Source organism: Virgibacillus tibetensis (assembly GCF_036026595.1).
In the GTDB taxonomy this organism is placed as follows: Bacteria; Bacillota; Bacilli; order Bacillales; family Amphibacillaceae; genus Virgibacillus_P; species Virgibacillus_P tibetensis.
On the sequence record NZ_JARZFX010000010.1, the window covers coordinates 1 to 115,343 of the forward strand.

The window sequence follows — 115,343 nt, forward strand, 5'->3', positions numbered from 1 at the left end:
TGTTGGCATTATTTACACCTCCTATACTACTTATTATATCAAACCGAACATCAGTTTGTCTTGATATTACTTTTTAATTTCAAACAAAAGCAATTCATCACACATCTGAAGAAGTGGGCTTTCTCGCTTTAAATTCTGTAATGAAAATACTGACTGGGGGAATTTTCGACATAACCACTGCACCTTGTCGAAAAATGTCGAAATTAACTTTACAATAAATGGAACCTTAAATGACCAGCTTTTCTTTTTAAAAACGAAAATTAAAAGAAAAAGTCATATATAGAAGGGTTTACAGAACTATTATTTTAATAAATATATAATTTTCTAAATAACTTTATTTTTTAATAAAAATTTATTGACTTAAAAAGATTTGGTTGTTATTCTATTTCATATACAGATGTCGAAATATGACGATTTTTTTAATAACTGTAAAATTAGTAGAAAAACAAATGATACCACCATAATTAAGATGGTATATCAAAATTGTTTTTCTTACCTTTTTAGGGGGAGAAATATGAAGTCTACTGGAATTGTACGTAAAGTTGATGAGCTTGGACGTGTAGTCATACCAATTGAACTGCGTCGTACACTGGATATCCATGAAAAAGATGCCATGGAAATTTATGTGGATAATGACAAAATAATACTGAAGAAATATAAACCAAATATGACTTGTCATTTAACTGGGGAAGTTTCAGATGATAACTTATCATTAGCAAATGGTAAACTGGTCCTCAGCCAAGAAGGTGCAAAAGAATTAATTGAAGAAATTCAATCACGATTTAACAAATAGATACCATCTTTTAACTAACTTTAAATGTCTAAAAAGGGTTGACGCCTGCTTCAAGCACGTCAGCCCTTTTTCTTTTATTCGATATGGTAATTCTGGTATACGTCTCGTTTAGGCATTTTCCTATCTGTTGCAACTTGTTTGATCGCCTCTTTGCTCGTTAGCCCTTTCTCTTGGATATAATAAGTAACATGTTCTATTACTGCTAAGTGACTCCACCACAGTGAAGTATCTTCTTCCGCTGCTGCAGCACTTCCTTCTACAACAAGACAGAATTCACCCTTTAGTTCTGTTACTTCCACCCATTCCAAAAGCTCGTCTACCGAACCTCTAATATACTCTTCAAACCGTTTCGTTAATTCCCGTGCAATAACCAGTTGTCGATTTCCCAGTTGTTCCTGCATTACTTTCAGTGTTTCCTTCAGACGGTACGGTGATTCATAAAAGAGAACCGTCGATTGCAGGCGCTTTAAACGGTCTAATTCCAGCTCCTTGTCTTTCTTCTTACGTGGCAGAAAACCATAGAACAAGAACTCATTTGATGGTAAGCCTGAACCAACCAGTGCACAAAGAGCAGCGTTGGCACCTGGTAGGACGACAACATGCAGGTCTCGACTGATTGCAGCTTGAACTAACTCATAGCCGGGATCTGAAATTGCAGGCATTCCTGCATCACTTACAAGTGCAATCGATTCCCCTTTTTCGACACGGTTTAATAACTGTTCTTCACGAGCCATCTTATTATGCTCATGATAACTAATCAGCCCTGTAGAGATCTCAAAATGATTAAGCAGTTTTTTCGTATTTCTTGTATCTTCTGCAGCGATTAACGCAACCGATTTTAAAATTTTCAATGCTCGGTACGTGATGTCTTCTAGGTTACCTATTGGTGTAGGAACAACATATACGATACCCCTTGTCTGGTCCTCAAAGCTTTTCTGTATTTTCAAACTGCATCACTTCTTTCAGCCTATCACGAATAAGCTGGAATTTTTCTTTTCGGTTCAGTTGTTTAATCCGGTATTCCTTCTGCATGGCTTCTTCCTTTGTTGGAAACTTTTCTATGAATACAACCTGGAATGGGCCACGCCCTCTGGTGTACTTAGCACCTGTTCCTTCCGTATGCATCTTAAGCCGGTTTTCCATATCATTTGTATACCCTGTATACAATGTGTTATCACTACATTTTAAAATATAAACGATATGCTCATTATTATCTGTCATAAATAATATCCCCTGCTTCTGTTGTGTATGTTCCGTCGGCATTATAAATATATAATGGCGGTAGGATTTTTAAATCTGCTTTTCCGTCGCGAATCCCTTCTATTAACAACATGTTCGCGTCCTTCCCTTTTTTCGGATAAACAAACTGGAGACGTTTTGGCTCGAGTTTGTATTTTCTAAACGTCTCGATGATATCCACAAGCCTGCCTGGTCGATGGACCATTGCTACCTTTCCGCCAGGTCGAACATGTAACTTACAAGCCTTAACCACATCTTCCAGCGTACATAGCACTTCATGCCTTGCTATTGTTAAGAATTCATTCTGGTTATGCTCCGTTTTTGAAGGTGTCGGAAAATAAGGTGGATTACATGTTACTACATCAAATGTGCTCTGTCCAAGTATTGGCTGCATTTCCTTTATATCACCGTGAATGACCGATATCTGTTCAATAAGTTCATTTTGAACTATACTTCTCTCAGCCATACCGAAAATCCGTTCCTGAATCTCTACACCTGTAATCGCAGCTTTTGTCCTTTTTGACAATAATAAAGGGATGACACCATTACCAGTACACAAATCTAATATTGTCCCTTTTTTTATCGGAACATACGTAAAGTTTGCAAGCAATACAGCGTCAAGAGAAAAAGAGAAAGCAGTCGGACTTTGAATAATCTTCATGCTCTGATCGGCTGTTAAATAATCAAATCGTTCATCATCAAATAATTGTACCATTATTAATTCCTTTCCTGTCTTAAAAGATCAAAGCTCTACTTTGCATTCAGTGGCCATAATGACATTTTGTATCATGGAACTATGAAAGAAGAGCTGTCCCGGAATTCGAGACAGCTCTATTACAGGTTATTTCGTTTTATTTAAAAAATCAAGACAAAAGATACAATCTTCATTTCGTCTCGGACTACCAAATTCCAGGTTGCAAATATGAAAACCTTCTTCATATAATCGTGCTAAATTATCATACCCTTCTCCTGGAATTCCCTTTGATTGCGCATTATTAGTCATTGTTTTTTCTCTGCTATCTGCTTCTGAATGTTCCAGATGATTACGCAAATTACGATTTTCCAAAGCAAGCCTATGATTTTCTTCCAACAAATCGCTTAGTCGGCCTTTTAAGTCACCGAGTTGTTCATATAATTCGCCGATTTGCTTCTCCATATCAGATACTTGATCAAAAATTTGTCTGTTATTCACGCCTACCTCACCCCGTTATTCTGTGGCTTGCGCTAAAATAATTCCTTGTTCAATTAGTTCATCTAAAGTATATTCGATTACCCGTTCCTTTTCAGGGATTTCGATTTGGACGAGACGCTCCAGGATGTTAATCCCAACTACTTTTCCATTACCAAATGGTGTCTTAATAGCTTGCCCTATATCAGGTAAATCACGCTTCGCTGTTTCATAATCATCATTCTCATATTTCAGGCAACACATTAATCGACCACATAATCCGGAAATTTTTGCTGGGTTAAGAGATAGGTTTTGATCTTTAGCCATTTTAATAGATACAGGTTCAAAGTCTCCCAAAAACGTAGAACAACAAAGCATTCTACCACACGGGCCTATTCCACCAAGCATTTTAGCTTCGTCACGGACACCAATCTGCCTTAACTCAATTCGCGTTTTAAACATAGCTGCCAAGTCTTTTACCAGATTACGGAAGTCTACTCGACCATCTGCAGTGAAATAAAAAATAATCTTGTTGCGGTCGAATGTATACTCTACCTCCACTAGATTCATATCCAGTTTATGTTCAGTAATCTTTTCTTTGCACGTATCGAAAGCTTTCTCAGCCTGCTCCTGATTTTCGACAACAGTTATCTTGTCCTTCTCATTCGCTATTCGAATTACTTTCTTTAGTGGAAGTACAACATCTTCCTCATCAACCTGTTTATTTGTAATTACAACTTTACCAAACTCGATCCCTCTTACTGTCTCTACAATAACATAGCTGTCTAATGAAATGTTGTGTTTTTCTGGATCAAAATAATATATTTTACCCGCTTTCTTAAAACGGACGCCAATTACTTCTATCACATCTATCACCTCTGTATTTGAAGTGTAAGTTGTTCAATCACTAATGTAGGATGAACATTTTGCTTCACTTTTCTTTTTGCTTGTAAAATAGCATTTAAAATAAATACTAATTTTTCCTGGGAGAAAGTCATTGCTGATTTTCCAAGCAATTCATCCTGTGGGTTAAAAAACACCATTGTATCTTTATTGCCTATATGGTAGTAAAGAATATCCTTGAATGCCAGAAGCAATAAATCCAATCCCTGCTCCTGCCCGCTTCGCTCTTTGAAATGGGTCACCCAATAATTATGAATATATAGAAAAATATCTTCTTTATTCGTAGAAAACATTTCTACTAATTGTACCACTATTTTTCTAGCAGTAGCAAACCAATCATCACCACTCCAAGTAAATGCATCGTCAAAATTATTTGTTAAAGCACTCATTAAAGCCGCATTATCCTGTGTCATGCCCTTTTCAACTAATTGTTTTTGAAAAGAAGCTGGATTTAGTGGCTGTAAGTCAACGACTTGGCAACGAGATCGTATCGTTGAGATAATTGACTGACTGTTCTCTGTCAGCATAATCGCTGTAGTTTGTTTACTAGGCTCTTCCAGGAATTTCAAAATACGATTTGCTGCATTTAATGTTAGTGTATCAGCACCTTGAATAACATATACCTTTTGGCTTGATTCGAGCCCAGAATATGTAAATTCCTTCTGAAGATTTTTAATTTGCTCTATTTTAATCGATTGTCCTTCTGGCTCAATCCAATGTACATCTGGATGGTTTCCCGAAGTAATTCGTTTACATGCGTTACATTCGTGACATGGTTCCACACTTGTTTTATTTATATCGCAAAATAGTCTTTTTGCGAGTAATAAAGCAATTGCCTCTTTCCCAGTACCACGTTCTCCCTGCAGTAGATACGCGTGAGAGATACGGTCTTTTCTAATACTGTTTGTAATTATTTTACTTGCCAATGGTTGAACCTCTGCAACCTCAGACCATGTTTTCATAAGTAACCGTCCTTAGTTATCACGTATATATATTAATCAGCAGACCTTTTATTTCGCCTATTAAGCCTAAAATATCCACTGTCTTTTTTTCCTGGTTCATAATTTCTTCTGTTAAATCTAGTAATCTCTCATCTACTTGTTTAACAATTGCTAATTTGCGATTCTGACCGTCCAAGCTAAAACTATGTGATTTCTGTAAATCAAGACCATTATTTACAGTTTCCTGAAGAAAACCCTTAACCATCCGTTTGAACTTTGCCAGCTCACGGAGTGATCGAAAACGGACAAGCTTGTCTCCCTGCAACGTAATACTTTTCATCAACTGCTGCAGTTCCTGTTGCTTTAAACTTTGAGTTTGAGACTGAAGCCGCTTATTAAATGCCTGTGTGTCAGCCACAGCAGGACGGGTATATTTAGTTTCAGTCTGTGTTTTCATTTCATGACTAATTTTCATCGACCTCAGCCCCTTCCAAAAGTATTAGTGGTGCTACTATAACCGAAACATCATATTAGCCCCGTCCAGCTCAGCGCCCGTCTTTATATTAACGACGTATAAATCAATTATTAGTTACAATTCAATACTTGAAAAGCAGCTATTTATGAAAAAAAGCCTCTTCTTTAGAATTGAAAAAATGATTCGATCGGCAGAACGAAACAAGTTGCTCCACCAACTTCAACTTTAACTGGCTTTGGAATATAAGAATCGGCATTGCCGCCCATTGGTGAAATTGGTGCAACCATTTGTTCACGGTGTGAGCAATTAACTTTTATTATTTCTAAAGCCTCGTCTAAATACGCATCCTCACAACCAATCATAAGTGTCGTATTACCTTCCTTTAAAAAGCCACCGGTAGTTGCAAGCTTCGTTGTTTTAAAGTTTTCTTCTCCCAGTGCATCAACAAGGCGATTAGAATCTTTATCCTGAACAACAGCTATAATTAACTTCACACTGCATACCTCCCTTATTATTTACTCAGATATGAAACAATACGATTTATTGCGTCTTTCTCAACAGATTCAATCGTTTGATCCGCATTGATGGTTTGAATGCGGTTTGGGAACCTTTCTACCAGAATATGATAGGCTTTGTATACTTGTTCGTGAAAATAAATTTCTTCCATATCCAAACGGTTTCTTTCTCTATCTTTATTCGCCGCAATGCGTTCTAATCCCTTTTTTGGTTCGATGTCAAAAAATAATGTTAGGTTGGGCATGCAATCCTGAATGGCAAATTGATTAATAGCAAAGACCTCATCTATTCCCAGACCACGCGCATACCCCTGATATGCAAGACTGCTATCGATAAAACGGTCACATAAGACAATTTTACCCTGATTTAATGCAGGCAATACTTTTTCTACCAAATGCTGTCTGCGTGCTGCCGCATACAGTAATGCTTCCGTGCGCTCTTCCATTTCAGTGTTCAGTGGGTCTAGTATAATTCTCCTGACCTGTTCCGCAATTTCAATTCCTCCTGGCTCACGGGTTGCAATTACATCATAGCCCAGGTTGCTAAGCCTCTTACTTAAAGAAAGAAGAATAGAGGTTTTACCCGCTCCCTCGCCACCTTCAAATGTTATAAAATGTCCGTTCACGTATTTTCTTCCCCTTCTTCAACTGCTGTAAATCCTGATGCTGTGATTGTTACGCTGCTGTATTCGTACACCTTGAATGCGCATGCGTTCAATGACATCTATATGCGTTGCTGTGATTGTTTCTCCCTTAAGAACCAGTGGGACTCCGGGTGGATAAGGAATTACCGCTTCTGCTGCTCTATATCCTATTGCCTCTGTGAAGGGCACATGTATGGTTTGTAATTTATTCATGGCTTGATATGACAAAGTCAATTCCTGGATCGTCTCCGGAAAAAGACCCGCTATGTCTATTATATCATGATTGACACTATTTTTTAATTGCTCATTGACTCTTTTTACCGCTTTTCTTAAATGACCCATCTTTTGAAAAGGGGCAAGTCCATGAATAAGTAAAATCTGATTATGTGTTACGAGTTCCGGAAAGATGTTTTGCTTTTCAAAAAGTTCTGCAACATCCTTCGCAGAAACGCCCTGTTTCATATGTAGAGTCAACTTTAAAGGATCATCCGCTATCAGTACATCCCAATACTTTGTACGCTCTAAAATGCCTCTTATTTTTATTACACTTTGCAGAATACTCCCGATTTCTTCTTTTTTTAAAGTAGCTAAAAAGGAACGCGCAATATCCAAGGAAGCCATTAGCGGATAGGACGGGCTGCTGGATTGAATCATCTGCAGGTAATGTGCAACTTTTTCCATTGAAACGAACCTGGATTTCATATGTAAAAAGGAAGCCATTGTCATTGCTGGTGCCATCTTATGGGCAGACTGAACAACCACATCTGCACCAAGTTCTAAAGCGGATGTGGGTAGAGGGTTTCCAAGTGAAAAATGTACCCCATGTGCTTCGTCGACTAACACAGGTACATGGTATTCATGGACTAGCTCTATCATATCTTTTATTTCATACGTCTTTCCGAAGTAATCAGGATAGGTTAGGACAACTGCTTTTACATCTGGGTGCCTTTGAAGTGCTTTCCGTACTGTATCCAAGCTTGGGTGCGTATAGCGATCGACACGTGGGTCGTATTCAGGTGCAATAAATACTGGCTTGGCCCCGCTTAGTTCTAATCCGTTCATAATTGATTTATGGCTATTACGCTGCACAATAATTTTATCGCCCGCAGAACAGGTTGCTAAAATCATCGCCAGATTCCCTGCAGTACTACCCCCGACAAGAAAAAAAGTGTGATCCGCATGGAAAAAATCTGCCGCCAGCATTTCTGCTTTAGCAATTGCTTCTGTTGGTGCATGCAGGTCATCAAGGCCCGTAAGCTCGGTCATATCAAATTTTAAAATGGAATCAAAATAACCCCGCGCCTGTTCCGGGAAAATAGTACCATTTTTATGTCCCGGGACATGGAAAGATATTGGATTGTTTTCTTTAAATTGTATAAGGCTTTGGTATAAAGGGATCCAATGTTGCTTCATATCATATCTCTCCGTCTGTATTATATAGCTTCATACTAGACCAAAAGAAAAAGCCTTTGCAAGCAAAGACTTCAGTATCTAGGAATATAATTTCGGTTGATTAATATTTTTTAATTTTTTTAGGTAGTAATTATACTTATCTTCTCTCGGCTCGGTGTGAATCATATTATGCTCACATTCACAGCAGATAAATAGGGTATATAAATGAATCCCCTTTTCCTTTTCTTCCTCACAAATACCACAACGCTCAAACGTCGTACTCTGTTTCATTTCCCCACCTCCGTTAGAAAGTAGTATCTCCTAATCTAACAAAATATATACAGGGAAACTGTGAAACTTTTATATAATAAATAAATGAATGGCTGCCAGTGAGGCTAGTCCAAATACACCTAGAAATCCGGATATGACAGCCGTAAATAGATTTATAGGTATGTGTAACCCGATCGCTCCTCCAAAGACATTAAAGAAGAATAAAAACAAGATGCCAATTCCCAATTTAACCGTGCTATGTCCAATAAAACGCATTGGCTTAATCGGAGCCCCAACAAATAAAAGCACAATAATTAATGCAACCATAATAGATATAACGAGTGTCGAACTCAATGCAACTCAACTCCTTTTTCTTGTCCCATAATAGTACATATGCTGGCGACGATGAAAGTAGAACAAAGTTCGAGGTGCGATATTTCACTGGGGCTCCATTCAAATTGGATTTTGATTCATTGTGTTGGCGATCCGGTGGATTATAATATGGCAGAACTTTAATCCACGCTCGTTTCGCATACGTGTTTTTAAAGTAATCCCAAATGTTACCCATTTTGAGTAAAACCCAGGCCACATCACACCAACGTGATTGCGAATAGTGTCAGCCTGGGCTCTTGAACAATTTTGCATGCAAGGTATTATCTTAAATGCAACACCACTAGCAATTTCCTTTGATTCTACTTTGCTGATGTCGCATCAGGCAAAGGTATTCCTTCTTCTTTCATAAACCGACTCAGCTTTTTTACACAAAAAAACAAGGAAGCATATTCTCTTCCTTGTCCTTTCAATAGATTTACTCTTAATTATCACCGGTACCTGATTGCACTTACTTTGCGGCGTCTTGCTTCGCGTAGCAGAAATAAATATTTTGCCTGTGCAAGAGTTTCTCTTTGCCTACCGCTCACACTCGGCTCAATGCTCTTTTCCATAATGGATTCAATTTGTTTCCATTCACGTTCTATAGCAAATATTGAATCTAGTAATTGACCATCCATGTCTTTTTTCTTTATTTTCTTCTTACTCATACGCTTCACCTAACTCCTACAAATCTCTTCTACCCTCTAAGGCCTTTGATAATGTCACTTCATCCGCATACTCCAAATCGCCACCCACAGGTAAACCGTGTGCGATTCTAGTTGTACGGATGCCTGATGGTTTAACAAGACGTGAAATATACATAGCTGTTGCTTCCCCTTCGATGTTCGGGTTTGTAGCTAAGATCAATTCGCTTACTTCTTCATCTTTTAAACGATTAATCAAGTCAGGTACATTGATATCTTCTGGGCCAATGCCATCCATTGGAGAAATTGCTCCATGAAGAACATGGTACTTCCCATGATATTCTTTCATCTTTTCCATTGCAATGACATCCTTTGGATCCTGCACCACACAAATAATAGATTGATCTCTAGAAGTATCCTGGCATATTGAACAGGGTTCCTGATCGGTAATATGCCCACAGATCTTGCAGTGTGTTAGCTCCCGTTTTGCATTGACTAATGAATTTGCAAAATCAAAGACATCATCATCATTCATATTTAGTACAAAAAAGGCCAGACGGACAGCCGTTTTGGGTCCAATACCCGGCAATTTTGTAAAACTGTCAATCAGTTTAGAAATCGGTTCTGGATAATACATCTAGCGTGCCTCCTAGAGCTAGAACATTCCAGGCATATTCAACCCTTTCGTGAATTGTCCCATCGTATCGTTAGTTTTATCTTCAATTTGCTTAATTACATCATTTGTCGCAGTAAGTATAAGATCCTGCAGCATTTCAACATCATCTGGGTCTACTACATCTTCTTTAATTTGAACATCTGTAATTTCCTTTTTCCCATTTGCAATAATAGTAACCATTCCACCACCTGCTGATGCTTCAAAGCTCATTTCATGCAGTTTGTCCTGTGCCTCCATCATTTGCTTTTGCATCTTTTGCATTTGTTTCATCATTCCGCCCATATTTCCCATGCCTTTCATGGAAAACGCCTCCTTTAAAATTAACTTTATTTTTTTTGTTGCTGATCAATAGGTCTGCCCTTTGATCAGGTATTTCTATTCTCGAATTTCCAATAAGTCATCCCCAACAAGCTTTCTTGCTTCTTCTATGAAAGGGTCCGCTTGAGCTTGTTCATCTTGTTGCGTTGTTGCTGTTTCTTGCTTATTTATATATTCCGTACGCAGCTCTGTCCAGTTATGCTCCGGTATAGGTATGATGGTTAATTGCTTATCCATCACACTTGCCAGTACGGATTCAATTGTTTCCCGATTATCTAGAAACAGGGAACAATGAATTTCATATTTAAAGGCCACTACAAGTGCTTGGTCGGATGCAGCTGCAGGCTTACTATCCTGAATTGTAGCATGGGCTGGTGCACTTGTCGTTTTTAGTTTACTTAAAAACTGCGCCCATTGTGAATGTACCTGCTTCAATGCTGGTTTTTCCGCCTGCTTTAATACCTCGCGAATTTTTTCAAAAGGTATTTTGTAGTTGTTTTTTGAACCTCTTGCCTGTGGCTTACGTGCTTCCCTCTGTGGCGAAGGTTGCGAGCTCACAACAGGATTCTGTTTTAATGCAGCTAACTCTTTTTCCAATTGAGCCATTTTCGATGTCAATTTAATAACTGACTCTGAATCGACCGAAGCAGACGTTGCTGATTTCTGTTCATAATAGCGGTTTGTAAGACTTAAGATAGTTATCTCTATAAATACTTTCGGGCTATTTGTCCATTTAATTTCCTGCTGACACTGGTTCAACTGCATAATTGCATCTTGAATCCAGGTTATTGACACAGCTTCAGCTAACGCATGGAAACTCTCATCTACTCTAGCACGTTCCAATAAACCTTCTAAGGATGGCGCACTTTTAAACAGCAGTAAATCCCTCATAAAGTAAATCATATCATAGACAAATCGACCAGGGTCTTTACCACTTTGGATTAAATCGTCCACTAATTTCAGTGCATGCTGTACATCTTTATCATGCATTGATTTTACAATATCAGTTAGGATTACCTGAGAGACACCACCAGTAACTGCTAATACATCTTCCAGCTCTACACGTTCTTCACTATAGGATATCGCTTGATCCAAAATACTTAAAGCATCACGCATTCCACCTTCTGCAGCCAATGCAATGGTCTCAAGTGCCTCTATTGAGACAGGAATGCCGTCCGCATCAATAATTGTCTGCATCCGATCTACAATTGCTTTACTGGAGATCGGCTTAAAGTCAAAGCGCTGGCACCGGGAAATAATCGTTAATGGTATCTTGTGTGGTTCGGTTGTTGCCAAAATAAACACCACATGTTTTGGTGGCTCTTCCAGCGTTTTTAGTAAAGCATTAAAAGCATTTACAGATATCATGTGCACTTCATCAATAATATACACTTTGTAAGGAACAGAGCTTGAAGCATACTTAACTTTATCCCTTATTTCACGTATATCATCAACACTGGTATTTGAGGCAGCATCAATTTCAATCACATCAGAAATAGAACCATCCTGAATTCCTAAGCAAGCGCTGCATTCATTACATGGTTCCTTAACTGGTGATCGTTCACAGTTAATTGTTTTTGCAAATATCTTGGCAGCACTTGTTTTCCCTGTACCACGTGGACCGGAAAATAAATAGGCATGCGAAAACTTCTCCTGCGCAATTGCATTTTGCAGTGTTCGTGTAATATGTAATTGTCCAACAACGTCCTGGAAATTCCTCGGACGCCAGACGCGATATAAAGCCTGATAGCTCATAGTACAAATTCCCCTCTGTAATCTCTTCTAATTATACTCTATTTTGGGGGTGGATGTGAACCGAAGTGTATAAAACAATACGAACTAGTGAACTAATTCCCCTCTTATAGTAGTTCCATAAATATGCAGTTTTTACATATAAACTTGCATCAATAATTTTTAACTGATGAACCCATACTACACAGAAGAGGTGAAAACTATGTATAAACTATTGTCACATAATGATTTGGATGGGGTCGGCTGTGGTATCCTTGCCAAACTTGCTTTCGATAAGGAAGTGAAAGTGCGCTACAACTCCATTTCAGGCCTTAATCGTGAAGTAGAATGGTTCTTGGATAATGATAATGCCAATACCTTTTTATTTATCACGGATTTATCTGTAAATGAACATAATGAGAAACGACTTGATGCATTTTATAAAAACGGTGGGAAATTACAGATGATTGACCATCACAAAACTGCTCTGCATTTTAATGAATATGACTGGGGACATGTAGCAGTAGAAGATAATGAAGGGCATTTAAATTCTGCAACCTCATTGTTTTACGAATACCTAATCAATCACCAGCTAATTGAACCCTCAGCTGCGACTGCAGAATTTGTAGAGCTTGTCAGACAGTATGATACGTGGGAATGGGAGAAAAACAATAACCTGAAAGCACAACGGCTTAACGCACTTTTCTTTCTCGTATCAATAGATGAATTTGAAGAAAAAATGATCGATCGGATTTTAACTAATGAACATTTCGATTTTGATGATTTTGAAAAAAAATTACTGGATATGGAAGATAATAAAATTGTACGATACATCCGCAGGAAACGAAGAGAACTGGTTCAAAACCAAATAAATGGTTATTTTGCCGGGATTGTTTATGCAGAATCGTATCACTCTGAACTTGGAAATCAGCTTGGCAAGGAATACCCGCATCTTGATTATATAGCTATTTTGAATATAGGTGGCAAGCGATTGGGTTTTAGAACAATCCATGATCACGTTGACGTTTCTGAAGTAGCCGGCCAATTTGGCGGTGGAGGACATGCAAAAGCATCAGGCTGTTCTTTAACTGAAGAAGCTTACAAACAGTTTGTTGCAAATACCTTTCCATTGGAACCATTACGTGAAGATGCCAGGAGAAACCGTTATAATTTAAAAAAATCCTCCTTTGGTTCCCTTTACAAAAACCGTATGGAGGAACTGTTTCTTCTATACCCACTAAATGATTCTGGATGGGCTGTGCAAAATGATACATTAAATATAGACAAGACCTTCACAACTTTTGAAGATGGGGAGAAATACCTTAAAAGGAATTATGCAGTATGGCTTGTAAGAGATGATACGTTTGTCAGTTACTTAATGGATACTAACGGGAAAAAGCTAAAATGATAAGGTTGAAGCAAGCAGAGGGGTCAGGAGTAAATTACTTCAGGTACGATGCTGCCTCCTCTTTGCGTTTGTAAATAAACCAGATTAGTTAAAGCAAAGCTTTCTTCTTTTTATATGCAAGTGCTTGTTTAAAAGGTCATCGAGCTGCTGACTGCATTTAATTGTTCTTTCATCTAACAATCCGTAAGTCATTCCTAATTCAACCATCTCTCTCTTTTTAATCAAGATGGCTGCCGCCAGTTCAGACTGGTTAACTTCCATTTCTATCGACATCTTGCTACTTCCTTTCAACTAGTGAACTAATTTTTATGTAGGACTTTTGTTTCAAAACCGCCAAAAACTAGTATGATTACTTTTTGGGAATATATCAATAGATTCTACAAAAGAAGTCAAATCTTTACAAAGTCAGACAAAGAATATAGAAAATCCCCTGCCAATCTATGTTGGCAGGGGATTTAAATATGTAAGCCGTGCACCCATCGTTGATGCGACGTCCCTATGCGTTACTTAAGTTCATGGCTCTGCTCAGGCTTCCCTACGGCACACAGAAAAGTCCACTTACTGCTGCTTCCTTCCGGACCTGACAGAATTCATGGGTTCCTGTTGCGCAGGACCTGGGCGTCAACACCAATTCCTTAAGGCAGACCATAAAATCGCCTCACCTAAGATGGGAATTCAGTCTCGCTATAGCGGATTGCGAGTACAGGGCACCGCTACCTCCCCACTTAGCACGACATTCATTATTATAACGATTTTCAGGCGAAAATGCAATGATGTTTACAATCAAATTTATGGTAATTCTACATTTAATCTAATAAGAGCATAGGCTTGTTCTGCCTATTTATTTTAAAGATTACCCTTTTTCCTTGAACGCAGCTCTTTGAAAAAATCCGTTAGCAGTTGCCCGCATGCTTCTCCCAACACGCCTCTCGTAAGCTCTACTTGATGGTTAAACCGCTGGTCTTCGAGTAAATTCATTAAAGAACCTGCACAGCCAGCTTTAGGATCTGCTGCACCAAATACTACACGCCGAATTCGAGATTGTACAATCGCTCCAGCACACATTGGGCAAGGTTCAAGCGTTACATAAAGTGTACATTCCTCCAAGCGCCAACTCTTAATTTTTTTATTGGCTTCAGCAATTGCAATAAGTTCAGCATGGGACAAAGTTGTCTGTGACGTTTCCCGAAGATTATAGCCACTGGCAATTACCTCGCCTTTATACACAATAACTGCCCCAATAGGAACTTCGTCCTGATTGCGTGCTTTATTTGCTTCCGCTATCGCTGCCTGCATAAACTTTTCATCCAACACATATATCACAACACTTCTTTAAAGTTTGAAAATAAGTAAATAGGTAAATAAGTAGTATAGGATTATAAAAACATCCTTTAACTATTAGGAGGCAAAAAATGAAAGAATCATTATCAAATACAGCTGTAGTATTTGTAGATATTATCAATGATTTTGATTTTATTGGTGGTGAGAATTTATTAAAAAATACAGAAAAAATATTACCAAACCTTATAAAACTAAGGAAGTTTGCCAAGGAAAGTAATCTGCCTATCATTTATGTTAATGATCATTATGGATTATGGCAAGCTTCTTTTCAAAAAATAATTGATTATTGTAAGAATGATAAAAGCGAAGAGATCATTGACGCATTAAAACCTGATGATAATGATTATTTTCTCATAAAACCCCAGCATTCTGCCTTTTTTCAAACACCACTTCAATCCTTACTTACGGAATTGGATAAAACTCATTTAATTATGGCTGGTATTGCTGGGGATATCTGTATTTTGTTTACTGCCAAAGACGCGTACATGTATCAACTAGACATGCATATCCCACAGAACTGTATGGCTTCAGAAGAAGTGGATAACAATAATTACGCATTATATTTAATGCGCTCCGTTATGGATGCAGATATTGAACCAATTTAGGTTATATAGTGGGCTCCCTCTTCATAGAGTGTAAGTAGCATATCATTAGAAGGAGGGAGTCACTTGCAGATTCATGTGGTACAGCAAGGAGAAACTTTATGGGAAATTGCCGCTATATACAACACGTCTGCTACCGCAATTACGGATGCAAATGAATTGGAAACGCCAGATAATCTTGTTGTCGGTCAAGCATTAGTTATCCCTATTATTGGTCAATTTTATTTTGTAGAGCCTGGAGATACCTTATACTCAATTGCACAGCGATTTGGGATGTCTGCTCAAGAACTGGCTCAAATTAATAATTTTCCGGTAGGTAATATACTTCCTGTTGGTTTCCGTTTATATATCCCGCCCCAAGCAAAAAGAGCTATTCAATCAAATGCCTATATTGAACCAATGGGGGACGCTGTTTCTCAAATCTTAGAAAACGCTGCACGTAAAACTACCCCATATTTAACCTATTTAGCCATCTTCAATTACAATGTAAACCGGGATGGGACGCTGACCCCGCCGCCACTAAATGGCCTGGCCGAAATTGCCAGGACAAATAATGCAGGCTTAATGCTCGTCGTAACCAACCTGGAGGAAGGTTCATTTAGCGCAGAGCTTGGTCATATTATCGTAACTGTTCAAGCCGTCCAAAACACATTACTGGATAATATTATTAATATTGCTCAGGAGATAGGTTACACTGATGTGCATTTTGATTTAGAATTCTTACCTCCAGAAGATAGAGAAGCTTATAATAGCTTTTTGCGAAAGGCCAAAGACAGACTGGCCCAGGCCGGATTATTGATGTCTACCGCTTTAGCACCGAAAATAAGTGCAGAACAAACAGGTCAATGGTATGAAGCTCATGATTATGCAGCACACGGAGAAATTGCAGACTTTGTTGTACTGATGACTTATGAATGGGGGTATAGTTACGGACCAGCAATGGCTGTTTCACCTATCAATGAAGTAAGACGTGTAGTCGAGTTTGCATTGACAGTAATGCCCGCAGAAAAAATATTACTTGGGCAAAACTTATACGGATATGATTGGACACTTCCTTTTGAGGAAGGTGGAGAAGCAGCACTAGCAATAAGTCCCCAGCAGGCAATCGCAATCGCCAGGGAAAATAATGCCGCTATTCAATATAATGAAACGGCACAGGCGCCATTTTTTACTTACTGGGACGAACAAGGAAATGAACATGAAGTCTGGTTTGAGGATGCAAGATCGATACAGGCTAAGTTTGACTTAATTAAAGAATTAAACTTACGAGGAATAGCTTATTGGAAGCTCGGTCTGGCCTTCCCCCAAAATTGGTTGCTATTGCAGGATCAATTTATAGTACAAAAAATAGAATAGGGAAAAACTGACCCCCTAAGTGGTCAGGAGTTCTCTTTAAGGATGCAAAATACCTAAGTATCACTAAATAGCATGTGAAAAAATATGCAGAATTCATGACAGGTCAGATCTAGAAAGGAATTCTATTGTAGTTATCAATTCTGTTCATTTATTTTATGTCCTTCATTGCCTTGATGAAGGACTCTTTTCCTTTTATCTAACTGCGTTTGGGCCTTCATTGCCTTGATGAAGACCTATTACCTGTGATCAAACCACGATTGAGTCTTCATTAACTCGACGAAGACCTTTCTACCTGTCATCAAACCGCAACCGAGTCTTCATTAACTCGATGAAGACCTTTCTACCTGTCATCAAACCGCAACCGAGTCTTCATTAACTCGATGAAGACCTTTCTACCTGTCATCAAACCGCAACCGAGTCTTCATTACCTTATTTCTCCTAACATAGTAAAATAGCAGGAAAGCTTGCAAATTACTCTTCTATCTTTATTCTGAATTTCAATGCCAATTCTTAAGTGATTTGCATTGTTCTTCCTTGTTAGCACCTCAAAAGGGAACCAGTTACCTATCTGGGGTTAGTTTCGCTTTTGAGTAGAAAGTACAAAATTTTTGGTTTATAAAGTTGTTTGTCAGAAAGAGCCACATCCGGCTCTAACGGACAGGACAAGGAAGGCTTCTTTGAAATACATCTCACCATTCAAAGTGTTCTCTTTTTCAAGGACGTGGCGTTTCCATCGGCCAGCGCTAAAGCTGTAGCTCAATTTCCCACCCCCTTTATTATAATCTAAATCAACATTGATTCCTGAAGTTTAAGGAAGCCCGCGCTTTTGTTCTATTTTAATACATTTAACGATTCTCGGTTAAAAGCAGGAATATCATTTGGGTTACGACTTGTTACCAATTGATTGTTACAAACCACTACTTCCTCATCTACTACCTTTGCACCCGCGTATTCCATGTCAACCAGGATGGAAGTATATCCAGTTGCTTTTCTGCCTTCTAATGCTCTCGCTGTAATTAACAGCTGTGGGCCGTGACAAATAGAGAGTACAGGCTTCTTCTCATCCATAAAATGCTTAGCAAACTTTACAAAACGTTCATCCGCCCGCAATTGGTCTGGAGAGAATCCTCCAGGGATAAATAAGGCATCAAAATCACTTGGATTTACTTCATCAATCCCTTTATCAATTGTAACTGCTGCTTCCTTATTTTTCCCTGTTACTTCTTTTCCTTTTTCCTTTTCAATAGTTACTACTTCATGGCCAGCATCCTTAAATGCTTTAGCAGGATCTGTATATTCTACATCCTCGAATAAATCAGTAATAACTGTTGCTATTCTTTTACCCATGAATAATCCGCTCCTTCTTAGAGAAATTACTACATAGATAGGTCTTCCCATTTTCGACAAATTGAAACATCATTTGCTGAGCCCCATTAACTCTCTAAGCTCATTTTCATTAACTATCAGATCTTTAATAGTATACTCATCCAGCACCTTTAAAAAAGCGTGTAAAGCCTTATTCAAAGCATGTTTCAATGTACATCCAGGTGAGATGACACAATGATTGATACCTTTATCAAAGCATTCCAGTAGAACAAAGTCATTTTCAAGTTGACGAACAACTAAACCAACATTAATTTCTTCTGGTGGTTTAGCCAGGCGAATACCTCCGCCTCTTCCTCTGATAGATTCAATTAATTCAAGCTTTGTCAGCTCGTGAACAATTTTCCCTAAATGATGCTGTGAAATATCGTATACACCAGAGATTTCCCTAATACTTGCGAGTTCACCATCCGATTTCATTCCAGTAAAGATTAAAACTCGTAAAGCATAATCTGTATATTTTTTTAAATTCATTCATATCTTCCTTTGTTAATGACTTCACATAATTGTAACACAAAGTAGGTTTCCCCTATTGTCATAGTGTTTATTTTCATTATACAATAAAGGTGTATTCAAAATACATCTTTAAAATTCCAAAGGGAGTGCTTTACAATGACAACACAAGCTACAATAGGGTTAGATCAGCAAACAAAAGATATTATAAAAGCAACTGTACCTATTTTACAAGAGCGTGGAGCTGAAATTACAAGCCGATTTTACGGGCTTATGTTAGAAAATCACCCAGAATTAAAAAATATATTTAACCAAACCAATCAACGTAAAGGAGATCAATCCAAAGCGTTAGCAAACACTGTATACGCTGCTGCACTGCATATTGATCAACTGGAAGAGATCCTGCCACATGTAAAACAAATTGCCCACAAACATAGAAGCTTAAATATTAAGCCTGAACAGTATCCTATCGTTGGGAAATATTTATTACTAGCAATGAAGGACGTGTTAGGTTCTTCAGCTACTGACGAGGTTATCGAAGCTTGGGGTAAAGCATATGGTGTGATTGCAGATGTATTTATTACGATTGAAGAGGAAATGTATGAGGAAACCAGGAATACTACTGGTGGATGGGTTGGCTTTCGTAATTTTAAAGTTACTAAAAAAATAGTAGAAAGTGATGTAATTACATCGTTTTATTTAGAGCCTGTCGATGGTAATCTCTTCCCATCCTACAAAGCGGGACAGTACATCACCGTGAAAGCCAAGATCGATGGTGAGCCTAATGAACATCTGCGACAATACAGCTTATCCTGTGCACCCACAGAAGGGGTATATCGTATTAGCGTAAAACGTGAAGATGCAATAGGTGCTAATCCAGCTGGGATCGTGTCCACATTTTTACATGAAAAAATACAGGAAGGCAGCGTGCTGCCAATTAGTGCCCCATCAGGGGATTTCAGTCTTGATCAGACAGATTCACGCCCATTGATATTAATAAGCGGTGGAGTTGGTTTAACACCAATGATGAGTATGCTGGAAACTGTTATTAAAGAACAACCTGAACGTGAAGTAATCTTTATTCATGCAGCAAAATCCGGAAACCTTCACGCGATGAAAGATAGAGTAGCAGAAATTACCAGTGATTATGAGAAGGTTACTTCCTATACGATATATGATAGTCCTCTTAAAGATGATAAATGTGATAAAGAAGGCTATATCGATTTTGAATGGCTATCGTCTATTTTGCCAACAAATGATGCGGCATTTTACTTCTGTGGACCTAAAGGATTCATGCGTGCAGCATATCAGAACCTGAAAAAATTTAATGTAGCAAACGATGATATTCATTTTGAAATATTTGGTCCAGCGGAAGATATATCAGCATAATCAAGAATCTCTGTATAATGCTGCGTTCATTCAGCAGTCGGCTTGCTTAATCCCGCGGTCAGAAAAATTTATCAGCGCTTGTTCAGCTTTATCCCGCGTTCTACCCGGTTCATTCAGCGGCCACCCCTTTGGGTGAAGTGTATTTCCGGAGCAGAGTTACGTCAATAAAAAATTACGTCGCACTTTATAGAAAAGCTGTAGCAAAATTATATGAAGTTAACCATTAAAAAGTTAGCCACTCGTCTCCTTTTAGACGAATGACTAACTTTTTTTGTTTTTATTATTCTTCCAACGTAGAAGTATCTCCTGTTGGTAATCCTAATTCCCATGACTTAAGCAGCCGACGCATGATCTTACCACTGCGTGTTTTAGGAATTGAGTCCCTTACTTCCATCTCCCGTGGTGCCGCATGAGCACTTAAACCAGTTTTTACAAACTGTCGAATATCCTCAAGTAGTTCATCAGACTTTTCATAGCCATCATTCAATGTAATAAACGCTTTGATTATCTCTCCACGTTCTGGGTGTGGCTTCCCAATCACACCAGCTTCAGCAACAGCAGCGTGCTCAAGCAATTTACTTTCCACTTCAAAAGGCCCAACGCGTTCACCTGCTGTATTAATTACATCATCCAATCTGCCCTGGAACCAAAAATAGCCATCTTCATCCTTGTATGCACTATCTCCTGATACATACCAGCCATTTACGAAATAGCTTTCGTATTTACTGGGGTTATTCCAAACAGCACGCATCATCGCTGGCCAACCTTCCTTAATGGCCAGGTTACCCATCTGATTTGGAGGAATCTCATTACCTTCATTATCGACAATTGTTGCTTTAATTCCAGGTATTGGTTTGCCCATCGAACCTGGACGTATTTCTTCTGAAGGCAGGTTTACTATAAGCTGTGCCCCTGTTTCAGTCATCCACCATGTATCATGAATGCGTAAATCAAAGGCCTTTAATCCCCATGTAACAACTTCCGGGTTTAATGGCTCCCCAACACTCATTATATGGCGCAGGGAGGACAAATCGAATTTATTTACAACTGCCTCACCTGCACTCACTAGCATACGTAAGGCCGTTGGAGCTGTGTACCATACCGTTACATTATGTGTATCCAACGTGCCATACCAATCTTCCGGAGAGAAACGTCCTCCACGCACGACATTCGTATTACCGTGCAGCCAAGGGGCAAAGATACCATAGCTTGTTCCTGTTACCCAACCTGGGTCAGCTGTACACCAGTAAACATCATCTTCCTTCAGATCAAGCACCCATTCACCTGTAGCATAATGCTGGATCATAGCATTATGTACATGATAAACACCTTTTGGTTTACCGGTTGAGCCAGATGTATAATGAAGTAGCATTCCATCCTCTAAGTCTACCCACTCGATAGCAAAGTTGGCAGATGCCGTTTGCATTTCAGAATGGTAGTTAATATATCTAGCAGATCCAGCATCAGACTCTCCAACCAGGATTATTTTCTCCAAAGCCGGCAAATCTTCCTGTGGAACTCTTTCCAGCAGTTCTGGTGTTGTAATTAGTATTTTTGCTTCACTATCCTGCAGGCGGTCACGAACTGCTTGTTCCATAAACGCTTCAAATAATGGACCTGCAATTGCTCCTGTTTTTAAAATACCAAAGAAAGCAACGTAAAATTCAGGACTCCTCGGCATAAATAGAAATACGCGATCCCCTTTAGTTACATCGTATTTTTTTAATACATTTGCAAACTTGTTGCTCTGTTCACTTAATTGTCCAAATGTCAGTTTTTCTTCTCGGTTAGGAGCTGAATATATTAAGGCAGTCTGGTTCTTTTTATTCGGATCCTGTGCATGGCGGTCGATTGCCTCATGGGCCATGTTTACCTTTCCGGTTTCATTCCAAGTAAAGTTACGCTTCATATCATCCCATGAAAATGTTTCACACATTTCCTCATAGTTTTGTAAATTATAGTCCCCTTTTTTTGCAGGTATTCGTTTTACATCCATCTGATCACCTCATTGTTAGATTTGAAATCGCTTGCAATAATTTAAACAATTAATTGTAAATTATTTAAATATTTGATAACTAATCTTATTTTAGAACATTTTATGACAATTTAAAAGTAAAAATGATTATACACCTTGCTTATTGTCGAAATTCAACGATTATGACAGGGTAACCTTGAGCCATTCACTGAACAAAAAAGACACACTTACTACTAATTAAGTGTGTCTTTAAAAGGTTATATAGTTGGTTGTGCCTTTTTACTATCATTTCGTTTTTCATTTTCTGAAATTATATAAGCACATGTTGCATCACCTGTTATGTTGAGCGAAGTCCGCAGCATATCCAACAGACGGTCAACTCCAATAATAAGTGCAATTCCTTCAACAGGTAGTCCAATTTGGTTTAACACCATTGCAAGCATGATCAGACCCACACCTGGAACACCTGCAGTTCCTATACTAGCTAGAGTGGCTGTTAAAATAATCATGACGATATCAGTGAAGCCCAGTGAAATGGCATATACCTGAGCAATAAAAATAGTTGCAACTGCCTGCATAATAGCTGTGCCATCCATATTTATAGTTGCACCCAATGGTTGAACAAAGCTGCTGATCGATTTTCTGACTCCAAGGTTTTCCTGAGCAACCCTCATGGAAATAGGTAACGTTGCACTGGAACTGGACGTACTGAACGCAACAGACATTGCCGGAAAGAATCCTTTATAGAATTTAAGAGGGCTGGCTTTTCCAAGTCCCCAAATAGCCAAACTGTACGTAAAAGCCCCGTGGATAATCAACGCTATTATTACTGCCACCATATACATTGCCATTGAGCCAAGCGCATCTAGCCCAGCATCACCTATGGCTGAAGCTATTAAAGCAAAGGCACCATATGGAGCAGTCTTCATAATCAGGTTAACTAGGAAAATTAAAATCTCATTAAACTGCTCAAACAATCGGGAAATTCCGCTCGTTTTCTCACCTAGTACCGCAAGTGCAATACCAATGAAAATAGCAAATGCGATAATTTGCAGCATGTTACCAGTAGTCATTGCCTCTATCGGATTCGTTGGAATAATATTAATCAATGTTTCCATAATAGGGGGCGCTGAAGCAGCTTCGTACTCAGCACTGCTAACATCAAAAACCCCTTCCTTACCGGGTTCGAGTATATAACCTACTCCAAGACCAATAATTAAAGCAACCGCAGTAGTTACAATATAAAAGGAAATTGTCTGCAAACCGATTTTTCCAAGCTTAGCAGGCTCTCCTAAACCAGCCGTCCCCAAAACAATTGATACAAAAACAATCGGTACTACAATCATCATAATTAAATTTAAAAATAACTGTCCAATCGGATTTAATATATACGTATCAATAGGAGCAAACAATTCCGGTGATGAAAAACTCAACCCAACACCAACGATGACCCCTAAGATAAGAGCAATAATAATTTTTTTAGTTAAACTCATAGTAGTAATTCCTTTCTACTTTATATTTTTGTCGAATCTTAGCTTCTTAGTAGAGAAATGTAAGTATGTTAGTAAAAGTATGAGGGTACAATGCAATGAATTTAAATTGAGTTGGTGCCCTCGGCAGGATTCGAACCTGCGACACACGGTTTAGGAAACCGATGCTCTATCCCCTGAGCTACGAGGGCAATGAATTTTAAAACAAGTAATACTCATTATACAAAATTATTACTACTTAGGGAAGAAGAATTTTTTCGACATGGTCGGGATATGTATTCTATGATAAAATAAAAAACATCCGTTGGGATTGATTTGATAGGAGGAATAGCTATGGCAGAAGTACCTTTTATTGCAATAGAAGGGCCGATTGGGATTGGAAAAACATCTCTTGCAAAAAAACTCTCTGTCCATTTTGATTTTCATTTATTAAAAGAAATTGTCGAAGAAAATCCTTTTTTGGGCAAATTTTATGATGATATAGATGAATGGAGCTTTCAAACAGAAATGTTTTTTTTATGTAATCGTTTTAAACAGTTGGAGGATATTGAAACCAAATATTTAAATGAAAATAAAGCAGTTATTGCTGATTATCATATATCAAAGAACATGATTTTTGCTAAACGAACGCTACAAGCTGATAAATTTGAAAAATATGAACAGATATACCATATTTTAACTAAAGACATGCCTGTACCGAATATGATGATTTATTTACATGCCGGATTGGATACAATACTAGAACGAATTCGTAACCGGGGCAGGGATATTGAACAAAATATTAAGCCTTCCTATCTTGCGCAGCTTGCACAGGATTATAAAGCTTACATGAATGAATTTGAGTTGCTGCATCCAAACATCCCTGTCATTCGCATCAATGGGGATGAAAAGGACTTTGTCCGCCATCAAGATGATTTAGAAGATATTATTGAACATGTCAACAAGCATTTAAAAAACGCTACTGTGCTAAAATGATAATACGTTTAAAGGGGAACTAAAAATGAATTTACGAGAAAAATACCTTATTCCAAATGATAGCATTATAACGATTGCAGGTACGGTTGGAGTAGGTAAATCAACAATGACAAATGCCCTGGCAAATGCGCTCCAGTTTAAAACTTCCTTTGAAAAAGTAGATACAAATCCGTATCTGGAGAAATTCTACGCTGACTTTGAACGTTGGAGCTTCCATTTACAAATTTACTTTCTAGCAGAGCGTTTTAAAGAACAAAAGAAGATCTTTGAATATGGTGGAGGATTTATTCAAGATCGTTCTATATACGAGGACACAGGAATATTCGCCAAAATGCATTACGATAACGGGACCATGTCTGCAACAGATTATGAAACCTATACGAACCTTTTTGATGCAATGGTAATGACTCCATACTTCCCACACCCAGACCTGCTCATCTATCTGGAGGGGTCGTTTGGTGAGGTGTTGGATCGTATTCAGGACCGAGGCCGAAAAATGGAAAAAAGTACACCAATTGCCTATTGGCAAGAAATGTATAACCGATATGAGGAATGGATCAATAACTTTACGGCATGTCCAATTTTACGGATTAATATATCTGATTATGATTTAATGAAAAAAGAAGACTCAGTTGAACCTATTTTAGAGAAGATTGGTCACTTTATTCAGCAATCCAGAGGATGGAAGTCGAGAGAATTGATGAAGTAATGGATGGCACCTTATTTCAGGTGCCGCCCCAGCTTTAGTCACTATTGATAACTGCGACGTAATAGCAATGTTCATTTCTTGCTTTGGGCCGCAAATTACATCAGTAAAAAATTACATTGCAGTTTATATTTAACAACGAGTTAAGATTAATCACTTAAAATAACCTACCATAATGCCTCTTCTTCTTTACTTAGCTCAATCCAGAAAGGTGTAACAGATAAAATAATAACTAATAATACAATTGCCAATACAGTTACCCAGGTTACTGATAAATCCAATAAAATACTTGAAAATAGGATGAAAGGTGACACTACAACAGGAATTATCGTACTTTTCATTCGCCCTCTGGCGGAGTAATAATTGCCTTCGTGGCAATAGGCACAGATCATTTTAATACGAAATGATTTCTTCAATGTCTCTCTATAACTCCACCGCTTTCCACAATGAGCACAAATCGGCACCGAAACACCTCCTCTATTTGCTCTTACCTAATTCAATCGAGCGGTCGCGTGCATTTTCCACACATTCCTTTACAATTCTCTGAAAATCATTCTTCTCCAATGATTCGAGACCTGCCTGTGTAGTTCCTGCAGGGCTGGTTATTTTTTTTCGTAAAACATCCGCTGGTTCTCCTGATTTTTTCAGCATTTCACCTGCGCCACGAATTGTTTGAGCGATTAAATCTTTCGCTGTTTCTCTATCTAATCCTGACTCTACTGCAGTTTTTTCCATTGCTTCTACTAGATAATAAATATATGCAGGACCACTTCCGGAAATCCCTGTTACGATATGCATTTTATCTTCCTCAACAATTGCAGTTGTTCCAATTGTTTCAAACAACTCCTTTGCCTCTTTAAGCTGTTCAGTTGTCGCATACTTCCCGGCTGAAATAGCTGTCGCAGAATAGCCAATAGATGCAGATGTATTAGGCATTGCGCGAATAACTGGTGCATTAACGCCGATTAAATCAGTAATAGTATCCGTCGATATCCCGGCAACTACTGAAATAAATAACTGATTTGGTTTAACAAACTCTTTTATTGACTGGATGGCAGCTTCGAGATCGTAGGGCTTGGTTGAAAGTATAATGATTTCTGCATGTTGTATAACTTTCTCTTTATCCACAATACTTTGTATATGGTACCTTTTTTGCAACCTATCAATTCGTTCTTTATTGTTTTTATTTGTAACAATAATTTGCTCATCATCCACTATTTCTGCTTTCACTATTCCGGCGATAATAGCCTCAGCCATTGATCCTGCACCGATAAATGCGATTTTTTTATTCATTTTAATAAACTCCCTTATTAAGATATAATCTAAGCCGCACCCAGTAAGTAATTTTATAAAAGTATGTACTTATAAAATCGTATTATACTATTGTCAACCATCCAAGATTAAAATTGTAAATAACTAAAAATAGCTAAAATAAACATAGGATCTACTATAAGTTAAGATAGAAGATACGAGTCAATTACAACAATTAGAGCAATGAAAACTTCCATATTTGCTTCACTGATTTATTAAAGATGAAGGGTAATTAACTGTAGTATATAGTAAAAAAACCGCTACATTAGTAACGGTTTTTAATATCTCCAAAATTATGCGCTGTTTTAAAATAAATGGAGGAGGTAGAGGGATTCGAACCCCCGCGCGGTTTGACCCGCCTGTCGGTTTTCAAGACCGATCCCTTCAGCCGAACTTGGGTATACCTCCGTGACGACAAGATATAATATATCATGCATCATTTTTAGTGTCAATTATTTTTGCTGCTTTTTCCGACATTTTTTTTGGTAAATTAACCCTAAAACCAGTATTGGAAAAGTACAGTGAGAGTATCCGCTTATCGTTAACTTTTTGTTCTTTATCATCGCCTATGATATAAAAGACGACGTAACTGCTATGTTGATTTCCAATTCGCACAGTCGCTTTCCACAGGCGTCGACTGTCCTACGTTCCAATCAACTGCCATAATAGTGAAAGTTCCTGTCTTGATCAATAAAGTAATTACTATCGTCCCATTATTGGACATCATATCAGCGGAGGAAATATACGTAGACTCCTGCGGGAGGAAAGGCATAGGTGAGACTCCACGTGCGATAGCACAAGGAGGCTCACCAGCCGCCCGCGGAAAGGGAAGTGTATTTCCGTAGCGGAGTTACGTCAATATCAAGTTAAGTCGCACTTTATAGATTTTGAGTAATAAACAACTATTTTGGTTGGAAAGTTGAGTTAATTAGTTAATAACTTCTTTGCCACCCATATATGAACGCAGCACTTCAGGTACAATCACCGTGCCATCCTCCTGCTGATAGTTCTCTAAAATAGCAGCTACCGTTCGGCCGATTGCCAAACCAGAACCATTTAACGTATGAACAAATTCCGGTTTTCCTTTTGCATCACGTCGAAAACGTATGCCAGCACGCCTTGCTTGGAAGTCTTCAAAATTTGAGCAAGAAGAGATTTCACGATACGTATTCTGGCTTGGAATCCACACCTCGATATCATATTTCTTAGCTGCTGTAAAGCCTAAATCACCTGTGCACATACTCATCACACGATAAGGGAGATTTAACAGCTGTAGTACCTTCTCAGCATTTCCTGTCAGTGTTTCTAATGTTTCATACGAATCCTCTGGCTTAGCAAAATGAACTAGCTCTACTTTATTAAATTGATGCTGACGGATTAATCCACGTGTGTCCCGACCGGCAGATCCTGCTTCAGAGCGGAAGCTGCCACTGAATGCTACATATTTTTTCGGTAAATCTTCTATGCTGAAAATTTCATCACGATGGTAATTTGTTACTGGAACTTCTGCAGTTGGAACCAGGAAATAATCCCACTCTTCCAGTTTAAATGCATCCTCCTCAAACTTAGGAAGCTGGCCAGTTCCTATCATGCTCGTACGGTTCACGATATATGGTGGAAGCATTTCTTCATAACCATGCTCATCCGCATGAAGATCCATCATAAAGTTTAAAAGCGCTCGTTCTAATCTGGCGCCGAGGCCCTTATAAAAGACAAAACGGCTTCCTGTAACCTTAGCAGCACGTTCAAAATCCAATATGTCCAAGCCTGTTGCTATATCCCAGTGGGGTTGAGTTTCAAAGCCAAATTCTTTTACCTCTCCCCATTTTCGCGCTTCAATATTATCTTCTTCATCTGCACCAACCGGCACACTTTCATGTGGAATATTTGGAATGGAGAGCATCATATGATCAAGTTTCTCTTCAATTCCTTTAAGGTCTTTATCAAGTGCGGAGATTTTATCTCCAACCTCACGCATTTCTTTAATAGCAGGATCTGCATCCTTTTTCTCCTTCTTTAAAACAGAGATCTGTTTAGATGCTTCATTACGCTTTGCTTTCAGTTTTTCCGTTTCAGCAATTAACTCACGGCGTTTTTCATCAAACTCTCCAAATTTTTCAAGTTCCGATAGATCTTCGCCACGTTTGGTTAACTTAGCCTTTACTTCATCAAAATTATTCCGTAAAAATTTCATGTCTAACATGTCAATTTCCTCCTAATTAATTTATTAGTTGAGCTGTCAGAAACAAGCTTGCTAAAATTTTTCAAACAAAAAACTCCCGTCCCTATCTAATAGGGACGAGAGTATTATTCCCGCGTTGCCACCCTTGTTGAAGAAATTACTCTTCCGGCTCACAGTTATTAACGGTACTTAACCGGGTTTATTTACTAATAGATGTTGTTCAACATTTTTATCCTATTTTTGAACACCAACTAATTGTTCCATAAACCAGTTCAAGGATGGATTCACAGCATTCAAACATCGATTCGCACCAACCATCGACTCTCTTAAGATAGAATTGCTATTACTAATTCCTATCAACACTATTAACGAAAAGCGAATTTTAAGGATTGCATTTAATTATATATCATCATAGCTAATTTCTGTTTAAGATGCAAGTGTTTGTAAAGATTCTTCCACCATTTGAACAAAATATGCAATAAACCGATTATCATCTGTCAGTTCCGGATGAAAAGCAGTACAAACATATTGGCCTTGCCTTACCGCAACAATGCGATCCTGGTAAGTAGCCAGAACTTCTACACTTTTGCCAACTTCCAACACATACGGTGCACGAATAAACACTGCATTAAAATCCTCTGAAACATGTGCAATTTTAAGGGATGCTTCAAAACTAGCTACTTGTCTGCCAAATGCGTTGCGAGCCACCTTCATATCCATCAATCCCAGATGTGCATCGTCCTGCCCATCAATAGCATTTGCCATTAAAATTAACCCAGCACAAGTACCAAAGACAGGTTTCCCCTGTTTACCGAAATCCTGAATTGCTGTGAAAAAGCCATAGCTATCAATCAGGCGGCGCATTGTTGTACTTTCGCCACCTGGAAGAATTAACCCATCTATTTCATCAAGCTGTTCCTTACGTTTAACTTCAACAGCACTAGCTCCACATGCCTCTATAGATCTAATATGTTCTCGTACAGCACCTTGTAGTGCCAGAACACCAATCGTTGTCATATGAATTCCTTCTTTCTACTCGCTGCGGTCCTGCATACGGTCATGTGCTGCAATTGTACTCATTTCAATACCCTTCATTGCAGTTCCAAGACCTTTTGAAAGCTCAGCAATTAACTTATAATCTTTATAGTGTGTAGTTGCTTCAACAATTGCCTTTGCGAATTTAGCTGGGTTATCTGATTTAAAGATACCAGAGCCGACAAAAACTCCATCAGCGCCTAATTCCATCATTAATGCCGCATCAGATGGTGTAGCGACCCCGCCTGCAGCAAAGTTAACAACTGGTAAGCGACCTTCTTCGCGAATTTGCAATAAGAGTTCGAAAGGTGCACCGATTTCTTTTGCAAATGTCATAACTTCATCTCTGGACATTGCTGAAAGTTTACGAATTTCCGAATTAACTTGGCGTAGATGACGAACTGCTTCTACAATATTACCAGTACCTGGCTCGCCTTTTGTACGCAGCATAGATGCACCTTCACCAATACGGCGTGCAGCTTCTCCCAAATTACGGCAACCACAGACAAATGGTACAGTATAATCAGATTTATTTAAATGAAAGATATCATCTGCAGGAGTCAAGACTTCACTCTCATCAATATAATCAACGCCCATCGCTTCTAATACGCGAGCTTCAACGATATGACCAATACGGCCCTTTGCCATAACCGGAATAGATACTGCATTCAACACATCTTCTGTTATTGTCGGGTCGGCCATACGAGCAACGCCACCCGCTGCTCTGATATCAGAAGGAACGCGTTCTAGCGCCATAACAGCAACTGCCCCTGCTTCTTCAGCGATTTTTGCCTGCTCAGCGTTTACTACATCCATAATGACGCCGCCTTTTTGCATTTCTGCCATACCTCGTTTTACGCGATCTGTACCTGTGTTTGTCATCTTGTTTCCCCCTAAGTTTTTTAGTTATAAATTAATTAAATAATCCTTTTATCCAATCTACCGCTGAAGAAAATATATCAACGAAGAAGTCTCCTATTGCCCCTAAAGTGAGCATAAACCAGTTTGACTTTTCTACTGATTCATCAGCAACCAAGTCAATGAAACTGCTGTTATCAGAGAAGATATATCCATAATCAATGTCACCTTCAAATACAAGTTCCGCTGTTCCAATCACTTCGCCTTTTTCAATCGGAGCTGATAACTTGCCATCAGCATTTAATTTATCTTGATCGATTGTATAGTTAAGACCGTAAAGATCTGCTTCATCAGGTTTAATCGGAATAGTAACTGCCTCATTGATAGACACACTTACTGAGTCCTCTTTTCCTTTAGCAACAGGAATTTCTGATTGATCTTCTACTTGATAACCAACCGGGAATACTTCCTGTGATTCGAATTTAGAAAACCCATAATCAAAAAGCTTTGCGGTTTGGCGGAATCGTTCTATTTCACTATCTGTTTTCATAACTACAGATATTAAACGTTGTCCATCTCGTTCTGCTGTTCCAGTAAAACTATATCCAGCTAAATCAGTATAGCCTGTTTTTAATCCATCAACCCCCTCATAGAAAAATTGTTTTAAGAAAGTTGTTTCATGTGGCAGCATATGGTTCCAATTACGGATCTCTTTTCCTTCAAATTCTGTTGAAGGGACGCTGGATATCTTTAATGACTCAGGATAATCCTGAATTAAATAATAAGCAAGCATTGCTGATGACCTGGCTGATAACAGGTTGGTAGCATTTGGATCTGTTCCTTCAGGGTAATTTTCACCCAGTGATTCATTATCGAGTCCAGTAGTATTAACAAATTCAAATTCAGGAAGACCCATTTCTTCTCCCTTTGCATTCATCATTTTAACAAATTCACCTTCTGAACCAGCAATGAGTTCAGCTAGTGCTATGGATGTCGCATTATCTGAGTTAATTGCCATAGCTTCATATAGTTCTTCTACATTATATTCTTTATTCTGTCTTAAACCAACACCAGAAAAATTATTATTTGCTGAAATACTGTATGGATAGTCACTGATCTCCGTTGTTGTTTCCCAGCTTATTTGTCCATTTTCGATTGCTTCCCATACAAGGTATTCTGTCATCATTTTAGTCATACTAGCTGGAGGCAATGCTTCATCTGTATTTTTAGCGTACAGTATTTTCCCTGTAGCAGCATCAATCAATATAGCTGATTCAGCCTCTACATCAAACGTTTCTGCATGAGCAGACATTGGCTGTGTAATCACTGCCGAAATTGTTAGTAACCCTATAAGTAAAAATGAAAAACTTTGTTTTATAGTTTGTTTCAACTTTCTTACCTCCAAGTTGTAGTTTACGCTTATCGTTGCTGCATTCACATGAAGTGAAACTTTATATGGGGGTACTGCCCATTTACCTTCATTAAAATTAAAATGGAGCACCTTAGCTATTTTACCACATAAAAATACAAAAAAATAGACAGGGAATAGTCCCTATCTATAAAATTTACACAGGTAATAAATACTAGTTGCTATACAGAGTAATTGGGCGCCTCTTTCGTAATCTGCACATCATGTGGGTGACTCTCACGCAAACCAGCATTTGTAATGCGGATAAACTGACCGTCACGGCGTAATTCTTCAATCGAGCCTGTCCCACAATAGCCCATTCCGGCTCGCAAACCACCAATTAACTGGTGAACGGTGTCTGCAAGTTGCCCTTTATAGGCAACCCTACCTTCAATGCCTTCAGGTACAAGCTTCTTGGCTTCAGATGATTCTTGGAAATAACGATCCTTCGATCCCGCTTTCATAGCACCAACTGATCCCATTCCCCGGTATACCTTATACTGTCTTCCCTGGAAAATTTCCGTTTCCCCCGGACTTTCACTAACACCTGCAAACATACTTCCTAACATCACAGCATGTGCACCTGCTGCCAGAGCTTTTACAATATCACCCGAATACTTGATGCCTCCATCTGCGATAATTGGAACACCATACGGTTGAGCAGCTACTGCACAATCATGAACTGCTGTTATCTGTGGAACTCCTATACCTGCTACCACGCGTGTGGTACATATTGATCCAGGACCGATTCCAACTTTCACAATCGATGCACCTGCTTCAATTAAATCTTTCGTTGCTTCAGCAGTTGCTACATTACCAGCAATAATATCTAAATTTGGATAGGATTGACGGACTTTCTTGACTTGATCAATTACACCCTGTGAATGTCCGTGTGCAGTATCAATTACAATTACGTCTACACCAGCATCAACGAGTTTTTCGATACGCTTTAAAGCGTCAGCCGTAACCCCTACAGCAGCACCTACAAGTAATCTGCCCTGTGTGTCTTTCGCTGCATTTGGAAATTCAATGACTTTTTCAATATCCTTAATGGTAATCAGACCTTTTAGGATTCCGCTCTCATCTACTAATGGCAGCTTTTCAATCTTAAATTGCTGCAAAAGTTTCTCAGCCTCTTCTAATGTCGTTCCTACTGGAGCTGTGACAAGGTTTTCACTCGTCATTACTTCCGAGATCAGAATGGAATAGTCCTGAATAAAACGTAAATCGCGGTTCGTCAATATACCTACCAATTTCTTTTCTTCAATTGAGTTAACTATCGGAACACCAGATATACGGAATTTACCCATAAGATGCTCAGCATCATAAACTTGATGTTCTGGCGTAAGGAAAAACGGATTTGTTATAACTCCACTTTCTGAACGCTTCACTCGGTCAACTTGTTCTGCTTGATCTTCAATTGACATATTTTTATGAACAACACCAAACCCACCTTGACGGGCCATTGCAATAGCCATGGAGGCTTCTGTTACTGTGTCCATTCCGGCACTGATAAAAGGTGCCTTCAGTTTTAGATTAGATGTTAAATCTGTACTTACCTGAACATCCTTCGGCAATACTTCTGATTTAGCAGGCATCAACAGCACATCATCAAACGTTAAACCTTCTTTAGAAAACTTATCTTCTCTCATCTTCATCCTCCTTTTATAGTTAACTATGTATGCATTTATTGTTCCTACGCAGACTAGGTAGATACTTCTATTTTTACTTACAATACGCCAACATATGAGCTTTTTCAACTACCTAAAAAAAATAAATAGATTCAAAATATTACAACAGTGACGAGGTTGATTTTTTATGAAGGAAATAAACGATTTTTATACATTTTTAAAATCACAGCAGACAGCACAATCTTACTTACAACAATGTTATGAAAATATAGAAGTTGTAGATGCAGAAGCAAAAAGTTATAAAAATTGCAGCGCATTTATATATTATCTAGACCATGGCAACAGGTTCTACGAAAACGGTAAAAGACTGGATATGTTTGCTCAGCCTGTTTTGTATTTTTATGGGATGGTCCATTTATTAAAAGCATGCCTGCTTACAAAACGTCCAGACTACCCAGAATCCACAAGCCTTCTTTCTCATGGTGTTACAGCCAGAAAAAGAAAAAGAAAAAATTATACCTTTATGGATGATGAGGTAAAAGTACAGCAAAACGGTTTGTTTCCATACTTTTCCACTCATCTATTTGCTAAAAATAAACTTCCTTTTGAGAAAGTAAAAATGGTGGATCTTTTTGCCTTAATTCCTGAAATGAACACTTTATTCGACTTTCAGAAGAAAGGGAAGCTAATTCAAGTCGGTGTAATTCATTCAAAGCTTCTCCAGTTTCCAAGCTATTTATTAGACAGCCATCATTTAACTGCAAATGCTTTTATCCAGCGAATTAAAGTATATTTGCCTGAAATTAAGTATACTGATATAGACAATTCAGCAATCTCTATGGAGTTAATGAGCCCGCTTACCAGAGTAGACGGACCATTCTTTAAGCATAAAAATGGGAAAATCTTTTTTCCAATCCATAGAGAAAATTTCCTGCCACTATCCGAAGTAATGGTTCATTACTTGTTACTTTACAACCTGAGTATGCTTTGTCGATATGACGCAGAATGGTGGGGCGATTTATTGGTGACAAAGCCAGATATTGACTTTCCATTTATTGCACAGTTCATTGAGCAGTCAGCAGAAAAAATACCTTTATTGCTAGGGGAAGAAATATTTAATTCTGTATAGAACGAAAGGTACTAGCTTCACTGGCTTCCCATGATTTCATCAATAAACAGATTTAGGTTATCCTGTAAGGAGATAATCTCTCCCTTATCTCCCATACGAACCATAGGTCGAGTCGGCTTTCTGGCATCAATAAACACAATTTCTGCCAACTGTCCGTTTGAAAGTCTCACCTTTGTGCCGATTGAAAAATTAGCCAAACTATCAATAAATGCCTTAACTACCTGTGGATCAAGCTTTGAAAACTGTTCTTTTTGTATTTCTTCAATCACTTTAAATGGAGACTGTTTTTCCTTGTAGATTCGCTCAGTAGTCATCGCATGATACATATCACAAACTGCAATTATACGTGCATAAATATGGATTTTTTCTTTAGTTAACCCAAGTGGATAGCCACTCCCGTCCATACGTTCATGATGCTGCAGAACAGCTAACTTTACTGTTTGGGTAATTGTTGGAATAGATTCGACTAAGCGATATGAATACGTCGGGTGATTTTTCACCTCATCTATTTCCTGATACGTTAATGAACTGCTTTTCGTAACTATTGCTGGAGGTATTTTTGCCATACCACTATCACTTAAAAATCCTGCCAATCCGATTTGAAGCCATTCTCCTTTAGAAAAACCCATTTTCTTTCCTAAATAGGCTGAAAGGAGACCCACAGCTACTCCATGGTAATAGAAATAATCCTTTTTGTTTGCATAATGATGAAGCGTGTATACTGCATTACTGATATCATCCATTCGTTCAAATAAGGGTATGATAACCCTTCTAATATAAGGCATGTCAATAGGAAAACCATTTTCCCATTTATTAAATAACACTTTATAAGTAGATACCGCTTGATGGTAATGATCTTTAAACAGTAGATTGGATTCATTATTTTCTTGTGAAAGCTCTTGCTCCGTTTCTTCCTCATGTACTTCTTTTGGTATAAATTCCTCTCCGTCTACTAGCTTGGAAGAAACATCTACCGAATGAATTAAGAATTTTTGTAAGAACAGAATATGCTCTTCATTTAAAATTGTTTTTTGTGGTATGAGTGCTTTATTTGATTTGCCTTTGACCTCATTTAATAACACACAGCCCGGAACAAGTTGTGATGGTTCCACACGCATGTAATCCCCTCCCAGTAAGCCTAGTATTTATTATATAAATGCGTGTTCAAAAAGGTGCCGAATTAGAAGCGAGAAGATCGAGGCGGCGTAGCTTTGAGCAACGGAACGTATGCTATTAATACGTGAGTAGCGGAAAAGTAAGCCAACGAAGAGATTCGACGCTTATCATTTGGTGACTTTTTGAACAACCTCTATAAGTAAGGTGACTCCAAAACACATGAGTCACCTTACAACTAACTATTTACTTTACTCTTCCGATGGATCTTCTGTTTGATTGTCTTCCTCATTCACTACTTCTTCAGCAGTCTCTTCCATTTCTTCTTCTTCATCACGATCGATTCTTGCGACAGTTGCCACTTCTTCATCCTCCTGCAGACGAATTAAGCGCACTCCCATCGTATTACGACCAGTTTCTGAAATATCCACTACAGGGATACGGATCAATACACCAGCGACTGTAATTAACATCAGGTCTTCATCACCAGTAACAGCTTTAACAGCTACTACGCTACCTGTTTTATCTGTTAAATTACATGTGAAAATACCCTTACCTCCACGTTTAGTAATTCGATATTCCTTTTCAGGTGTTTGTTTTCCATACCCTTTATCGGTCACATGTAATATCTTGGAATCCTCCTGGAGTATTTCCATCGATACTACGTGATCGTCCTTGCGTAAGGAGATTCCCTTCACCCCGGCTGCAGTACGGCCCATAGATCGAATTTGATCTTCTGGGAAACGGATGAGATAACCATTTCTTGTTGCAATCATCATGTCTTGATTTCCGTCAGTCAGCCGAACGGAAATCAGTTCGTCTTCCTCTCGTAAACCAACTGCGATCAACCCGCCTTTACGGATGTTTGCAAATTGTGCCAAGGTGGTTCGTTTCGATATTCCATGCCTTGTTGTAAAGAATAAGTAACTATCCTCACTGAATTCAGTAACCGAAATAACTGCGTTTACCCATTCCCCTTTTTCAATTTGCAGGAGGTTAATGATTGGAATACCCTTTGCGGTACGGCTAAACTCCGGAATTTCATATCCTTTAGCCCTGTATACTTTTCCTTTATTTGTAAAGAAAAGAATCGTGTCATGGGTGGATGTGGATACTAAATGTTCAACAAAATCATCTTCATTTGTACCCATTCCCTGGATACCCCGTCCTCCACGCTTTTGTGTGCGGTATGTTGATGATGGAAGACGTTTAATATACCCTTGATGTGTTAGTGTAATAACAATATTTTCTTCAGGTATTAGATCTTCATCTTCAAAGAAATCTGCACCACCAACGACCAGTTCTGTACGACGTTGGTCACCGTATCGCTCTTTTATTTCTGTAAGCTCTTCACGGATAATTTCCAGTACTTTTTCATCATCCGCTAAAATAGCTTTTAATTCATTAATAAGTTTTAAAAGTTCGTTATATTCGTTTTCGATCTTTTCACGTTCCAAGCCAGTAAGACGCTGCAAACGCATGTCCAAAATAGCTTGAGATTGTTTTTCAGTGAGGCTAAAGCGTTCGATTAGGCCATCACGTGCAATATCAGCTGTCTTCGAGTTACGAATAAGTGCAATTACTTCGTCCAGGTGATCTAATGCAATACGTAACCCTTCTAAAATATGGGCACGTGCTTCCGCTTTACGTAATTCAAACTCTGTACGACGTTTGATAATCACTTTCTGGTGATCTAAGTAATGTTCCAAGCATTGTTTTATAGTAAGCACTTTAGGCTGTCCATCTACTAATGCCAGCATATTGACCCCAAAGGTAGTTTGCAGTGCTGTGTACTTATACAAATTATTTAAAACTACATTAGCATTAACATCACGGCGAAGTTCCATAACAATACGCATACCGTTACGGTCAGACTCATCTCGTAAGTCTGTAATACCATCAACTCGCTTATCACGAACCAGCTCAGCAATTTTCTCAATCAGTCTTGCTTTATTAACCTGATATGGAAGTTCAGTCACTAGGATTGTAGCCTTACCGTTTGCTTTTTCTTCAATATTAACCTCAGCACGAACTGTAATAGAACCTTTTCCTGTTTCGTATGCTTTGCGAATACCACTTCGGCCGAGAATTAAACCGGCAGTTGGAAAGTCCGGTCCATGAATATGATTTTCCATCAGTTCATCAATTGTAATCTCAGGATCCCTGCTAACAGCCAGAACAGCATCAATTGTTTCACCAAGATTATGTGGTGGTATGTTGGTTGCCATGCCTACTGCGATACCTGATGCTCCATTGACAAGTAAGTTGGGAAAACGAGCAGGGAAAACAACTGGTTCCCGTTCACTACCATCATAGTTATCTGCATAATCTATTGTATCTTTATTGATATCACGTAATAATTCCATCGAAATCTTAGACATTCTTGCTTCTGTATAACGCATAGCAGCAGCAGAATCGCCATCTACAGACCCAAAGTTTCCGTGTCCGTCTACCAGCATATTACGGTAGCTGAAGTCCTGTGCCATCCGAACCATAGCTTCATATACCGCTGAATCACCATGTGGGTGGTACTTACCGATAACTTCTCCGACAATACGTGCAGATTTCTTATACGCTTTGTCAGAGTGCATACCAAGATCATTCATTGCGTATAATATTCTACGATGAACAGGCTTAAGGCCATCACGTACATCCGGAAGGGCACGAGCCACAATAACACTCATTGCATAATCTAAGAAAGATGTACGCATTTCCTGGCTGATATTTATCTCTTTAACATTAGAACGTTGTTGATCCGCCATTGAATTACTACCTCCATTCACTATTACAGGAAGTGCTTACAGGTGTTTTTTGATTTCGAATCGTACCCTGTTAAGTCAGCCTATCCACTATAGTGGTTACAATTATCTATATCGTTTTTTACTCGGTTAAATATGTCTTAACTAGTTATTCTATATATCTAAATTCTTAACATATTGTGCATTATCTTCTATAAAGTTTCTTCGTGGTTCAACCTTATCGCCCATTAACATATCAAAAACCTGGTCAGCGTCTATCGCATCACGCAGTTCAACCTGAAGCAGTGTACGGGATTCGGGATCCATTGTAGTTTCCCAAAGCTGAGTAGCATTCATCTCACCAAGACCTTTATAACGTTGTAATCCGGGCTTTGGTAATTTAGGCAGTTCACTAATTATCCGTTCCATTTCTTTTTCGTCATAAGCATAATGTGCAGCTTTTCCTTGTTGCACTTTATATAGTGGTGGCTGTGCAATATAAATGAAGCCATTTTCAATCAGTGGTCGCATATAACGATAAAAGAATGTTAATAGTAAAGTACGGATATGGGCGCCATCCACATCGGCATCTGTCATGATAACTACTTTATGATATCGTGCTTTAGAAATATCAAATTCTTCTGCAACACCAGCACCAAGTGCAGTAATCATCGCCCGTACTTCATTATTGGATAAAATTTTATCCAAGCGTGCTTTTTCCACGTTTAAAATCTTACCACGTAGTGGAAGAATAGCCTGGAAGTGGCGGTCACGCCCTTGTTTTGCAGACCCTCCAGCTGAGTCACCCTCTACAATATAAAGCTCACTTATTCGTGCATCTTTAGACGAACAATCAGCCAGCTTCCCAGGTAGATTGGATATTTCCAACGCACTTTTCCTTCGGGTCAGCTCACGTGCCTTTTTCGCAGCTGCTCTTGCGCGAGAAGCCATTAATCCCTTTTCGACAACTATTTTAGCTACCGTAGGATTCTCGAATAAAAATTTAGAAAACAGCTCACTGAATACCGAATCAGTAACGGTACGAACCTCACTATTACCAAGCTTTGTTTTTGTTTGTCCTTCAAATTGTGGATCAGGATGTTTAATTGACACGATAGCAGTTAGGCCTTCGCGTACATCATCTCCACTCAAGTTCGGGTCATTTTCTTTAAATAGATTGTTCTTCCTTGCATAATCATTTATTACACGTGTTAATCCGGTTTTAAATCCAAACTCATGCGTACCACCCTCATACGTGTTTATGTTGTTCGCATAAGAGTAAAGATTACTTGCAAAACCATCATTATATTGAATAGCAACTTCAACACTTATCCCCTGTTCTGATCCTTCAGCATAAAATGGCTCATGCAATACCTCTTTATTACGGTTGATATATTCTACGTAGGAGCGTATGCCGCCTTCATAATAATAATTAACAGGCTCTTCATCTGTACGTTTATCTTCAATTGTTATTGTTATTTCTTTATTTAAAAATGCCAATTCACGTAAACGCTGAGCTAATATTTCAAAATTAAACTCAATGGTTTCACTAAAAATATCCGGATCTGGAGAGAAATGCGTCACTGTTCCAGTTATATCTGTATCTCCAACAATTTCTATTTCACCTTGTGGCACACCTTTTTTAAATTGTAAGTAATGAACTTTATTATCACGGTGAACATGAACTTCAAGACTGGTAGACAAAGCATTTACAACGGAAGCACCTACACCATGCAGTCCTCCTGAAACTTTATAACCACCACCGCCGAATTTACCCCCGGCATGGAGAACAGTCATGATCACTTCAAGCGCTGGTCTTCCTGTTTTCTTCTGAATATCAACTGGAATTCCACGCCCATTGTCTTTTACTGTTATACTATTGTCTTTTTCAATTATTACTTGAATATGATCACAATAACCGGCTAAAGCCTCATCAATACTATTATCAACAATTTCCCATACAAGGTGGTGTAAACCCTTTTCACTTGTAGTACCAATATACATACTAGGTCTTTTGCGAACCGCTTCCAGCCCTTCAAGTACCTGAATCTGATCTGCGCCATATGCTTGTTCTTTTGTAACCTTATTATCTGTCGACATGTTTTCACACCCATTTCTTTTTCTTAAACACATTGCACATACTATGTTATGTTTTTTATTCGAGCTCGTCTGAAAAATCGTCTAACTTACTAATCGTTGAAATCATACTTGCTCGTTTCTTTAATGTTGAAACAGATAACGTACTGTAATAGATTACATCTCTTGTAATCATTACAGACTTAGCATCCACTGTTGGTCCCACAACAATTTTTTTCTTACTTGACTCTGTCATCATTTCTTCCATGATAATCGAGGAGGATATTAAATTATAATCAATTATTGCAATAACATCCTTTGACCTGATCACATTATTATTCCCTATATGAATAAACATCGTATCCCTCCGACATTATGTAACTACCTTCCCATCGTGTACTCTAATTATTTCTGCTTTTTCAAGTGTCTTATGGTTAATACCTTCAACACTGGTAGTGGATACAAAGGTTTGCACTTTTCCTTGAATTGTATTTAATAAATGTGATTGCCTGTAATCATCCAGCTCACTCAGTACATCATCAAGGAGTAAAACAGGGTATTCGCCAACCTCATTATAAATGAGTTCTATCTCTGCCAGCTTTACTGATAAAGCTGTTGTCCGCTGTTGACCTTGAGACCCGTAAGTCTGAACATCTTTATTATTCACATAGAAGATGAGATCATCTCGGTGTGGACCAATTAATGTGGTTCCACGCTCCACTTCTTTCTCCTGGATCTCATGAAATTTATTTAAATAGATAGATTCTATTTTTTCCTTATTTACCTCTTCTGATACTTCAATTGAGGGATTGTACTTAATTTCAAGCTTTTCGAGCTGCCGACTTATCCCATAATGGATCGGACTTGCCCATTTACGTAATAAATCTAAAAAAACAAACCGCCTTTCCAATAGGGTGGCAGCATGTTCTACCAGTTGTTCTGTTAAAATATCTAACATTGTTTTGTCTTGTTTTTGTTTTCGCTGCATTTGTTTTAATAAATGATTTCGTTGTTTAAGAATCTTTTGATATTGCCCCAGGTGATAGATGTATCTTGGCTGTATTTGCCCAAGCTCCATATCTATAAAACGTCTGCGAATTTGGGGAGATCCTTTTACCAGCGTTAAATCTTCTGGTGCAAACATAACCACATTCAATGCACCAATGTAGTTACTCAATCGTTTTTGTTCTATTCTATTTAACTTCGCCTTCTTTCCTTTTGAAGAAATTATAACTTCAAGTGGAAAAGCCCGGTTTCGTTTCGTAATCCTACCTTCTATTTTAGCATATTCTTTATCCCATTGGATAAGTTCTTTTTCACGTGTGGTGCGATGGGACTTCGTAAAAGCCAATAAATAAATAGCCTCCATCAAATTGGTTTTCCCTTGCGCATTTTCTCCAATAATGACATTGATTTTATCATCAAAAGAAATAGCTAATTTTTCATAATTCCGGTAGTTTTTTAATTGTAACTGCTCAATGTGCATGCAAATTCCTCATTAATTTTTTATATGGTACATAATGTATAAATTGAGATCTGTACTACTTAGGTTTAAAGAATAGGCCACGTCCGGCTTCTAGTGGGCGCTTGCATTTTTGTTCACAAAGTTTAATTCACAGACGTGGTATTATCTTACAAAAACAATATTCGACAGCTTTTTTAGTGTGTGCTTTCACTCGAACTGACTATATAAGATCCAATGTCTTCTATCTCGACAACATCATCAGGGTATAACTTTCTTCCACGACGGTGTTCTAATTCACCATTTACCAGAACACCAGCATCCTGCAGAAATGCTTTTACCATTCCGCCGGATTCAAGAATATTTGCAAGCTTTATGAACTGTCCCAACGTAATATAATCTGTTTTTATTTCAATGTTTTCTTGCATTTTATCACCAATTCTTTTGTATTTAGAATTCCAATTATTTTTTAAAAGACCTTTAAACCTATTCTACTAAAGAATTTGCTTAAAGGGAAGGTAAGACCCTTTATTTACGAAAATAACGCTTGATTGCCCTTAAAATAGCTAATTCGATCTAAATAAACAGAATAAAGCTCTTATCAGTCAAAGATAAGAGCTTTTATCCGTTGGTTATTAATAGGTTCTTACTGGGAGTATTAATTGTAAAATAGGATCTTCGTTAGCTGGTTTAATAATAAATGGCCTCATTGCTCCCGTAAATTCAATTTGCACTTCATCATATTCAATGGCTTTTAGTGCATCAATCATATATTTAGAACTAAACGATATCTTTAATTCTTCACCTTCAATTGATTGAACTGTAATCTCCTCTGAAACTGTACCTACTTCTGGTGAATTACTTGTTATTTCTACCTGATTGTCTCCTTGTGTATTTAAACGAACTACATTGTTTCTCTCTTCTTTAGCGAGAAGAGAAGCTCGGTCAATTGTCTGGAGTAACTCTTTTGTTTTTACATGCAATGTGGTTTTGCTTTGATCTGGAATTAAGCGAGATGTCTCCGGGTAATTTCCATCGAGCAGTCGTGACAGAAAATTTAAATGCCTGGTACGAAATAGAATCTGATTATTCGTCACACTGATCTCAACAGCATCTTCCGTATCATTAAGAATTTTATTTAATTCATTAAGACTCTTACCTGGAACTACAACACTTGAAAATTCAGTACTCCCATTAACTATTGGTATCTCACGAGATGCTAGTCTATGACTGTCCGTTGCAGTAAATGTTAGCTTATTATTCTCTAGTTTAATATGAACTCCTGTCAGGATAGGACGCGTTTCCATAGTGGAAACTGCAAAAACAGTTTGTTTAATCATGCTTTTTAATAGATCAGTTGGCATTTCGAAGTTATCATCCGTTTGCATTTTAGGTAGTTGCGGGTATTCTTCTGCATCCTGTCCATTAAGATTAAATTCTGCTTTTCCAGAACGTATTGTTATTTTCAGATTATCATCTGCCTCAATTTCTACTGTGTTTTCAGGTAGTTTTCGAACAATATCCGGGAAATACTTTGCCTGCAGTACGATGCTGCCTTCTTCAATATGCTCGACGTTAACGTTACCATCTTCTTCTGCTGGAATATAGGACTCAATTGAAATATCGGAATCACTTCCAGTTAAAGTTATTCCATGTTGTTTAGCTTCAATTTTCATTCCCGATAAGATTGGAATTACCGTTCGGGATGAAATAGCTTTCATCACATCTTGAACACTTGCTATTAATTGATCACGTCTGATAATAAATTTCATAAATAAATCCTCCAATTGAGTTCTATATATATATTTTGTTTATAGAACTTACAGTAATAATAGTAATAAGGGCTGTGATTATGTGTATAAGTGCATTTTATACTACTCGCCTATAGTTATCCCCATGTGTATAACTTGTTTGTAAGGTTGCACACTCATACACACTATTCACACAAGTTATGAACACCTACGTTAAGATGCAATTACTTAAATGATTTCAATTGTTCTATAATCTCTTCTATATCTCTTGCTAAATTGGCATCGTTTTCCATTAGTTTAGCTATTTTATCATGAGCATGGATCACAGTTGTATGGTCTCTGCCGCCAAATTCTTCGCCAATTTTCGGTAATGAAAAATCGGTTAATTCTCTGGATAAATACATGGCAATTTGCCTTGGGTAAGCGATGGACTTCGTACGTTTCTTTGCTGTAAAATCTTCAAGTCGTATATTATATCTTTCGCCAATCACTTCCTGGATACTATGTATCGTAATTACCCTGGGTTTACTACTGGGAATGATATCTTTCAGGGCATCTGCCGCAAGAGATGCGTCAATATCCTGGTTTACTAATGAAGAGTAAGCGACAACCCGAATTAAGGCTCCCTCCAATTCACGGACATTCGTATCAATCTGATTTGCAATATAAAGCATGACTTCACTAGGAATATCAAGCCCTTCAGCTTTAGCTTTTTTCGTCAAAATTGCAATCCTTGTTTCTAAATCAGGTGGCGTGATATCTGTAATTAATCCCCATTCAAAGCGTGATCGTAACCGATCTTCCAGTGTTGGAATTTCTTTAGGCGGACGGTCACTTGAAATAATAATTTGCTTACTTTCCTCATGCAGCGTGTTAAATGTATGGAAAAATTCCTCTTGTGTTGATTCCTTACCGGCTATAAATTGTATGTCATCTATTAATAAGACATCTATGTTTCGGTATTTATTACGGAAATTAATGGTCTTGTTATCCATAATTGCATGTATGAATTCATTCGTAAATTTTTCAGATGATAAATAGACAACTTTTGCATTTGGGTTGTGTTCACGTACATAATGTCCAATTGCATGCATTAAGTGAGTTTTCCCGAGACCTACCCCCCCATAGATAAAGAGCGGATTGTAAGCCTTTGCGGGTGCTTCTGCTACTGCTAGTGAAGCAGCGTGTGCAAAACGATTTCCTGCGCCAATGACAAATGTATCAAAAGTATAGTTAGAATTCAGCATCGTTTTAGGTGTTTCATTATTATTAGAAACATTTGCATTTGGTTTAGGTGCCGGTTTTAAATCATCTATATGTGTACTGGAGTCCGGGATAATAAATTTAGTAGCTAATCTAGTCCCGGTTATCTCTAATAGAATGTCTGAGATGAGATTCGTATATTGGTTTTCCAGCCAGTCTCTTGCAAATTCATTTGGAGCGGAGATAACTAATGTAGTATCTTCAAGAAGTTCAGCTTTGGTATTCTTTAGCCATGTATCAAAGCTTGGCTTACTGATTTTCTCTTCAATTTTCTCTAAGGTTGCTACCCATAGTTCTTCGATGTTTTCCAAACGTGAATACACTCCTTTCAATTAATACATGAATGACAGAAAATGCCTTTCTCAGATATTGGAATAAGGCTGTTTTTTGAAAGATTGGGATTGTACCTGTCCTGTACCTCCGATTACTCGTCCCACCGAAAATAGTTGTTGTTTTTGACACAAAATCTATAAATCGACATAATTCGTTACTGACATAACATATCGCTGCAGAAAGACACTTGGCTCTCTAGCGTGGTGGTGAGCCTTCCCGTGCTGCAGTCTTCGTGTATTCTCTCCGTAGGTATTGAGCGATGTTATGGGAATTATCTGGTGATTCATTAAATAGTTTTTCGCTTTTACGATTGTTTACTGTAGCATAGGTCAGTTGACTCCTCGAAAATGCGTATACATTTTCTTTGTGCTATGTATAGCTGCCTAAGCTCTCCTTGTCCTGCGGGAAAAAGCAACAGCTGAAGATCCTGCAGGAAGCTAAAGTATTGCCTGCGGAAATCAACGTTGCAGTTTCTATCACTTATGACAATTAGAAGCAATAATCAGTTCGAAAAGAGCTTTAACGAAAGACTTTTATATGCTTTAAGTAAAAAAAAATGTAATTTAGTATGTGGATAGAAAAACATAAGCCTGGAGAAGACTATAGTGAGTTATATACGTTATCCCCAGTCCTGTTGATAAGTTTATGAACGTACGTGTTAACAACTGTCCACAGATTATCCACAGATTGTGGGTAAGTTATAATTGGTTTTTCTTTTTACACATGTTTAACACAAATATAATATCAAAGAAAAGCTTATTATGCAATGTATTTTCGACAGTTATCCACAAAGTCCATCGGTTGTATATAATTATTATCCACACCCCTATATTTTGTGATTTTCCTGTCGATATGTGTTGTGGATAGAAAAATACTGTCGAAATTACTTAACAATGTGCCTGTGGATAATGAAATAAATTTGAAGTTGACAGATTGGCTAGGTATTACGTATAATTACAAAGACTGTCTAATAGATTGGTTTTAATTTGGATATTTAATCCCTTGGGGAGGTGCAAGATAAAATGAAAAGAACATTTCAACCAAATAATCGTAAACGCAAAAAAGTACACGGTTTTCGCTCACGTATGAGCACAAAAAATGGACGTAATATTCTAGCTCGTCGTCGTCGTAAAGGAAGAAAAGTATTGTCTGCATAGGCCACTGAAAAGTCAGTGGTCTTTTTTCCACTTTTAAGAAATGAGGAAGCTTCAAGCGCATAAGCTAATCTTCCTCATTACATAGTGTGATCCCTGGACAGGCTTTTAAGTGACAGATAGTAGTAAAGGTGATAACGATGAAAAAAGAATTTCGTATTAAAAAGAATGAAGAATTTCAATATGCGTTCAAAAAAGGGAAGTCTTTTGCTAATAGACAGCTTGTCTTATATTATGTAGAGAAACCTGCCCAGGAACATTTTCGAATCGGTCTTTCAGTAGGAAAGAAAATTGGAAATGCGGTTACAAGAAACCGAATAAAAAGATATTTACGGCAATCTTTTCAGGAATTAGAAGATAACATACGTTATCCGCTGGATATTGTGATTATCGCTAGACAGCCAGCGAAAAGTATGGAATTTGCAGAAGTAAAAAAAAGTTTAACGCATTTATTGTATAAAGAACGATTACTAAAAAATAAAAATAATTATTAATTTATATAGAATCTTACTTTTAATTAAGATATTATACTAAATAGTAGTAGAACTTAGATAGCATAGGGGCTTGTTTAGTTAGGAGGAAACAATTTGCGTAAAAAGTATTTATTGCTTATAACTCTTATTGGTTTGCTGGCAATTCTTTCAGGTTGTACAGAGATTAATCAACCGATAGATGAAGAGAGTACAGGTATCTGGAATAAATATTTTGTATACCCATTATCTTGGATGATCACATATTTTGCTGAGTTATTCAATGAGAATTATGGTTTGTCCATCGTCATTGTGACAATAATTATTCGATTGGTGCTGCTGCCATTGAACGTTAAACAGTTGAAGAGTTCAAAGGCAATGCAGGATATCCAGCCGGAAATTAAGGAAATTCAGAAAAAATACAGTTCTAAAGATGCAAATACACAACAACAATTGCAAAAAGAAACAATGGCTTTATTCCAAAAACATGGTGTGAATCCGCTTGCTGGTTGTTTGCCGATATTTGTACAAATGCCTATATTAATTGGTATGTATCATGCAATCATGCGTACAACTGAAATTAGTACACACAATTTCTTATGGTTCGAATTAGGGTCACCGGATCCATTCTTTATATTACCGTTAATAGCTGGTGGAGCAACTTACTTCCAGCAAAAACTTATGATGGCAGGCAGTCCTGCTGCACAAAATCCGCAAATGATGGTTATGCTCTATGTTATGCCAATTATGATTGGTGTCTTTGCGATCTTCTTCCCAGCAGCGTTATCATTGTACTGGGTAGTAGGTAATATCTTTATGGTTGCTCAAACTATATTTATCCGTAAACCAATGATGGGTAATGCTAGTACAGGAGGAGACAAAAAGTGAAAGAAATAACTGCTAGTGGACAAACAGTTGAAGAAGCGGTCCTATCAGCATTAGAGCAGTTAAACACAACAAGGGACCAGGTAGAAGTCGATATTATCGATGAAGGAAAAAAAGGGTTACTTGGAATTTTTGGATCCAAACGTGCATTTGTAAAGGTGAAACTTGCAAAGAATCAAATTCAGGAAACTGAAAATTTTATTAAAGAAGTTACTAAACACATGAATGTTGATGTTGAAGTGACAACAACTGTCGAAGATAATCATGTCACATATGAAGTAAAAGGGGATAACATAGCTTTACTGATAGGTAAACGTGGTCAGACACTAAATGCCCTTCAATATTTAGTTCACCTTGCACTTAATAAAGATGTGAAGCAGTTCTATTCAGTTACACTAGATGCTGAGGGTTACCGTGGGCGCCGAAAAGATACCCTTGAATCATTAGCATTGAAAATGGCTGATAAGGCAACTCGTTTAAATAAAAAAGTAGCATTGGAACCAATGCCGGCATTTGAACGAAAGATCATTCATAGTGCCTTGCAAGCTAAAAAAGAAGTTTCTACGTATTCTGATGGTGTGGAGCCGCACCGTCATATCGTAATAAAACCATAGATTAACGTAAATATAGTCCGTCTGTATCCTCTTGGGGAATCAGGCGGATTTTTTATTTTAAGAGTGAATCGATAACCGATCTTTTGTTTAGCTCAAATTTAATAAATTTAGAGCAAATTGTAAAAGATAAGTTAGAATGAAAAGGAGGGAAAGTAGCTGAGAAAATATATAAATACTCCGATTACAATAGCAGCGACCCAATTTCTAAAGGGATGGCTATAACACATGAACAGGTGTCTGATGGCTATATGGAAGGTACCATTGATGGAGAAATTGATGATGTAGATAGCAATGGTGAGTTAACTGGCCATAAGGGAAAAGAAATTAGTAGGAAAAGAAAAAATTAACGAAGCTTAAATGAAAAAGCATATCTGAAAAAATATCATACTGAAGATGACCCATTAGAATATAGGTAAGGAAAAACTTAGAGACGTAGCTAATATAGTTGGTGCAGCTATTTATCAAATAGCCAGGAAAGAAACACCAGCTTTAGAAAAATCTGAAGTGGCTCCCGTTCATGTAGACTATTATTATAAAGAACCCATTTTATAAAGACTGTTAATAACATAAGAAATTTAAAATCTGTTTATTCACATGTGGATAAATAGATTTTTTTATTATGAAAAATTATTGTGGATAACTTTATCTTTGGATTAAAATGTGTTAATCTATTAAGTTAGTGACGATAAATATAATAATTCGTTATTAATATAGATGAAGTAAACTACATGTTGGAGGTGAAGGCGATGGAGACAGATACAATTACTGCAATATCAACCCCGATTGGAGAAGGTGCAATTGCAATAGTTAGGTTGAGTGGTCCTGATGCAGTATCGATTACAACTCAACTATTTCAAGGTAAAAATCTAACGGAAGTAGATTCTCATACGATTCATTATGGAAAACTTATTGATCCGGATACAAAAGAGGTTGCTGAGGAGGTAATGGTTTCCGTAATGCGTGCACCGAAGACGTTTACTCGTGAAGATGTAGTTGAGATAAATTGTCATGGTGGAATGGTATCAGTAAATCGAGTATTAGAGATTATCCTAAGTAAAGGGGCACGTCTAGCAGAGCCAGGTGAATTTACAAAACGGGCTTTTTTAAATGGACGAATAGATTTATCTCAAGCAGAAGCAGTAATGGATTTAATACGTGCTAAAACAGATAAAGCAATGTCTGTTGCATTAAAACAGTTGGATGGACGTTTATCCGGGTTAATTAGAAGTTTGAGACAAGACTTGCTAGAAACCGTAGCGCACGTTGAAGTAAATATCGATTACCCTGAATACGATGATGTAGAAGAAATGTCACATGAAATGATGCGCCAAAAGACAAAAGAGGTTCATGCAGAAATTGTGAAGCTGCTTGGTGTGGCAAAACAAGGGAAGATTTTACGAGAGGGGCTTGCAACTGCAATTATAGGCAGGCCAAATGTTGGGAAGTCTTCTTTGATGAATACGTTAGTTCAGGAAAATAAAGCGATTGTTACTGAAATTCCTGGTACAACACGTGATATTATTGAAGAATATGTAAACGTGCGAGGTGTACCATTAAGGTTAGTTGACACAGCAGGAATCCGTGAGACAGAAGACATTGTAGAAAAAATCGGAGTTGAGCGTTCCAGACAAGTATTGAAAGAATCAGATCTGATTTTATTTGTTTTAAATTATAATGATGAATTAACTGATGAAGATGTTAAGTTATTTGAAGCAATTCAAGGACTTGAATATATAGTAATTATTAATAAGACCGATTTAGAACAGAAATTGGACTTAGAAAAGATCAAAGAGCTTACCGATGGAAATCCTCTTATTACTACTTCTTTAATTGAGGAAAAAGGAATAGATGAGCTGGAATCAGCAATAGCTGAAACTTTCTTTGCTGGTGATATTGATACAGGAGACTTAACCTATATATCTAATGTAAGACATATTGAATTACTGAAGCAGGCTGTTGCATCTCTTGAAGATGCTATGGAAGGGCTGGAAATTCAAATGCCATTGGATATTGTTCAGATAGACGTAACTCGCACATGGGATCTTTTGGGTGAAATAATTGGAGATACTGCGAGTGACAGCTTGATTGATCAATTATTCTCGCAGTTTTGTTTAGGTAAATAATAAGTACGTTTAAATAAATAATAATAGAAAGGGTGAAAAACAATGACATATAATGCTGGACATTACGATGTTATAGTAATTGGAGCTGGCCATGCCGGTGTTGAAGCTGGTATAGCTGCCTCACGAATGGGTGCAAAGACCTTAATGTTAACGTTGAATTTAGATATGGTTGCTTTCATGCCATGTAATCCATCATTAGGCGGACCTGCAAAAGGAATTGTAGTCCGGGAAATTGATGCACTAGGTGGGGTGATGGCAAAAGTTATTGATAAAACGCATATTCAAATGCGTATGCTAAACACAGGAAAAGGACCTGCTGTACAAGCATTACGTGCACAAGCTGACAAACCTTTATATATAAAAGAAATGAAAAATATCATTGAAAATGAAGAAAACCTGACATTGCGTCAAGGAATGGTTAATGAGCTAATTGTCGAAGATGGCGTATGTAAAGGAGTAATTACAGAATCAAAAGCAGCATACAGTGCAGAAACTGTAATTATTACAACCGGAACATTTATGCGAGGGAAAGTGCTGATGGGGGATTTGGAATACGAAAGTGGACCGAATAACCAACGAGTTTCTATAAAGCTTTCTGAGCACCTTGAGGATTTAGGCTTTGAACTTACACGGTTTAAAACAGGAACGCCGCCTCGTGTAAACAGTCGTACGATTGATTATTCAAAGACAGAAATCCAACCAGGTGATGAGAAGCCTCAAGCCTTCTCGTACGAAACAACGGAATATATTACGGATCAGATTCCGTGCTGGTTAACGTATACAAATGAGTTCACACATCAGGTTATTAATGATAACCTTGAACTCTCAGCAATGTATTCAGGTATGAAAAGGGGAACCGGGCCACGTTATTGTCCTTCTATAGAAGATAAAATTGTTCGATTTAATGATAAACCACGTCATCAAATTTTCCTCGAGCCTGAAGGAAGAGATACAGAAGAGGTTTACGTGCAAGGTCTATCAACTTCTTTACCTGAATCGATTCAACATGAAATGGTAAGAAGTGTGGAAGGACTGGAAAACGCAGAAATCATGCGTCCAGGCTATGCAATTGAATATGATGCTATTGTTCCAACACAGCTTTGGCCTACTCTGGAAACAAAGAACATTCCAGGACTTTTCACAGCTGGTCAAATTAATGGGACATCAGGTTACGAGGAAGCAGGAGCTCAAGGGATAATGGCAGGAATTAATGCTGCAGCCAAAGTTCTTGGCAAGGATCCTGTTATCCTGGATCGTTCACAAGCCTACATTGGTGTGTTAATTGATGATCTCGTAACAAAGGGAACAAACGAACCATACCGTTTGCTGACATCTCGTGCAGAACATCGTTTGCTACTGCGTCATGATAATGCGGATATGCGTTTAACTGAAATAGGTCATGCAATTGGTTTAATCCCTGAAGTGCGATATGCGAAATTTGTCGAGAAAAAACGTTTAGTAGAAGAAGAGAAAACACGCTTAAGGAAAATTACAATTAAGCCAAGTGAAGAGATTAACGAAATAATGAAAGAAGCAGGGGCAACTCCACTTAAAGAAGCTGTTAAAGCTTTTGATCTACTCAAACGCCCTGAATTATCTTATGCATTCATTGACCGGATGATTGAATCAAACCCTCAATTGACGGCAGAAGTGCAGGAGCAAGTAGGAATTCAAATCAAGTATGAGGGTTATATTAAAAAAGCGACAGAACAAGTTGCGCGTATGCTTAAAATGGAAGATAAAAAAGTACCCGAAGATATCGATTATGATGATATTAGAGGAATTGCGACTGAGGCAAGAGACAAACTGAAAAAGGTGCGTCCGCTTTCTGTTGGTCAAGCATCCAGAATATCTGGTGTTAATCCAGCTGATGTATCTATTTTACTTGTTTATATTGAACAAGGAAGTATTGCCCGGATTGCAAATTAAGTTTTAAGACAGGCTGCTAGTTATGTACTACCATAGCACTGCTATCATAGGGTCCAAAAGATCACCAGTTCTAATAGGTGGTCTTTTGGACCATTAATAACAAGGAGATTACATAAATATGAATCCAGAACAATTTGCAACCGCTTTAAAAGAACAAGGGATTGTTATAAATGAACAGCAACGTGAGCAATTTGCAATGTATTTTAAATTGTTGGTAGAATGGAATGAAAAAATAAACCTGACTGCATTAACAGCGGAGGAAGATGTTTATTTAAAACACTTCTATGATTCCATTTCAGTTGCGTTTCATCATGATTTTAATAAAAATCTGCATATTTGTGATGTTGGAGCTGGGGCTGGATTTCCAAGTATCCCACTCAAAATATGTTTTCCACAACTAAAAGTGACAATTGTAGATTCATTAAAAAAACGTATTAGTTTCTTAAATAACTTAGCAGCCGAACTTAAAATTGATAATGTGGTATTTTATCACGATAGAGCTGAATCATTTGGGAAAAATAGTAATTTTAGGGAAAAATTTGATATTGTAACAGCTAGAGCTGTTGCTCGAATGTCTGTATTAAGCGAATTATGTTTACCTTTAGTAGCTAAGTATGGTGTGTTTATTGCAATGAAGGGTGCCCAGGCGGGTGAGGAGCTTACTATTGCAGAGCCTGCAATTAAATTATTAGGTGGAGAGATAGGTAACACGCACACTTTTGTTTTGCCTAAGGAAGAAAGTGAGCGATCCATATTGATTATTAATAAAACAAGAAGGACACCTAAGAAATATCCGAGAAAAGCTGGTACACCTAATAAGGACCCAATTGAATGAGGAGTAAGGGTAAACTACATTTTTAAGAAAAAAAGCATAAAATGTTGGCTGCAATTAATTCTTACACTTTAACAGCCACGTACTGCGCTTTATTTCTTTAAATATAAAACCTTTTAAATCCATCATCTTTACCTCAGGTTCCAGTAGGGGGCTCAAGCTGAATTTCCTGCTAAGAAATATATTTAAGTTTATTACATACTACCAGCCGGCTTATTATGGTAAAATATAAGGAGAAACTGAACGGCTTTTTAGTATTCGCACAACAGTTTTAATGTTGTTGCGTATTTCTCATTGGTTTACATGCGAGTATTGGTTTAAAAAGAATTTGAAATAAGAGATCGTATCATTATTTGATTGCATTCTTCATACTTATTTGTTTATTGTTCCACGTGAAACATTTGAAGTACATAGTTACCTATTACAAGGAAAAATAAAGGTGGTGTCTGTTGATGGTAAAGCCTTTTAATCGTATATTCGGACTAGGCGTAAGCGAAAAAGCCGAAGCAGAAACAGAAGTAGAAACGTATCACCCAGACGAAGTAATTCAGCTTTCTGTAAATAGTATTGAGCCTAATCGGTACCAACCGAGGTCAATATTTAATGATGAAAAGATAAGAGAATTAGCACAAACAATTAAAACACATGGAATAATCCAACCGATAGTTGTCCGTAAATTGGATGGAGAAGAAGAAACCTTTGAATTAATTGCAGGTGAGAGAAGATTACGGGCAGTTCAGTCTCTAGGATGGGAAACTGTTTCTGTTATTATCCGTGAAATGACGGATGCTGAAACAGCTTCTGTTGCACTTATCGAGAATTTACAACGTGAAGAATTAACTGTAGTAGAAGAAGCAACGGCATATGCTAAACTTTTGGAACTTCACGGTTTAACACAAGAGGCATTGGCTCAGAGACTTGGTAAAAACCAATCTACTATTGCAAATAAGCTTCGATTATTAAAATTGCCAGAAAAGGTTCAACAAGCACTGTTAAACAAAAGTATTACAGAACGACATGCAAGGGCTTTAATTAAGTTAAAAGAATCAGATAAACAAATTAAGTTATTGGATGCTATTCTTGAGAATGATCTTAATGTAAAACAAACAGAAGAACGAATTAATAAAATGAATAATCCAGAAGATGACCAAAAGAAGAACCGTTCGAAGTTAAAAGGATTTAACAAGGATATTCGTATTGCAATGAACACCATTCGTCAATCTTTAAGTATGGTTTCGGATACTGGTGTAAAAGTGGAGTCAGATGAACAGGAACTGGAAGACTACTATCAGATCACAATTAAAATTCCTAAAAAGAAGAAATAATATTATTATATTTTAATAGGAAGAATAGAAAGTATGAACGTTCTTGTATTGTTAAACTTAGCGAAGCTAGTCACTTCCAGATTCATTTGGCAGTGTCGTTCCCTCCTGAGATCTTAAACTGCTCTATTGTGGCAGAGATTATAAGACTCAAAGACCTAAGCTTGCCTGTCGTGGGTGGACAGGCTTTTACGCTTTTACTCCATTGTAAATACCCGTCTTTAATTAAAGATGGGTATTTTAATAACTGTTCATCATTTCCTTTTAAATAACAGACTTAGTTCTTAGTTATTCTACAAAATACTATAATATCCCCTCATAAATTACAATTTTACAACAAAAATCGAAATAAACATTCTTTTTAGTTGAATTAATGATAAAATAAAATGTATATAGTTTAGGTAGGTGTCAACATGGGAAAAATAATATCCATCTCAAATCAAAAAGGTGGCGTAGGAAAAACAACTTCATCAGTCAACCTTAGTGCTGGACTTGCGTACTTAGGTAATAAAGTTCTGCTTGTAGATATTGATCCGCAAGGTAATGCTACCAGCGGGGTAGGTATTAACAAAGCAGATGTAAGTAATTGTATCTATAACGTTCTTGTAGAGGACTTACCAGCTGAAGATGTGTGTATTCCTACAAACGTAAACAACTTAGATATAATACCTGCAACTATTCAACTTTCCGGTGCTGAAATTGAACTCGTGCCTACTATTTCACGAGAAATCCGTTTAAAAAAATCACTGGAAAATCTGAAGGAATTATATGATTATATAATCATAGATTGTCCGCCATCGTTGGGATTACTTACAATTAACGCATTAACATCATCAGATAGTGTGCTTATCCCAGTTCAATGCGAATATTATGCGCTTGAGGGCCTTAGTCAGCTTCTAAACACCATTCGTCTAGTTCAGAAACACTTGAACAAACAACTAATGATAGAAGGCGTATTATTAACTATGCTTGATGCTAGGACTAATCTGGGACTCCAGGTTATAGAAGAAGTTAAAAAGTATTTCCAAGATAAAGTCTATAAGTCTATCATCCCAAGAAATATCAGATTGGGAGAGGCACCAAGTCATGGACAATCGATAATTACTTATGATCCAAAATCAAGAGGCGCAGAAGTATATCTTGAATTAGCGAAGGAAGTGATGGCGAATGGCGAGAGGGTTAGGTAAAGGTATTAACGCTTTTTTTCCTGACATAGAGACGCAAGTGGATGATAAAATTCAAGAAATAGCTATCGCAGAGTGTAGACCCAATCCCTATCAACCTAGAAAGACATTTCATGCAGATGCTATAGAAGAATTGAAAGAATCCATTTTGGAGTATGGCATTATTCAACCATTAATTGTACGAAAAAGTATTAAAGGTTATGAAATTGTAGTGGGGGAGAGACGCTTCCGTGCTGCTAAAGAAGCAGGCTTAAGTACGGTTCCAGTAGTTGTTAAAGAGCTGTCAGATGAGAAGATGATGGAGCTTGCTTTACTTGAAAACCTTCAACGCGAAGATTTAACACCTATAGAAGAAGCGCATGCATATACAAATTTAATTAATGAATTGAAAATAACCCAAGATGAATTATCAAGACGTATTGGTAAAAGCAGGTCACATATAGCTAATATTGTACGATTACTATCGTTACCTGAGCAGATTATTGCATATATTAGTAATGGGGAGCTTTCAATGGGGCATGGTAGAGCCCTGTTGGGGATTAAAGATAAAAGTAAAATTATCCCCGTTGTAAGTAAGATTAGGCAAGAAAAATTAAATGTAAGGCAAGTTGAAAACCTTATAGTGAAAATCAACGAAAAGCCCGTTCCAAAGAAGAAAGAAGAGGCTAAGAAAGATGTTTTTCTTCAAGAGAGGGAATCTATCTTAAGAGACCGTTTTGGCACTGCAGTCAATATCCAGCGTGGTAAACAAAAAGGAAAAATAGAAATTGAATTTTACAGTGATGATGATCTTGAACGTATAATAGAAGTGCTCGAAAAGTAATAGGTTTAAAAAGTGAGACTGACGCCCATTATCGTCAGTCTTTTGTTATAAGTACATAGAAAATGTCTCTAGCTGTAATTTTAATTTTTATATCGCAAGGGTTCAAAAATACATAATTTAGTTAGTAAAAGTTAACACTAATGTAATATGTATACATTAATCGTGAATTAAAGTCTGTAAATTGTTCCACGTGGAACAATTTACAATAAAAAGTTCAACTGCACGAATAAACGGTTGATTTTTATGCTCACTTTACGAATAGTGAGGCTTGGAATCCTATATCCAAACAACATGACAGTGATGGTGTATGGATTTGTATAAAAAAATGGTGCGACAAAAGTAAATCACATGCAGACAGACTAAATGAATTTTATGGAGTTGGGTCAATGGTCTTATTTGGAACACTAGTGAATGGAGTATTAATTGTTGTAGGAAGCATACTCGGGTTATTTTTTACGAAAATACCTGAAAGATACAAAGAGACAGTAATGCATGGTATAGGGCTGGCTGTGATATTAATTGGACTGCAAATGGCCTTTGAGTCAGACGGAATAATTATTGTTCTATTAAGTTTGCTTTCAGGAGCGATTATCGGGGAATTAATTCATCTGGAAGAAGGGTTAAATCGATTAGGAACCTGGATCGGAAGCAAGTTTACTACAACAAACGACAATTTCAGCGTTGCTCAGGGATTTGTTACAGCATCGTTAATTTTTGTAATTGGTGCGATGTCAGTAATTGGTGCGCTTGATAGCGGAATAAGAGGGGACCATGAAATTCTGATTACTAAAGGAGTAATAGATGGGTTCGTTGCATTGGTATTAACTACAACATTAGGATTTGGTGTTGTATTCTCTGTGGTTCCTGTGGTGGTATATCAAGGGTCAATTGCCTTATTCGCTACGCAAATTGAAAAATGGTTACCGGAAGCATTCTTAAATGGGCTGATTACTGAAGTAACAGCAGTAGGAGGTCTTCTAATCGTAGCAATTGGGTTCAATCTATTAAAAGTTGTAACCATACGAATAGGAAATCTGTTGCCTTCCATCTTTACAGTAGCTTTAATATACTATATCTATTATATAATTTAGATTTTAAGACTACTATATAAGCTGTAGTAGAAAAGAGAGGGTAAGACGGTGGGGTTATTATTATGCAGAATGTAATGAAAATAGTATATGAGGGCACTATGATTCTCCTGGTTATGCTAACAATCATTACGATCTGGTCGGATAACACCTATAATGCAACTATTAATTGGGTTGTATGGATTGTATTTGTTACTGACTTTACTTTTCGTTTAATAACAGCGAGCAAGAAATGGAATTTCATCAAGCAAAATCCATTTCTCTTGCTGGCTATAATTCCATTTGATCAGTTTTTTCAGATGGCAAGGATAGTAAGAGTTATTTATTTTTTTCGTATAAAAACAATTACTAAATATTATGTGACACCATATATAGAGAAGCTAACTTATAGATCACTGACTGCAGGGATAGCGATAATTCTCTTGCTACTCGTTATTAAGTCATTTGTTATTTGGAGTATGGAAGACTCTGTTAATACTCATCTGGATTCATTATACGTAGTTTTTGGACATCTGTTGTTCTTTGGTCATCAAATTTTCGTGATTGAAAGCCCGCTGTCCATTTGGTTATTGACAGGAACATCTATTATAGGTGTAGTAATCCAGGGATTGGCGTTACAGTGGTTTTTCACTAAGATTGAGAAGATATATAGTAAGAGAAGAACAAGCAAAGCAGTTACAAAGGATTTAGAGAAGATAAATTGAACAATAAAAAAACGAGCCCATTAGAGCTCGTTTTTTTAATTGTATAAAGCTCTGTTCATAATAATTATTGCTTAGACTTGTCATAGTTGATATAAAATGCGACTAGCCGCGGAGTTGCTTTCCGCTGCTGACCGTTGCTTTCCGCGGGCACGGCTTCAGCCTCCTCGAGAAACCCACTCTGCGGGGTCTTCAGACACGTGCTATTCCCGCAGGAGTCAACGGTCCTCCGCTCCAAACAACCATCGTAATAGTGAAATCAGCGGCAAAGAAGACTCTGCAAAATGAACGAAGTTGCGTGTACCCGGAGTGGTGAAAGCGTAGTGTTTTTTCCGTAGTGGAATAAAAATTTAAATTTTCACCACGTCGCACTTTATAAATTTTATGTCAAACAGTATTGTATAAAGAAAAGAGAACAAATTTAAAGTATCGTTTGCTTTTGTGTTTGCGCAACAATAGCTGGTGACGTGTAATTATAAATTAGTCTCTGGTCAATTTGATCTAATAATTCAGCTGTTTTCTTAGCCATGTCAACAACAACGGATAGTCTGGTGTTTTGTAAAACAGAATACTCCATAAAACCACTAATATTCACAACACCTGTGATATAAATGTCTCCAACTGGAGGGAGGGGCTTGTTCAAGGCTGCTCCTGGCTTTAATGGGCCTGTTCCAGTTATTAGATGACCCACTGAGTTGTTTTTACCCAGACATGCGTCTATGGCGATAATATAGGGGTTCCGATGGGTTTTAGTTATAGCTTTCATGTAATTACCTAAATTGGTTGCATGAACTGGTTGGTGTAAAGTTCCATAAACATGCATGTGCCTAGGCTTCATCTCAGAAAAGTATGTTCCAATCAGTGGGCCGAGAGCATCACCTGTAGAACGATCCGTTCCAATACAGACTACAACATACTCACGAGCAAATTCGGGAAGCCAAGAAATAATTTTTTCGCTCATTGATTCAGATAGCGCAGGGTCTGTATGTAACATCCGAAACGATTCATTTTTTAAGCCAAATCGATTTTTAAGATTCATAGCTTATCCTCCAAAAACATATTGTTATAGTATACGGAAATTTTTAGTGATCTATACATGGATTCTTAAACTATTGGAGGAAAAGTTATGTTGCGTGCTGGTCTCAGATGGATGTTTCTAATTATAGGTACGACAATAGGTGCAGGGTATGCTTCAGGGAGAGAGCTATGGCAGTTTTTTGGGCATGAAAGTGGACTGGCCATCCTTTTATTTGTACTATTTTTTACCGTATCATGTATTGTCATTCTTCATGTTAGTTATAAAAGGAAGTCAACTCACTATTTGCCCGTGTTGCGTGATATTGTAGGAACAAAGCTGACCGGTGTTTATGATGTAATGATATTTTTATATTTATTTACAACAACTGTTGTTATGATTGCTGGAAGCGGAGCTACTGTCCAGGCTTTTAACTACTCTTATTGGTGGGGGGTAGGTGTCATTGTCCTTGCATTATTCTTCTTGTTTATGAAAGGAATTAATGGAATATTATCAATAAATCTGTTTATATTACCTCTATTACTGAGCGGCCTACTGTTTGTTCTAATACTGTTTACAATTGACCAGGAGCTGGCTCTGTTTTCGCATTGGCATGAACAACGTAACTGGACTGCTGCCTTTCCCTTTACTGCGCTGAATATACTGCCATTAATAGCAGTATTAGGTGCTATTGGCAATAAAATCAGATCTAGGAAGGAAATATGGATTGCAGCAATAGGAAGCGGTCTAATATTAGGTGTTATTTCTTATATTTATAATAACAGTTTAATCCAAATAGCTGATGAGATGCTGTTATATGAGATACCGTTATTTGCCATTCTAAAACATTACTCATTTGAAATGCTCATATTTATGAGTATATTATTATGGTTTGCTATTTTCACAACTGCTGCTTCAGGAGTTTTAGGTATAGTTACTAGAATACAGCAGTATTTTAATAGTCCATTATGGTTGATTGTTATTTTAACCTTAGTTACAATGATTCCATTAACAGCACTGGGTTTTTCAACCTTGGTCAGTTATTTATATCCAATTTATGGGATACTAAACTTATATGTTTTAACTCGATTATTACTCTTTCCCATTTGGAATAATATGGAAAAAACATAACCTTAATCGAACACTTCAGTACTTTAATATGCTTTAGGAATGTTGTAAACTGAAGTATAGGAAAATAAATAATTGTGTACACCGCTGTTTACTGGAGGAAGACATATGGATGATACGAATCAACAAAATAATATGGAAGAAATTAATGAACAAATAACAGGCTTTTGGGCCTATCTAACTGGACAAGAGCTTTGGTTTACCATAGGGACAGGTTTTTTAAGAGTTATAATTATACTTATACTGGCACTTACAATTGTACGTGTTACAAGGAGTCTTGTAGATCGTCTGTTTAAAAAGCGAGGTAAAGGTCGTATTCGCATTACAGAGAGACGAGAGAACACTCTAAAAAAATTAATCAAGAACGTAATAGCCTATGTAGTGTATTTCATTGCTTTTATTATGATTTTGGACAACGTTTTAGGCTTTAATGTTGGGGCACTACTTGCTGGTGCGGGTGTAGCAGGACTGGCAATTGGTTTCGGTGCACAAAATTTAGTACGGGATATTATTTCAGGATTTTTCATTATTTTTGAAGACCAATTTTCCGTCGGTGACTACGTGGCAGTGGGAGGTATCGAAGGAACAGTGGAAGAAATAGGCCTTCGTACTACGAAAGTTTTAAGCTGGACAGGAGAAATGAATATTTTACCTAATGGTAATGTGACACAGGTTACCAATTACTCTGTTCATAATGGCTTATCAATCGTGGATGTTAACATTCCTTATGAAAGTAATGTGAATGATGCAGAAAGAGCAATAGAAAAAATAGTAGAAGAGCTACCGCAAAAATATGAGTTTATCGTTGGCATTCCAGAAGTTATAGGGGTACAAAATCTGGAAGTATCACATTTCGTTATTCGTGTAATTGCTGACACACTACCTGGCTTCCAATGGGCAGGAGAGAGAAATATTAGAAAAGAAATACAAAACGAATTATATAATGCCGGAATTAAGATTCCAGCACCACGTATTGTAATGTATACAGGGGATGAAAGGGAAAAACTTTTAGAGAAAAAACAAGAGCGGGAACAGGAATAAATTTATCCGTACCCGTTGATATTCTCACAGATAAAATAAGGCTATATTGACTAAAATTTTATTTCATATTTGAGGAGAAGAGGACATTAAATGGCAGAGAAAGATTTTGGATTAAATGATGTTGTTCAAATGAAAAAGCAACACCCATGTGGAGAAAATCGCTGGAGGATTATTCGTATGGGCATGGATATCCGCATTAAATGCTTGGGCTGTGATCATAGTGTAATGATTCCACGACGCGAATTTACCAAAAAATTGAAAAGGATAGTGGAAAAGGCAGAAGAAAGTAAATAAAATAGACTATTTTATTGAAAAAGTGATAATATAGAACTAAATAGTAATAGAAATAGAAAAATTGATAGGGTAAAAAGCAAAAATAGGCATGAATAAGATGCCTATTTTTGCTTTTTCATAGCTTGTCAATTTAAATTCTAGTGCCTATAATTAGTATGACTAACGCGTTCATATGAATGAAATCCTTAAGGAGTGAAAGTTGCATGGCATTAACAGCAGGAATTGTCGGACTTCCAAATGTAGGGAAATCAACTTTATTTAATGCAATTACACAAGCTGGAGTAGAAGCAGCCAACTATCCGTTTGCTACTATCGATCCGAATGTGGGCATTGTAGAAGTACCTGACAATCGCTTAAATAAATTAACAGAATTAGTTAAACCGAAGAAAACAGTACCGACAGCCTTTGAGTTCACGGATATAGCAGGTATTGTAAAAGGAGCGAGCAAGGGAGAAGGATTAGGAAACCAATTCCTGTCCCATATCCGCCAGGTAGACGCGATTTGCCAGGTCGTGCGTTGTTTTGAGGACGAGAATATAACACATGTAGCGGGTAAGATCGATCCTATTGATGATATTGAAATCATTAATTTGGAACTTATTTTAGCAGACCTGGAAACAGTCAACAAACGTGTGCAGCGAGTAGAAAAGCTTGCTAGACAAAAAGACAAGGACGCTGTAGCTGAGCAGGATATACTTGTAAAGTTAAAAGACGGACTTGAAGAGGAAAAACCAGCTCGTGCTTTGGAATTTTCAGAGGATCAGTGGAAAGTAGTAAAAGGACTACATCTGCTGACAAGCAAGCCAACCTTGTATGTAGCAAACGTAAGTGAAGAAGAAGTTGCTGATCCGGAAGCAAATGAAAATGTGCAAAAAGTAAAAGACTTTGCAGCGAAGGAAAGTGCACAAGTAATTGTTATCTGTGCCAAGATTGAAGAAGAGATTGCGGAGCTTGATCAAGAGGGAAAAGAAATGTTCCTGGATGACTTAGGCATTACGGAATCGGGTCTGGATAAGCTTATAAGAGCTTCTTACGATTTATTGGGCTTGGGAACATACTTCACAGCTGGTGAGCAGGAAGTGCGTGCATGGACGTTTCGTAAGGGAATTAAGGCACCAGAAGCAGCAGGTATTATACACACAGACTTTGAAAGAGGATTTATTCGAGCAGAAACTGTCTCCTATAATGACCTGGTAGAAGCAGGAGCTATGGCACAAGCACGTGAAAAGGGCAAGGTTCGCCTGGAAGGTAAAGAGTATATCGTTAAAGACGGCGATGTAATTCACTTCCGTTTTAATGTGTAGAGCATACAGTTTTTAAAGCGCGCTACTCAAATTAATTTTAGTATAACGTAAAAAGGGATCTCTCGAAGCTTGTTATTTATAAAAAGATTTGGTATAATACACTATTGTGAGTAATTATATTTACAATTACTCCTTGCCCTTATTCAAAATGAGGGCCGTTTAGACCAAAAGGAGGTGTAACGGATGAGAAAATACGAAATCATGTATATCATTCGCCCAGACATAGAAGAGGATGCTAAAACAGCTTTAATCGAGCGTTTTAATGGCATTTTAACTGATAATGGCGCGGAGATTGATAAAGTTGATGAAAAAGGCAAGAAGCGTCTTGCTTATGAAATCAAAGACCATCGTGATGGATATTATGTAATCATTAAATTCAGTGGTGACGAGAATTCTGTAAATGAATTCGATCGTTTAGCTAAATTCTCTGATGATATTATTCGCCATATGGCAATTCGAGAAGATGATCAATAATAAGGGGTGGTTCTGATGTTAAATCGTGTCGTACTTGTAGGCAGGTTAACGAAGGATCCTGACTTACGTTATACACCAAACGGAGTGGCGGTAGCCAACTTTACTATCGCAGTTAACAGACCTTTTTCGAATCAGCAGGGAAACCGTGAAGCTGACTTCATTAACTGTGTCGTTTGGCGTAGGCCGGCTGAAAATCTTGCTAATTTCATGAAAAAAGGCAGTTTAATTGGTGTGGATGGTCGTGTTCAAACACGTACATTTGAAGGACAAGATGGAAAAACTGTATATGTTACGGAAATTGTTGCAGACAGCGTACAATTTTTAGAATCAAAAGGTTCCTCTCAAGATAGAGGGCAAGACACATCAGGATTCCAACAAAACAAAAGTCAGAACCAATTTCAAAATCAAAATCAACAAAGTCAGCAAAATCAAAACCAGAACCAAAACCAGAATCAAAACCAAGAGGACCCATTTAAAAATAATGGAGAGCCTATCGATATATCAGACGATGATTTACCATTCTAGAATCTAGAGGGAGGGTTATCAATGGCAGCTCGTCGCGGACGCGCAAAGCGTCGTAAAGTATGTTATTTCACAGCTAATGGAATTACAAACATCGATTACAAAGATGTGGATTTGCTAAGACGTTTCATTTCTGAACGTGGGAAAATTCTTCCACGTCGTGTAACTGGAACTTCTGCAAAATACCAACGTAAACTTACAATAGCTATTAAACGTGCTCGTACAATGGCATTATTGCCTTTCGTAGCAGAGTAATGTTAAAAACCTCCAAGTCTTGCTTCATGCAGGATTTGGAGGTTTTTTATTATAGAGATATGATTTTTATGCCGGTTTTTTAAAATCATTAGTGAATGCACAACAATGGGAAAGAGATTCAATTGATTGCAGTTGCTGTAATGGTGAAAGGGATCTTTAAATGTACTTAGCACCTATACGATTTTACCATTCTCAAGTTTAACTATTCGGTCACCAAGTTTCTCGGCTTCTTCGTAATCATGTGTAACCATAATTACTGGTATTTTCCATAACTCATGGAGTCTCAGCAATTCATTCTGGCACTGAATCCGTGTTTTATCATCAAGGGATGAAAAGGGCTCATCCAACAATAAAGCCTCTGGTTTAGTGGCTAATGCTCGCACTAATGCAACACGCTGTTTCTCTCCTCCAGATATCTGGTGCGGGTAACTAGTAAGTAAATGCTCCAGACCAACAGTAGATACTAATTGATTAACAAGCGCTTCATCCTTCATAGCATATGTTATATTTTTTCCAACGGTCATATGTGGAAATAATGCATAGTTTTGAAAAAGGTACCCAATATTTCGCTTCTGAATGGGGACGGGTTTTTCCTTTTCGTGGAAGAGCATTCTGTTATTTAACCTTATAGAACCTTTATCTGGAGAAGTTATCCCTGCAACATTATTTAAAATTGATGTCTTCCCTGAACCAGAAGGGCCAAAGAGAATAACTATTTCTTTCTTGATATCAAACGAAACGTCAATTGAAAATTTCTGTAGCTTTTTTAATAACGTAACTGAAAGCATTCTTTATCCCACCAACCTTTTAACGATCACTAGTAAATCTTAAAATATTCCGTCCACTCCACCAGTTCAGCCATAGAATCGCGCTGAAACCTATGATAACAATACTAATTACCCAAAATAATGCAGCTTCCATGTTCCCAGCTTCAACAGCAAAGTAGATAGCTAATGGAATGGTTTCAGTCTGGTTGGGTATATACCCGGCAATCATTAATGTAGCACCGAACTCCCCCAACGCACGTGCAAATGTTAGAACTAAGCCAGCAAGCAAGCCAGGCCAAGCTAAGGGGAAAGAAATTGTCCAAAAAACTTTCAGCTTAGAAGCTCCCATTGTTAAAGCGGCGTTTTCGATGTTTCGGTCGTAATTTTGAAATGAAGCAGAAGCACTCTGATACATTAATGGGAAAGAAACAACTGCTGCAGCAATTACAGCACCTACCCATGTAAAGACGATCTGATAATTAAACCAGCTTAACAAAATACTTCCGATTGGGCCGTTTTTTCCAAATAAATAAAGTAAACCAAAACCAACTACAGTAGGCGGTAATACGAGTGGCAATAATAAAACGGCCTCCAGCACCCGTTTTCCGGGGAACGTATTCCGGGAAATAATTCTTGCAAAAAAAATTCCGAAAACAAGAACAATGCAAGTGGCTATGCCTGCAATTTTTAATGATAAAAATAAAGGAGTATAATTCATTAGATGTCCTGCCTTTTCTTTGTATAATTACTTAAATCCATGCGATTTTAAAATAGTCCTTACTGTATCGCTTTCCAGAAATTCAATAAAATTTTCAGCAGCTCTGCTATTGGTGCTGTACGAAGTAACTGCAGCTGGATAGACAATGGATTCATGCAATTGTGTATCTATTTCAGTTAAAATGGTTACCTTATCATAAAGGTGGACATCCGTTGCATAGACGAATCCGATGCCTGTGTTTCCTGTTTCCACATAAGTAAGCACCTGACGAACGTCTTTTGCATAAATAAATTGATCTTGAAGAACATCCCATACGCCATTTTTTTGTAACGCTTCTTTTGCATAACTGCCTGCTGGCACACTTTCTGGATTACCGATTGCAATTGTCTCGGTAGTAGCATGAGCTAAATCTTCTAGTGACTGAATGGACAAAGAGCTGTCATTTCGAGAGACAAGCACTAGCCTGTTTTTTGCGAAGTTTAGTCGTGTATCAGGGTAAATTAGTGATTGTTCCTCGAGCATGTCCATTGATTTCTGGTCAGCTGATAGAAAGATATCGACAGGAGCACCATATTGAATCTGCTGTGATAACCTTCCAGAACCGCCGAAGTTTAAGGTGATCTTTGTATAGGGATCCACCGCTTTATATGCATCAATAATGTCTGGAAGGACTTCGGATAAGCTTGTTGCAGCTGAGAGCAGCAATTCAGTTTCCTCTGTTGACTTCTGAATTGGTTCATCTGAATCATCAGTTAAACAACCTGTCATTGTACTTAGAATAAGTAGTAGTAGTAATGAATATTTCATTCGAAAATCTCCTTGTATTGTTAGCATAGCATAAGGAAAAAATTGCTTAAACTACGAGCGAACCCTTCGCTTAGGATAAACAGATATAATCAAAATTAAAAATACAATGGAATACATAAAAAACAGCCATAACCAGGTATTGCTTAAAGGGAAAATCAGAGCCAATAGTGTATAGAGTATAACCGGGACAGTGGTAGTAAAAGCACTCATTTTCCAAAGAATTGAATAACGTAATTTACGTCTCATGAGGTGTGCAATGCCGGACCCGATGTATGCTATTAATGATAACAATAAGAAAACAATTAACACGAGCGGCAGAAAATAAAAAATGAAGAAGTAAATACTTTGGAAAAACAAGTTAAGTTCAGCGCTCTGCCCATCCATTGTTGTTAGTTGTTCAATTAATGAGGGAATAGATACAAGCACTAGAAGAATAAACATATATATCACAGCAATATCCATTCCAACGCGGTTAAGCTTAAATATTGCTTTTTTGTTTGGCAGTTTGATACTATTTACAAATGCTTGCAAGAAAATCATTACTTTCATCCTTACTAATTATAGTTTGTTGAAGGTTAACGGCAGGTAAAATGAGTAGTTATTCCTTTTAGCAGAATACTTTCATCCTTATATTATAGTTAAAAATAACACGAATGGCGTATGGTGACCATGTAGAAACAATGACAATTGTATTGTGGTTAAACTATTCAATCAATATCTTAAGTTAAGCCAATGCCAATGAGAAAAACAGATCGAGATCTGTCATACATTAGTTCCAATATATTCCCCGGGAAATAATGTTTTCTGCTTTTTTCGACACCCATTCCCATTGAAATCATGTTATCATAATAGAATGATATAAATTCAGGATGAATGGTTATATCGATTTAGATGAGGTGCACTTTATGAATCAATCAAAACAATTAACAGATGGAGCATTATTGACAGCAATTTATATTGTATTGTTACTAGTTACCGTATTTGTTCCCGTTGTTTCCATATTAACAACTTTTTTATTACCCATTCCTTTCATTATATTCGCATTCAAACACGATTGGAAGCCTTCCCTATTGATGCTCGCGGTTGCAGCTGTATTAACTATGTTGTTTGCCACCGTTTTTTCTTTTCCACTTGTAGTTTTGGTAGGACTTGGTGGATTAATGATAGGGAGTGCAATGCATCAAAACTTATCTGCATATGAAACCTGGGCTCGTGGAACATTCGGATTTATAGTTGGTCTGTTGTTCGTTTTTGTTTTTACACAATTTATGCTTCAGATTAACTTAATTGAAGAGTTTCAGAAAATGATTGATCAGTCATTGGAAATGACTACAGGTATATTTGAGCGTTTTGGTGCAGCCGAACAAACAGATGAAGCCCTGGAAATGATGCAGACTACAATGGGTGGGTTGACAGAGCTTATCCCTGTTGGATTAGCAATGGCTGCCATCATGCTGGCCTTTATTAGTCAGTGGATCAGCTACAAAGTAATTAATCGTATAGAGAGCAAACAGTTATATTTTCCACCATTTCGTACACTGCAGTTCCCGATAGCGATTGTGTGGGTATACTTTTTTGCCCTGATTTTTTCCTTTATTGAATTTGACGCAAACAGTATCTTTAATATGGGTGCACAAAACATACTTGTTTTGACTGGCTTATTAATGACCATTCAAGGTTTTTCATTTATATTCTTTTACGCACACCACAAGAAAATGTCAAAAGCTATTCCAATAGTTATTGTCATTCTAACATTGCTCTTCCCACTACTTCTTATTTACCTGGTGCGTATAGTAGGTATCATTGATTTAGGGTTTGGGTTAAGAGAGAGATTAACAAAGAAAAAGGAATAGGTTTTAAAAATAAAATGGTGTCGAATAGTAGGAGTTGAATTCTATGCCGGATATACAAAGGAAGCCGACGCTTAGCAGGCACTTATGGATTATTTATATACTTGCAATCATTCTGCTTGGTGTCATATGGTTCTTCCAATGGGTTTTGGGACTCATTATGACAGTGTTACTGGTTGCTTCTTTATATTATAGTATAAAAACAGAAAGAGAACTTCTTAATGAAGCAGAGCGATATATATCCACGCTTTCCCACCGGGTTAAAAAAGTAGGGGAAGAAGCATTATTGGAGATGCCACTGGGAATTGTATTGTTTAATGAAGATTATACAATTGAGTGGGCTAATCCTTACATGAATCAATTTGGGGAAGAAGATACGATAGTTGGAAACTCTTTAAACCTCCTTTCTGAAGATCTTATCCCTATGATAAAAGAAAACAAGGAAAGTATCTGGCTTGAGCTGGGCGGGTATGAATTTCAGACAACTATAAAAAAAGAAGAACGTCTATTGTATTTATTTGATCGGACAGCACAATCTGAATTACAAACGTTATACCATAACGAGAAAACGGTTCTGGCTATCATCTTTTTAGATAACTATGAAGAAATCACCCAAAACATGGATGATACCCATAAAAGTCAACTTAATTCCCAGGTAACTGCAGTGCTGAACGGCTGGTCTACAAGGAATGGACTGTACTTAAAACGTACTTCGCAGGAACGGTTCATAGCAGTAGGAACAATTGAGATATTGCAGCAATTGGAAAAAGTAAAATTTGATATTTTAGATGATGTTCGAGAGATTAGCGGAGAGCAGAACAATCCCGTGACACTTAGTATTGGTGTAGGTATGGGAGATGTTGATTTGCCTGCCCTTGGTAAACTGGCACAATCCAGTCTTGATCTGGCACTCGGACGCGGAGGCGACCAGGTAGCTATCAAGGATGAAGCTGGAAAGGTACGTTTTTATGGCGGGAAAACAAATCCAATGGAAAAAAGGACACGAGTACGAGCCCGTGTTATTTCACATGCACTGAAGGAGCTAGTGAAGGCAAGTGATAATGTAATTATCATGGGCCATAAATCGCCTGATATGGATTCACTGGGAGCTGCAATAGGTATTTTAAATATTGCTAAATCAAATGATGTAGAAGGTCATATCGTGTTTGACCCAGAGGATATAGATACAGGTGTATATCGCCTCGTGGAGGCAATCAAGGCCGAGGAAAGTGTATGGCAACATTTTATCGACCCAGAAGAGGCAGAAGAAATAATCGGCAGTAGAAGTTTGATTGTTGTGGTGGATACACACAAACCTTCTATGGTTACGAATGCAAGCCTGCTTCAAAAAACAGAATACAAAGTTGTTATAGACCATCATCGTCGTGGTGAAGAATTTATTGAGAACCCGACATTAGTATATATGGAACCATATGCCTCATCTACGGCAGAGTTAGTAACAGAGCTTTTGGAATACCAACCAAAAAAACTAAAGCTGAAGATGCTGGAAGCTACCGCACTGTTAGCAGGAATTATTGTGGATACAAAAAGCTTCACATTACGAACGGGATCCCGTACGTTCGATGCTGCATCCTATTTACGTGCTAAAGGTGCCGATACGATATTGGTACAGAAATTTATGAAGGAAGATCTGGATCTTTATGTAAAGCGTAGTAAAATAATAGAGAGATCGGAAATATATCGCGATACAATTGCGATTTCTAAGGCCGAGGAAGGGCAAGCATATGGTCCTGTATTAATTGCGCAGGCAGCAGACACGTTGCTGACAATGAGCGGAATTAGTGCATCATTTGTAATTTCTGAACGTAAGGATGGTAGAATAGGGATAAGTGCACGTTCTCTTGGAGATGTAAATGTTCAGATCATAATGGAACAAATGAATGGTGGAGGTCATTTAACGAATGCAGCCACTCAGATAGAAGATACAACGATAGAAGATGCTGAGAGCCTGTTAAGAGATATTCTAGATGAATATTATGAGGGGAGAGAATCGGAATGAAAGTAATTTTATTAAAAGATGTTAAGGGTAAGGGGAAACAAGGAGAAGTAAAAAACGTTTCAGATGGCTATGCACGCAACTACCTACTTAAAAACAACCTGGCCGAGGAAGCAACCGCTGGAAACTTGAAAGCCTTAGAGGTACAAAAACGAAAAAACAACCAATTAGAACAAAAAGAAAAAGAAGAAGCAATAAATTTAAAAGATACATTGGCAGATCAGACTGTTGAACTTAAAGCCAAGTCCGGCGAAGGTGGCAGACTGTTTGGTTCTATTACAAGTAAACATATAGCTGAAGCCCTCCAAAAACAGTTTGGGCTGAAATTAGATAAACGTAAGATTGAGCTAGATCAGCCAATCCGATCACTGGGATATACTACAGTTCCGGTAAAGCTCCATCCAGAAGTTTCTGGATCAATTAAAGTTCATGTTGCAGAGCAATAAAGTGTAAAAGCCAGGGGCTCACTGTATAAAGTAGTGAGTCTTCTTTAAACATCAAATACCTCTAAGGGAAGGGGGAAAACCAGTTGAGTGAATGGAATGATCGTACACCACCACATAATATTGAAGCAGAACAATCTGTTATAGGTGCTATTTTCTTAGAACCAGAGGCATTTTCAACTGCGTCCGAATTGCTTGAATCGGAGGATTTTTACCGTGCGAGTCATCAGCGTATTTTTGCTGCAATGATGAAGCTTGCGGACAGAGGAGAGCCTATCGATGTCGTCACCGTAACTTCGTATTTGCACAATGCAAAACAAATTGATGAAGTTGGTGGGGTAGCCTATCTATCTGAATTAGCTTCCAGTGTACCTACCGCAGCAAATGTTGTATATTACAGTAAAATAGTGGAAGAGAAAGCATTACTGCGCCGATTGATTCGGACAGCTACGGATATTGTTACATCCGGATTTGAAAAGGAAGATGAAGTAGGAGACGTTTTAAACGAAGCAGAGAAAAATATACTTGAAGTATCTGGTCGTAAAAATTCTGGAGCCTTCAAAGCAATTAAAGATGTTCTGATTGATGTTTATGACAAAATCGAACAACTTCACCACCAAAGCGCAGATGTTACGGGAATTCCGACAGGGTTCCGCGATTTAGACCGTATAACTTCTGGTTTCCAGCGCAATGATCTAATCATTGTAGCTGCACGTCCTTCTGTTGGTAAAACGGCATTTGCCCTTAACGTTGCCCAGAATGTGGCAGTAAACACGGATGAAAATGTTGCTATATTCAGTCTGGAAATGGGAGCTGACCAGCTTGTCCAACGTATGCTTTGTGCGGAAGGTAATATTGATTCCCAACGACTGCGTAATGGACAGCTGCAGGCGGATGATTGGAGTAAGCTGACCATGGCGATGGGTAGTCTATCAAATGCTGGTATTTACATTGACGATACTCCAGGTATTCGAGTAGCTGATATCCGTTCTAAATGTCGTCGTTTAAAGCAAGAGCATGGACTTGGTATGATATTAATAGATTACTTGCAGCTCATCCAAGGTAGTGTAAATTCACGTGATAACAGGCAGCAGGAGGTATCGGAGATCTCTCGTTCCTTGAAAGGCTTAGCGCGTGAACTAAATGTGCCATTAATTGCTTTATCTCAGTTATCACGTGGTGTAGAATCACGTCAGGATAAGCGGCCAATGATGTCCGATTTACGTGAGTCAGGCAGTATTGAGCAGGATGCTGATATCGTAGGATTCTTATATCGTGATGATTACTATGATACAGAATCAGAGAAACAGAATATAATAGAAATCATTATTTCCAAACAACGTAATGGTCCAGTTGGTAACGTAGAGTTGGCCTTTGTGAAGGAATACAACAAATTCGTTGACCTCGATCATCGTTATCAGGAAAGTGATGTGCCGCCTGTACCGGTTTAAATTGTTAAACAGCCTTTTGAAGGGCTGTTTTTTTGATGGGATTGAATTTATTAGGTAACTTAACTTGTTAATTCGGTTATATACAGCTTAATGTTGCACGTATCTACCTATCTATCTATTTTTACCGAACAATATAAGTTATTAAGTTCATAATGTTCGTATTTCAAATTGACTTACCAAAGAGTTATTGGTAAAATAACTCATGTAGTTAATTAAAAACATATGATATATAAAATTAGTGGAGGTGCGTTATGTCCTCAGTAGTAGTAGTTGGAACACAGTGGGGCGATGAGGGAAAAGGGAAGATTACCGACTTTTTATCGCAAAATGCAGAAGTTGTTGCTCGTTACCAAGGAGGAAACAATGCTGGTCACACGATAAAGTTTGACGGAGTGACGTATAAATTGCATTTAATCCCATCTGGAATATTCTTTGAAGATAAAATTTGTGTTTTAGGTAATGGCATGGTTATTGATCCAAAGGCGTTTATGGAGGAAATAGCTTATCTTCACGAACGTAATGTGGCTACAGATAATTTGCGAATAAGTAATCGCGCGCATGTTATTTTACCGTATCACTTAAAATTGGATATCCTGCAAGAAGAAGAAAAAGGGATTAACAAAATTGGTACAACGAAAAAAGGCATTGGCCCAGCATACATGGACAAAGCAGCTCGTATGGGCATACGTATAGTTGATCTGCTGGATAAAGAAACGTTCCGTTCGAAATTAGAACAAAACTTAAAAGAGAAAAACCGTTTATTTAAAAAAGTATATGAAGTGGACTCCATTCAGGTGGAAGACATTTTAGAAGAATACTACGAATATGGACAGCAAATGGCTCAATATGTTGTGGATACATCAGTGGTATTAAATGACGCACTTGACGAGGGACGTCGTGTTTTATTTGAAGGAGCACAAGGCGTTATGCTTGATATTGATCAAGGAACATATCCGTTTGTTACATCATCCAACCCAATTGCTGGTGGAGTAACAATTGGTTCAGGCGTTGGTCCAACGAAAATCAAACATGTGGTCGGTGTATCCAAGGCTTATACTACCCGTGTAGGAGACGGACCTTTCCCGACGGAGCTGCATGATGACATAGGTAATCAAATCCGTGAAGTTGGTCGTGAATATGGGACAACAACAGGCAGACCCCGCCGCGTAGGATGGTTTGATAGTGTGGTTGTTCGTCATGCACGCAGAGTAAGCGGAATTACGGATTTATCACTTAATTCAATTGATGTATTAACTGGAATTGAGACATTAAAGATTTGTGTTTCTTACCGCTACAAAGGTGAAATTATTAATGAATTTCCAGCTAGCTTAAAAGAGCTGGGAGAGTGCGAGCCCATTTTTGAAGAAATGCCTGGTTGGACGGAAGATATAACAGGTGTAAGAAGCCTGCATGAGCTTCCAGTAAATGCCCGTCATTATCTAGAACGCATATCTCAGTTAACGGGAATTCCTTTATCAATTTTCTCTGTTGGTCCTGACCGAACACAAACAAATGTTGTTCGAAGTGTATACAGCAATTAAAAACCCCCTGAGGTCATCGTTAGTTAGATGGCCTCTTTAATTTGGACCTATAGGCAGTCGCACCTTCTTATAAGAGACAACCCTCCAACATCCCAGTAAATTGTTCTAAAATGTAAATATTTGTAAGGTATTATACAGTTTCTTTACAAAGCATGAAAATCTATTTCTAATCCTATTGACCTATGATAGATTTAGAGAGGGACTTGAGAATGCCCTTTTTTAAGAGATAAGAAAAGCATAAATTTGGCATCATACGGGTGTCGTACAGGCCAAACGACAATAAACGGGCGCCTTGCGCTTTTGTTCTTATGGTTCTTTTAGTACGGGGGTGCTTTTTAGACAAGTTAACGCCGCAGAGAAACTATATAAACATTTAAATGATAGAGATATAGAGATATAGAGATATAAGAGATGGTCAGGGTTAGAGGGGGATTAATCAAACGTGTTTAAAGGATGGAAGAGTAACTATAGCAATGTAGAGAGAAGTAGTCTATTTAAAAAGGTAATAGCTGTGCTGTGTATAGGTTTTTTCTTACCAATTTCAACAGTTTATGCGGAAGAAGAAAGCATTGAATTAGAATCGGTTTACCATGTATACATAGATGAAAAATATATCGGACAAGTAGATGATACGGAAGTAATTGATCGTGTTATCGATCAAAAGCTTTCCGCACAATCCGATAAGTATAAAGACATAAATATAACAATTGGACAAGATGTTTCTGTTATTTCAGAAAGTGTTTTTAATCCAAAATCAAACAATACAAAGGTGAGAAAAGCTTTGGAAGAACAGCTTACTGTAATGGCTAATGCAGTAGAGCTTGTAATAGGGAAAGATACAGTGGGTTATTTCAGCGACCGGGAGTCAGCTGAAGAAGTAGTAAGTGCATATAAGACAAAGTATGTAGACAATAAAATTCTTGAAAAGATGGAAGCTGCTGAAGAGAAAAAAATGGAGATGAACAGCTCCGTTATCGAGGATGGCCCCAAAAAAAAGAACAAAGTAATTCCTGCTATCGATGAAACCATTATCAAAGGTGTAGAACTGTCAGATGAAGTGTCTTTCTCCGAACAAAAAGTCCTGCCTGAAGAAGTTCTTCATGTAGAACAAGGCATTAAAATGCTGGAAAAAGGGACACTATCCGAAGAAGTCCATCAGGTTAGTGAGGGCGAGGTTATTGGTGGAATTGCCAGTAAATATAATTTATCTACAGAAAAGCTGCTTGAACTGAATCAAGATTTAGATGAAGATTCCTTGCTGCAAATTGGTCAGGAAATTAATGTTACGGAGTATAAGCCCTTTGTTGATGTAATAGTTAGGGAAGAAATGATGGTAGAAGAAACGATTTCTTATGAGACCGAGATCATCGAATCAGATGACCTTTATAAAGGTGATAAAGAAGTAAAGCAAGAAGGTAAAGATGGTCAGATGGAAGTACATTATGCGATTGAGAAGCGAAACGGCAAACAGACAGGTAAAGAGAAGCTGACCGAAAACATTACCAAGGAAGCTGTAAATGAAGTAATTATAAAAGGTACAAAGGTAATCTCTTCTCGTGGTACAGGGGAAATGGCATGGCCAGCAGTTGGTGGGTATATTTCCAGTCACGTTGGTGAGCGCTGGGGTAGAATGCATAAGGGTATCGATATAGCCCGTCCAAGTAATAGTACGATAAAAGCAGCAGATAATGGAACCATTGAATATGCTGGTTATGATAATGGAGGCTATGGGAACAAAATTGTAATTAACCATAATAATGGCATGAAAACGATTTATGCTCATCTTGCATCGATAAGCGTCAGTCCAGGTCAAACCGTGGAAAAAGGAAGTAAAATAGGGGTAATGGGCTCAACTGGTAATTCAACAGGGGTTCACTTACACTTTGAAGTATATAAAAATGGTTCGTTGAAAAACCCCGTAGATTATTTAAACTAATTATATGAAGGCTGACTTCTGAGGCTTGCTCCACAGAGTTAGCCTTATTTATGTATCAGCTGATAAATGAGGGAAGAGTCATTATCCAAAGCGAAAAAACTTCAGTCCCAAGAGGTATTTATTGAGAACTAATGGCAACTGAAGACATTTGATCGAAAGTGCGATAAAATAGAGAGTAGGAATGAGATAAAAAGGATGTGGCAAAGATGAGTCAGAAAATTTTAGTAGTAGATGATGAACAGCCTATTGCAGATATATTAAAATTCAACTTAGAAAAAGAAGGTTACCAGGTAGTTTTAGCATATGATGGTGATGAAGCAGTTGCAGTTGCTGAAGCGGAAAAGCCTGATTTAATATTATTAGACATTATGTTACCAAACAAAGACGGAAATGAAGTTTGTCGGGAAATCAGAAAAACTCAGATGATGCCGATAATTATGCTGACAGCGAAGGACTCGGAAATTGATAAAGTTTTAGGACTTGAGCTTGGGGCAGATGACTATGTAACAAAGCCTTTCAGTAATCGTGAGGTAATTGCCCGGGTTAAAGCAAACCTGCGCAGGCAGCAAGCTGTACCCGATGATACCGTAAAAGCTACCAAGGATATCGTGATTGGTAATCTGATTGTGCATCCGGATGCTTATGTTGTGTCACGAGATGGTGTCCAAATTGAACTGACACACCGGGAATTTGAGTTACTGCATTATTTAGCACGCCATATGGGACAAGTAATGACACGTGAGCATTTACTTGAAACGGTATGGGGATATGATTATTTTGGGGATGTACGTACAGTGGATGTAACTGTAAGAAGACTTCGTGAAAAAATTGAAGAAAGTCCTAGTAATCCAGTGTGGATCGTTACCCGCAGAGGTGTTGGATATTATTTGCGTAATCCAGATCAGGAGTAGTTGTACATGAATAAAGTTGGTTTTTTTCGATCGATACAATTAAAGTTTATTATTATATATATTCTCTTGTTGCTTATAGCCATACAGGTTATTGGTTCTTTTTTCACAAGAGAGCTGGAGACAGAGCTTCTTGATACGTTCAAAGGCTCGGTTAATGATCGTGTAGAATTATTAAGTTATAACTTGGAACAAGCATTTAACAGAGATCGTGAGGATGGAGAAGAACCAACTTTACAACAGGAAGTGCAGAGCATTGTATCTGATGTAGGGACCAATGATATTACGACGCTCCAGGTTATTAACAATCAGAGTCGTATCATCAGCACAAATGACTCATTGAATCCGGATGATATTAATAAAAAGACAACGAGGGATATTGTGCAGCAAGCACTATTCTTTGATTCACCTCAACAAAAAACGTTATATAATGCGGAAACAGGTAACCAGGTATATGTGAAGGCTGTACCACTATTTAATGATGAAAACATTGTAGTTGGGGTAGTTTATTTAGAAGCATCGCTTGAAGGAGTCAATAAGCAGCTTCAAAATATAAATGAAATCTTCTTAAATGGATCTATTCTGGCAATTACAGTTTCTGCATTCATTGGAATATTAGTAGCGAGAACGATCACAAAGCCAATAATAGAAATGCGCAGACAGGCACAGACTATGGCCAGAGGGGATTTCACTCAGAAGGTTAATGTGTATGGAAAAGATGAAATTGGGCATTTGGCAGAAACCTTCAATGACTTAAATAGTCGTTTAAAACATTCCTACGCAAAAATAGAAGAAGAACGAAGGAAACTTAGCTCCGTTCTCTCCAATATGTCAGATGGTGTTATAGCTACGGATAACAGTGGGTCAGTAACATTAATGAACGGAGCTGCTGGAAAGCTGATTGGTCAAAACCCGGATGATATAATTGGTGAATTTCTGCTCGATGTTTTACAGTTGGAAGAAAAAGTGGTTGATATTACAGAATTACAGGATAGTGGCTCTATGATTATCGATTTTAGCGACGATGACCAAGTCTTTTTAATTCGCTCGAATTTCTCAACCGTTTCTGATGATGAGGGAGAAGTAACAGGCTTTATTACAGTTATTAGTGACGTTACCGAGCAGGAGAAAGTAGAGCAGGAGAGACGCGATTTTGTTTCAAACGTTTCACACGAATTACGAACACCTTTAACAACTATGCGCAGCTATATCGAGGCATTAACTGATGGAGCTTGGGAAGATAAAGAAATTGCTCCTAAATTCCTTGGAGTAGCCCAAAATGAAACGGAACGAATGATTCGTATGGTTAATGATTTATTGCAGCTCTCCAGAATGGATGCTGAAGAGTACCCATTACAAAAAGAGCGTACAGAGTTTGTTGACTATTTCCATCAGGTTATTGATCGGTTTGATATGAATATACCGGAGCATATTAAGCTTCAACGTGATATGCCAAAAGGACAGTTTATGGTTTGGCTGGATAAGGATAAAATGACCCAGGTACTGGATAATATTATTTCGAATGCAATTAAATATTCACCAGAAGGCGGCAAAATAAGCTTAAAAGTAGAAAATAAACGACATTTTCTTTTAGTTAGTGTACAGGACCAGGGAATGGGTATTGCCTATGATAAGCTGGAGAAAATATTTGAACGTTTTTATAGAGCAGACAGAGCAAGAACAAGGAAGCTTGGCGGAACTGGTCTCGGTCTGGCAATAGCGAAGGAACTGGTGGAAGCTCACCACGGGAAAATATGGGCGAAAAGCCAAGAAGGTAAAGGGACAACTGTTCTCTTTATGCTTCCGCTAATGAATCATAAGCGGGGGAATGTAAAATGAAACTGGAAACGGCAAAGTCATTCTTATTAACTATATTAGTAGGAGTAAGTTTATTACTAACATTTGGGTTATGGAGCTCTCAACCGAATAGTGCACAATTAAATAACGCGCAATTGTTAAATGAAGTGGACTTGGGTGGAGAAGATGAATCGAAGAGAAGTTTGATTGAACCAAGGAAGATAATTTTTCACTCGAATGAATCACACTATGGCTTCGAAAATCCTAAGGATCGAAAAAAATTATATGAGGATATGCAATCATGGGTTTTATACAACTTTACAACAGGTGGAGCAACAAATCGCTCGTCAAGTAACCAAACGGTAGAAGTAATCTTTCCAGACGCCATCCCGATGGAGGTAGTAAGCATTCTCTTTACTTTAAATGAAGAGGTAGAACTCCCGAACTGGTCGTTTGAGCAAGTGTACTTTGAATTTAGCCAGGAGACACAATCACTTGAAGTTCAATTTATTTCCATCGATGGACGTCGGCAAGCAAACGCCGTTATAAATGACTCAGTTAATTACCATCAGCTGTGGTCTATTATGTCGTCTCTTGACGGATTGACGGAATACACATTGCTTGGTAAGAGTGAATCAGCGATCTATATACCACTTGAAAAACCAAATTTAAAGAGACATTCCATTCCAGTTAATAGTATTGACCCGAGATTAATGGTGGATGCCCTGTTTGCAAACCCATCAGTAGTTAGCCTTTCTAACTCACCTAATAGAGGTGGCCCTTATTATACAGATTCACAGAGGGAATTGTCCGTGAATGAAAACAGAACAAGCCTGGAGTACTTTAATCCAGTCTCTGATGACTTTGAACCTATGAGTACAGTGAATCTCCTGGACAGAAGTATCCAGAGTATAAATGATCATAAGGGGTGGTTAGAGGAGTATAACTTATTGAATATAGAACCTGCCTTAAATAAAATAGAATATCAAATGTTCTATGAAGGATTTCCTGTATTCAATAACAGTGGACTTTCTACTATGACGCAAGAATGGCGTAATCAGGAACTTTTCCGTTACCAGCGGCCTCTTTTCAGGTTAAGTAATTCGGCTGGAAGTGGGAGTGAAACTGTCGATGTGTCATCCGGAGGCGACATTGCTTACAACTTAAGGGACGAATTTGACAATGACTCCGGTGTAGAGCATATAAGAGATATTGAATTAGGATACCGTCTAACGTATCAAAGTAATGACCTGAATGATTATATAACCCTCGATCCTGCATGGTACATGAATTATAACGGCACCTGGCAGGAAATTAAATTTGAAGAATTTTCACCAGTTGAAGGGAGGGACTGAGAATGCAATGGAGCCAGATAAAAACAATATTCATTCTCTGTTTCCTCATTCTGGATATCTATTTATTAATTCAATTCGTGGACAAACGAAATGAAGCTGATATCGATGTGATAAGTCAACCTGAATCCTCTTTCGACGATCGTCTTAAAAATGAAAATATTACCGTAGGAGATATACAAGTAAATACAACAGAGGCATCACATATTTCTGTTTCTCAAAAATTATTTACTGAAGATGAGCTTAGCCAGCTGGATACTTATGAAGATCAAACGGCAGAAATAGTTAGCAATAACATGATAGCATCCTATTTCGAAGAACCTATCCCGCTAGCGGAAAATGCGTCAGTGGCTGATATAAGTGAATTGGTAGAACAGCATATTTTATATCCGGATGACTTTAGGTACTGGGGATGGAACTCGGATTTAAATGTAATTGTATTTGTCCAGGAAAAAGATGATCGGCCGATTTATTTTAATGAATATGCTCTCTTACTACTATTTTTAACAGAAGACTATGAGTTGAGTTTCTATACCCAGGCAATGCTTGGGGATACCGAACCGCAAGGAGGTATGAAAACATTAACTAAGCCTATTCAGGCCATCGAGTCCTTGTTTAATCGAAATGAACTCGTAGAAGATGATGAGGTAACACGGATGGAAATCGGTTATCATACAAGAATACCACTAGAAGATGGGGTGCAAATTTTTGCCCCAACGTATCGGGTAATGGTTAATGATGATCGGAATTATTTTGTGAATGCAATTGAAGGACATGTATTACCAATTAAAGATAGGGAATTTTTATTGGAAACTATAGATTCAACTATTGAAAAGATAAGAAGGTTGGATGAGGATAATGAAGTGAGAACGGAAGTTTTGCCACACCTCTACCAAATACAGGAAGAAAGTAATTGGAGTGATACAGAATGACACTGCGTTTCAGTGTTTTAGCATCCGGAAGTTCAGGAAATGCATTTTATATTGAAACAGAAAAAGAAAAAATTTTAGTTGATGCTGGGCTAAGCGGGAAACAAATTGAACATTTGTTTAGTGAGATAGAGGTGGATCCATCTGCACTTACAGGTATTTTGGTTACCCATGAGCATAGTGATCATATAAAAGGTTTGGGCATTATTGCCCGGAAGTATAATCTACCAATCTATGCAAATGAAAAAACATGGAAAGCGATGGAACGTTCGATTGGCAAAATAACGCTTGATCAAAAGTTTCTTTTTAATATGGAAGAAGTAAAGACTTTTGGAGATATGGATATTGAATCGTTTGGTGTTTCCCATGACGCTGCAGAACCAATGTTTTATACATTTCATCATGAGGGGAAAAAAGTAGCACTGGTGACCGATTTAGGTTATGTGTCAGAACGAATAAAGAAAACAGTGGAAGATGCGGACGCATATATTTTTGAGGCAAATCATGATGTCAGTATGCTTCGAATGGGCCGCTATCCATGGAATGTCAAAAGGCGTATTCTAGGTGATTCCGGCCATGTCTCGAACGAAGATTGCGGATTAGCTTTATCGGATATTATTGGAAATCGGACGAAACGAATTTATTTAGCACATTTAAGCATGGATAATAATATGAAGGACCTTGCACGCATGTCGGTCGATAGTGTGCTAAAGGAAAGAGGTATTCATATAGAGTTATTTGATACCGATCCGAAAGCATCCACATCATTGTACGAGGTAGTCTAATTATTTTCTGTTTATTTTTTCAGGTATTGAGGTAATACTATATCGAAGTGTTTTATTTTGTGCACATCGAAATAAGGGGTTAGATATATGGGATATTACGATCAGAATTACCCTCCAAATCCAAATCGAAAGAAGAACCGCGGCTGGTTGGTTCCTGCACTGCTTGGAGTTATTATCGGAATTCTACTAGTAACTGTAGCCATGCCGGCATTAACGAATAATACAGAGGTAATGCCAGGTAATCAATCTGGACAACAACAGGTCGACAGAGGAAATAGCCAGAATGGTGAGGGAAATGCGAATACTGCTGTAAATGTCGATGTTACCACACAGGTAACTGAAATTGTTGAAGAAGTAACGCCAGCAGTTGTTGGTGTAATCAATATTCAACGCCAGACGGACTTCTGGCAGCAACAGCAGGAAGGCAGCGAGGCTGGTACTGGCTCTGGTGTCATATATAAAAAAGAGGATGGTACAGCCTATGTAGTTACTAACCATCATGTGATAGAAGGCGCTGATACGATCGAAGTAGTATTATATGACGACACACATATAGAAGCAGAACTGATCGGAAGTGATCTGTTTTCCGATTTAGCTGTATTGCAAATGGATGGTTCAGATGTACAGCGAGTAATTGAGCTGGGGTCATCTGGTGCAATTAAGGTTGGTGAGCCAGCAATAGCAATTGGTAATCCATTGGGCCTTATGTTCTCAAGCTCGGTGACGCAAGGTGTTATTAGTGGAACAGAAAGAACGATTCCACAGGATTTTAACCAGGACGGCCGGGCAGACTGGCAGGCAGAGGTTATTCAGACAGATGCAGCGATCAATCCAGGTAATAGTGGAGGTGCCTTAATCAATATTTACGGGCAGCTTGTAGGAATTAATTCAATGAAAATTAATCAGGCGGCTGTTGAAGGAATTGGTTTTGCGATTCCGATTGATTCAGCACTACCTATTATTCAGGAGCTGGAAGCAACAGGTGAGGTAACGCGTCCGTACTTAGGTGTGGAAATCTACTCACTGGAAGAAGTACCGCAAACGGAATGGAGAAACACCCTAAACCTACCTAGAGAAGTAGAAGGCGGTGTTTATGTCTGGAGTGTGGATCCATTATCACCAGCAGATAAGGCCGGGATCGAGCGTCTTGATGTTATTACAGAATTGGATGGAACTCAAATCATGGATATGATTGATTTACGAAAGATTCTATATCATGAAAAAGAAATCGGTGAGGATGTAACGGTTACGTATTACCGAGATGGCGAACAGCAGGAAACAACGATTCAACTAGGTACACAACAATAATCATAAGGCTATCTTCTCACACGGAGGAGGTAGTCTTTTTATTTGTGTTTCCTTTATCTCATACGACAGTGGAAGATCGACTAACTACGCCGCTCCCGAGCGACTTCGTCGACCCATCGGCGATGCGCGGGCGCAGGTCGTACGGCAATAACCGGACGCTTGTGCCTTTGTTCAGGTTATTTCTTAATGTTTAGTGGAAATTCTGCGGATATGTCAATACCGTCCAAGGTAAGTAAAGTTAATTCAAATGCAAGATTCTATACTCAATATGGAAAGGAATTTCAACATCTGGTTTGAAATATCCATAACTGCTATTTCCCATTCGCATCATCTTTTTATACTAGTGTAGGCTCATAACTTTTAAAAATAAGGGAAAGTGACAGTACTTATGATAAAAAGTTAAACCATACCTCTAGGGTTTATTGCTGTTTCAATTTTTTCTGATAGTTACCCTTTTTGTTGAAGTACTTCTTTGATTGTAATATTTTTTTCATCTGCTTCTATACCAATTTTTTGAAGCAAGATCATACCCTGAAATTGGGCTCAGCCCAGCTACTAAAGCAAGACTGGATTCCATAAAATTACTGCATGTTTCTTCATTTGCCTGAATGCCTGTGATACATTTTTCTGTAAGAGTAGGAATGGCATTAGACAGTAATTCGATGGATTTTAGAAAGGTATGAGCGATCACTGGCATCATCACATTGATTTCTAACTGACCTGCTATTCCTGCAGTAGCTATTGCTGTTTTATAACCTATTACTTGGCAGCACACCATATGTGGCTTTTCTAAAATAGCCGGAATTACTTTTCCGGGCATAAACGTCGATCCGGGTTGAACAGAAGGCAGGTGGGGTTATTGTTTCCATAAATGATGTAGATAAACAATTATTTACTTGCCAAGGCTTTACTTGTTTGGTTATCACATTAATTATTGCTTCTTTCGCTGGTGAAATATACTATAGGCCAAACATCACTGGAAAATAAAATTAAAATAAGTGGAGCAATATGTTAATATGGAGGTGGGTAATGATCGTAATATTCAGGTAATGAGTTGATCGCCGAGATATAATACCCCATGAAGCTTATTAGGATAGGTTACAGGAGGAAAAAATATGACAAACCGGTATTCGGAAATAGAAGAAGTAATTACCTATATCCACCAGCATATTGATGAACCTCTTTCACTTAGCCGATTGGCACAATATGTAGCTTATAGTCCGTACCACTTCGCACGCATTTTTAAAGAGAGAGTGGGCTTGCCACCCCATTATTATATTTCATCGCTTCGACTTCAAAAGGCAAAAGATATGTTGTTACAAACTGATTATAGTATACGTGATATTGGATTAGAGGTTGGACAACAGAGCCTGGGGACTTTTACTACTCGTTTTACCGAACGGGTCGGCATTACCCCATCACAATTTCGTAATTCCAAACTTGAAGCGAATAACCATCTGAAATCCTTACAAAAACTTACTGATTGGGAGAGCCCATATACAACTAAAAATCCACATAATAAAGTAGCCGGGACTATTCAAGCAAAGGCTGCCTTTAATGGGGTTATTTTGATAGGCTTATTTGCCAAGCCAATACCTGAAGGTCTTCCATTGTATGGAACACTGCTGTCCTCTTTGGGGGATTTTTATTTTACAGACGTTAAACCAGGCCTATACTTTCTGATGGCTACAGCAGTATCCTGGGAGACACAGGCTACGGATATTTTACTTCCACATACAACTTTGCGCGCAAGAACGAAAGAGCCAATCATCGTCAGTCCTCATTCCTGTGTACCTCACCAGAAGATTACGCTTCATGGTCCTCGCTTGGACGATCCACCTATTCTAATTTCACTGCCTCTTTTAATGAACAATTTTCTAAGAAGGATATTTCAAGATAGCAATCGATAAGAAACCCCAGTTTAAGTTAGATGCTAAAATAAAGTTATCCATTACACAGGAGAGGAGGGATTGTATGTCAAAAAATCAGGAGTTTTTTAAGAAAATAAATAATGCTTTTACAACAGGAGATGTCGATTTTATTATTGAGAATGTCACAGAAGACCTTCAATGGAATATGGTGGGCAATTCGCATATCCAAGGGAAAGAGTCTTTTGTTCAACGCAGGTATTCGATTATTTGATTACGTAGGTGTGGATCAAATTGAACTTGAAAGCACAAGAGTAGTAGATTCTACAGAAGTAACCAGAAGTAACACATCCTAAATTTTGCGTTGTAAAGTAAAAAAAGAAAGGAGATATTAGATGAGAAAAGTAATTGCAACAACGTTTGTTACTCTAGATGGCGTGATGGAATCGCCAGATAAGTGGTCCTTTCAGTTCTGGAGTGATGAGGAGGAAAGGTATAAGCGGGATGAACTATTTGCGAGTGACGCTCTATTGCTGGGCAGAGTAACTTACCAAGGATTTGCAGCTGCATGGCCTTCCATGACGGATGAGGATGGCTTTGCTGACCGGATGAACAGCCTTCCCAAATATGTTGTCTCATCAACATTGAATGAGGTGGAGTGGAATAATTCAATGCTGATAAAGGACAATGTGGCTGAAGAAATATCCGACCTGAAGCAACAGTCAGGTCAGAATATTGCGATCCACGGAAGTTCTGAATTGGTAAGCTCACTAATGCAGCATGATCTTATTGATGAGTATCGACTCATGGTCTTTCCTATTGTTGTGGGAAGCGGGAAGCGTCTCTTCCATGGTGAACTTGCTACGAAGGTATTGAAACTTGTAGAGACAAAGACATTCAGTACAGGTGTAACCGTTTCGCACTATCATCCCAGAGAATAAAGAGTTAACAAATTCGATCTAAAATATTTTAAAAAGTGGTGTTAGTATGATTTTAACTATTTATCTTATTTAATTACGGATAAGTATAATTCGCATGTTTCAACAGAAGTGGTAGATATGGGATAGGAGTATAACATATGAAAAAGCAGATATTATTCATTCATAGTGCTGGCCCTCAAGGGAATGATCAGGGAAGTAATGACTTGGTCGCATTTTTACAAGAGGCTTGTGGTGCTGATTATAATATAATCCATCCGAAAATGCCAGACTCGGAGAATCCAATATACGAACTGTGGAGAGAGCAGCTTAAAAATGAGATTGAATTGTTAGACGGTCATGTGATTCTTATCGGGCACTCCTTGGGGGGTTCTGTTTTGTTGAAATATCTATCAGAGGAAGGTTGCAGGCTGCATATTTCCGGATTGATAACTATTGCTGCACCATACTGGGGGAAGGATGATAATTGGCAGAGAGAGGATTTTACGCTGTCAGAAGATTTTGCTTCAAATCTAGCCCGCATAGCGCAATTGGTCATGTATCACAGCCGTAATGATGAAATTGTACCGTTTGCACATGTTGAGCATTATGCAAAAAACCTTCCCCAGGCAATCATCCGAGCTCTTGAGGGTGGCGCACATTTATTCCATGAAGGTATCCATGAACTTATAAAGGATATTAGAAGTTTGTAAGTTTTCTGGTTGGAACACAGGACTATCAACTAATCTATGTAGTCCCATTTCGGTGGAAAAACATACGAAATAGCATATGAATTAAAGACCAAATCGCATTAAGATTTGGTCTTTGGTTTTTCTTTGAAAGCTTCTGATATCACAGTTCATTCTCTCTCATTGACTTCATATGCTGCTCGTATTCCAGATTCAACGGCCCCTTCGATTGACTTATCGCAGAAATGGCGAAAGTCTAAGTGAATCTTATACTCTGGAGTGAATCTCCTGCGGGCAGTGGAAGATCGACTAACTACGCCGCTCCTGAGCGGCAACGTCGACCCACCCGCGTTTTTGTTTGAATACAGTTAATTAATAAACAGATAGTCCACAAATAAATTGAGTTATGCACAATCGGTGGATAGTTTTATAGCTCAAATCAATATATGGTGTAGAAAGTGCGTTCGGCAACAAAATAGCAGCGAACGTTTGTGCATATGTGGATAACTTTGGGGATAAGTGAGGTTAAGAGAGTATAAAAATCGGTTATCCACCGATTTTTATGGCGGATTGCTCAATTTCTCTTATACCACTATTTTACCCCTTACATGCTGCCATATAAGTAATAATAATATGAGCATAACAATATCCAGTCTTGCTTCAAATGCAAAGGATAGAAAGCCTTTATTCAACAGTACCGGAATTTTAGTAAGGTAAATTGCTCCCAGGATTATGAGGATGAGGGGAGGAACTGCGAGTTTTACATACATTCTCCCTGCGACAAGCATCCCGCAACCAATCTCCACAATAGCTATAAGAAATAATGTTGTACTAGGAAAAGGTAAGCCAAGATTCATAAACATTACTTGGAAGTCGCTGACAACTAGTTTGAGAATTCCTGAAGTGATGAATACATAACCTACTGCGTAACAAATCCAGGGACTCATCTGCATGTTAATTTTTTTCAATACTATACACCTCCGTTTGTTTGTTATTAAAGTATATGCAAGCATATAGACAACCTTGACAAGCATCTTTACGGTTATGTGAGTATAAGCTGTTGCTATGCTCATCCAATAGCCTTATAATTTCTTTTAGACTTATCAAATAAGCCTTACTCATAGAAAAGGAAGTGCAACCTGTGATTCGACGATTTTTCTCTTACTATAAGCCGCATCGCCGCCTGTTTATTATTGACTTCACTGCAGCGGTAATCGTAGCCATACTCGAGCTCGCATTCCCAGTCGCGGTTCAGTGGTTCATTGATGATCTGTTGAAAGGAGATAATTGGAATTTAATTGTTACGGTAAGTATCCTGCTATTATTTGTTTATATATTGAGTACATTTTTACAATATATTGTTACTTACCTTGGCCATAAGCTCGGTGTCAACATCGAAACGGATATGCGTCAGGACTTATTTCACCATGTACAGCGCCAGTCGTTCCGTTTTTTTGATAATACAAAAACAGGTCATATTATGAGCAGAATTACCAATGACCTGTTTGATATTGGTGAACTGGCACATCATGGCCCGGAGGATTTCTTTATTGCTGTCATGACCTTTGTCGGCGCATTTATGATCATGTTTACGATTAACATGGAACTTGCCTTAATCATTCTGATAGCAGTACCTATTCTCATTTTCCTAATTGCATTCAGTAATGTGAAGATGAGCAAAGCGTGGAAAAGGATGTATGAGGATATTGCAGGAGTAAATGCAAGAGTTGAAGATGCTGTATCGGGTGTACGGGTTGTCCAATCCTTTACAAATGAGAAATTTGAAATGGAACGATTCACACAGGACAATTACAGCTTTCGAAAAGCAAAGGTTGGTGCCTATAAAGTAATGGCATTCGTTCACTCGAACATCTATATGGTAATGCGTCTGATTACATTAGTTGTACTCGTAGTGGGCGCCTGGTTGACATTTAATGATCGATTACAAATGGGCGAGCTCGTCTTCTTTGTACTGATGGTAAATGTCTTAATGAATCCTATTCAAAAAATCAGTGCATTATTAGAGCTTTATCCTAAAGGGATGGCTGGCTTCAAGCGGTTTGCTGATTTACTTGATGTAGAGCCAGATGTAAACGACCATGCAGATGCCAAACCAGTAAAGCACTTAAATGGAAATATTGCGTTCAATGCTGTTACATTTGCTTATGAGAAAACTCAAAAGCCCGTGTTGAACGCACTTAGCTTTACTATTGAAGCTGGGGAAACCATCGCGTTTGTTGGGCCATCTGGTGCAGGGAAGACAACAATCTGCTCACTTATCCCAAGGTTTTATGATGTTGAAGGCGGCAGCATTACCATTGATGGTATGGACTTGCGTGACATGACGAAGGAATCACTGCGTCAGCAAATCGGTATTGTTCAACAGGACGTGTTCTTATTTACTGGAACACTTCGCGAAAATATAGCTTACGGTAAGCTTGATGCCACAGATGAAGAAATTGAAACTGCTGCACGCCAAGCCCATATGGAAGAATTTATAAAAGAATTGCCAAAGGGGTATGAAACACAAGTCGGGGAGCGTGGACTGAAGCTTTCAGGAGGACAGAAACAACGAATTGCGATAGCGAGGATGTTTCTCAAAAATCCGCCGATACTCATATTGGATGAAGCTACGTCTGCACTTGACACCGAGACCGAGACGATTATTCAAAAAGCGTTAACCGAGCTGTCGAAGGATCGGACAACACTGGTAATAGCACATAGACTAGCCACTATTAAAAATGCGGACCGCATTATGGTAGTTACGAAAGATGGGATAGCAGAAGAAGGCAGTCATGAGGAGCTGCTTAAGCGTGACGGTATATTTGCACATTTGCATAAGGTGCAGATGCGGTAAAAAAAGGAAAAATATAAAAGGGCGTTAAACTCTTGTACATCAGGGTCTTAACGCTTTTTTATAGTGGTATGGGTTATATTGTATGGCGAAATTTACAATCTCTTTACAATCACTCCATACTCTCTAAACACTAATCCTTTAATATAAGAATTGTAAGGGAAATTATAGCCTTATGGATTTAAAAAATCGTACGGAAGATTATATTACTGTAGATTTGGATAATAAAACCTGGGGGGCTGAAAAAATGGCAAGAGAAAATTTTGCTGAACAGCTAAACGAGTTAAAAACAGCTTTATTAGATATGGGTAACCTAGCGCATGAAGCTTTAGACAACTCAATAACAGCTCTAAAAGAGCAGGATTTAGAGAAAGCGTTAAAAGTTATTGATGATGACTCAAAAATTAATAGCTTGGAGGAAGAGATTAATGAAAAGGCTATATGGCTAATTGCAAAAGAACAACCTCTAGCAACAGACTTAAGAAGACTAATAGCTACCTTGAAAATCACAACAGATATAGAACGAATTGGAGACTTAGCAGTGAATATAGCTAAATCTGTCATAAGAATAGGGGATATACATTTAATTAAACCCCTGGAAGGAATACCTAAAATGGCTACGATTGCTCAGAACATGATTGAGGATGTTTTGAAGGCTTATTATGAAGAAGATATTCTAAAGGCTAAAGAAATAGCTGATATTGACGATAAGGTTGATAAAATGTACGGTCGCCGTATACAAGAGTTGATGGAGTTCATGACAAAACAACCTGAATTTATATCTCAGATAACTCAGCTAGCTTTTGTTTGTCGTTATTTAGAAAGAGCAGCTGACCATACTACAAATATCTCCGAAAGCATTATTTATTTAGTTAAAGGCAAAGTATTAGATTTAAACGAATAATTGATAGACGCCATAAGGGATCTCCAGCTTAAATTTTTAGGCAGGAAATCCCTTTTTATTGTTTTCTAAATTAATGTTTACTCTTTTGGATCGTTCTAAAGTCAAGAGGCATTCTTCTTACTGTTTTTGATTCTATTCGAAAAAAGTATGACAAGATTGTATATACCGAACATAGATATAGTGCTAATAGTATTTTACATACAGACTTGTCCACAAAAACCTGTGGATAAGGTGTGTATAGGTTTGAATTTTCTCACTATTAGTTTAAACTAAAGCTAAAAACGGGTAATGAGCATATTAAGAGGAGGAGAGTAATTGGAAAGATTAAATGAAGAGCAAATTGCTAAAGAAATGGAAAATCTCGCTGATTGGAAGCGTGTAAATGAAAAGTGGGTTGAACGCAGGTATAGATTTAAAAACTACCTGTCGGGAGTGCGGTTTGTTAACGAGATTGCAGAATATGCTGAGAAGAAAAAGCATCATCCATTCATATCTATTGATTACAAAGTAGTCACACTTAAAATCTCATCCTGGCAGGCGAAGGGACTAACTGATCTGGACTTCGAAATGGCGGAGTATTTTAATCAGCTATACAATAAAGCAGAACAGTAGCTTTATCAGTTGGATTTTGTCGATATTTCCTGGGAAATGAATAATTCACTAATAAGAAGAGAATGCAGCAACGAAGCTTGCATTCTCTTTGATTGCCTGAGTGAAATAATTGCTATGTAAGATGTCCCACTTGATTATACTCATTAATCTTCCACTGTTCTTCTTGAAAACAAATAGTACTGATGCATGCATTCAATAGTTTTGTTTTACCAGAACCTATTTCCCCATTTGATAGCGTACCGAGAACAGCATTGATCACTGCACCGTGTGCGACAAGCAGTATGCTTTTATCAGGATACTTTTGATGAACCTTATGAAGACCTGTCATCACCCTTGTATTAAAAGCCTCTCTCATTTCCTGATTAGGATAGTCTTTGTCGGGATAGGTAGACATTCTTTCTTCAAGCAACAGTCCTTCTGCATCACCAAAGAATCGTTCTGCAAAATCCGTCATTTCAACAAATGGTAGATTCAAGCGATCATTAATAATTTCAGCCGTACGCTTGGCGCGTTTCAATGGACTTGAAATGAGTACATCATAATCTGCAGCATTCAAAAAGTCGCCGCACGCTTGAGCTTGCTGAATACCTTTATTATTAAGGGGTATATCCGTTTTCCCCTGCAGCTTTCCTAAAGCATTCCAGTCCGTTTCCCCATGTCTGATCAAACAAATTGTTGTGATGTTAATTACCCCCTATTTAACCTATGTAAAGTCCCAAAGCCTGGATTCATTCTATTATAATATACAAACGTTCTATTGGTAAGTCATCTTGTGAAAGCATTCATCAAAATTTAAGCTTACCTGGTTAATACTCCATAAAAATAGGGTACTGTATGGCTGAAAGTAAATTTAAGGAGTGGGACAACTTATGAAGAAACTACTATTGGTTGTTTTTATGGGGCTATTACTGACTGCATGCACCGACAATAATGACGATCAAACAAAAGACAGCAACCAAGAAGAAAGTGAAACGACAGAAGCAGACAAACATGCTGGCGATATCAAAGAAATGGAAGAATACGTAATATTGGACGATCACATAGATTTGGAATCACTCCAAATGGAGACACAGGAGGATAATTCAGATATACGAGTAAACTTTTTTGAGGATGAACTTGGAGAGAAACTATACAAAAGTGTATTTGTAAAGGATACAAATAGATTGAAAATCATCGACCTGGATGGTGAAGGGCTGATGTTTGATGATATAATTTAACTATATAAGTGCGTGTTTAAAAAGAAGGATAAAAGACCGAGAAGTTCGAGGCGGCGTAGCTTCGAGTAGCGGAATGTATGCTTTTAATACATGAGCATAAGGAATGCTCCCTTGAATCCGCGTCGCACGCAGGAAAACTGCTTTTCTTTTCCAAGGAACGGAAAAACAAGCCAAAGAAGAAATTCGATGTGTCATTTTTACCGTAATTTTTGAACAACCTCTATAAAAACACCTGTCTGTAATCACTATGTACAGTAAGTGATTACAGACGAAAGAATGTACCACTTACTGCCAACGCGTTTACCAATGGGGTAACGTCAAGGCTTCGGAAAGTGAAAAAGCCTAAATAGATGCCATCCATTAACTGTTGAATAAATGTGTATTTTTTTAATCTAATCTTTAATGATTAACATGTTTGAGTCATCAAATTCCCAGTTTGAGCCGTACGCAACTTCCCAGTAATAACCATCAGGGTCAATGAAATAACCTCCATATCCACCCCATGATAATGTTTGCGGCTCTTTAACTACTTGGGCACCGACTTTTTTGACTGATTGAAGAATATCATCAACCTCAGTTTCAGATTTTGCATTATAAGCGAGAGTGACACCCGAGAACCCCCCTTTTGACAATTCAGGAGGATTTTCTTCGTTAATATCCTTTGCCAATTCTTCAAGTGGAAATAACTCTAACTTTGATCCTTCATTTTTAAAGAACACAATGACAGGTTTTTCTTCGTCTCCTGTGACGGATGCTTCAAAACCGATGTTGCGGTAAAATTTAAGCGATTTTCCAATATCTCTTACACCTAACGTAATGAGATTAATTCTGTTCATACAGACATCAACTCCTTCATAGTATAAGGTTTCGACAAACTAATAAACTTCCCTTTTTTAAGATGCTAACTTTCTTTTATATTAATAACGTTATTCTGTTAAATGGCTCTTTTGCCTCTCCTTTTCGCTCAACATGTCAAGTTCCTTGATAATTCTATCGGGAATAGACATATTATAAACCCCCTTAATCTTTACTCTTATTTAACTTATTTTTAATTCACCTTTTATTCCGAACATCCAAATACAATTCCTAATAAGACCTAACAAAAAAATAAGAGCAAACTTATGTCTGCAACAAAAACAAATAATTTATTACTCCAAAGTGGAATCGTCAGCGTAAAAAAGGACCATGCATAGTAGACATATCTAAAATGTGTGGTCCTAGTTTTTTCTGAAAGTAAAGCAATCTGGAATGGTGGCTTTTCTTTCTATTTTTTTAGGAATTCAATGGACATATCTTTCGTTAATTTAAGGGTTAAATTTTTAAAGTGGCTTATTTTATCAGTATCCGTAATTTCAAAATCAACATCACTAATTATTGCAGAATACTCGCTGAAGTCTTTATCACTTTCTTTAACTGTAAATCTTATTTCTAAATTTTCATTTTCATTTTCAAAACGAACGACAAGTTCATCATCATTTAACTCATATGTTCCCTCTCCGTCATAAATAGAGTTAGTGACTACATTTCCACCTGAAAATTCTAATGTCATAATGGAGTCATATCTATTAGGACTATCAACATCCTCTTGAAGTACTGGCGTATAAGCAACAGTAAAAGTTTGCCCAGATAATTCTTCGCTATTGTTACAAGCTGAGACTAAAAGTACAGATAAGAGTACTAGAAAAACAAACCACTTTTTCATAATGGTAATCCCTTTCCCGATATACAGAATATGTTTTCTATATATTCTTTTACGAAAGAGAACAATAAAAAGTTTCAAATAAAATAGTGATTTATCAAATTATTCACACAAATAATTCCTGACTTTGCATGCATGCTTCTACTAATTTGCGGTGCGTGATTGTCTTAACCCCAATACAATGGTGAGGAAGACGACTAAACAAATCACCTTCATGTTTTCTTCTATTAAATCTGTAACAAAATTCATCTAGGTATGATTGTAGATGTCTTGAACTTAACCAATGAAAAATCCCACCTACAAGTGCTTTCGCATTAGACAGGACTGTATCGAGCCAATGAAGATGGTCAGGGCTCTTTTTGGGATTATAAAGCTGGGATTCGTGTTTATATCCCTTATCTTCTAATTTTCTATATGAGCGATAAACATCGCTACTAATAATTGAGCCAAGGTGGCTTTGGCGTTTTGCAAAGTCAATCAGAGTCTTGCGTTTTAGAGATGGAACTACCTCCATCTTCAAGAGGTTTACTTAACTAAATGATCATTTTGCGAAAATCGGGCTGCTTTCAGAAAGAGCACATCTTATTCCATTAGTGATTATGGAACAAAAATCTACTATTTTTAAGATCGATGTTTTTTTAACTTCTGCTGTAAATACTCTTTTGATTTTCCTTTAGGGATACTAAGGGTTTCCCAGTTCTCATCTTTTAACTGCTTACCAATATAAACAATCTGACCAACATGATAAGCGTAATGAGCCATTTGTCTTTCGATTGCTTCTAGCACTGTGTGTTTCTCACCTCGAATGGTTATATTTTTTAATAAATCTTGGTCTTCTAATCCATTCAAAGTATCAAGAAGCGTGTTCCATCCTTTTTCCCAAATAGTTATCATTTCCTGTTTCGAGGAGATGTTATCTTCAAATTCATGATCACGATTTCTGGAGGATTTTTCTCCATCTGATGTTAAAAAGTCAGACCATCTGGATATCATATTTCCACTTAAATGTTTTGCAATAATTGCAATGCTATTTGAAGCCTCGTTTAATTTCCAGTGTATATCCTCTTCGGATAATTGGCTTATTGTTTTATCTCCAAGATTTTTAACGCTTTCAAATCTTTCTTGTACAATCTTTAAGTATTCATATCCGAGGTTCATAAATATGCCCCTTTGTTTTTATTCTACAATCAGACCCTATTTCGGAAGACTGCTCTTATTGAAATCAATTAAATTCGTACGACAAGTATAACATTCAGATTCCAAAACTATGGTTTTTTATCTTTGATCATCCAGAAGGTATGAAGTGGTAAACAGTCTGTCATTCATTGGTACACTTTTTTTCATTCAGTGGTAAAAATTATGTCAAGGATGGTACATTTCATTGGCAGTAATCAGCAAGTGTTTTTAACTAGTTTTAGTAGAATTGTTTGCTAAACCAAACCAATTCTCTCGATAAATTTATCAATGTCACCATGAGTTCTAATCACACCATCTACAAAATAAAATGTGGATGCAGTCGCAGGTTCAATTTCTTTTTCAGAATAAATATAAACGCGCTTACCCAATGCCAATGCCATACCCAGCTCGGTGTGACTTCCATAGCCGGCCGGCAGCAGCAAAATCAGTGCTTCACAATCAACTATGGCTTGCTTCTCCAATGTACCAATTTTCCTAAGTTGTTCTGGAGATGTTGCACGCTGATTGAGTGTCCAGTCATATGTGTGCGTATATCCTTGAGAAAGAAGTTTTTGACTAACATATCTTACTACTTGCTTATTCCTAAAACCTGAAGCTATGTAAAATTTCATACGATGATTCACTCCTGATTACTGCTTTTTCCATTCACTTTCCAGCATCCCATAAACTACATGGTCGACATAATGATCATATAACCATTCAGCCTGTCGAATCTGCCCCTCTTTTACAAAACCAAGACGCTCTGGAATGGCTCTGCTTTTTTTGTTTTCATATGCTGCCCGAATATCAACTCGATTAAGGTTTAATTCGTTAAATGCATAGTCAGTCAGGGTTTGAGTAACTCGGGTCATAATACCTTGCCCTTGGTATAGTGGTGCCAGCCAGTAGCCAATATAGCCAATCTTATTGATCCAGTCAAAGCTATTAAACCCGGCTGTTCCAGCAAGTTCATCCTTAAAGAAGATCCCAGTGGTAAGCGATTTATTCTCCTTGAATGATTGTATTGTATGCTCAATAAACGCAGAGGAATCATCACTGGATTTAGTAGTATCCACCCAGGCCAGCCATTCACGTAATTGATCTCTGGAACCATCTGTCAGCTTGTATAATTCTTCTGCATTTCGAACAGCTAAGAGCTTTATTGTAATGTGTTCATCTATTTCAAGTGAAAACACAGAAATATCACCTCGTCCTATTATTAAAAGTTATCATACCACAGATATTCTGTTAGATAACAGCTAAACCGGAGAGGAGTTGGTAATTTTATGTGGTTATGTGAATTCCTAAAAGGAAAAAAGGAAACTAAAGAAGCTTGAATATCTGCTATTCAAGCGTTCTTCTACCCATAAAATCCTAATCCAATTTTTCACTCGGTTCTCGGCCGGGCTGGATCGCAGTTAGGGTCGGATGTACCTGCAGCTTCTGCCAATTTCATTAAGTAATAGCATTCTTCGCGCGCCATATGGTCAGCCATTAACGCAGAGAAAGTACTGAGTACCGTATTCGAAAGCTCCATTTCCTCTATTTCATGCAGGAAGGTTCTGAATAAGTTCATCTCCACCTCAACATCATTGTTGAATCTGTCCAATGCAGGGAATGACTGGATATTGGTACGCAAATAACCTGTAAGCTCCACTGCTTTTAAATAAAATTGGTCAAAATGCTCGGAGAAGTTTTTGCTTTTTTCTTTCAGTCTTTTTTCTACTCCATCCAGCTCATCGTTAATTGCCCCTGCATGACCTGACGCATCGAGAAGCCAGACTAAATGATGATGCAGTTCATGAAAAATCGGCGGAGCTTCCCCTTGTTTTAAATAGTGCATAACGCGCTCGTACTCTTCCAGTTCATTGACCATATGATTGAGAAAGGTTGGAGAAAGATGAATACCTATTTCACCAACTAAATGCTGTTTTATGATGTATAGTTTAAATTCCTTTAGTTCCTCAGCAGCAGCCTCGGCCTGCTTTGTAAATGTTATTGCATTCGACATAGTGATTGATTTCGATTCTGCTAATAATTGATTGAATTTATTTACGAATTCCCTGGCTAATTGAACCTCTTCCGTTTCAGACGGATAGAGTGAATCTCGAATAAATCTAGAATGGTCTCCCAGTACCTGTAACCAAAATTGATGTTCAAATGAAGCACTTTCCAAAAAACTCGCCAATAGATCACATCCCTTTAATAAGTCATCAATTTAATGTATTCATTAAAAGGGATAAATAGTATAAGAATATGTGGTAAAGATCGGGTTTAAAAAATGAGGATAATGAAAACCGAACATTCATAGGAAGCTGGAGTGTGTATCTTTGGGGTTTCAGATGTGGGGTAGATCTCTTAGTAATAATCTGCCTGCAAAAGCAAATAGAAAGAAGGGATAAGGCTGTTTAGAACATACCTTATCCCTTGTCGCAGTTATCTGAATGCTGGTTAATAACCAACCTCCACAGCAGCATTTACGATATACATCAAATCATTGTCATCATCTTTATCTTTTAAAATTATTCCACTTGATGTTGCCATTCCGCCCTCAGTAACCTCAACTGTAACGGTTCCGTATGGAATGGCTTCTTTTACCTTTTCTGTATCCAGCTTTTCTCGATCAAGTGGGACTGCCAATTTAACATTAACTTTCATGTTTTCAAGCCGTTGATCTGGAAGGTTCTTTTCAATTCCAGGCATGGAGTTGTACCAGATCGCATTTTCAGTTGCCCGAACGGAAGCCTTCGTTATATTTTGTCCATGAACATCAATGCCTGTACCTGTCTGAATGAATAAAATTTGATTCATTTTCTCACACTCCTTTAGAGGTATATTTAATCGTTATTTCCATAGGCTTGTTTTCTAAAAGATTGGGACTGCACCTTTAGTTCGCCCCACCGAAAAGAGATGTTGTTTTGACACAAGATCTTTAAAGGGCGATGTAGTGGAAATATGAATTTTGCTACATTTTGAGAGTGGCTTTCTGATCCTGCTACGGAAAATACACTACGTCCAAAGGGTTGATCGCTGAATGAACCGGGTTGAACACGAGATAAAGCTGAAAAAGCGCTGGATAAATCGGTCCGAACGCGGGATTAAGCAAGCCGAACGCTGGAAAAAGTGGAGCGATCGCTGAATGATAACAACAATCTTTACAGAGCCCTTTCATAAATACGATTCCCATGATTGGTCAAGATGAAACACATAATTAGGTCTAGGTATATTTGCACCGGACATTAATACGGCTCTTCCTTTTCTTCATAGGTAATTGGAAGTGTTTTCCATAAAATCGAACTTTTTTATAAAATTTTACTGTATAATTTAAATATTCAAATTATAGTAAAAGGATGTGGACAAGCTTATGTTTTCAAAAGGTAAGAACAGAAAAGCGGTTTTATTTTTCTTGATCGTAATGCTTGCATTTTTGCCATTTCTTGATCGAGGAGAAGTACTATTTGTAAAAGCATCCGAAGAGCTAACAGAAGACGAGATAAATGATGATTTAACGATTGAACAGAAAATGGAGGAAATTCTAGGTGATGAACGTCTGGATGGAACTGTAACCGGGGTTAGTATCATGCATGCAGACACAGGTGAAATGATTTATTCCCAGGACGGCGATACACGGTTGCATCCTGCCTCCAATATGAAGCTGCTGACAGCTGCTGCGGCTTTAGAAACACTGGGTGCAGATTATCAATTTACAACAGAAGTATTGACGAATGGCAGCATGGACGGGAAAGTACTTCAGGGAGATTTATACGTAAAGGGTAAAGGAGACCCCACTTTATTAAAAACGGATCTTGACCAGTTTGCCACCGATTTGAAGGAGCAGGGTATTCACAAGATAAAAGGGGACCTGATCGGTGATGACAGCTGGTATGATGATGTTCGGTTATCACAGGATTTAAATTGGTCAGATGAACCTTTTTATACAGGGGCTCAGGTCTCTGCCTTAACCATTTCACCAGATGATGATTATGACGCAGGAACAGTCATTGTTGAGGTAAGTCCCTCAGAAACTATTGGAGAGCCTGCAAATGTGAAGGTAACACCAGAAAATGATTACATTACAATTGTAAATGATACAGAAATGGTTGCCGATTCGGAACGAAAGGATATTTCTATCGAACGTGAGCATGGTTCCAATAACATCATTATCGAAGGGAGTATGCCTCTCAATGGCTCAAACTCAAAGTCATGGGCATCTGTATGGGAGCCAACAGGATATGCCATGGACGTGTTTAAGAAGTCCCTGGAAGAGCAAGGAATCACATTGGTAGGCAACTCGAAAGTAACGATGGGGGAAACCCCGGAATCAGCTCATCTTCTTACTTCTAAAAAATCGATGCCTTTACAGGAGCTGCTCATCCCTTTCATGAAATTGAGCAATAATGGACACGGTGAAACACTAACAAAAGAGATGGGGAAAGTAATTCATGATGAAGGAAGCTGGGATAAAGGGCTTGAAGTGATTGAGGACGTGGTAAGCGGATTAGGAGTAAATGCAGATACAATTCTGCTTCGCGATGGATCAGGCATGTCACATAAAAACTATATTCCAACAAATGATCTTGCACAAATGCTATATACAGCTCAAGACAGAAGCTGGTTTCCAGCATTCGAATATTCCCTGCCACTTGCGGGTGAACCAGAGCGCCTGGTAGGAGGTACATTACGCTTTCGCATGACATCTGAACCGGCAAAGGGAAATGTAACAGCCAAAACAGGTTCCTTAACCAGTGTTTCAGCACTATCGGGATACGTGACAACACAGGATGGGGAAAAATTAATATTCTCGGTTCTGATTAATAACTATCTTGGTTCCAGTGCAAGTATGAGGCAAATTGAAGATGCCATTGCCACAGAGCTTGCCAAGCATGAATTTGAATAATATAACTAAAAACAGCTGTTCCGCAGATCAACTCTTACCGGAACAGCTGTTATTTTATAACGACTTTAATCTCTTTTTAGCAGAAATGATCTCACTAGTAATTGGAATATGTTCAGCAGCTTTTGCAAGACCGTGAAGCGGCATATTTCCATAAACAGATTCATAATCTCCTGCATGTAATACATAGGTTTCATGGTATATCCCAACAGCGTCGTTATTTCCTATCTTTTTATTGAATGCTTTCCAAGCGGCTAAATGCTTATCACCTTTTGCATAGGCAAGCAGATCTTCTGTGGAACGCCAATATTGAATCATGACTGTAGTTCGTAAACCGAAGAAACTTTCCATAGACAGAAAACCAAGCTCCTCCTTATTTTCATAAAGCTCCCTGATCATTCCTGGCATCGATGTAAAAACCGGGAACCATTTTCGGACTGCCAGTCTTTTGTTGACTCTCATCCCGATTAGAAATACAACGATATCCTGATTGTTTTCCGTAGTAAAGCGGCCTTCAAATATCGGTTTGCCCATTTAAATCCTCCTTATTTTGTATTTCTTGAATCGTCGCATCACACCATTCAATTGCAGCAAGTGTTGTTCTTATTCCGTAATCTAAGGTGAAAATCCAGAACTGTGCATCGTTTTCATTGGATGGATAGGAAGTGATCATTTTCTCAATCTCTTTATATGTGTTATAGCTTTCAGATAATTTATCTCTATAATGTTCTAAGTGCTGTATGGTGCTTGCATTGCTCTGATGACTGCTGAAAAAGAGTTTTAGCAGCAGCTCGTTTTTTTCAACAGGTATTTCGCTTATGGGCTGCTGCAGCCACTTTTGTAATTCCAATTTACCAGTAGTAGTTAGATAATATTCCTTTCTGTCAGGCTTTCCTTCTTGCGGAATAACCTGGACGGTAGCTAATCCATCCGCGACGAGTTTCTTTAATGTGGGATAGATCTGTCCATAACTTATTTTCCAAAAGTGATTCAGACTTTGGTCGATGAGTTGCTTAATAGCATAACCTGTGTTGCATCCCGTAGTTAATATTCCTAAAATCGCATATTTTGTATGATTCATTTTCTTCATTTTTTCTCCTATCACTATGATATATATCTTTATGATATATAATACACGTATTTATGTAATATACAAGATTTTTCTTATTATCAATCAACAACAGGACCCCACTTTCTATTTCAGCAGAAAGTGAGGCCCTTTTACTTTTTAGTATGGTTGTTGAGATGTTCCAGTTCATTCAAGAGGACATCCAATTTTTGAGATATATGGATGAGGTCATTATAACTCTCTTCATTTTGATAAGCTTGATACATTTTATGCCTTAGCTGCTCGATTTGATTCTCTATCGATTTCTTTATACTCAAATTTACACCACTCTTTTAAGATAGTATATATCCAAATTTGCCAACAATTAAACATTTTAATAGTTTTTACGGGAAATCGCATAGCAAGCAACAGGATCATGTAGGATATTTCCCTATATGATAAACTAAAGGAAATAATTGAAAAAGGATGTACCCATCCATGAAAATAACAATTGTAACAGTGGGTAAGCTAAAAGAAAAATATTTAAAACAAGGTATTCAGGAATACCTAAAACGCCTCGGTGCCTACGCCAAAGTAGAGGTAATCGAAGTCGCTGATGAGAAAGCACCGGAAACGATGAGTGAAGCTGAAATGGTGGAGGTAAAGCGCAAAGAAGGCGAGCGTATTTTAACTACTATTAATCAGGATACCTATGTAATCACCCTTGAAATTAACGGTAAAATGCTAAGCTCCGAACAGCTTGCAGCTAAAATGGATGAGCTTGCCACCTATGGTAAAAGCAAAGTTGCATTTGTCATTGGAGGATCACTAGGAATCAGTGAAGAAGTGCAAAAACGCAGTAACCTGGCACTGTCATTTTCAAAAATGACCTTTCCCCATCAGGTTATGCGATTGATATTGTTGGAACAGGTTTATCGGGCGTTTCGGATAAATCGGGGGGAACCTTATCATAAGTGAGTGAGGTTCCCCAATTTACGAATGAAGTGTTTTAGTATTATATTAATCATAAGGAAATAAAGTGAAATAATTGGAGTAAAAGGTAAATGATAATTTTAGTGAAAAAACAGATTTTAAACCGCTTTAACTGTTCTAAAATGGATAAAGTTAATAAAATAATACCTGGTTCTGAACCAAAAAGAACAGGATAATTTCTGCTGATATTACAGTTTGTTCATGCCAATCTTTAACTTATATTGATTGGCTGTTCCTCTGTATTTTTACTCTGTTGAACAAATTCATTATACGCCCTTAATATATAAATACCTTCTTCTTCTATGACTGATTCTACTTTAGAATATGCATATATTGATTTAAACCATTCGTCACGAACTACAGAATAGAACATTCCTCCTGATATAGTAGCAATTTTACGTAATAGGCCACAAACTTTCTTTTCCATTGAATCTTCATTACGTTGACCATGCTCAATAAAAAAGCCAATATTACTTCTAATTTTTTGGGTCACCTCATTAAGTTGTTCATCATGCTTTTCTGGACTTGTATTTGCTTCTTTTCTCGCAACATACATTGCGTGTTCCAATAATAGTCTATCATCATTCCAGCTATAACTATCGGTTTGTAAAAGAGTTAGCTCCAAATCATTATATTCATAATCAGTATAGTATTTCAGCATTATATCGATATTATTTGGTTTTCTCATATTAAGTATCCAAAAACCAGCTATAGATATACCTGTCCACTTAAGACTACTAAAATTATCACTTAATGTTAATGATTCATACAATTCTTCTTTTCTATACAAATGTAAAAAGAAAGGCAGGTTTCCCCCAACTAAGAACTGATCCAAATTTTCTAGACGATTTTCATCTCCTAATACCCTAACTACGTAAATACTATAAAAAAGTGAGACTAAATAATTCTCATTTATAGCAATTTTAGAACTAATAATATTTACAGTATCAAAGAATGCCTGAACTACTGATTTTGCTTGTCTAAGATTACTATTACCACTTGAAAACCAGACCTTTTCGAAATCTTTCATTATCTTACTAGTAACACCTGTAACGAGTCTTTTTACATCTTTATTTGAATATATTTGATTTTTGATTGTACTTTTAAAAATACTTTCTATTGAATTTCCATCTATAGATTTGTTATAAGTAATACAATCTAGTTTGCCTCTAAAAACTTTATCTACAAAGTCATATCCTAAGATATCTACATTGCATATAATAATTACTTTTATATTGTAATTCTCGATAAGTTCATTAATTAATCCCGTTACAATATTATATTTTTGCAAATTATTAGTGAGGGAAATTATTTCATTATCACTGTCGTATTTTCTGAATGCATTTTCTATTTTAGTAAATTCTTTATTTATATCTTTAAATTCCTGAAACTGAGGCTCTCTATTAAAATTTTTTAAAATGAATTTATCTTTTTCATAGGATTTATTTCTTTTATTGTCAGTTATTCCTAAAGACGTTATCCTTTCAAAGTCATCGAATATAAAAACTGATCGATTAGGTATGCTATTTAAACTATAAGAATCCTTTAGTATTCCAAAGAGAGGTTTACCAATTGCAGGAATATATTGAATCCAATTTAATAAGGATTTATCATTTATCTCAATCTGATTTTTTATTTCATCTAAGATAAGTTTCCTTGAGTCAAGACCAAAACAAGATATTCGATATATTGACTTGTTTGAAAATTTATAATACTTATTGATGGATTCTGTAACCAGGTAAGTTTTACCACTTCCCCATTCACCTGTAACTAAATATCCCTTTCCATTAGGTTTATCTTCAATATATTTATACAGACTATCTTCAAAAGGATTCAACTCAAGATTTTTGGGACTATTAAGATGTTTTCTAATTAACAAATATAGTTTAATTAAAGGGAAACATATGATGCAAAGGATTAAATAGATCAGTGCCCATTTTCTGATTTGAATAATATCTGAAAGATTCAATCCCACCAAAATATTACTATTTTCAGCTAATCCAAAAATACTTGTTATTATATTTTTAACTGGTGCGATTTCAAACAATAATACAAATGCTAATACAAATACGAACGACTTTTTTAAAAATTCTTGTATGTTGTCACATTGACGAACCAAGTATACATACCCCCCTTATGTCTTTTTTTATGCCTCTATCCAGTTATTGAATAGATTTCTTATCTTATATTGGTAACAATTTAAAAAAGAATAAATACACTTTAATCGATAATTTTAGTTGCCTTACAGTTAACCAAAATTGTCAATTTCAGTAGCAATAAACGCTTAATTTTATTTTCATCCAACACTATCAAGTATACTAGTAATTCCTATAATTCACAATTCTTGCAAATTAGTAGAAATAACACGGTAAAAATATTCATCATTAACATAAACGAACTTTATTTTTGTTCGACAGTTTTTATGGCTGACAATTTAGATAGGTATACTTGTAATATTGAACATATCGTTTTGTTTTGATTAACCAGTATAAGCTTAGATCAAAAAGTCTACTTTTGTATGTCATAGTAATCAGGCATGAAGTCGGTATACCCCGTATAGCCTCTTTATTCATTATGAATGGGGTGAAAATATGTTGATATTTTTATATTCTATTGTGATACTATAGAACTAGCTATAAAATAAAGATAAAGTATAAAAAAAGTAAGAACACCGAGGTGATTCAATGGATATTAAGTTGTTTCAGAAAACACAAAGAGATTTAGCTGCGTCTATAAACCTAGTAATTGATACTTATTGGGAAGATGACATAAGTGAAGTTGAAATGATTGAAATGATTCAGAAGTTATATAGTAATAATCAGAATAAATTTTTAAAGGACAGTAGATTCACAACTGTTCTTCAGCAGCAATGTGGGAAGAGGCGATTGGAAGTTGTTAGTAGGGTGTTAAATTTGTATTAAGCAAAAAATGCATAAAACGTATAGAGTTCTAAATAATCAAAGGAATAATTTATTAGTTTTAATTGATATGCAAAGTGAATGTGGATTTATGATGTATACCGTACTGGAGATGAGCAGGGAGGATACATATGCAAAAGCTTCTTGATAATAAAAAAATGGGATCCATAGGGGAAACTATTAAAGATAACATAAGATCCAACGCCAAATTGTCGATTATGTCGGCTTATTTTACTATTCATGCATTTAATGCGTTAAAAAAGGAATTGTCAAAAGTTGATCATGTTAAGTTTTTATTCACTGAACAATCTTTCACCAACACACCGCATGATATAAAGGAAAGTACTACTCAACTACAAAGAGAACGTGCCCTATCTGGTTTTGAAGACGAAGCAGGTTTCCGTAATTTGCTAACCCAGAGTAGGATTGCGAAGGACTGTGCCAGATGGATACATGAAAAGGTGGATGTAAAGTCATTTAAAACATCTGTTCCAACAATGAATATGGTGAATGTTCAAAATCCAAAACATGATTCATTTGCCATGTTTGGTAGTGCTAACTTCAGGAGCAGTAGTCTAGGATTTACTTATTCAGATGATCCAGCTCTCGCTACTTATACAGACGACAAATCAATGACGCAACAATACATTCAGTGGTTCGATACTTATTGGGAGAACCAGAATAGACTTGAAGATGTAAAAGAAGAATTACTTGATCAACTTGAAGTATTGTATAAAGACCATAATCCCGAATTTATATATTTTGTCACGCTTTATCATATATTCAGGGATTATCTGAATGAACTAGACGAAGATACTATTGTAAAATCGAAAACCGGTTTTCATGAAACGGCTATATGGAATAAACTTTATAAGTTTCAAAGAGATGGCGTTCTTGGTGCAATCGACAAACTAGAAAAACATAACGGTTGCATTATTGCTGATAGTGTTGGACTTGGTAAAACATTTGAAGCTTTAGCTGTTATTAAATACTACGAATTGCGAAATGATAGAGTTCTAGTATTAAGCCCTAAAAAATTACGTGAGAATTGGACGATATATACCCTAAATGATAAAAGAAATATATTAGCTGCTGATCGCTTCAACTACGATGTTTTAAATCATACAGATTTGAGTCGCTACACTGGTATGTCAGGAGATATTAACTTAGAGACTGTCAATTGGAGTAACTATGATCTCATTGTAATTGATGAATCACATAACTTCCGTAATAATGATGCAAGAAAGGATCATGAGACCAGATACCAACGATTAATGAATAAAGTAATAAAATCAGGTGTGAAAACAAAAGTATTAATGTTATCAGCGACCCCTGTAAACAATCGTATGAAAGATTTGAAAAACCAAATTGCTTTTATCACAGAAGGAAAAGACGATGCCCTAGAAAGAGTGGGGATTCATAGTATCGAAACATCGTTACGCAGGTCACAGACTGCTTTTAACAAATGGTTAAAGTTAGAGGATCATGAACGTAATACCGATCGACTATTAGAAATGTTAAATACGGATTATTTTAAGCTACTTGACTCACTAACGATTGCACGTTCTCGTAAACACGTTGAAAAATATTATGATTTAAAGGAAATAGGTAAATTTCCAACACGTCTAAAACCTATTAATGAGCATGCGCCGATTGATAGCCAAAATGAATTTCCGTCATTGGAAGAAGTTAATAAAACCATAAGCAGATTAAATTTAAGCGCTTATGCACCTTTGAGGTATCTCTTACCCGAAAAGCGAGCAGAATATAGTGAAAAATACGATACTGTAATAAATAATAAATCAGTATTAACTCAGTTAGATCGCGAGCTTAGTTTAATACACCTTATGCGGGTTAACCTATTGAAACGGATGGAAAGCTCCATACATTCTTTTGGAAAAACGATCGCTTCTTTACTTCATAGGGTTGATGATCTTATTTATAAATTAGATCACTTTAAGAAATATACGGATAGTACATTAAAAATTAATGAGATTAATATTGAAGATGATGAAATAGAAGACATGTTAATAGGTTCTAAAGTCAAAGTATTAATTCAGGACATGGATCGCATTAAGTGGAGACAAGCATTAGAAGATGATAGGCATTATTTAGAACAACTAATCACTGAAGCAGCAAAGGTACAACCGCATCGTGATGAAAAATTGAACTATTTAAAGCAGCACATTGAAAATAAAATTAATAAGCCAATTAATAAAAACAACCCAAAGATTATTATTTTTACAGCTTTTGGAGATACAGCCAATTATCTGTATGACAATATTTCAAAATGGGCACGAGGTAATCTTGGAGTCAATTTAGCACTTGTTACGGGATCTGGCAGTAATAAAACAACCATGAAAGGTGTAAGAACAAAGGATTTAAATGCAGTTTTAACGCACTTTTCACCGAAATCAAAAGGAAGAGACAAACTTTACCCTGATGCAACCGAAGAGATTGATATATTAATTGCTACGGACTGTATTTCAGAAGGTCAGAACTTACAGGATTGCGATTATCTTGTGAATTATGATATCCACTGGAATCCAGTACGTATAATTCAACGGTTCGGACGAATTGATCGCCTAGGTTCGAAAAATGATAAAATCCAGCTTGTAAATTTTTGGCCCAATATGGAACTGGATGAATATATCAATTTGGAAGCACGTGTAACAGGACGGATGGCATTAGTAGATATATCTGCAACGGGTGAGGAGAATGTTATCGATTACCAGGGCGAGAAAATGAATGATCTGGATTATCGTCGTAAACAGCTTGAACAACTCCAAGAGGAAGTAATAGATCTTGAAGAAATGTCGGGTGGACTATCTATTACAGACCTTACATTAAATGATTTTAAGATGGATCTGGTTGAATACATGGAGAATCATAAAGAAATGATTGAGAAAGCACCATTAGGATTATATGCAATCGCACCAAATCATTCAGATTCAGATCTAAAACCAGGAGTCATTTTCTGTCTACGTCAAATCAATCAAAAAGCAACTATTCCAGATCAAAGTGCTTTAGAACCATATTACCTTATTTATATTGATGAAAATGAACGTATCTCTTATAGTCATGTGAAAAGCAAGCAAATTCTTGATTTGTATCGAAAACTTAGTGTTGGTCAAACAGAAATTTATCCAGAATTAATTCATGCATTTGAACAAGAAACGAAGGAAATTACGGATATGGAGAAGTATCAGTCAATGTTATCCAGTGCTACTGATTTCATCATCGGTAAAAACGAGGAGATGGGTATGGCATCGTTATTTAGTATCGGTGAATCCTCTCTTTCATATGATACATTCCAAAAAGCAGAAGACTTTGAGTTAGTTTCTTATCTTATCGTAAAGTAGGTGATTCCATGCGAAGTCAACTTATTGACGTTTTCCATATGCCGCAAAAAACTGTCTTTAATCGTAAAATAGCGAAGAAACAATTTTATGAGCAAGGTCAATTAACACCTGATGAAAAAGAGCTGTTAACTACTGAAATTGACAGCATCTATTTACTGGCTATCTGCAAACAGGACACTCTAAATATTTCTAAGTACGTTAATGAAGATAAGCGGTATGAAGAAATCTATTGGCTATCAGTTTCATTTAAAACGATAAACAGGTATGAACGAATGGTGAAGCTGTTTCACAAAGTCTTGCCAAATCCAATTGTGATTATTGCATCCGATGAAAATGAGAACATCAGCATTAGTGCTGCGCATAAGAGGTTAAACAACAATGATGAGACTAAGGTCGTAGTTGGAAATGTAATTCAGTCACCCTGGATTAAATTATCGGATGTTAATGATGGAGTACAACGTTTTCTACAGCGGATTCGTTTTAATAACTTATCATATAGTAATCTCTGGGCGTTTTATGAAAGTGTGCATTCAGCGATAACGATGAGCTCATTAATTGAAAATATAAGTACCTATCCTAAAATAAGTACATCATCTGAAGAGTTGTTACCACTAATCACTTCACTTAAGGATGTCGATAAAAGTATAGATCAACTTCGACTATTACAAAAAGAACAGCTTGATTTCGGGGAAAAGATAGAACTCCACATAAAAATAAAGAAAAGGGAACAAGAAAAAGAACAGATATTGAAACAAATAAGGGAGTTGTGTTAGATGGATAAGCTAGACGGTAAAACATTTGATATTGTTGAAGATAACATTGAGAAAATGAAAGAACTATTTCCTGACATATTTACAGAGGGTAAAATTGATATGGACAAGTTCATGTTGACGTTGGGCGAACATGTTGAAAAGGATAAAGAGCGTTATGAGTTTACATGGAATGGAAAGACAGAAGCTATTCAGCTGGCACAGAAACAAACAACTGGAACTTTACGTCCTTGTAAAGAGGAAAGTGTGAATTGGGATACCACAAAAAATTTATATATCGAAGGGGATAATCTTGAGGTACTCCGTATTCTTCAAAATTCTTATCGTAATAAAGTGAAAATGATTTACATAGATCCCCCTTACAACACAGGTCACGACTTTATTTATAATGATGATTTTAAGGATAATATAAAGAATTACCTTAATAAAATGAATGAATCTCTAAAGTCAAATGCTGAGGTAAATGGCAGGTATCATACTGATTGGTTAAACTTTCTGTATCCTAGACTAAAAATAAGCAAAAACATTCTTAAAAAAGATGGCGTTATATTTGTTTCAATAGATGATAATGAATATTCCAATTTAAAAAAGGTTATGGATGAAATTTTTGGTGAGAATAATTTCCTTGCTACTTTTGTTTGGAAAAGAAGAGCTTCATCCGCCATGGCAGACAGATTAGTATCAACAGATCATGAATATGTAATTTGTTATCAAAATGGTGAATTTACATCATTCAATGGACTTGAAAAAGAATTTAAGGGATACAGTAATCCAGATGGAGATCCAAGAGGCGATTGGACAAAAGGTGATCTAACTGTAGGCATGACTAAAGAACAAAGACCCAACCAATATTATGATATTAAAAATCCAAAAACAGGGAAAATTTATAAACCTAGCTCTAAGAGGATATGGGCCTATATAAAGGAATCTATGGATAAGTTAATTGATGAAAATAAAATTGTATTTCCCGATGATGAAAATCAAAGACCTATGTATAAAAGATTTAAACATGATATGAATATCAAGGTGAACCCAATTTCAACATGGATAAATGAAGGCTCTAAGTTAATAGAAGATAACGCCCAAGCTATTAGTTTATCAACAGGATTAAATTCAGAAGGAACTAAAGTAATACAGGAATTATTTGATTATAAGGCATTTGATTATCCAAAACCTACATCTCTAATAAAATCATTAATAAAACAAGTTTGCGATGAGGGTGATATCGTTCTAGACTTTTTTGCGGGATCAAGCACAACAGCTCAATCACTACTAGAGGTTAGTGAAGAAACAAATAAATCTATTAGCTACATTTTAGTGCAAATACCGGAAAAAATATTGGAAAACTCTCAATCATATAATGATGGTTTAGATGACTTATGCAAACTTGGTAGGGAACGCATTAAAAAATTTATAGCTAAATCGAAAATTAATTATGCTGATTCAGGATTTAAAGTATTCAAGTTAGACGAAACCAACCTACATGTATGGGATGAGGAATCATTAGATCTAGAAAAAGATTTAATGGATATGATTGATCCAGTTAAAGAAGGGCGAACACAAGAGGATGTTGTTTACGAGATATTACTGAAGTATGGAGTAGATTTAACTATCCCTATTGAGAAGAAAAATATAGCTGGTAAGTCAGTATATGATGTTGGTATGGGATATCTCTTAATTTGCTTGGAACGTGATATTACTTTAGACATCATTAAACAGATCGCAGAAAAAAACCCAGCGCGTGTTGTTTTCTACGATGAAGGATTCAAAGATGACACTGTTCGAACAAATGCTCAACAAATCTTAAAGCGCCACAACGTAGAAGATATCCGTGTTATTTAAGGGGGTGTTTCAGTAATGAAGATTAAATTCGATGAACAGCAATACCAATTAGATGCTGTCAACTCTATTGTAGACATTTTTGATGGACAACCTGTAAAAGAATCCAACTTCTCAGTTGGTGCAGGACATATCCTAGGACAGCAACAAACGGAATTAGGTATTGGTAATAAGCTTGAACTGTCAGAACAAGAAATATTAGAAAATATACAATCGATACAAAAGGGAAATCACTTGAAAAAAAGTAATATTATCCAAGACTGGAATTTTACTGTTGAGATGGAAACAGGTACAGGGAAAACGTATGTATATACTCGCAGTATTTTTGAACTAAATAAAAAGTATGGTTTCTCGAAATTTGTAATCGTCGTACCAAGTGTGGCTATACGCGAAGGGGTATACAAATCGTTCCAAATGACTGCTGATCATTTTAATGAATTATACCCAGGGCAGTATTGTCATTATTTTATCTATGATTCATCAAAGCTAGAGAAAGTTCGTCAGTTTGCAACAAGTAGTGATATTGAAGTAATGATTATTAACATCGACGCATTCAGGAAAAGTTTCGATGATCCTGAGAAAGAGACAAAAGCGAACCTTATCCATCGTGAGCGGGATACGATGAATGGGAAAAAACCAATTGAGTTCATTCAAGAAACAAACCCAATTGTAATTATTGACGAACCTCAGAGTGTTGATAATACAGAGAAGGCGAAAGAAGCAATTGCATCACTCAACCCATTATGTAAGTTGCGTTATTCGGCAACACATAGAGAAACGTATAACCTGATGTATAAGTTGGATCCTATTGATGCTTATGACCAACGATTAGTGAAAAAGATCGAAGTGCTGTCAGTGAATTCGGATGATGATTATAACGATCCATACATTAAGCTTATTAGTGTTTCAAACAAGAGTGGTTATAAAGCAACTATAGAGCTCGACGAGAAAAAGAAAAACGGTAATGTAACGCGTGTTCGAAAACAGATAGATCCTAATAAAAAGAACAATCTGTTCCTACTATCTGGTGAGCGTGAATTATATCAAGGTTATGTTGTAGCTGGAATTGATTGCTTCCTAGGGAATGAATCGATAGAGTTTGAAAATGGCAAAGTACTGGGACTTGGTGGAGTGATCGGTGGAATGGACGATAACCTTTTAAAAAGATATCAAATCCGTGAAACAATCCGAACTCATTTAGACAAAGAGTTAAAACTAGTTCATAAAGGGATAAAAGTACTTAGCTTGTTTTTCATTGATAAGGTTGCTAACTATCGTATTTATAACGATGATGGCACATGGAGCCATGGGAGATATGCTCAAATGTTTGAAGAAGAGTATATGAACTTAATTAAGCATCAGAAATATCATACGTTATTTAAAGAAGATAGCTTTCTTACAAACTTTAATGTAGAAGATGTTCATGGCGGTTACTTCTCGCAAGACAAAAAGGGGAATTTTAAAGACAGTCGAACAACAAAAGATGGTTCTCTCCGTTCGAATAAAGATGATGAATCCTTCTTTGAGCTGATCATGAAGAATAAAGAAAGATTACTAAGTTTTGATGAACCGAAGCGGTTTATTTTTTCTCACTCGGCACTTAAAGAAGGATGGGATAACCCAAACGTATTTCAAATTTGTACGTTAGTCGAAACAAAAGACACCCTAACAAAACGGCAAAAAATTGGACGCGGTCTTCGTTTACCAGTTAATAAAGATGGTCGCCGTGTTTATTATGAAAACGACAATATATTAACCGTTGTTGCAAATGAATCCTATGAGGAATTTGCAGATTCACTTCAAAAGGAAATGGAAGATGAAACAGGCATTAAGTTTGGATATATCGAGCAACAGGCTTTCGCACCAATTACTTTTAAGGACGAAAATAATGAAGAACAAATACTTGGTTATGAAAAGTCCGAGAAATTATTTGATTTTCTGTTAGAAAAGAAATACATCGATAAAAAAGGTAAAGTAAAAGATTCTCTTAAGCAGGATTTAGTTAGTGAAGATTTTTCGGTGCCCGATGAATTTTTACCTGTACAACAAGAGATTGAGCGGGTAATCAAAAAGTCGATTAAAAAGCTACCTGTATTTAATGAAAAAGATAAAGTTTCCATTGGGTTGAACAAAGAAGTATTATTAAGTGAAGACTTCAACCAATTATGGGATAAGATTAAATATAAAACTACATATTCCGTTCAATTGGATAGTGAAAGACTAATGAATGAAAGTGTATCAGCAATTAGAAAATTAGCCCCATTTAGAGCACGAAAAGTTAAACGGGAAAATGCACTCCTGAAAGTTGAGCACTCTGGGGTTACAGGTGAAGGACAAACACTAAGGGTATATGAAGCTTTGGAAGAAGAGCGAAGGCTACCTGACATATTACGTTATCTGCAGGAGCAAACAAATCTTAAACGCCGAACTATAGTGGATATACTTATAAAGTCCGTACGTCTGGATGATTTTAAAAAGGATCCACAAGCATTTATGGAAGCAGTAATGAAGATCATTAATCGGGAAAAGCGTAAACTTATCATCGATGGCATTAAATACGAGAAGATTGGTGACCACGAATATTATGAGCAATCACTTTTTGAAAATGAAGAGCTTGTAGGGTACATGAAAGCTAATGCTGTTAAAGTTGATTATGACAAGTCTGTATATAATTACATTAAGTATGATTCTGACACAGAAAAAACATTTGCTGAAAAACTCAACAACGATGAAGATGTTAAGTTATTTGTAAAACTACCTGGATCGTTTGTCATTGATACACCATTAGGAAACTATAATCCCGATTGGGCAATCTTAGTCGAGAATGATGGTGTTGAAAAGCTATTCTTCGTCATTGAAACAAAAGGTAGTACAGATCAAGAGGACCTTCGCCTACGTGAGGACGGTAAGATTGAATGTGGACGTAAACACTTTGCTGCACTTGAGAATGGTGTTAAGTACGATGTTGCAAGTAGTTATGAGCAATTGAAAGAGAATATATAATAAATTACCGCTAGAGTGTTTAGCTCAGACATCTAGGATTTTAACTAACAAGAACGCTAAAGACTGTTAATTATAAATGTTGCAGTTTCTTTAGCGTTTTATTTATATGATACTGATAGTTTAAATTACAAATGTAGAAAAGGGGTAATGTAATGAGAATTACCGAGATTAATCATCTCCTTTTTACTGTTACCAGTTTATCCAGAATAACATCCGTAAATCTGTAAATTGTACCAAATACAAATTAACGAGGGGGATTAACGATGAAGAGATGGTGGATGATTCGTGCGGGAGATAACAATGAACTAATTCCAATATGGAAGGACAAGGGTATTGCTTCCATTGGGTGGCCTAAATTGGGTGATCCTAAAGAATATCGTTCAAAAGAAGAAATGCTAACAAAAGCAAATACTGTATTTGGTGATAGTAAACCTAATACTAGAAAGAGCTGGATTAATCAGGTATGGCGTTTCAGCAGAGAAATAAAGAAGGACGATAGAGTTATCACTTATTTTAAAGAAACTAGAGAATACCTGGTTGGAACTGTAACTGAAAATCATTTTTATAATGAGTCAATAGGAGATCCCGCATATCCAAATAATATAAGGGTTGAATGGGAAGAAACTACAGTTATTAGAGACACACTATCACAAGCAGCGAAGAATAGTTTAGGTTCGGTATTAACAGTGTTTCGCGTAGATGATTGGGGTGGTGAGATTGAAAGATTATTAGAGTACCCTTTTATTGAACCAGATGAAACAGATGAAGCTGAAGAAAGTGAAATAATAGAAGACTTGGTTAATAAGGCACTGGTAATGGTACAAGACAAAGTTGATAAACTTGACCCATGGCAAATGCAAGAACTAGTTGGAGGACTTTTACAAGCAATGGAATACAATGTTCAGGTAAGTCCAAAGGGCCCGGATGGCGGTGTAGACGTATTAGCATATAAAGATGCATTTGGATTTGAAAAGCCTATTATTAAAGTGCAAGTGAAGCATCGTAAGTCTTCCGCATCTGCGCCAGAGATTCAGCAGTTATTAGGGGCAAATCCGATTGATGCTAATAGTTTATTTGTTTCAACCGGTGGATTTACATCACAAGCAGAAGCGGTAGCTAGACATAATTCTGTTAGGTTGGTAGATTTGGAGGAATTGGTTAGTTTGATAGTGAACTGGTATGAATCTATACCAAATGATGTAAGAAGTCTCTTACCATTAAAGAAAATATATTTACCTGATATTTTAGGGTAAATCATATTAATTCAATGCTATAATAGAAATAAATAATCGACTAGTTTTGATAATATGATTTCAAATGAAAGGGGATACAAATGAAACAAGAAATATTAAGTAGAGTGTTTG

General features: G+C 37.3%; 112 protein-coding genes, 2 tRNA genes, 1 other RNA gene, 2 pseudogenes and 1 other annotated feature (1 of these 118 running past the window's edge). Of the genes and pseudogenes, 57 read left to right on the plus strand and 60 right to left on the minus strand.

Annotated features, from left to right (window positions below; genetic code table 11):
- Positions 1–514: 514 nt before the first annotated feature.
- Positions 515–793: an AbrB/MazE/SpoVT family DNA-binding domain-containing protein gene (locus QGM71_RS15985; RefSeq protein WP_327608571.1), complete on the plus strand. Its 279-nt coding sequence runs from the start codon at positions 515–517 to the stop codon at positions 791–793.
- A gap of 74 nt (positions 794–867) precedes the next feature.
- On the opposite strand, the gene rsmI is transcribed toward QGM71_RS15985, so the two are convergent.
- The 16 genes and pseudogenes from rsmI to dnaX form a co-directional block, all read right to left on the minus strand.
- Entirely contained in the window at positions 868–1,740 is an 873-nt protein-coding gene (gene rsmI / locus QGM71_RS15990; protein ID WP_327608572.1) for a 16S rRNA (cytidine(1402)-2'-O)-methyltransferase, read from the minus strand.
- Entirely contained in the window at positions 1,718–2,014 is a 297-nt protein-coding gene (locus QGM71_RS15995) for a GIY-YIG nuclease family protein (protein WP_327608573.1), read from the minus strand. The genes rsmI and QGM71_RS15995 overlap by 23 nt, the downstream gene beginning before the upstream one ends.
- Complete coding sequence (locus tag QGM71_RS16000) at positions 2,004–2,747, minus strand: tRNA1(Val) (adenine(37)-N6)-methyltransferase (protein WP_327608574.1); 744 nt, start codon at positions 2,745–2,747, stop codon at positions 2,004–2,006. The genes QGM71_RS15995 and QGM71_RS16000 overlap by 11 nt, the downstream gene beginning before the upstream one ends.
- Before the next feature lie 126 nt (positions 2,748–2,873).
- Positions 2,874–3,224: a DNA replication initiation control protein YabA gene (yabA, locus tag QGM71_RS16005; RefSeq protein WP_327608575.1), complete on the minus strand. Its 351-nt coding sequence runs from the start codon at positions 3,222–3,224 to the stop codon at positions 2,874–2,876.
- A gap of 15 nt (positions 3,225–3,239) precedes the next feature.
- Positions 3,240–4,067: a PSP1 domain-containing protein gene (locus tag QGM71_RS16010; RefSeq protein WP_327608576.1), complete on the minus strand. Its 828-nt coding sequence runs from the start codon at positions 4,065–4,067 to the stop codon at positions 3,240–3,242.
- Positions 4,068–4,072: 5 nt separating this feature from the next.
- Entirely contained in the window at positions 4,073–5,065 is a 993-nt protein-coding gene (holB, locus tag QGM71_RS16015) for a DNA polymerase III subunit delta' (RefSeq protein ID WP_327608577.1), read from the minus strand.
- Positions 5,066–5,084: 19 nt separating this feature from the next.
- Complete coding sequence (locus QGM71_RS16020) at positions 5,085–5,519, minus strand: YaaR family protein (protein WP_327608578.1); 435 nt, start codon at positions 5,517–5,519, stop codon at positions 5,085–5,087.
- Positions 5,520–5,683: 164 nt separating this feature from the next.
- Positions 5,684–6,013 (minus strand): cyclic-di-AMP receptor, encoded by a 330-nt coding sequence (locus QGM71_RS16025; protein WP_327608579.1) that lies wholly within the window; start codon positions 6,011–6,013, stop codon positions 5,684–5,686.
- Positions 5,982–6,660, minus strand: a pseudogene (tmk, locus tag QGM71_RS16030) (dTMP kinase). The gene QGM71_RS16025 and the pseudogene tmk overlap by 32 nt, the downstream one beginning before the upstream one ends.
- Before the next feature lie 18 nt (positions 6,661–6,678).
- Entirely contained in the window at positions 6,679–8,091 is a 1,413-nt protein-coding gene (locus QGM71_RS16035) for an aminotransferase class I/II-fold pyridoxal phosphate-dependent enzyme (protein WP_327608580.1), read from the minus strand.
- 78 nt (positions 8,092–8,169) lie between these two features.
- Positions 8,170–8,361, minus strand: coding sequence for a sigma factor G inhibitor Gin (locus QGM71_RS16040; RefSeq protein WP_327608581.1), 192 nt, complete (start codon positions 8,359–8,361; stop codon positions 8,170–8,172).
- Positions 8,362–8,430: 69 nt separating this feature from the next.
- Positions 8,431–8,694: a pro-sigmaK processing inhibitor BofA family protein gene (locus QGM71_RS16045; RefSeq protein ID WP_327608582.1), complete on the minus strand. Its 264-nt coding sequence runs from the start codon at positions 8,692–8,694 to the stop codon at positions 8,431–8,433.
- A gap of 467 nt (positions 8,695–9,161) precedes the next feature.
- The gene (locus QGM71_RS16050; protein WP_327608583.1) at positions 9,162–9,380 is read right to left on the minus strand and encodes a YaaL family protein; all 219 of its coding nucleotides are present in this window, start codon (positions 9,378–9,380) and stop codon (positions 9,162–9,164) included.
- Positions 9,381–9,396: 16 nt separating this feature from the next.
- A complete protein-coding gene (gene recR / locus QGM71_RS16055) occupies positions 9,397–9,993 on the minus strand; it encodes a recombination mediator RecR (RefSeq protein WP_327608584.1) in 597 nt (198 codons plus the stop codon).
- An 18-nt stretch (positions 9,994–10,011) separates the two neighbouring features.
- The gene (locus tag QGM71_RS16060) at positions 10,012–10,332 is read right to left on the minus strand and encodes a YbaB/EbfC family nucleoid-associated protein (protein WP_327608585.1); all 321 of its coding nucleotides are present in this window, start codon (positions 10,330–10,332) and stop codon (positions 10,012–10,014) included.
- Positions 10,333–10,407: 75 nt separating this feature from the next.
- The gene (dnaX, locus tag QGM71_RS16065) at positions 10,408–12,105 is read right to left on the minus strand and encodes a DNA polymerase III subunit gamma/tau (RefSeq protein WP_327608586.1); all 1,698 of its coding nucleotides are present in this window, start codon (positions 12,103–12,105) and stop codon (positions 10,408–10,410) included.
- A 199-nt stretch (positions 12,106–12,304) separates the two neighbouring features.
- Here dnaX and QGM71_RS16070 point away from each other — a divergent pair, with 199 nt between their 5' ends.
- Positions 12,305–13,489 (plus strand): DHH family phosphoesterase, encoded by a 1,185-nt coding sequence (locus QGM71_RS16070; RefSeq protein WP_327608587.1) that lies wholly within the window; start codon positions 12,305–12,307, stop codon positions 13,487–13,489.
- An 84-nt stretch (positions 13,490–13,573) separates the two neighbouring features.
- On the opposite strand, the gene QGM71_RS16075 is transcribed toward QGM71_RS16070, so the two are convergent.
- The 3 genes from QGM71_RS16075 to tadA all read right to left on the minus strand — a co-directional run bounded on the left by QGM71_RS16075 (position 13,574) and on the right by tadA (position 14,803).
- Positions 13,574–13,762 carry an aspartyl-phosphate phosphatase Spo0E family protein gene (locus tag QGM71_RS16075; protein WP_327608588.1) on the minus strand — a complete coding sequence of 63 codons (189 nt, stop codon included), beginning with the start codon at positions 13,760–13,762 and terminating at the stop codon, positions 13,574–13,576.
- Positions 13,763–13,957: 195 nt separating this feature from the next.
- An RNA gene (gene ffs / locus QGM71_RS16080) (signal recognition particle sRNA large type) lies at positions 13,958–14,223 on the minus strand.
- Between the two features lie 112 nt (positions 14,224–14,335).
- Complete coding sequence (tadA, locus tag QGM71_RS16085; RefSeq protein ID WP_327608589.1) at positions 14,336–14,803, minus strand: tRNA adenosine(34) deaminase TadA; 468 nt, start codon at positions 14,801–14,803, stop codon at positions 14,336–14,338.
- Positions 14,804–14,901: 98 nt separating this feature from the next.
- On the opposite strand from tadA, the gene QGM71_RS16090 reads away from it, so the two are divergent.
- Positions 14,902–15,435: an isochorismatase family cysteine hydrolase gene (locus QGM71_RS16090; protein WP_327608590.1), complete on the plus strand. Its 534-nt coding sequence runs from the start codon at positions 14,902–14,904 to the stop codon at positions 15,433–15,435.
- 63 nt (positions 15,436–15,498) lie between these two features.
- A complete protein-coding gene (locus QGM71_RS16095; RefSeq protein ID WP_327608591.1) occupies positions 15,499–16,788 on the plus strand; it encodes a glycoside hydrolase family 18 protein in 1,290 nt (429 codons plus the stop codon).
- A gap of 831 nt (positions 16,789–17,619) precedes the next feature.
- Here QGM71_RS16095 and QGM71_RS16100 read toward each other — a convergent pair.
- Positions 17,620–18,135 (minus strand): type 1 glutamine amidotransferase domain-containing protein, encoded by a 516-nt coding sequence (locus tag QGM71_RS16100; RefSeq protein WP_327608592.1) that lies wholly within the window; start codon positions 18,133–18,135, stop codon positions 17,620–17,622.
- Between the two features lie 69 nt (positions 18,136–18,204).
- Complete coding sequence (locus tag QGM71_RS16105; RefSeq protein WP_327608593.1) at positions 18,205–18,645, minus strand: RrF2 family transcriptional regulator; 441 nt, start codon at positions 18,643–18,645, stop codon at positions 18,205–18,207.
- A 138-nt stretch (positions 18,646–18,783) separates the two neighbouring features.
- On the opposite strand from QGM71_RS16105, the gene hmpA reads away from it, so the two are divergent.
- A complete protein-coding gene (gene hmpA / locus QGM71_RS16110; protein ID WP_327608594.1) occupies positions 18,784–20,013 on the plus strand; it encodes an NO-inducible flavohemoprotein in 1,230 nt (409 codons plus the stop codon).
- Positions 20,014–20,293: 280 nt separating this feature from the next.
- Here hmpA and acsA read toward each other — a convergent pair whose 3' ends face one another.
- From acsA to QGM71_RS16125, 3 genes are all read right to left on the minus strand, one after another.
- Positions 20,294–22,009, minus strand: a complete 1,716-nt coding sequence (acsA, locus tag QGM71_RS16115; RefSeq protein ID WP_327608595.1) for an acetate--CoA ligase — start codon at positions 22,007–22,009, stop codon at positions 20,294–20,296.
- Positions 22,010–22,245: 236 nt separating this feature from the next.
- Positions 22,246–23,481 carry a dicarboxylate/amino acid:cation symporter gene (locus QGM71_RS16120; RefSeq protein ID WP_327608596.1) on the minus strand — a complete coding sequence of 412 codons (1,236 nt, stop codon included), beginning with the start codon at positions 23,479–23,481 and terminating at the stop codon, positions 22,246–22,248.
- A 112-nt stretch (positions 23,482–23,593) separates the two neighbouring features.
- Positions 23,594–23,669, minus strand: a tRNA-Arg gene (locus QGM71_RS16125).
- Between the two features lie 142 nt (positions 23,670–23,811).
- On the opposite strand from QGM71_RS16125, the gene QGM71_RS16130 reads away from it, so the two are divergent.
- On the plus strand, positions 23,812–24,453 hold the full coding sequence (locus QGM71_RS16130; protein ID WP_327608597.1) for a deoxynucleoside kinase: 642 nt from the start codon (positions 23,812–23,814) through the stop codon (positions 24,451–24,453).
- Between the two features lie 25 nt (positions 24,454–24,478).
- Entirely contained in the window at positions 24,479–25,162 is a 684-nt protein-coding gene (locus QGM71_RS16135) for a deoxynucleoside kinase (RefSeq protein ID WP_327608598.1), read from the plus strand.
- A gap of 164 nt (positions 25,163–25,326) precedes the next feature.
- Here QGM71_RS16135 and QGM71_RS16140 read toward each other — a convergent pair whose 3' ends face one another.
- From QGM71_RS16140 to guaB, 8 genes are all read right to left on the minus strand, one after another.
- The gene (locus tag QGM71_RS16140) at positions 25,327–25,623 is read right to left on the minus strand and encodes a TIGR04104 family putative zinc finger protein (protein WP_327608599.1); all 297 of its coding nucleotides are present in this window, start codon (positions 25,621–25,623) and stop codon (positions 25,327–25,329) included.
- 13 nt (positions 25,624–25,636) lie between these two features.
- A complete protein-coding gene (gene proC, locus QGM71_RS16145; RefSeq protein WP_327608600.1) occupies positions 25,637–26,452 on the minus strand; it encodes a pyrroline-5-carboxylate reductase in 816 nt (271 codons plus the stop codon).
- A 333-nt stretch (positions 26,453–26,785) separates the two neighbouring features.
- Positions 26,786–26,878 (minus strand) — tRNA-Ser (locus tag QGM71_RS16150).
- Positions 26,879–27,398: 520 nt separating this feature from the next.
- Positions 27,399–28,673, minus strand: coding sequence for a serine--tRNA ligase (gene serS, locus QGM71_RS16155; RefSeq protein WP_327608601.1), 1,275 nt, complete (start codon positions 28,671–28,673; stop codon positions 27,399–27,401).
- Between the two features lie 88 nt (positions 28,674–28,761).
- Positions 28,762–29,021, minus strand: a binding site (T-box leader).
- Between the two features lie 57 nt (positions 29,022–29,078).
- Positions 29,079–29,669, minus strand: coding sequence for a pyridoxal 5'-phosphate synthase glutaminase subunit PdxT (gene pdxT / locus QGM71_RS16160; protein WP_327608602.1), 591 nt, complete (start codon positions 29,667–29,669; stop codon positions 29,079–29,081).
- Between the two features lie 15 nt (positions 29,670–29,684).
- Entirely contained in the window at positions 29,685–30,569 is an 885-nt protein-coding gene (gene pdxS, locus QGM71_RS16165) for a pyridoxal 5'-phosphate synthase lyase subunit PdxS (protein ID WP_327608603.1), read from the minus strand.
- Positions 30,570–30,600: 31 nt separating this feature from the next.
- Positions 30,601–31,935, minus strand: a complete 1,335-nt coding sequence (locus QGM71_RS16170) for a serine hydrolase (protein ID WP_327608604.1) — start codon at positions 31,933–31,935, stop codon at positions 30,601–30,603.
- A 200-nt stretch (positions 31,936–32,135) separates the two neighbouring features.
- Positions 32,136–33,605, minus strand: coding sequence for an IMP dehydrogenase (gene guaB, locus QGM71_RS16175; RefSeq protein ID WP_327608605.1), 1,470 nt, complete (start codon positions 33,603–33,605; stop codon positions 32,136–32,138).
- Between the two features lie 166 nt (positions 33,606–33,771).
- On the opposite strand from guaB, the gene QGM71_RS16180 reads away from it, so the two are divergent.
- Positions 33,772–34,713: a YaaC family protein gene (locus QGM71_RS16180; protein ID WP_327608606.1), complete on the plus strand. Its 942-nt coding sequence runs from the start codon at positions 33,772–33,774 to the stop codon at positions 34,711–34,713.
- 17 nt (positions 34,714–34,730) lie between these two features.
- On the opposite strand, the gene QGM71_RS16185 is transcribed toward QGM71_RS16180, so the two are convergent.
- From QGM71_RS16185 to dnaA, 8 genes are all read right to left on the minus strand, one after another.
- A complete protein-coding gene (locus tag QGM71_RS16185) occupies positions 34,731–35,831 on the minus strand; it encodes an HD-GYP domain-containing protein (protein ID WP_327608607.1) in 1,101 nt (366 codons plus the stop codon).
- Positions 35,832–36,077: 246 nt separating this feature from the next.
- Positions 36,078–38,588, minus strand: coding sequence for a DNA gyrase subunit A (gyrA, locus tag QGM71_RS16190; RefSeq protein ID WP_327608608.1), 2,511 nt, complete (start codon positions 38,586–38,588; stop codon positions 36,078–36,080).
- Positions 38,589–38,738: 150 nt separating this feature from the next.
- Positions 38,739–40,664, minus strand: a complete 1,926-nt coding sequence (gyrB, locus tag QGM71_RS16195) for a DNA topoisomerase (ATP-hydrolyzing) subunit B (protein ID WP_327608609.1) — start codon at positions 40,662–40,664, stop codon at positions 38,739–38,741.
- 55 nt (positions 40,665–40,719) lie between these two features.
- The gene (gene remB / locus QGM71_RS16200) at positions 40,720–40,998 is read right to left on the minus strand and encodes an extracellular matrix regulator RemB (protein WP_327608610.1); all 279 of its coding nucleotides are present in this window, start codon (positions 40,996–40,998) and stop codon (positions 40,720–40,722) included.
- A gap of 15 nt (positions 40,999–41,013) precedes the next feature.
- Positions 41,014–42,126, minus strand: coding sequence for a DNA replication/repair protein RecF (gene recF, locus QGM71_RS16205; protein ID WP_327608611.1), 1,113 nt, complete (start codon positions 42,124–42,126; stop codon positions 41,014–41,016).
- 173 nt (positions 42,127–42,299) lie between these two features.
- A complete protein-coding gene (gene yaaA / locus QGM71_RS16210) occupies positions 42,300–42,530 on the minus strand; it encodes a S4 domain-containing protein YaaA (protein WP_327608612.1) in 231 nt (76 codons plus the stop codon).
- Positions 42,531–42,737: 207 nt separating this feature from the next.
- Positions 42,738–43,874, minus strand: a complete 1,137-nt coding sequence (dnaN, locus tag QGM71_RS16215; RefSeq protein ID WP_327608613.1) for a DNA polymerase III subunit beta — start codon at positions 43,872–43,874, stop codon at positions 42,738–42,740.
- Between the two features lie 203 nt (positions 43,875–44,077).
- The gene (dnaA, locus tag QGM71_RS16220; protein ID WP_327608614.1) at positions 44,078–45,427 is read right to left on the minus strand and encodes a chromosomal replication initiator protein DnaA; all 1,350 of its coding nucleotides are present in this window, start codon (positions 45,425–45,427) and stop codon (positions 44,078–44,080) included.
- A gap of 1,044 nt (positions 45,428–46,471) precedes the next feature.
- On the opposite strand from dnaA, the gene rpmH reads away from it, so the two are divergent.
- The 13 genes and pseudogenes from rpmH (at position 46,472) to QGM71_RS16285 (ending at position 58,577) form a co-directional block, all read left to right on the plus strand.
- Positions 46,472–46,606 carry a 50S ribosomal protein L34 gene (gene rpmH / locus QGM71_RS16225; protein ID WP_327608615.1) on the plus strand — a complete coding sequence of 45 codons (135 nt, stop codon included), beginning with the start codon at positions 46,472–46,474 and terminating at the stop codon, positions 46,604–46,606.
- Positions 46,607–46,743: 137 nt separating this feature from the next.
- Positions 46,744–47,097, plus strand: coding sequence for a ribonuclease P protein component (gene rnpA / locus QGM71_RS16230; RefSeq protein WP_327608616.1), 354 nt, complete (start codon positions 46,744–46,746; stop codon positions 47,095–47,097).
- A 93-nt stretch (positions 47,098–47,190) separates the two neighbouring features.
- Positions 47,191–47,961, plus strand: a complete 771-nt coding sequence (gene spoIIIJ, locus QGM71_RS16235; protein ID WP_327608617.1) for a YidC family membrane integrase SpoIIIJ — start codon at positions 47,191–47,193, stop codon at positions 47,959–47,961.
- Complete coding sequence (gene jag, locus QGM71_RS16240; protein ID WP_327608618.1) at positions 47,958–48,572, plus strand: RNA-binding cell elongation regulator Jag/EloR; 615 nt, start codon at positions 47,958–47,960, stop codon at positions 48,570–48,572. Before spoIIIJ ends, jag begins: the two co-directional genes overlap by 4 nt.
- Before the next feature lie 161 nt (positions 48,573–48,733).
- Positions 48,734–48,919, plus strand: a pseudogene (locus tag QGM71_RS16245) (YozQ family protein); the annotation flags it as partial.
- 399 nt (positions 48,920–49,318) lie between these two features.
- Positions 49,319–50,695: a tRNA uridine-5-carboxymethylaminomethyl(34) synthesis GTPase MnmE gene (gene mnmE, locus QGM71_RS16250; RefSeq protein WP_327608619.1), complete on the plus strand. Its 1,377-nt coding sequence runs from the start codon at positions 49,319–49,321 to the stop codon at positions 50,693–50,695.
- 42 nt (positions 50,696–50,737) lie between these two features.
- Positions 50,738–52,624 carry a tRNA uridine-5-carboxymethylaminomethyl(34) synthesis enzyme MnmG gene (mnmG, locus tag QGM71_RS16255; protein ID WP_327608620.1) on the plus strand — a complete coding sequence of 629 codons (1,887 nt, stop codon included), beginning with the start codon at positions 50,738–50,740 and terminating at the stop codon, positions 52,622–52,624.
- A gap of 118 nt (positions 52,625–52,742) precedes the next feature.
- On the plus strand, positions 52,743–53,459 hold the full coding sequence (gene rsmG / locus QGM71_RS16260; RefSeq protein ID WP_327608621.1) for a 16S rRNA (guanine(527)-N(7))-methyltransferase RsmG: 717 nt from the start codon (positions 52,743–52,745) through the stop codon (positions 53,457–53,459).
- 449 nt (positions 53,460–53,908) lie between these two features.
- Positions 53,909–54,781 (plus strand): nucleoid occlusion protein, encoded by an 873-nt coding sequence (noc, locus tag QGM71_RS16265; RefSeq protein ID WP_327608622.1) that lies wholly within the window; start codon positions 53,909–53,911, stop codon positions 54,779–54,781.
- Between the two features lie 410 nt (positions 54,782–55,191).
- On the plus strand, positions 55,192–55,965 hold the full coding sequence (locus tag QGM71_RS16270) for a ParA family protein (RefSeq protein ID WP_327608623.1): 774 nt from the start codon (positions 55,192–55,194) through the stop codon (positions 55,963–55,965).
- On the plus strand, positions 55,946–56,785 hold the full coding sequence (locus tag QGM71_RS16275) for a ParB/RepB/Spo0J family partition protein (RefSeq protein WP_327608624.1): 840 nt from the start codon (positions 55,946–55,948) through the stop codon (positions 56,783–56,785). Before QGM71_RS16270 ends, QGM71_RS16275 begins: the two co-directional genes overlap by 20 nt.
- Positions 56,786–57,171: 386 nt before the next feature.
- Complete coding sequence (locus QGM71_RS16280; protein ID WP_327608625.1) at positions 57,172–57,876, plus strand: DUF554 domain-containing protein; 705 nt, start codon at positions 57,172–57,174, stop codon at positions 57,874–57,876.
- Between the two features lie 62 nt (positions 57,877–57,938).
- Positions 57,939–58,577 carry a transporter gene (locus QGM71_RS16285; RefSeq protein WP_327608626.1) on the plus strand — a complete coding sequence of 213 codons (639 nt, stop codon included), beginning with the start codon at positions 57,939–57,941 and terminating at the stop codon, positions 58,575–58,577.
- A gap of 418 nt (positions 58,578–58,995) precedes the next feature.
- Here the strand turns inward: QGM71_RS16285 and yyaC are convergent, their stop codons facing one another.
- Complete coding sequence (gene yyaC / locus QGM71_RS16290; RefSeq protein WP_327608627.1) at positions 58,996–59,613, minus strand: spore protease YyaC; 618 nt, start codon at positions 59,611–59,613, stop codon at positions 58,996–58,998.
- Positions 59,614–59,700: 87 nt separating this feature from the next.
- Here yyaC and QGM71_RS16295 point away from each other — a divergent pair, with 87 nt between their 5' ends.
- From QGM71_RS16295 to rpsR, 7 genes are all read left to right on the plus strand, one after another.
- Positions 59,701–60,720, plus strand: a complete 1,020-nt coding sequence (locus QGM71_RS16295) for a YkvI family membrane protein (protein WP_327608628.1) — start codon at positions 59,701–59,703, stop codon at positions 60,718–60,720.
- 105 nt (positions 60,721–60,825) lie between these two features.
- Positions 60,826–61,758 (plus strand): mechanosensitive ion channel family protein, encoded by a 933-nt coding sequence (locus tag QGM71_RS16300; protein WP_327608629.1) that lies wholly within the window; start codon positions 60,826–60,828, stop codon positions 61,756–61,758.
- 90 nt (positions 61,759–61,848) lie between these two features.
- Positions 61,849–62,052, plus strand: a complete 204-nt coding sequence (locus QGM71_RS16305; protein ID WP_327608630.1) for a DUF951 domain-containing protein — start codon at positions 61,849–61,851, stop codon at positions 62,050–62,052.
- A gap of 203 nt (positions 62,053–62,255) precedes the next feature.
- The gene (ychF, locus tag QGM71_RS16310) at positions 62,256–63,356 is read left to right on the plus strand and encodes a redox-regulated ATPase YchF (protein WP_327608631.1); all 1,101 of its coding nucleotides are present in this window, start codon (positions 62,256–62,258) and stop codon (positions 63,354–63,356) included.
- A gap of 183 nt (positions 63,357–63,539) precedes the next feature.
- Positions 63,540–63,830 carry a 30S ribosomal protein S6 gene (rpsF, locus tag QGM71_RS16315; protein ID WP_327608632.1) on the plus strand — a complete coding sequence of 97 codons (291 nt, stop codon included), beginning with the start codon at positions 63,540–63,542 and terminating at the stop codon, positions 63,828–63,830.
- 15 nt (positions 63,831–63,845) lie between these two features.
- The gene (gene ssb / locus QGM71_RS16320; protein ID WP_327608633.1) at positions 63,846–64,355 is read left to right on the plus strand and encodes a single-stranded DNA-binding protein; all 510 of its coding nucleotides are present in this window, start codon (positions 63,846–63,848) and stop codon (positions 64,353–64,355) included.
- Between the two features lie 21 nt (positions 64,356–64,376).
- Entirely contained in the window at positions 64,377–64,607 is a 231-nt protein-coding gene (gene rpsR, locus QGM71_RS16325) for a 30S ribosomal protein S18 (RefSeq protein WP_327608634.1), read from the plus strand.
- 173 nt (positions 64,608–64,780) lie between these two features.
- On the opposite strand, the gene QGM71_RS16330 is transcribed toward rpsR, so the two are convergent.
- Genes QGM71_RS16330 through QGM71_RS16345 form a run of 4 tightly spaced genes read right to left on the minus strand, consistent with a single transcriptional unit; the run spans position 64,781 to position 67,439 of the window.
- Positions 64,781–65,395 carry an ATP-binding cassette domain-containing protein gene (locus tag QGM71_RS16330; protein WP_327608635.1) on the minus strand — a complete coding sequence of 205 codons (615 nt, stop codon included), beginning with the start codon at positions 65,393–65,395 and terminating at the stop codon, positions 64,781–64,783.
- 19 nt (positions 65,396–65,414) lie between these two features.
- The gene (modB, locus tag QGM71_RS16335) at positions 65,415–66,092 is read right to left on the minus strand and encodes a molybdate ABC transporter permease subunit (protein WP_327608636.1); all 678 of its coding nucleotides are present in this window, start codon (positions 66,090–66,092) and stop codon (positions 65,415–65,417) included.
- 27 nt (positions 66,093–66,119) lie between these two features.
- Entirely contained in the window at positions 66,120–66,899 is a 780-nt protein-coding gene (modA, locus tag QGM71_RS16340) for a molybdate ABC transporter substrate-binding protein (protein WP_327608637.1), read from the minus strand.
- Positions 66,900–66,950: 51 nt separating this feature from the next.
- Positions 66,951–67,439, minus strand: a complete 489-nt coding sequence (locus QGM71_RS16345; RefSeq protein WP_327608638.1) for a DUF1189 family protein — start codon at positions 67,437–67,439, stop codon at positions 66,951–66,953.
- A gap of 365 nt (positions 67,440–67,804) precedes the next feature.
- Here QGM71_RS16345 and QGM71_RS16350 point away from each other — a divergent pair, with 365 nt between their 5' ends.
- The 12 genes from QGM71_RS16350 (at position 67,805) to QGM71_RS16405 (ending at position 83,216) form a co-directional block, all read left to right on the plus strand.
- Positions 67,805–68,752 (plus strand): YybS family protein, encoded by a 948-nt coding sequence (locus QGM71_RS16350; protein WP_327608639.1) that lies wholly within the window; start codon positions 67,805–67,807, stop codon positions 68,750–68,752.
- Between the two features lie 43 nt (positions 68,753–68,795).
- Positions 68,796–70,769: a DHH family phosphoesterase gene (locus tag QGM71_RS16355; RefSeq protein WP_327608640.1), complete on the plus strand. Its 1,974-nt coding sequence runs from the start codon at positions 68,796–68,798 to the stop codon at positions 70,767–70,769.
- Entirely contained in the window at positions 70,766–71,212 is a 447-nt protein-coding gene (gene rplI / locus QGM71_RS16360; protein WP_327608641.1) for a 50S ribosomal protein L9, read from the plus strand. Before QGM71_RS16355 ends, rplI begins: the two co-directional genes overlap by 4 nt.
- Positions 71,213–71,295: 83 nt before the next feature.
- Positions 71,296–72,660: a replicative DNA helicase gene (gene dnaB, locus QGM71_RS16365; protein ID WP_327608642.1), complete on the plus strand. Its 1,365-nt coding sequence runs from the start codon at positions 71,296–71,298 to the stop codon at positions 72,658–72,660.
- A gap of 251 nt (positions 72,661–72,911) precedes the next feature.
- A complete protein-coding gene (locus QGM71_RS16370) occupies positions 72,912–74,201 on the plus strand; it encodes an adenylosuccinate synthase (protein ID WP_327608643.1) in 1,290 nt (429 codons plus the stop codon).
- A 442-nt stretch (positions 74,202–74,643) separates the two neighbouring features.
- Entirely contained in the window at positions 74,644–76,137 is a 1,494-nt protein-coding gene (locus tag QGM71_RS16375) for a M23 family metallopeptidase (protein WP_327608644.1), read from the plus strand.
- A gap of 206 nt (positions 76,138–76,343) precedes the next feature.
- Positions 76,344–77,048 (plus strand): response regulator YycF, encoded by a 705-nt coding sequence (yycF, locus tag QGM71_RS16380; RefSeq protein ID WP_327608645.1) that lies wholly within the window; start codon positions 76,344–76,346, stop codon positions 77,046–77,048.
- 6 nt (positions 77,049–77,054) lie between these two features.
- Complete coding sequence (gene walK, locus QGM71_RS16385) at positions 77,055–78,884, plus strand: cell wall metabolism sensor histidine kinase WalK (RefSeq protein ID WP_327608646.1); 1,830 nt, start codon at positions 77,055–77,057, stop codon at positions 78,882–78,884.
- Entirely contained in the window at positions 78,881–80,197 is a 1,317-nt protein-coding gene (locus QGM71_RS16390) for a YycH family regulatory protein (protein ID WP_327608647.1), read from the plus strand. The genes walK and QGM71_RS16390 overlap by 4 nt, the downstream gene beginning before the upstream one ends.
- A gap of 2 nt (positions 80,198–80,199) precedes the next feature.
- Positions 80,200–81,126 (plus strand): two-component system regulatory protein YycI, encoded by a 927-nt coding sequence (locus QGM71_RS16395; protein ID WP_327608648.1) that lies wholly within the window; start codon positions 80,200–80,202, stop codon positions 81,124–81,126.
- Positions 81,123–81,908 carry an MBL fold metallo-hydrolase gene (locus QGM71_RS16400; protein ID WP_327608649.1) on the plus strand — a complete coding sequence of 262 codons (786 nt, stop codon included), beginning with the start codon at positions 81,123–81,125 and terminating at the stop codon, positions 81,906–81,908. The genes QGM71_RS16395 and QGM71_RS16400 overlap by 4 nt, the downstream gene beginning before the upstream one ends.
- 87 nt (positions 81,909–81,995) lie before the next feature.
- Positions 81,996–83,216 carry a S1C family serine protease gene (locus QGM71_RS16405; RefSeq protein WP_327608650.1) on the plus strand — a complete coding sequence of 407 codons (1,221 nt, stop codon included), beginning with the start codon at positions 81,996–81,998 and terminating at the stop codon, positions 83,214–83,216.
- A gap of 490 nt (positions 83,217–83,706) precedes the next feature.
- Here QGM71_RS16405 and QGM71_RS16410 read toward each other — a convergent pair whose 3' ends face one another.
- Positions 83,707–84,036 carry a lyase family protein gene (locus QGM71_RS16410; RefSeq protein WP_327608651.1) on the minus strand — a complete coding sequence of 110 codons (330 nt, stop codon included), beginning with the start codon at positions 84,034–84,036 and terminating at the stop codon, positions 83,707–83,709.
- Positions 84,037–84,331: 295 nt separating this feature from the next.
- On the opposite strand from QGM71_RS16410, the gene QGM71_RS16415 reads away from it, so the two are divergent.
- The 4 genes from QGM71_RS16415 to QGM71_RS16430 all read left to right on the plus strand — a co-directional run bounded on the left by QGM71_RS16415 (position 84,332) and on the right by QGM71_RS16430 (position 86,714).
- On the plus strand, positions 84,332–85,126 hold the full coding sequence (locus tag QGM71_RS16415; RefSeq protein ID WP_327608652.1) for an AraC family transcriptional regulator: 795 nt from the start codon (positions 84,332–84,334) through the stop codon (positions 85,124–85,126).
- Between the two features lie 64 nt (positions 85,127–85,190).
- The gene (locus QGM71_RS16420; RefSeq protein WP_327608653.1) at positions 85,191–85,358 is read left to right on the plus strand and encodes a nuclear transport factor 2-like protein; all 168 of its coding nucleotides are present in this window, start codon (positions 85,191–85,193) and stop codon (positions 85,356–85,358) included.
- 121 nt (positions 85,359–85,479) lie between these two features.
- Entirely contained in the window at positions 85,480–86,025 is a 546-nt protein-coding gene (locus QGM71_RS16425) for a dihydrofolate reductase family protein (RefSeq protein WP_327608654.1), read from the plus strand.
- A gap of 137 nt (positions 86,026–86,162) precedes the next feature.
- Entirely contained in the window at positions 86,163–86,714 is a 552-nt protein-coding gene (locus QGM71_RS16430) for an alpha/beta hydrolase (protein WP_327608655.1), read from the plus strand.
- A gap of 560 nt (positions 86,715–87,274) precedes the next feature.
- Here the strand turns inward: QGM71_RS16430 and QGM71_RS16435 are convergent.
- Complete coding sequence (locus QGM71_RS16435; RefSeq protein ID WP_327608656.1) at positions 87,275–87,763, minus strand: DoxX family protein; 489 nt, start codon at positions 87,761–87,763, stop codon at positions 87,275–87,277.
- A 68-nt stretch (positions 87,764–87,831) separates the two neighbouring features.
- On the opposite strand from QGM71_RS16435, the gene QGM71_RS16440 reads away from it, so the two are divergent.
- The 3 genes from QGM71_RS16440 (at position 87,832) to QGM71_RS16450 (ending at position 91,060) form a co-directional block, all read left to right on the plus strand.
- A complete protein-coding gene (locus QGM71_RS16440) occupies positions 87,832–89,547 on the plus strand; it encodes an ABC transporter ATP-binding protein (protein ID WP_327608657.1) in 1,716 nt (571 codons plus the stop codon).
- Between the two features lie 172 nt (positions 89,548–89,719).
- On the plus strand, positions 89,720–90,448 hold the full coding sequence (gene phoU / locus QGM71_RS16445; protein ID WP_407703042.1) for a phosphate signaling complex protein PhoU: 729 nt from the start codon (positions 89,720–89,722) through the stop codon (positions 90,446–90,448).
- A 315-nt stretch (positions 90,449–90,763) separates the two neighbouring features.
- Positions 90,764–91,060, plus strand: a complete 297-nt coding sequence (locus tag QGM71_RS16450; protein ID WP_327608658.1) for a 4a-hydroxytetrahydrobiopterin dehydratase — start codon at positions 90,764–90,766, stop codon at positions 91,058–91,060.
- A 112-nt stretch (positions 91,061–91,172) separates the two neighbouring features.
- On the opposite strand, the gene QGM71_RS16455 is transcribed toward QGM71_RS16450, so the two are convergent.
- Entirely contained in the window at positions 91,173–91,742 is a 570-nt protein-coding gene (locus QGM71_RS16455; protein ID WP_327608684.1) for a histidine phosphatase family protein, read from the minus strand.
- A 187-nt stretch (positions 91,743–91,929) separates the two neighbouring features.
- On the opposite strand from QGM71_RS16455, the gene QGM71_RS16460 reads away from it, so the two are divergent.
- Complete coding sequence (locus QGM71_RS16460) at positions 91,930–92,277, plus strand: hypothetical protein (protein ID WP_327608659.1); 348 nt, start codon at positions 91,930–91,932, stop codon at positions 92,275–92,277.
- Between the two features lie 392 nt (positions 92,278–92,669).
- Here the strand turns inward: QGM71_RS16460 and QGM71_RS16465 are convergent, their stop codons facing one another.
- From QGM71_RS16465 to QGM71_RS16500, 8 genes are all read right to left on the minus strand, one after another.
- Positions 92,670–93,113 carry a VOC family protein gene (locus tag QGM71_RS16465; protein ID WP_327608660.1) on the minus strand — a complete coding sequence of 148 codons (444 nt, stop codon included), beginning with the start codon at positions 93,111–93,113 and terminating at the stop codon, positions 92,670–92,672.
- Between the two features lie 428 nt (positions 93,114–93,541).
- Positions 93,542–93,979, minus strand: a complete 438-nt coding sequence (locus QGM71_RS16470) for a hypothetical protein (RefSeq protein ID WP_327608661.1) — start codon at positions 93,977–93,979, stop codon at positions 93,542–93,544.
- Positions 93,980–94,082: 103 nt separating this feature from the next.
- Complete coding sequence (locus tag QGM71_RS16475) at positions 94,083–94,490, minus strand: IS1595 family transposase (protein ID WP_327608685.1); 408 nt, start codon at positions 94,488–94,490, stop codon at positions 94,083–94,085.
- 107 nt (positions 94,491–94,597) lie between these two features.
- Positions 94,598–95,134 carry a DUF1572 domain-containing protein gene (locus tag QGM71_RS16480; RefSeq protein WP_327608662.1) on the minus strand — a complete coding sequence of 179 codons (537 nt, stop codon included), beginning with the start codon at positions 95,132–95,134 and terminating at the stop codon, positions 94,598–94,600.
- 272 nt (positions 95,135–95,406) lie between these two features.
- On the minus strand, positions 95,407–95,784 hold the full coding sequence (locus QGM71_RS16485) for a group-specific protein (RefSeq protein WP_327608663.1): 378 nt from the start codon (positions 95,782–95,784) through the stop codon (positions 95,407–95,409).
- A gap of 18 nt (positions 95,785–95,802) precedes the next feature.
- A complete protein-coding gene (locus QGM71_RS16490) occupies positions 95,803–96,348 on the minus strand; it encodes a GNAT family N-acetyltransferase (protein WP_327608664.1) in 546 nt (181 codons plus the stop codon).
- Between the two features lie 191 nt (positions 96,349–96,539).
- Positions 96,540–97,340 carry a DUF2935 domain-containing protein gene (locus QGM71_RS16495; RefSeq protein ID WP_327608665.1) on the minus strand — a complete coding sequence of 267 codons (801 nt, stop codon included), beginning with the start codon at positions 97,338–97,340 and terminating at the stop codon, positions 96,540–96,542.
- Between the two features lie 263 nt (positions 97,341–97,603).
- On the minus strand, positions 97,604–97,963 hold the full coding sequence (locus QGM71_RS16500; protein ID WP_327608666.1) for a Lin0512 family protein: 360 nt from the start codon (positions 97,961–97,963) through the stop codon (positions 97,604–97,606).
- 553 nt (positions 97,964–98,516) lie between these two features.
- Between QGM71_RS16500 and dacB the strand changes: the two genes are divergently transcribed.
- The gene (gene dacB, locus QGM71_RS16505; protein WP_327608667.1) at positions 98,517–100,049 is read left to right on the plus strand and encodes a D-alanyl-D-alanine carboxypeptidase/D-alanyl-D-alanine endopeptidase; all 1,533 of its coding nucleotides are present in this window, start codon (positions 98,517–98,519) and stop codon (positions 100,047–100,049) included.
- A gap of 54 nt (positions 100,050–100,103) precedes the next feature.
- Here the strand turns inward: dacB and QGM71_RS16510 are convergent, their stop codons facing one another.
- From QGM71_RS16510 to QGM71_RS16520, 3 genes are all read right to left on the minus strand, one after another.
- Positions 100,104–100,580: a DUF4188 domain-containing protein gene (locus tag QGM71_RS16510; RefSeq protein WP_327608668.1), complete on the minus strand. Its 477-nt coding sequence runs from the start codon at positions 100,578–100,580 to the stop codon at positions 100,104–100,106.
- Positions 100,561–101,136 (minus strand): PadR family transcriptional regulator, encoded by a 576-nt coding sequence (locus QGM71_RS16515; protein WP_327608669.1) that lies wholly within the window; start codon positions 101,134–101,136, stop codon positions 100,561–100,563. The genes QGM71_RS16510 and QGM71_RS16515 overlap by 20 nt, the downstream gene beginning before the upstream one ends.
- Before the next feature lie 131 nt (positions 101,137–101,267).
- The gene (locus tag QGM71_RS16520; protein WP_327608670.1) at positions 101,268–101,432 is read right to left on the minus strand and encodes an aspartyl-phosphate phosphatase Spo0E family protein; all 165 of its coding nucleotides are present in this window, start codon (positions 101,430–101,432) and stop codon (positions 101,268–101,270) included.
- Between the two features lie 160 nt (positions 101,433–101,592).
- Between QGM71_RS16520 and rlmH the strand changes: the two genes are divergently transcribed.
- Complete coding sequence (gene rlmH, locus QGM71_RS16525; RefSeq protein WP_327608671.1) at positions 101,593–102,072, plus strand: 23S rRNA (pseudouridine(1915)-N(3))-methyltransferase RlmH; 480 nt, start codon at positions 101,593–101,595, stop codon at positions 102,070–102,072.
- Positions 102,073–102,298: 226 nt separating this feature from the next.
- Here the strand turns inward: rlmH and QGM71_RS16530 are convergent, their stop codons facing one another.
- Positions 102,299–104,206, minus strand: a complete 1,908-nt coding sequence (locus QGM71_RS16530) for an ATP-binding protein (protein ID WP_327608672.1) — start codon at positions 104,204–104,206, stop codon at positions 102,299–102,301.
- A 565-nt stretch (positions 104,207–104,771) separates the two neighbouring features.
- Between QGM71_RS16530 and QGM71_RS16535 the strand changes: the two genes are divergently transcribed.
- The 7 genes from QGM71_RS16535 to QGM71_RS16565 all read left to right on the plus strand — a co-directional run.
- Complete coding sequence (locus tag QGM71_RS16535) at positions 104,772–105,008, plus strand: TIGR04540 family protein (protein WP_327608673.1); 237 nt, start codon at positions 104,772–104,774, stop codon at positions 105,006–105,008.
- A gap of 128 nt (positions 105,009–105,136) precedes the next feature.
- Entirely contained in the window at positions 105,137–108,367 is a 3,231-nt protein-coding gene (locus tag QGM71_RS16540; protein WP_327608674.1) for a helicase-related protein, read from the plus strand.
- Positions 108,368–108,375: 8 nt separating this feature from the next.
- Positions 108,376–109,140 (plus strand): DUF4391 domain-containing protein, encoded by a 765-nt coding sequence (locus QGM71_RS16545; protein ID WP_327608675.1) that lies wholly within the window; start codon positions 108,376–108,378, stop codon positions 109,138–109,140.
- Positions 109,141–110,979 (plus strand): site-specific DNA-methyltransferase, encoded by a 1,839-nt coding sequence (locus tag QGM71_RS16550; protein ID WP_327608676.1) that lies wholly within the window; start codon positions 109,141–109,143, stop codon positions 110,977–110,979.
- A gap of 15 nt (positions 110,980–110,994) precedes the next feature.
- Positions 110,995–113,979, plus strand: coding sequence for a type III restriction-modification system endonuclease (locus tag QGM71_RS16555; protein ID WP_327608677.1), 2,985 nt, complete (start codon positions 110,995–110,997; stop codon positions 113,977–113,979).
- Between the two features lie 263 nt (positions 113,980–114,242).
- Complete coding sequence (locus tag QGM71_RS16560) at positions 114,243–115,232, plus strand: restriction endonuclease (protein ID WP_327608678.1); 990 nt, start codon at positions 114,243–114,245, stop codon at positions 115,230–115,232.
- Positions 115,233–115,312: 80 nt separating this feature from the next.
- Positions 115,313–115,343: the start of a hypothetical protein gene (locus QGM71_RS16565; RefSeq protein WP_327608679.1), read on the plus strand. The gene runs 1,268 nt beyond the window's last position; 31 of the gene's 1,299 nt are visible here — the first part of the coding sequence; it begins with the start codon at positions 115,313–115,315; its stop codon lies beyond the right edge, outside the window.

Excerpts from the sequence above, each read along its gene's own strand:
- QGM71_RS15985 (WP_327608571.1), top strand. The coding sequence starts at position 515 with ATGAAGTCTACTGGAATTGTACGTAAAGTTGATGAGCTTGGACGTGTA.
- QGM71_RS15995 (WP_327608573.1), bottom strand. The coding sequence starts at position 2,014 with ATGACAGATAATAATGAGCATATCGTTTATATTTTAAAATGTAGTGAT.
- QGM71_RS16000 (WP_327608574.1), bottom strand. The coding sequence starts at position 2,747 with ATGGTACAATTATTTGATGATGAACGATTTGATTATTTAACAGCCGAT.
- holB (WP_327608577.1), bottom strand. The coding sequence starts at position 5,065 with ATGAAAACATGGTCTGAGGTTGCAGAGGTTCAACCATTGGCAAGTAAA.
- QGM71_RS16020 (WP_327608578.1), bottom strand. The coding sequence starts at position 5,519 with ATGAAAATTAGTCATGAAATGAAAACACAGACTGAAACTAAATATACC.
- QGM71_RS16035 (WP_327608580.1), bottom strand. The coding sequence starts at position 8,091 with ATGAAGCAACATTGGATCCCTTTATACCAAAGCCTTATACAATTTAAA.
- QGM71_RS16040 (WP_327608581.1), bottom strand. The coding sequence starts at position 8,361 with ATGAAACAGAGTACGACGTTTGAGCGTTGTGGTATTTGTGAGGAAGAA.
- QGM71_RS16050 (WP_327608583.1), bottom strand. The coding sequence starts at position 9,380 with ATGAGTAAGAAGAAAATAAAGAAAAAAGACATGGATGGTCAATTACTA.
- recR (WP_327608584.1), bottom strand. The coding sequence starts at position 9,993 with ATGTATTATCCAGAACCGATTTCTAAACTGATTGACAGTTTTACAAAA.
- QGM71_RS16060 (WP_327608585.1), bottom strand. The coding sequence starts at position 10,332 with ATGAAAGGCATGGGAAATATGGGCGGAATGATGAAACAAATGCAAAAG.
- dnaX (WP_327608586.1), bottom strand. The coding sequence starts at position 12,105 with ATGAGCTATCAGGCTTTATATCGCGTCTGGCGTCCGAGGAATTTCCAG.
- QGM71_RS16070 (WP_327608587.1), top strand. The coding sequence starts at position 12,305 with ATGTATAAACTATTGTCACATAATGATTTGGATGGGGTCGGCTGTGGT.
- QGM71_RS16075 (WP_327608588.1), bottom strand. The coding sequence starts at position 13,762 with ATGTCGATAGAAATGGAAGTTAACCAGTCTGAACTGGCGGCAGCCATC.
- QGM71_RS16090 (WP_327608590.1), top strand. The coding sequence starts at position 14,902 with ATGAAAGAATCATTATCAAATACAGCTGTAGTATTTGTAGATATTATC.
- QGM71_RS16100 (WP_327608592.1), bottom strand. The coding sequence starts at position 18,135 with ATGGGTAAAAGAATAGCAACAGTTATTACTGATTTATTCGAGGATGTA.
- QGM71_RS16105 (WP_327608593.1), bottom strand. The coding sequence starts at position 18,645 with ATGAATTTAAAAAAATATACAGATTATGCTTTACGAGTTTTAATCTTT.
- hmpA (WP_327608594.1), top strand. The coding sequence starts at position 18,784 with ATGACAACACAAGCTACAATAGGGTTAGATCAGCAAACAAAAGATATT.
- acsA (WP_327608595.1), bottom strand. The coding sequence starts at position 22,009 with ATGGATGTAAAACGAATACCTGCAAAAAAAGGGGACTATAATTTACAA.
- QGM71_RS16120 (WP_327608596.1), bottom strand. The coding sequence starts at position 23,481 with ATGAGTTTAACTAAAAAAATTATTATTGCTCTTATCTTAGGGGTCATC.
- QGM71_RS16130 (WP_327608597.1), top strand. The coding sequence starts at position 23,812 with ATGGCAGAAGTACCTTTTATTGCAATAGAAGGGCCGATTGGGATTGGA.
- QGM71_RS16135 (WP_327608598.1), top strand. The coding sequence starts at position 24,479 with ATGAATTTACGAGAAAAATACCTTATTCCAAATGATAGCATTATAACG.
- proC (WP_327608600.1), bottom strand. The coding sequence starts at position 26,452 with ATGAATAAAAAAATCGCATTTATCGGTGCAGGATCAATGGCTGAGGCT.
- serS (WP_327608601.1), bottom strand. The coding sequence starts at position 28,673 with ATGTTAGACATGAAATTTTTACGGAATAATTTTGATGAAGTAAAGGCT.
- pdxT (WP_327608602.1), bottom strand. The coding sequence starts at position 29,669 with ATGACAACGATTGGTGTTCTGGCACTACAAGGTGCTGTACGAGAACAT.
- pdxS (WP_327608603.1), bottom strand. The coding sequence starts at position 30,569 with ATGACAAACACAGGTACAGATCGCGTAAAACGAGGTATGGCAGAAATG.
- guaB (WP_327608605.1), bottom strand. The coding sequence starts at position 33,605 with ATGAGAGAAGATAAGTTTTCTAAAGAAGGTTTAACGTTTGATGATGTG.
- QGM71_RS16180 (WP_327608606.1), top strand. The coding sequence starts at position 33,772 with ATGAAGGAAATAAACGATTTTTATACATTTTTAAAATCACAGCAGACA.
- QGM71_RS16185 (WP_327608607.1), bottom strand. The coding sequence starts at position 35,831 with ATGCGTGTGGAACCATCACAACTTGTTCCGGGCTGTGTGTTATTAAAT.
- gyrA (WP_327608608.1), bottom strand. The coding sequence starts at position 38,588 with ATGGCGGATCAACAACGTTCTAATGTTAAAGAGATAAATATCAGCCAG.
- gyrB (WP_327608609.1), bottom strand. The coding sequence starts at position 40,664 with ATGTCGACAGATAATAAGGTTACAAAAGAACAAGCATATGGCGCAGAT.
- remB (WP_327608610.1), bottom strand. The coding sequence starts at position 40,998 with ATGTTTATTCATATAGGGAATAATAATGTGATCAGGTCAAAGGATGTT.
- recF (WP_327608611.1), bottom strand. The coding sequence starts at position 42,126 with ATGCACATTGAGCAGTTACAATTAAAAAACTACCGGAATTATGAAAAA.
- yaaA (WP_327608612.1), bottom strand. The coding sequence starts at position 42,530 with ATGCAAGAAAACATTGAAATAAAAACAGATTATATTACGTTGGGACAG.
- dnaN (WP_327608613.1), bottom strand. The coding sequence starts at position 43,874 with ATGAAATTTATTATCAGACGTGATCAATTAATAGCAAGTGTTCAAGAT.
- rpmH (WP_327608615.1), top strand. The coding sequence starts at position 46,472 with ATGAAAAGAACATTTCAACCAAATAATCGTAAACGCAAAAAAGTACAC.
- rnpA (WP_327608616.1), top strand. The coding sequence starts at position 46,744 with ATGAAAAAAGAATTTCGTATTAAAAAGAATGAAGAATTTCAATATGCG.
- mnmE (WP_327608619.1), top strand. The coding sequence starts at position 49,319 with ATGGAGACAGATACAATTACTGCAATATCAACCCCGATTGGAGAAGGT.
- mnmG (WP_327608620.1), top strand. The coding sequence starts at position 50,738 with ATGACATATAATGCTGGACATTACGATGTTATAGTAATTGGAGCTGGC.
- rsmG (WP_327608621.1), top strand. The coding sequence starts at position 52,743 with ATGAATCCAGAACAATTTGCAACCGCTTTAAAAGAACAAGGGATTGTT.
- noc (WP_327608622.1), top strand. The coding sequence starts at position 53,909 with ATGGTAAAGCCTTTTAATCGTATATTCGGACTAGGCGTAAGCGAAAAA.
- QGM71_RS16270 (WP_327608623.1), top strand. The coding sequence starts at position 55,192 with ATGGGAAAAATAATATCCATCTCAAATCAAAAAGGTGGCGTAGGAAAA.
- QGM71_RS16275 (WP_327608624.1), top strand. The coding sequence starts at position 55,946 with ATGGCGAGAGGGTTAGGTAAAGGTATTAACGCTTTTTTTCCTGACATA.
- QGM71_RS16280 (WP_327608625.1), top strand. The coding sequence starts at position 57,172 with ATGGTCTTATTTGGAACACTAGTGAATGGAGTATTAATTGTTGTAGGA.
- QGM71_RS16285 (WP_327608626.1), top strand. The coding sequence starts at position 57,939 with ATGCAGAATGTAATGAAAATAGTATATGAGGGCACTATGATTCTCCTG.
- yyaC (WP_327608627.1), bottom strand. The coding sequence starts at position 59,613 with ATGAATCTTAAAAATCGATTTGGCTTAAAAAATGAATCGTTTCGGATG.
- QGM71_RS16295 (WP_327608628.1), top strand. The coding sequence starts at position 59,701 with ATGTTGCGTGCTGGTCTCAGATGGATGTTTCTAATTATAGGTACGACA.
- QGM71_RS16300 (WP_327608629.1), top strand. The coding sequence starts at position 60,826 with ATGGATGATACGAATCAACAAAATAATATGGAAGAAATTAATGAACAA.
- QGM71_RS16305 (WP_327608630.1), top strand. The coding sequence starts at position 61,849 with ATGGCAGAGAAAGATTTTGGATTAAATGATGTTGTTCAAATGAAAAAG.
- ychF (WP_327608631.1), top strand. The coding sequence starts at position 62,256 with ATGGCATTAACAGCAGGAATTGTCGGACTTCCAAATGTAGGGAAATCA.
- rpsF (WP_327608632.1), top strand. The coding sequence starts at position 63,540 with ATGAGAAAATACGAAATCATGTATATCATTCGCCCAGACATAGAAGAG.
- ssb (WP_327608633.1), top strand. The coding sequence starts at position 63,846 with ATGTTAAATCGTGTCGTACTTGTAGGCAGGTTAACGAAGGATCCTGAC.
- rpsR (WP_327608634.1), top strand. The coding sequence starts at position 64,377 with ATGGCAGCTCGTCGCGGACGCGCAAAGCGTCGTAAAGTATGTTATTTC.
- QGM71_RS16330 (WP_327608635.1), bottom strand. The coding sequence starts at position 65,395 with ATGCTTTCAGTTACGTTATTAAAAAAGCTACAGAAATTTTCAATTGAC.
- modB (WP_327608636.1), bottom strand. The coding sequence starts at position 66,092 with ATGAATTATACTCCTTTATTTTTATCATTAAAAATTGCAGGCATAGCC.
- modA (WP_327608637.1), bottom strand. The coding sequence starts at position 66,899 with ATGAAATATTCATTACTACTACTACTTATTCTAAGTACAATGACAGGT.
- QGM71_RS16345 (WP_327608638.1), bottom strand. The coding sequence starts at position 67,439 with ATGATTTTCTTGCAAGCATTTGTAAATAGTATCAAACTGCCAAACAAA.
- QGM71_RS16350 (WP_327608639.1), top strand. The coding sequence starts at position 67,805 with ATGAATCAATCAAAACAATTAACAGATGGAGCATTATTGACAGCAATT.
- QGM71_RS16355 (WP_327608640.1), top strand. The coding sequence starts at position 68,796 with ATGCCGGATATACAAAGGAAGCCGACGCTTAGCAGGCACTTATGGATT.
- rplI (WP_327608641.1), top strand. The coding sequence starts at position 70,766 with ATGAAAGTAATTTTATTAAAAGATGTTAAGGGTAAGGGGAAACAAGGA.
- QGM71_RS16370 (WP_327608643.1), top strand. The coding sequence starts at position 72,912 with ATGTCCTCAGTAGTAGTAGTTGGAACACAGTGGGGCGATGAGGGAAAA.
- yycF (WP_327608645.1), top strand. The coding sequence starts at position 76,344 with ATGAGTCAGAAAATTTTAGTAGTAGATGATGAACAGCCTATTGCAGAT.
- walK (WP_327608646.1), top strand. The coding sequence starts at position 77,055 with ATGAATAAAGTTGGTTTTTTTCGATCGATACAATTAAAGTTTATTATT.
- QGM71_RS16390 (WP_327608647.1), top strand. The coding sequence starts at position 78,881 with ATGAAACTGGAAACGGCAAAGTCATTCTTATTAACTATATTAGTAGGA.
- QGM71_RS16395 (WP_327608648.1), top strand. The coding sequence starts at position 80,200 with ATGCAATGGAGCCAGATAAAAACAATATTCATTCTCTGTTTCCTCATT.
- QGM71_RS16400 (WP_327608649.1), top strand. The coding sequence starts at position 81,123 with ATGACACTGCGTTTCAGTGTTTTAGCATCCGGAAGTTCAGGAAATGCA.
- QGM71_RS16405 (WP_327608650.1), top strand. The coding sequence starts at position 81,996 with ATGGGATATTACGATCAGAATTACCCTCCAAATCCAAATCGAAAGAAG.
- QGM71_RS16410 (WP_327608651.1), bottom strand. The coding sequence starts at position 84,036 with ATGCCCGGAAAAGTAATTCCGGCTATTTTAGAAAAGCCACATATGGTG.
- QGM71_RS16415 (WP_327608652.1), top strand. The coding sequence starts at position 84,332 with ATGACAAACCGGTATTCGGAAATAGAAGAAGTAATTACCTATATCCAC.
- QGM71_RS16420 (WP_327608653.1), top strand. The coding sequence starts at position 85,191 with ATGTCAAAAAATCAGGAGTTTTTTAAGAAAATAAATAATGCTTTTACA.
- QGM71_RS16425 (WP_327608654.1), top strand. The coding sequence starts at position 85,480 with ATGAGAAAAGTAATTGCAACAACGTTTGTTACTCTAGATGGCGTGATG.
- QGM71_RS16430 (WP_327608655.1), top strand. The coding sequence starts at position 86,163 with ATGAAAAAGCAGATATTATTCATTCATAGTGCTGGCCCTCAAGGGAAT.
- QGM71_RS16435 (WP_327608656.1), bottom strand. The coding sequence starts at position 87,763 with ATGAGCATAGCAACAGCTTATACTCACATAACCGTAAAGATGCTTGTC.
- phoU (WP_407703042.1), top strand. The coding sequence starts at position 89,720 with ATGGATTTAAAAAATCGTACGGAAGATTATATTACTGTAGATTTGGAT.
- QGM71_RS16460 (WP_327608659.1), top strand. The coding sequence starts at position 91,930 with ATGAAGAAACTACTATTGGTTGTTTTTATGGGGCTATTACTGACTGCA.
- QGM71_RS16465 (WP_327608660.1), bottom strand. The coding sequence starts at position 93,113 with ATGAACAGAATTAATCTCATTACGTTAGGTGTAAGAGATATTGGAAAA.
- QGM71_RS16470 (WP_327608661.1), bottom strand. The coding sequence starts at position 93,979 with ATGAAAAAGTGGTTTGTTTTTCTAGTACTCTTATCTGTACTTTTAGTC.
- QGM71_RS16475 (WP_327608685.1), bottom strand. The coding sequence starts at position 94,490 with ATGGAGGTAGTTCCATCTCTAAAACGCAAGACTCTGATTGACTTTGCA.
- QGM71_RS16480 (WP_327608662.1), bottom strand. The coding sequence starts at position 95,134 with ATGAACCTCGGATATGAATACTTAAAGATTGTACAAGAAAGATTTGAA.
- QGM71_RS16485 (WP_327608663.1), bottom strand. The coding sequence starts at position 95,784 with ATGAAATTTTACATAGCTTCAGGTTTTAGGAATAAGCAAGTAGTAAGA.
- QGM71_RS16500 (WP_327608666.1), bottom strand. The coding sequence starts at position 97,963 with ATGAATCAAATTTTATTCATTCAGACAGGTACAGGCATTGATGTTCAT.
- dacB (WP_327608667.1), top strand. The coding sequence starts at position 98,517 with ATGTTTTCAAAAGGTAAGAACAGAAAAGCGGTTTTATTTTTCTTGATC.
- QGM71_RS16510 (WP_327608668.1), bottom strand. The coding sequence starts at position 100,580 with ATGGGCAAACCGATATTTGAAGGCCGCTTTACTACGGAAAACAATCAG.
- QGM71_RS16515 (WP_327608669.1), bottom strand. The coding sequence starts at position 101,136 with ATGAAGAAAATGAATCATACAAAATATGCGATTTTAGGAATATTAACT.
- rlmH (WP_327608671.1), top strand. The coding sequence starts at position 101,593 with ATGAAAATAACAATTGTAACAGTGGGTAAGCTAAAAGAAAAATATTTA.
- QGM71_RS16535 (WP_327608673.1), top strand. The coding sequence starts at position 104,772 with ATGGATATTAAGTTGTTTCAGAAAACACAAAGAGATTTAGCTGCGTCT.
- QGM71_RS16540 (WP_327608674.1), top strand. The coding sequence starts at position 105,137 with ATGCAAAAGCTTCTTGATAATAAAAAAATGGGATCCATAGGGGAAACT.
- QGM71_RS16545 (WP_327608675.1), top strand. The coding sequence starts at position 108,376 with ATGCGAAGTCAACTTATTGACGTTTTCCATATGCCGCAAAAAACTGTC.
- QGM71_RS16550 (WP_327608676.1), top strand. The coding sequence starts at position 109,141 with ATGGATAAGCTAGACGGTAAAACATTTGATATTGTTGAAGATAACATT.
- QGM71_RS16555 (WP_327608677.1), top strand. The coding sequence starts at position 110,995 with ATGAAGATTAAATTCGATGAACAGCAATACCAATTAGATGCTGTCAAC.
- QGM71_RS16560 (WP_327608678.1), top strand. The coding sequence starts at position 114,243 with ATGAAGAGATGGTGGATGATTCGTGCGGGAGATAACAATGAACTAATT.